General features: G+C 63.0%; 103 protein-coding genes and 5 pseudogenes (2 of these 108 cut by a window edge). 56 read left to right on the top strand and 52 right to left on the bottom strand.

Features of this window, described 5'->3' with window-relative positions; genetic code table 11:
- The 7 genes from AWB75_RS05200 to AWB75_RS05170 all read left to right on the top strand — a co-directional run.
- Positions 1-1,519 carry the 3' portion of an FtsX-like permease family protein gene (locus AWB75_RS05200; protein WP_061122988.1) on the top strand. 1,019 nt of this gene lie to the left of the window's left edge, so 1,519 of the gene's 2,538 nt are visible here — the last part of the coding sequence; its start codon lies off the left edge, out of view; it ends in the stop codon at positions 1,517-1,519.
- Positions 1,519-2,604 carry a lipocalin-like domain-containing protein gene (locus tag AWB75_RS05195; protein WP_061122987.1) on the top strand — a complete coding sequence of 362 codons (1,086 nt, stop codon included), beginning with the start codon at positions 1,519-1,521 and terminating at the stop codon, positions 2,602-2,604. The genes AWB75_RS05200 and AWB75_RS05195 overlap by 1 nt, the downstream gene beginning before the upstream one ends.
- Positions 2,605-2,826: 222 nt before the next feature.
- On the top strand, positions 2,827-3,966 hold the full coding sequence (locus AWB75_RS05190; protein ID WP_061122986.1) for an iron-containing alcohol dehydrogenase: 1,140 nt from the start codon (positions 2,827-2,829) through the stop codon (positions 3,964-3,966).
- 116 nt (positions 3,967-4,082) lie between these two features.
- Positions 4,083-4,289, top strand: coding sequence for a hypothetical protein (locus AWB75_RS05185; protein ID WP_061122985.1), 207 nt, complete (start codon positions 4,083-4,085; stop codon positions 4,287-4,289).
- A 132-nt stretch (positions 4,290-4,421) separates the two neighbouring features.
- Positions 4,422-5,333: an urea transporter gene (locus AWB75_RS05180; protein WP_061122984.1), complete on the top strand. Its 912-nt coding sequence runs from the start codon at positions 4,422-4,424 to the stop codon at positions 5,331-5,333.
- Positions 5,311-6,087, top strand: a complete 777-nt coding sequence (locus AWB75_RS05175) for a class II aldolase/adducin family protein (protein WP_061122983.1) — start codon at positions 5,311-5,313, stop codon at positions 6,085-6,087. The genes AWB75_RS05180 and AWB75_RS05175 overlap by 23 nt, the downstream gene beginning before the upstream one ends.
- A complete protein-coding gene (locus tag AWB75_RS05170) occupies positions 6,033-6,299 on the top strand; it encodes a 4-oxalocrotonate tautomerase (RefSeq protein WP_087086477.1) in 267 nt (88 codons plus the stop codon). The genes AWB75_RS05175 and AWB75_RS05170 overlap by 55 nt, the downstream gene beginning before the upstream one ends.
- Before the next feature lie 19 nt (positions 6,300-6,318).
- Here the strand turns inward: AWB75_RS05170 and AWB75_RS05165 are convergent, their stop codons facing one another.
- The 8 genes from AWB75_RS05165 to AWB75_RS05130 form a co-directional block, all read right to left on the bottom strand.
- The gene (locus AWB75_RS05165; protein WP_061122982.1) at positions 6,319-8,496 is read right to left on the bottom strand and encodes a malate synthase G; all 2,178 of its coding nucleotides are present in this window, start codon (positions 8,494-8,496) and stop codon (positions 6,319-6,321) included.
- 138 nt (positions 8,497-8,634) lie between these two features.
- Positions 8,635-9,003 (bottom strand): HepT-like ribonuclease domain-containing protein, encoded by a 369-nt coding sequence (locus AWB75_RS05160; RefSeq protein ID WP_061122981.1) that lies wholly within the window; start codon positions 9,001-9,003, stop codon positions 8,635-8,637.
- Positions 9,000-9,290: a nucleotidyltransferase family protein gene (locus tag AWB75_RS05155; protein WP_061122980.1), complete on the bottom strand. Its 291-nt coding sequence runs from the start codon at positions 9,288-9,290 to the stop codon at positions 9,000-9,002. Before AWB75_RS05155 ends, AWB75_RS05160 begins: the two co-directional genes overlap by 4 nt.
- Before the next feature lie 101 nt (positions 9,291-9,391).
- A complete protein-coding gene (locus AWB75_RS05150) occupies positions 9,392-10,102 on the bottom strand; it encodes a UPF0149 family protein (protein ID WP_061122979.1) in 711 nt (236 codons plus the stop codon).
- Positions 10,103-10,224: 122 nt separating this feature from the next.
- Positions 10,225-12,453 (bottom strand): xanthine dehydrogenase family protein molybdopterin-binding subunit, encoded by a 2,229-nt coding sequence (locus AWB75_RS05145; RefSeq protein ID WP_061122978.1) that lies wholly within the window; start codon positions 12,451-12,453, stop codon positions 10,225-10,227.
- 20 nt (positions 12,454-12,473) lie between these two features.
- Positions 12,474-13,478 (bottom strand): FAD binding domain-containing protein, encoded by a 1,005-nt coding sequence (locus tag AWB75_RS05140; RefSeq protein WP_061122977.1) that lies wholly within the window; start codon positions 13,476-13,478, stop codon positions 12,474-12,476.
- A gap of 11 nt (positions 13,479-13,489) precedes the next feature.
- Entirely contained in the window at positions 13,490-14,053 is a 564-nt protein-coding gene (locus tag AWB75_RS05135; RefSeq protein ID WP_061122976.1) for a (2Fe-2S)-binding protein, read from the bottom strand.
- A 530-nt stretch (positions 14,054-14,583) separates the two neighbouring features.
- Positions 14,584-15,900: an MFS transporter gene (locus AWB75_RS05130; protein WP_061122975.1), complete on the bottom strand. Its 1,317-nt coding sequence runs from the start codon at positions 15,898-15,900 to the stop codon at positions 14,584-14,586.
- A gap of 192 nt (positions 15,901-16,092) precedes the next feature.
- On the opposite strand from AWB75_RS05130, the gene AWB75_RS05125 reads away from it, so the two are divergent.
- On the top strand, positions 16,093-16,989 hold the full coding sequence (locus AWB75_RS05125) for a LysR substrate-binding domain-containing protein (RefSeq protein WP_061122974.1): 897 nt from the start codon (positions 16,093-16,095) through the stop codon (positions 16,987-16,989).
- Positions 16,990-17,280: 291 nt separating this feature from the next.
- Here the strand turns inward: AWB75_RS05125 and AWB75_RS05120 are convergent, their stop codons facing one another.
- Together AWB75_RS05120 and AWB75_RS05115 are read right to left on the bottom strand one after the other, a co-directional pair.
- Positions 17,281-17,892, bottom strand: coding sequence for a flagellar biosynthesis sigma factor (locus AWB75_RS05120; protein ID WP_143746402.1), 612 nt, complete (start codon positions 17,890-17,892; stop codon positions 17,281-17,283).
- 2 nt (positions 17,893-17,894) lie between these two features.
- Positions 17,895-18,872: a DUF2515 family protein gene (locus tag AWB75_RS05115; protein WP_235011975.1), complete on the bottom strand. Its 978-nt coding sequence runs from the start codon at positions 18,870-18,872 to the stop codon at positions 17,895-17,897.
- A gap of 343 nt (positions 18,873-19,215) precedes the next feature.
- Between AWB75_RS05115 and AWB75_RS05110 the strand changes: the two genes are divergently transcribed.
- Positions 19,216-20,409: a M20 aminoacylase family protein gene (locus tag AWB75_RS05110; RefSeq protein WP_061122972.1), complete on the top strand. Its 1,194-nt coding sequence runs from the start codon at positions 19,216-19,218 to the stop codon at positions 20,407-20,409.
- 9 nt (positions 20,410-20,418) lie between these two features.
- Positions 20,419-21,483, top strand: a complete 1,065-nt coding sequence (locus AWB75_RS05105; protein ID WP_061122971.1) for a M14 family metallopeptidase — start codon at positions 20,419-20,421, stop codon at positions 21,481-21,483.
- Here the strand turns inward: AWB75_RS05105 and AWB75_RS05100 are convergent.
- A complete protein-coding gene (locus AWB75_RS05100) occupies positions 21,480-22,352 on the bottom strand; it encodes an endonuclease/exonuclease/phosphatase family protein (protein WP_061122970.1) in 873 nt (290 codons plus the stop codon). The genes AWB75_RS05105 and AWB75_RS05100 overlap by 4 nt on opposite strands.
- 174 nt (positions 22,353-22,526) lie before the next feature.
- Here AWB75_RS05100 and AWB75_RS05095 point away from each other — a divergent pair, with 174 nt between their 5' ends.
- Positions 22,527-24,254, top strand: a complete 1,728-nt coding sequence (locus AWB75_RS05095; RefSeq protein WP_061122969.1) for a GmrSD restriction endonuclease domain-containing protein — start codon at positions 22,527-22,529, stop codon at positions 24,252-24,254.
- A 106-nt stretch (positions 24,255-24,360) separates the two neighbouring features.
- A complete protein-coding gene (locus tag AWB75_RS05090; RefSeq protein WP_061122968.1) occupies positions 24,361-24,879 on the top strand; it encodes a DUF4019 domain-containing protein in 519 nt (172 codons plus the stop codon).
- A gap of 18 nt (positions 24,880-24,897) precedes the next feature.
- Here the strand turns inward: AWB75_RS05090 and AWB75_RS05085 are convergent, their stop codons facing one another.
- Positions 24,898-25,203, bottom strand: a complete 306-nt coding sequence (locus AWB75_RS05085) for a high-potential iron-sulfur protein (protein WP_061122967.1) — start codon at positions 25,201-25,203, stop codon at positions 24,898-24,900.
- Positions 25,204-25,724: 521 nt separating this feature from the next.
- Between AWB75_RS05085 and AWB75_RS05080 the strand changes: the two genes are divergently transcribed.
- Positions 25,725-25,967, top strand: a complete 243-nt coding sequence (locus tag AWB75_RS05080) for a type II toxin-antitoxin system ParD family antitoxin (RefSeq protein WP_061122966.1) — start codon at positions 25,725-25,727, stop codon at positions 25,965-25,967.
- Positions 25,964-26,266 carry a type II toxin-antitoxin system RelE/ParE family toxin gene (locus tag AWB75_RS05075; RefSeq protein ID WP_061122965.1) on the top strand — a complete coding sequence of 101 codons (303 nt, stop codon included), beginning with the start codon at positions 25,964-25,966 and terminating at the stop codon, positions 26,264-26,266. The genes AWB75_RS05080 and AWB75_RS05075 overlap by 4 nt, the downstream gene beginning before the upstream one ends.
- 83 nt (positions 26,267-26,349) lie before the next feature.
- Here AWB75_RS05075 and AWB75_RS05070 read toward each other — a convergent pair whose 3' ends face one another.
- Positions 26,350-26,478 carry an MFS transporter small subunit gene (locus AWB75_RS05070; RefSeq protein ID WP_061122964.1) on the bottom strand — a complete coding sequence of 43 codons (129 nt, stop codon included), beginning with the start codon at positions 26,476-26,478 and terminating at the stop codon, positions 26,350-26,352.
- A 16-nt stretch (positions 26,479-26,494) separates the two neighbouring features.
- A complete protein-coding gene (locus AWB75_RS05065) occupies positions 26,495-27,892 on the bottom strand; it encodes an L-lactate MFS transporter (RefSeq protein ID WP_061122963.1) in 1,398 nt (465 codons plus the stop codon).
- A gap of 539 nt (positions 27,893-28,431) precedes the next feature.
- Between AWB75_RS05065 and adh the strand changes: the two genes are divergently transcribed.
- Together adh and AWB75_RS05050 are read left to right on the top strand one after the other, a co-directional pair.
- Complete coding sequence (gene adh / locus AWB75_RS05055; protein WP_061122961.1) at positions 28,432-29,952, top strand: aldehyde dehydrogenase; 1,521 nt, start codon at positions 28,432-28,434, stop codon at positions 29,950-29,952.
- Positions 29,953-30,011: 59 nt separating this feature from the next.
- Positions 30,012-30,404 carry a DUF779 domain-containing protein gene (locus AWB75_RS05050; RefSeq protein ID WP_061123063.1) on the top strand — a complete coding sequence of 131 codons (393 nt, stop codon included), beginning with the start codon at positions 30,012-30,014 and terminating at the stop codon, positions 30,402-30,404.
- Positions 30,405-30,408: 4 nt separating this feature from the next.
- Here AWB75_RS05050 and AWB75_RS05045 read toward each other — a convergent pair whose 3' ends face one another.
- From AWB75_RS05045 to AWB75_RS05030, 4 genes are all read right to left on the bottom strand, one after another.
- Positions 30,409-31,188, bottom strand: coding sequence for an enoyl-CoA hydratase (locus AWB75_RS05045; protein ID WP_061123062.1), 780 nt, complete (start codon positions 31,186-31,188; stop codon positions 30,409-30,411).
- Positions 31,189-31,202: 14 nt separating this feature from the next.
- Entirely contained in the window at positions 31,203-32,846 is a 1,644-nt protein-coding gene (locus AWB75_RS05040) for an acyl-CoA synthetase (RefSeq protein ID WP_061123061.1), read from the bottom strand.
- A gap of 120 nt (positions 32,847-32,966) precedes the next feature.
- Entirely contained in the window at positions 32,967-33,602 is a 636-nt protein-coding gene (locus AWB75_RS05035) for a glutathione S-transferase family protein (RefSeq protein WP_061122960.1), read from the bottom strand.
- A 15-nt stretch (positions 33,603-33,617) separates the two neighbouring features.
- Positions 33,618-34,244 (bottom strand): glutathione S-transferase family protein, encoded by a 627-nt coding sequence (locus tag AWB75_RS05030; RefSeq protein ID WP_061122959.1) that lies wholly within the window; start codon positions 34,242-34,244, stop codon positions 33,618-33,620.
- A gap of 61 nt (positions 34,245-34,305) precedes the next feature.
- Between AWB75_RS05030 and AWB75_RS05025 the strand changes: the two are divergent.
- Positions 34,306-34,766 (top strand): annotated as a pseudogene (locus tag AWB75_RS05025) (nitrilase-related carbon-nitrogen hydrolase); the annotation flags it as partial.
- Here AWB75_RS05025 and AWB75_RS05020 read toward each other — a convergent pair.
- Together AWB75_RS05020 and AWB75_RS05010 are read right to left on the bottom strand one after the other, a co-directional pair.
- Positions 34,713-35,420, bottom strand: a complete 708-nt coding sequence (locus tag AWB75_RS05020; RefSeq protein WP_087086475.1) for a hypothetical protein — start codon at positions 35,418-35,420, stop codon at positions 34,713-34,715. The pseudogene AWB75_RS05025 and the gene AWB75_RS05020 sit on opposite strands and share 54 nt — an antisense overlap.
- A 218-nt stretch (positions 35,421-35,638) precedes the next feature.
- A pseudogene (locus AWB75_RS05010) lies at positions 35,639-35,842 on the bottom strand (MFS transporter); the annotation flags it as partial.
- A gap of 864 nt (positions 35,843-36,706) precedes the next feature.
- Here AWB75_RS05010 and AWB75_RS05000 point away from each other — a divergent pair.
- From AWB75_RS05000 to AWB75_RS04980, 5 genes are all read left to right on the top strand, one after another.
- Positions 36,707-37,945 (top strand): ABC transporter substrate-binding protein, encoded by a 1,239-nt coding sequence (locus tag AWB75_RS05000; protein ID WP_407642122.1) that lies wholly within the window; start codon positions 36,707-36,709, stop codon positions 37,943-37,945.
- Positions 37,946-38,018: 73 nt separating this feature from the next.
- Positions 38,019-38,894: a branched-chain amino acid ABC transporter permease gene (locus AWB75_RS04995; protein ID WP_061122955.1), complete on the top strand. Its 876-nt coding sequence runs from the start codon at positions 38,019-38,021 to the stop codon at positions 38,892-38,894.
- Between the two features lie 2 nt (positions 38,895-38,896).
- Complete coding sequence (locus tag AWB75_RS04990; RefSeq protein WP_061122954.1) at positions 38,897-39,823, top strand: branched-chain amino acid ABC transporter permease; 927 nt, start codon at positions 38,897-38,899, stop codon at positions 39,821-39,823.
- Positions 39,820-41,325, top strand: coding sequence for an ATP-binding cassette domain-containing protein (locus tag AWB75_RS04985; RefSeq protein ID WP_061122953.1), 1,506 nt, complete (start codon positions 39,820-39,822; stop codon positions 41,323-41,325). Before AWB75_RS04990 ends, AWB75_RS04985 begins: the two co-directional genes overlap by 4 nt.
- A gap of 220 nt (positions 41,326-41,545) precedes the next feature.
- Entirely contained in the window at positions 41,546-42,682 is a 1,137-nt protein-coding gene (locus AWB75_RS04980; protein ID WP_061122952.1) for a porin, read from the top strand.
- A gap of 7 nt (positions 42,683-42,689) precedes the next feature.
- Here AWB75_RS04980 and AWB75_RS04975 read toward each other — a convergent pair whose 3' ends face one another.
- Positions 42,690-43,712: an aldose epimerase family protein gene (locus AWB75_RS04975; RefSeq protein WP_235011974.1), complete on the bottom strand. Its 1,023-nt coding sequence runs from the start codon at positions 43,710-43,712 to the stop codon at positions 42,690-42,692.
- Positions 43,713-43,725: 13 nt separating this feature from the next.
- Positions 43,726-44,400: an HAD family hydrolase gene (locus AWB75_RS04970; RefSeq protein ID WP_061123059.1), complete on the bottom strand. Its 675-nt coding sequence runs from the start codon at positions 44,398-44,400 to the stop codon at positions 43,726-43,728.
- A 167-nt stretch (positions 44,401-44,567) separates the two neighbouring features.
- Between AWB75_RS04970 and AWB75_RS04965 the strand changes: the two genes are divergently transcribed.
- Positions 44,568-45,686 (top strand): 3-deoxy-7-phosphoheptulonate synthase, encoded by a 1,119-nt coding sequence (locus AWB75_RS04965; protein WP_061123058.1) that lies wholly within the window; start codon positions 44,568-44,570, stop codon positions 45,684-45,686.
- 141 nt (positions 45,687-45,827) lie between these two features.
- On the opposite strand, the gene AWB75_RS04960 is transcribed toward AWB75_RS04965, so the two are convergent.
- Positions 45,828-50,675, bottom strand: coding sequence for a response regulator (locus tag AWB75_RS04960; RefSeq protein ID WP_061122950.1), 4,848 nt, complete (start codon positions 50,673-50,675; stop codon positions 45,828-45,830).
- 434 nt (positions 50,676-51,109) lie between these two features.
- Between AWB75_RS04960 and AWB75_RS04955 the strand changes: the two genes are divergently transcribed.
- Positions 51,110-51,364: a DUF6723 family protein gene (locus AWB75_RS04955; protein ID WP_061122949.1), complete on the top strand. Its 255-nt coding sequence runs from the start codon at positions 51,110-51,112 to the stop codon at positions 51,362-51,364.
- A gap of 12 nt (positions 51,365-51,376) precedes the next feature.
- Here AWB75_RS04955 and AWB75_RS04950 read toward each other — a convergent pair whose 3' ends face one another.
- The gene (locus AWB75_RS04950) at positions 51,377-51,634 is read right to left on the bottom strand and encodes a hypothetical protein (RefSeq protein ID WP_061122948.1); all 258 of its coding nucleotides are present in this window, start codon (positions 51,632-51,634) and stop codon (positions 51,377-51,379) included.
- Positions 51,635-51,906: 272 nt separating this feature from the next.
- Between AWB75_RS04950 and AWB75_RS04945 the strand changes: the two genes are divergently transcribed.
- A complete protein-coding gene (locus AWB75_RS04945) occupies positions 51,907-53,316 on the top strand; it encodes an MFS transporter (protein WP_061122947.1) in 1,410 nt (469 codons plus the stop codon).
- Between the two features lie 286 nt (positions 53,317-53,602).
- Here the strand turns inward: AWB75_RS04945 and AWB75_RS04940 are convergent, their stop codons facing one another.
- From AWB75_RS04940 to AWB75_RS04930, 3 genes are all read right to left on the bottom strand, one after another.
- Entirely contained in the window at positions 53,603-53,905 is a 303-nt protein-coding gene (locus AWB75_RS04940) for a hypothetical protein (protein WP_235011973.1), read from the bottom strand.
- A gap of 313 nt (positions 53,906-54,218) precedes the next feature.
- The gene (locus AWB75_RS37605; protein WP_159462766.1) at positions 54,219-54,539 is read right to left on the bottom strand and encodes a hypothetical protein; all 321 of its coding nucleotides are present in this window, start codon (positions 54,537-54,539) and stop codon (positions 54,219-54,221) included.
- A gap of 93 nt (positions 54,540-54,632) precedes the next feature.
- Positions 54,633-54,854, bottom strand: a complete 222-nt coding sequence (locus tag AWB75_RS04930; protein WP_061122946.1) for a hypothetical protein — start codon at positions 54,852-54,854, stop codon at positions 54,633-54,635.
- A gap of 108 nt (positions 54,855-54,962) precedes the next feature.
- On the opposite strand from AWB75_RS04930, the gene AWB75_RS04925 reads away from it, so the two are divergent.
- Both AWB75_RS04925 and AWB75_RS04920 read left to right on the top strand, forming a co-directional pair.
- The gene (locus AWB75_RS04925; protein WP_061122945.1) at positions 54,963-56,174 is read left to right on the top strand and encodes a putative DNA modification/repair radical SAM protein; all 1,212 of its coding nucleotides are present in this window, start codon (positions 54,963-54,965) and stop codon (positions 56,172-56,174) included.
- Positions 56,174-57,589: a UdgX family uracil-DNA binding protein gene (locus AWB75_RS04920; protein WP_061122944.1), complete on the top strand. Its 1,416-nt coding sequence runs from the start codon at positions 56,174-56,176 to the stop codon at positions 57,587-57,589. Before AWB75_RS04925 ends, AWB75_RS04920 begins: the two co-directional genes overlap by 1 nt.
- A gap of 19 nt (positions 57,590-57,608) precedes the next feature.
- On the opposite strand, the gene AWB75_RS04915 is transcribed toward AWB75_RS04920, so the two are convergent.
- Positions 57,609-58,397 carry an SDR family NAD(P)-dependent oxidoreductase gene (locus tag AWB75_RS04915; RefSeq protein WP_061122943.1) on the bottom strand — a complete coding sequence of 263 codons (789 nt, stop codon included), beginning with the start codon at positions 58,395-58,397 and terminating at the stop codon, positions 57,609-57,611.
- A gap of 297 nt (positions 58,398-58,694) precedes the next feature.
- On the opposite strand from AWB75_RS04915, the gene AWB75_RS04910 reads away from it, so the two are divergent.
- The 5 genes and pseudogenes from AWB75_RS04910 to AWB75_RS04890 all read left to right on the top strand — a co-directional run bounded on the left by AWB75_RS04910 (position 58,695) and on the right by AWB75_RS04890 (position 62,565).
- Entirely contained in the window at positions 58,695-59,501 is an 807-nt protein-coding gene (locus AWB75_RS04910; protein WP_061122942.1) for a DUF4410 domain-containing protein, read from the top strand.
- Positions 59,502-59,580: 79 nt separating this feature from the next.
- The gene (gene cls, locus AWB75_RS04905) at positions 59,581-60,852 is read left to right on the top strand and encodes a cardiolipin synthase (protein WP_061122941.1); all 1,272 of its coding nucleotides are present in this window, start codon (positions 59,581-59,583) and stop codon (positions 60,850-60,852) included.
- Positions 60,746-61,075 (top strand): annotated as a pseudogene (locus AWB75_RS39130) (EAL domain-containing protein); the annotation flags it as partial. The gene cls and the pseudogene AWB75_RS39130, both read left to right, overlap by 107 nt.
- 201 nt (positions 61,076-61,276) lie before the next feature.
- Complete coding sequence (locus AWB75_RS04895; RefSeq protein ID WP_087086472.1) at positions 61,277-62,182, top strand: ParA family protein; 906 nt, start codon at positions 61,277-61,279, stop codon at positions 62,180-62,182.
- Positions 62,161-62,565: a hypothetical protein gene (locus AWB75_RS04890; protein ID WP_087086471.1), complete on the top strand. Its 405-nt coding sequence runs from the start codon at positions 62,161-62,163 to the stop codon at positions 62,563-62,565. The genes AWB75_RS04895 and AWB75_RS04890 overlap by 22 nt, the downstream gene beginning before the upstream one ends.
- A 35-nt stretch (positions 62,566-62,600) precedes the next feature.
- On the opposite strand, the gene AWB75_RS04885 is transcribed toward AWB75_RS04890, so the two are convergent.
- Positions 62,601-64,139, bottom strand: coding sequence for a DHA2 family efflux MFS transporter permease subunit (locus AWB75_RS04885; RefSeq protein WP_061122937.1), 1,539 nt, complete (start codon positions 64,137-64,139; stop codon positions 62,601-62,603).
- A 144-nt stretch (positions 64,140-64,283) separates the two neighbouring features.
- Here AWB75_RS04885 and AWB75_RS04880 point away from each other — a divergent pair, with 144 nt between their 5' ends.
- From AWB75_RS04880 to AWB75_RS04870, 3 genes are all read left to right on the top strand, one after another.
- On the top strand, positions 64,284-64,727 hold the full coding sequence (locus AWB75_RS04880; protein ID WP_061122936.1) for a MarR family winged helix-turn-helix transcriptional regulator: 444 nt from the start codon (positions 64,284-64,286) through the stop codon (positions 64,725-64,727).
- 132 nt (positions 64,728-64,859) lie between these two features.
- Complete coding sequence (locus tag AWB75_RS04875; RefSeq protein ID WP_061122935.1) at positions 64,860-65,165, top strand: DUF4148 domain-containing protein; 306 nt, start codon at positions 64,860-64,862, stop codon at positions 65,163-65,165.
- Between the two features lie 270 nt (positions 65,166-65,435).
- Positions 65,436-67,343 carry a M60 family metallopeptidase gene (locus tag AWB75_RS04870; protein ID WP_061122934.1) on the top strand — a complete coding sequence of 636 codons (1,908 nt, stop codon included), beginning with the start codon at positions 65,436-65,438 and terminating at the stop codon, positions 67,341-67,343.
- A 118-nt stretch (positions 67,344-67,461) separates the two neighbouring features.
- Here the strand turns inward: AWB75_RS04870 and AWB75_RS04865 are convergent, their stop codons facing one another.
- A complete protein-coding gene (locus tag AWB75_RS04865; protein ID WP_061122933.1) occupies positions 67,462-68,346 on the bottom strand; it encodes an EAL domain-containing protein in 885 nt (294 codons plus the stop codon).
- 335 nt (positions 68,347-68,681) lie between these two features.
- Positions 68,682-69,803, bottom strand: coding sequence for an ABC transporter ATP-binding protein (locus AWB75_RS04860; RefSeq protein ID WP_061122932.1), 1,122 nt, complete (start codon positions 69,801-69,803; stop codon positions 68,682-68,684).
- A gap of 173 nt (positions 69,804-69,976) precedes the next feature.
- On the opposite strand from AWB75_RS04860, the gene AWB75_RS04855 reads away from it, so the two are divergent.
- Genes AWB75_RS04855 through AWB75_RS04825 form a run of 7 tightly spaced genes read left to right on the top strand, consistent with a single transcriptional unit; the run spans position 69,977 to position 77,120 of the window.
- The gene (locus AWB75_RS04855) at positions 69,977-71,347 is read left to right on the top strand and encodes an ABC transporter substrate-binding protein (RefSeq protein ID WP_061123056.1); all 1,371 of its coding nucleotides are present in this window, start codon (positions 69,977-69,979) and stop codon (positions 71,345-71,347) included.
- A 34-nt stretch (positions 71,348-71,381) separates the two neighbouring features.
- Positions 71,382-72,311, top strand: a complete 930-nt coding sequence (locus tag AWB75_RS04850; RefSeq protein WP_235011971.1) for a carbohydrate ABC transporter permease — start codon at positions 71,382-71,384, stop codon at positions 72,309-72,311.
- A gap of 11 nt (positions 72,312-72,322) precedes the next feature.
- A complete protein-coding gene (locus AWB75_RS04845) occupies positions 72,323-73,174 on the top strand; it encodes a carbohydrate ABC transporter permease (protein ID WP_061123055.1) in 852 nt (283 codons plus the stop codon).
- 32 nt (positions 73,175-73,206) lie between these two features.
- On the top strand, positions 73,207-74,187 hold the full coding sequence (locus tag AWB75_RS04840) for a sugar-binding transcriptional regulator (protein ID WP_061122930.1): 981 nt from the start codon (positions 73,207-73,209) through the stop codon (positions 74,185-74,187).
- 10 nt (positions 74,188-74,197) lie between these two features.
- A complete protein-coding gene (locus AWB75_RS04835; RefSeq protein ID WP_061123054.1) occupies positions 74,198-74,944 on the top strand; it encodes an SDR family oxidoreductase in 747 nt (248 codons plus the stop codon).
- A 31-nt stretch (positions 74,945-74,975) separates the two neighbouring features.
- Positions 74,976-76,013, top strand: a complete 1,038-nt coding sequence (locus tag AWB75_RS04830; RefSeq protein WP_061122929.1) for an NAD(P)-dependent alcohol dehydrogenase — start codon at positions 74,976-74,978, stop codon at positions 76,011-76,013.
- A 33-nt stretch (positions 76,014-76,046) separates the two neighbouring features.
- Positions 76,047-77,120 carry an alcohol dehydrogenase catalytic domain-containing protein gene (locus AWB75_RS04825; RefSeq protein ID WP_200822922.1) on the top strand — a complete coding sequence of 358 codons (1,074 nt, stop codon included), beginning with the start codon at positions 76,047-76,049 and terminating at the stop codon, positions 77,118-77,120.
- A 165-nt stretch (positions 77,121-77,285) separates the two neighbouring features.
- Here AWB75_RS04825 and AWB75_RS04820 read toward each other — a convergent pair whose 3' ends face one another.
- The 3 genes and pseudogenes from AWB75_RS04820 to AWB75_RS04810 form a co-directional block, all read right to left on the bottom strand.
- Positions 77,286-78,410: a VIT1/CCC1 transporter family protein gene (locus AWB75_RS04820; RefSeq protein WP_061122927.1), complete on the bottom strand. Its 1,125-nt coding sequence runs from the start codon at positions 78,408-78,410 to the stop codon at positions 77,286-77,288.
- A 116-nt stretch (positions 78,411-78,526) separates the two neighbouring features.
- On the bottom strand, positions 78,527-79,093 hold the full coding sequence (locus AWB75_RS04815; protein ID WP_061122926.1) for a cytochrome b: 567 nt from the start codon (positions 79,091-79,093) through the stop codon (positions 78,527-78,529).
- A 115-nt stretch (positions 79,094-79,208) separates the two neighbouring features.
- A pseudogene (locus AWB75_RS04810) lies at positions 79,209-79,430 on the bottom strand (2Fe-2S iron-sulfur cluster-binding protein); the annotation flags it as partial.
- Positions 79,431-79,463: 33 nt separating this feature from the next.
- On the opposite strand from AWB75_RS04810, the gene AWB75_RS39125 reads away from it, so the two are divergent.
- Positions 79,464-79,589 carry a hypothetical protein gene (locus AWB75_RS39125; protein ID WP_268807812.1) on the top strand — a complete coding sequence of 42 codons (126 nt, stop codon included), beginning with the start codon at positions 79,464-79,466 and terminating at the stop codon, positions 79,587-79,589.
- A gap of 3 nt (positions 79,590-79,592) precedes the next feature.
- Here AWB75_RS39125 and AWB75_RS04805 read toward each other — a convergent pair whose 3' ends face one another.
- The gene (locus tag AWB75_RS04805) at positions 79,593-80,597 is read right to left on the bottom strand and encodes a zinc-dependent alcohol dehydrogenase family protein (RefSeq protein WP_061123053.1); all 1,005 of its coding nucleotides are present in this window, start codon (positions 80,595-80,597) and stop codon (positions 79,593-79,595) included.
- Positions 80,598-80,698: 101 nt separating this feature from the next.
- On the opposite strand from AWB75_RS04805, the gene AWB75_RS04800 reads away from it, so the two are divergent.
- Positions 80,699-81,565 (top strand): LysR family transcriptional regulator, encoded by an 867-nt coding sequence (locus AWB75_RS04800; RefSeq protein WP_061122924.1) that lies wholly within the window; start codon positions 80,699-80,701, stop codon positions 81,563-81,565.
- Positions 81,566-81,763: 198 nt separating this feature from the next.
- Here AWB75_RS04800 and AWB75_RS04795 read toward each other — a convergent pair whose 3' ends face one another.
- The gene (locus tag AWB75_RS04795) at positions 81,764-82,033 is read right to left on the bottom strand and encodes a DUF1488 family protein (protein WP_061122923.1); all 270 of its coding nucleotides are present in this window, start codon (positions 82,031-82,033) and stop codon (positions 81,764-81,766) included.
- A gap of 224 nt (positions 82,034-82,257) precedes the next feature.
- Here AWB75_RS04795 and AWB75_RS04790 point away from each other — a divergent pair, with 224 nt between their 5' ends.
- Positions 82,258-82,950, top strand: coding sequence for a DUF3331 domain-containing protein (locus AWB75_RS04790; protein WP_235011967.1), 693 nt, complete (start codon positions 82,258-82,260; stop codon positions 82,948-82,950).
- 288 nt (positions 82,951-83,238) lie between these two features.
- The gene (locus AWB75_RS04785; protein ID WP_235011965.1) at positions 83,239-83,805 is read left to right on the top strand and encodes an H-NS histone family protein; all 567 of its coding nucleotides are present in this window, start codon (positions 83,239-83,241) and stop codon (positions 83,803-83,805) included.
- A 13-nt stretch (positions 83,806-83,818) separates the two neighbouring features.
- Here AWB75_RS04785 and AWB75_RS04780 read toward each other — a convergent pair whose 3' ends face one another.
- The 6 genes and pseudogenes from AWB75_RS04780 to AWB75_RS04755 all read right to left on the bottom strand — a co-directional run bounded on the left by AWB75_RS04780 (position 83,819) and on the right by AWB75_RS04755 (position 89,773).
- Positions 83,819-85,291, bottom strand: coding sequence for an amidase (locus tag AWB75_RS04780; RefSeq protein ID WP_061122920.1), 1,473 nt, complete (start codon positions 85,289-85,291; stop codon positions 83,819-83,821).
- 23 nt (positions 85,292-85,314) lie between these two features.
- Positions 85,315-86,274: an LLM class oxidoreductase gene (locus AWB75_RS04775; RefSeq protein ID WP_061123052.1), complete on the bottom strand. Its 960-nt coding sequence runs from the start codon at positions 86,272-86,274 to the stop codon at positions 85,315-85,317.
- Positions 86,275-86,378: 104 nt separating this feature from the next.
- Complete coding sequence (mctP, locus tag AWB75_RS04770; RefSeq protein ID WP_061122919.1) at positions 86,379-87,860, bottom strand: monocarboxylate uptake permease MctP; 1,482 nt, start codon at positions 87,858-87,860, stop codon at positions 86,379-86,381.
- Complete coding sequence (locus AWB75_RS04765) at positions 87,857-88,057, bottom strand: DUF3311 domain-containing protein (protein ID WP_061123051.1); 201 nt, start codon at positions 88,055-88,057, stop codon at positions 87,857-87,859. The genes mctP and AWB75_RS04765 overlap by 4 nt, the downstream gene beginning before the upstream one ends.
- 297 nt (positions 88,058-88,354) lie before the next feature.
- Positions 88,355-89,062 (bottom strand): annotated as a pseudogene (mnmD, locus tag AWB75_RS04760) (tRNA (5-methylaminomethyl-2-thiouridine)(34)-methyltransferase MnmD); the annotation flags it as partial.
- Positions 89,063-89,065: 3 nt separating this feature from the next.
- Complete coding sequence (locus tag AWB75_RS04755; RefSeq protein WP_061122917.1) at positions 89,066-89,773, bottom strand: YceH family protein; 708 nt, start codon at positions 89,771-89,773, stop codon at positions 89,066-89,068.
- Positions 89,774-90,155: 382 nt separating this feature from the next.
- On the opposite strand from AWB75_RS04755, the gene AWB75_RS04750 reads away from it, so the two are divergent.
- Positions 90,156-91,628 carry a circularly permuted type 2 ATP-grasp protein gene (locus AWB75_RS04750; protein WP_061122916.1) on the top strand — a complete coding sequence of 491 codons (1,473 nt, stop codon included), beginning with the start codon at positions 90,156-90,158 and terminating at the stop codon, positions 91,626-91,628.
- A 51-nt stretch (positions 91,629-91,679) separates the two neighbouring features.
- Complete coding sequence (locus AWB75_RS04745; protein WP_061122915.1) at positions 91,680-92,696, top strand: alpha-E domain-containing protein; 1,017 nt, start codon at positions 91,680-91,682, stop codon at positions 92,694-92,696.
- Positions 92,697-92,704: 8 nt separating this feature from the next.
- Here AWB75_RS04745 and AWB75_RS04740 read toward each other — a convergent pair whose 3' ends face one another.
- Complete coding sequence (locus AWB75_RS04740) at positions 92,705-93,790, bottom strand: zinc-binding metallopeptidase family protein (protein ID WP_061122914.1); 1,086 nt, start codon at positions 93,788-93,790, stop codon at positions 92,705-92,707.
- Between the two features lie 131 nt (positions 93,791-93,921).
- Between AWB75_RS04740 and AWB75_RS04735 the strand changes: the two genes are divergently transcribed.
- From AWB75_RS04735 to AWB75_RS04720, 4 genes are all read left to right on the top strand, one after another.
- The gene (locus AWB75_RS04735) at positions 93,922-97,386 is read left to right on the top strand and encodes a transglutaminase family protein (protein WP_061122913.1); all 3,465 of its coding nucleotides are present in this window, start codon (positions 93,922-93,924) and stop codon (positions 97,384-97,386) included.
- Between the two features lie 36 nt (positions 97,387-97,422).
- Positions 97,423-100,047, top strand: a complete 2,625-nt coding sequence (locus AWB75_RS04730; RefSeq protein ID WP_061122912.1) for a circularly permuted type 2 ATP-grasp protein — start codon at positions 97,423-97,425, stop codon at positions 100,045-100,047.
- 10 nt (positions 100,048-100,057) lie between these two features.
- Positions 100,058-100,954 (top strand): transglutaminase family protein, encoded by an 897-nt coding sequence (locus tag AWB75_RS04725; protein ID WP_061122911.1) that lies wholly within the window; start codon positions 100,058-100,060, stop codon positions 100,952-100,954.
- A gap of 99 nt (positions 100,955-101,053) precedes the next feature.
- Positions 101,054-102,031 (top strand): aldo/keto reductase, encoded by a 978-nt coding sequence (locus tag AWB75_RS04720; RefSeq protein WP_061122910.1) that lies wholly within the window; start codon positions 101,054-101,056, stop codon positions 102,029-102,031.
- A gap of 30 nt (positions 102,032-102,061) precedes the next feature.
- Here AWB75_RS04720 and AWB75_RS04715 read toward each other — a convergent pair whose 3' ends face one another.
- The 3 genes from AWB75_RS04715 to AWB75_RS04705 form a co-directional block, all read right to left on the bottom strand.
- The gene (locus tag AWB75_RS04715) at positions 102,062-103,615 is read right to left on the bottom strand and encodes a phospholipase D family protein (RefSeq protein WP_061122909.1); all 1,554 of its coding nucleotides are present in this window, start codon (positions 103,613-103,615) and stop codon (positions 102,062-102,064) included.
- A 29-nt stretch (positions 103,616-103,644) separates the two neighbouring features.
- On the bottom strand, positions 103,645-104,985 hold the full coding sequence (locus tag AWB75_RS04710) for a TAXI family TRAP transporter solute-binding subunit (protein WP_407642120.1): 1,341 nt from the start codon (positions 104,983-104,985) through the stop codon (positions 103,645-103,647).
- A 171-nt stretch (positions 104,986-105,156) separates the two neighbouring features.
- The gene (locus AWB75_RS04705; protein WP_061122907.1) at positions 105,157-106,257 is read right to left on the bottom strand and encodes a hypothetical protein; all 1,101 of its coding nucleotides are present in this window, start codon (positions 106,255-106,257) and stop codon (positions 105,157-105,159) included.
- Between the two features lie 228 nt (positions 106,258-106,485).
- Here AWB75_RS04705 and AWB75_RS04700 point away from each other — a divergent pair, with 228 nt between their 5' ends.
- The gene (locus tag AWB75_RS04700; RefSeq protein WP_061122906.1) at positions 106,486-107,442 is read left to right on the top strand and encodes a D-2-hydroxyacid dehydrogenase family protein; all 957 of its coding nucleotides are present in this window, start codon (positions 106,486-106,488) and stop codon (positions 107,440-107,442) included.
- A 1-nt stretch (position 107,443) separates the two neighbouring features.
- Here the strand turns inward: AWB75_RS04700 and AWB75_RS04695 are convergent, their stop codons facing one another.
- Positions 107,444-107,983, bottom strand: a complete 540-nt coding sequence (locus tag AWB75_RS04695) for a TetR/AcrR family transcriptional regulator (RefSeq protein WP_061123050.1) — start codon at positions 107,981-107,983, stop codon at positions 107,444-107,446.
- Between the two features lie 57 nt (positions 107,984-108,040).
- The gene (locus AWB75_RS04690) at positions 108,041-108,457 is read right to left on the bottom strand and encodes a hypothetical protein (RefSeq protein WP_061122905.1); all 417 of its coding nucleotides are present in this window, start codon (positions 108,455-108,457) and stop codon (positions 108,041-108,043) included.
- 140 nt (positions 108,458-108,597) lie between these two features.
- Between AWB75_RS04690 and AWB75_RS04685 the strand changes: the two genes are divergently transcribed.
- Complete coding sequence (locus AWB75_RS04685) at positions 108,598-109,746, top strand: peptidyl-alpha-hydroxyglycine alpha-amidating lyase family protein (protein ID WP_061122904.1); 1,149 nt, start codon at positions 108,598-108,600, stop codon at positions 109,744-109,746.
- A 6-nt stretch (positions 109,747-109,752) separates the two neighbouring features.
- Here AWB75_RS04685 and AWB75_RS04680 read toward each other — a convergent pair whose 3' ends face one another.
- Together AWB75_RS04680 and AWB75_RS04675 are read right to left on the bottom strand one after the other, a co-directional pair.
- Positions 109,753-111,732: an ABC transporter permease family protein gene (locus AWB75_RS04680; protein WP_061123049.1), complete on the bottom strand. Its 1,980-nt coding sequence runs from the start codon at positions 111,730-111,732 to the stop codon at positions 109,753-109,755.
- Positions 111,733-111,935: 203 nt separating this feature from the next.
- Complete coding sequence (locus tag AWB75_RS04675; protein ID WP_061122903.1) at positions 111,936-112,859, bottom strand: DNA-3-methyladenine glycosylase family protein; 924 nt, start codon at positions 112,857-112,859, stop codon at positions 111,936-111,938.
- 145 nt (positions 112,860-113,004) lie between these two features.
- Between AWB75_RS04675 and AWB75_RS38025 the strand changes: the two genes are divergently transcribed.
- Complete coding sequence (locus AWB75_RS38025) at positions 113,005-113,172, top strand: hypothetical protein (RefSeq protein WP_200822921.1); 168 nt, start codon at positions 113,005-113,007, stop codon at positions 113,170-113,172.
- Positions 113,173-113,186: 14 nt separating this feature from the next.
- Here AWB75_RS38025 and AWB75_RS04670 read toward each other — a convergent pair whose 3' ends face one another.
- Together AWB75_RS04670 and AWB75_RS04665 are read right to left on the bottom strand one after the other, a co-directional pair.
- A complete protein-coding gene (locus tag AWB75_RS04670) occupies positions 113,187-113,549 on the bottom strand; it encodes a hypothetical protein (protein ID WP_061122902.1) in 363 nt (120 codons plus the stop codon).
- Positions 113,550-113,613: 64 nt separating this feature from the next.
- Positions 113,614-114,369, bottom strand: coding sequence for a GntR family transcriptional regulator (locus AWB75_RS04665; protein WP_061122901.1), 756 nt, complete (start codon positions 114,367-114,369; stop codon positions 113,614-113,616).
- Positions 114,370-114,532: 163 nt separating this feature from the next.
- On the opposite strand from AWB75_RS04665, the gene AWB75_RS04660 reads away from it, so the two are divergent.
- On the top strand, positions 114,533-114,743 hold the 5' end (the start) of the coding sequence (locus AWB75_RS04660; RefSeq protein ID WP_061122900.1) for a pyridoxal-phosphate-dependent aminotransferase family protein. The gene runs 1,010 nt beyond the window's last position; the window shows 211 of its 1,221 coding nt (coding positions 1-211); its start codon is at positions 114,533-114,535; its stop codon lies off the right edge, out of view.

The following is a 114,743-nucleotide window of genomic DNA, read 5'->3' as shown; positions in this document are numbered from 1 at the left end:
TCTCGGCGGCGGTTATTTTCCCGGTGTCGAGCCGCGCGTCGCGTTCGAGCCGGTCGCAAGCGCGATCTTTCTCGCGCTCGGCATCGGCGTCGCGCTCGCCGGCACGCTCGTTCCGGCGCTCGAAGCGGCGCGCGCCCGCCCCGCGCCCGCGCTCAAAGCCGGTAGCGAGGAGGCCGCGCTCGCGCCGCTCGGCAGGCCGTGGCCCGCGCTCGCGTGCCTCGCGGCAGGCGCCGCGCTGACGCAGGCGCCGCCTGTCTTCGATGCGCCCATCGCCGGCTATGTCGCCGTCGGGTTGCTGCTCGTCGGCGGCATTGCGCTGATGCCGCGTGTCACCGCGATCGTGTTCCGGCGCACCGCGAAACCGCGCGGCGCCGTCGCGACGCTCGCGCTCGCGCGTCTCGCGAATGCGCCGGGGCAGGCGTCGATCGCGATGGGCGGCGTGCTGTCGAGCTTCACGCTGATCGTTGCCATGGCGATCATGGTCACGAGCTTTCGCGTGTCGGTGGAAGACTGGCTCGCGCATCTGCTGTCGGCGGATCTTTACGTGCGCATGGCGTCGAGCGGCGACACGGGCGGCCTGCGTCCCGATCAGCAGCTGCTGATTGCCGGCGCGAACGGCGTCGCGCATGCGGCGTTTTCGCGCACGTCGAAACTGACGCTCGATGCCGCGAAGCCGCCCGTCGCGCTGATCGCCCGCGAACTCGATGCCGCCGATCCCGGCGCGACGCTGCAAATGACCGGCGACGTGTTGCCGCCATCGTCGTGGCGCGAGGGCGAGACGCCCGTGTGGGCATCGGAGGCGATGGCCGATCTGTACGGCTATCGCGTCGGCGAGCGCGTCACGCTGCCCATCGGCGGGACGGGAGAGCGCTTCGTCGTCGCGGGCATCTGGCGCGACTACGTGCGGCAGACGGGCGCGTTGCAGATGCGCATCGCGGATTACCGCCGCCTCACCGGCGATACGGCCGCCACCGATATCGCGATCACGTTGCGCGCGGGGTCGGGCGCGGCGCAGGTCATCGGCGCGATCAGGAAGCTGCCTTTCGGCGATGCGCTCGAATTCTCGGAGCCGGGCGAAATCCGCGCGCGCACGCTGACCATTTTCGATCGCAGCTTCGCGGTGACGTATCTGCTCGAAGCGGTGGCGATCGTGATCGGCCTGTTCGGCGTCGGCGCGACGTTCTCGATGCAGACGCTCGCGCGCTCGCGCGAATTCGGCATGCTGCGGCACGTCGGCGTGACGCGCGCGCAGATTCTCGCGCTGCTCGCTTCCGAAGCCGGATGGCTCACGCTGCTCGGCATCGCGATGGGCTGTGCGCTCGGCTTCGCGATCAGCCTGATTCTCGTGTTCGTCGTGAATCCGCAGTCGTTTCACTGGAGCATGTCGCTGCACGTCCCGTGGACGATGATCGGGGCAATCGCGTGCGTGATGCTCGTGTCGTCGTGCGCGACGGCGTTGCTGGCGGGACGGCGCGCCGTGTCCGTCGATGCGGTGCGCGCCGTGCGGGAGGACTGGTGATGCGGGCGTTGCTTTTGATGTTGCTGTTCTCGTCGACAATCGCGCTCGCCGAAGCACCCGCGTTCGCGCCCGTCGTGCCTGGACAGGCGATCCGATGGCCGCAGGACAGCGGCGCGCATCCGGCGTATCGCACGGAATGGTGGTACGCGACGGGCTGGCTCGAAACGCCGGATCATCAACCGCTCGGCTTTCAGATCACGTTCTTTCGCTCGAACACGGGGAAGGTATCGGACGCGAAAGCGGGCAGGAGCGCGTTCGATCCGTCGCAATTGATCATCGCGCACGCGGCGCTGTCCGACCCGGCGCATGGGCGGCTCGTGCACGATCAGAACGTCGCGCGGCAGGGCTTCGGGCTTGCGTACGCGAAAGCTGGCAATACCGACGTGAAGCTCGACGCGTGGCGCATGACGCGCGCATCGGACGGCAGCTATTCGGTGATCGCCGATGCGGCGGGCTTCGCGCTCCATCTGACCTTCACGCCGACGCAGCCGCCGATGATCCAGGGCGAGGGCGGGTATTCGCGCAAAGGTCCGCGGCCGGAGCAGGCGAGCTGGTATTACAGCGAGCCGCAATTGAGGGTGACGGGCAGTGTGACGCGGCCATCGACGAACCGGCGTGTCGATGTGACGGGCCGCGCCTGGCTCGATCATGAATGGTCGAGCACGCTGCTTTCAGCGGACGCCGCCGGCTGGGACTGGCTCGGTGCGAATCTCGACGACGGCTCCGCGCTGATGGCGTTCAAGGTCCGCGCCCGCGACGGTCACGCTGTCTGGGCGCACGCGGCGCTGCGCGGTTCCGATGGCGCGACGGAGCAATTCGGCCCAGGCGATGTCGAGTTCACGCCCGAGCGGCAGTGGCGCTCGCCGCGCACGAACACGGTTTATCCCGTGGCGATGAATCTGCGCGTCGGCGGGATGCGCTGGCGGTTGAGTCCGCTCATCGACGATCAGGAACTCGACTCGCGCGATTCCACCGGCGCGCTGTATTGGGAAGGCGCCGTGACGCTCGATGGGGACGGCGGGCGTGGGCGTGGATATCTCGAATTGACGGGGTATGCGAAGACGCTGGAGGTGGAGAAGCGGTGATGCAAGCGCGCCGCACTCACCGTGATCGAACGCGAGAAGTTCTTCGACGACTTCCGCTTCTGACGCTACGTCGTCAAGAGGGCCTGGGTTGAGTAAAAGTCATCACGGTATCGAAACTAGTCAATATCGCGCCGGGGCGTCGGCTTCTATACTGACAGGCGCCGTGCCGCTTGCAAGCGGGCTTTGCAAAGCGGCATCGACCCTAACCTTCAGTCAGTCACCATGCCCCTCATCAATTACATCACGCAGATTCAATTCGATTTCGGCGCGGTGCGCCTGCTTGCAAGCGAGTGCGAACGCCTCGGCATTCGCCGCCCGCTCGTCGTGACCGATGCCGGCATTCGCGCCGCCGGCCTGCTCGACAAGGTGCTCGATGCGCTGAATTCATCCTCGCCCGTGCCGGTGTTCGACGGCACGCCGCCGAATCCGAACGAAGCGGCCGTGCGCGAAGCCGTCGCGATGTTCAAGGAGAATCAGTGCGATGGCGTGATCGCGGCGGGCGGCGGCTCGTCGATCGATCTCGCGAAAGGCGTGGCGGTCTGCGCGACGCACGACGGCCCGCTGCAGAGCTTCGCGGTCATCGAAGGCGGCCTCGCGCGCATCACGGCGAAGACCGCGCCGGTCATCGCCGTTCCGACGACCGCAGGCACGGGCAGCGAAGTGGGCCGCGGCGCGATCCTCATTCTCGACGATGGCCGCAAGGTCGGCGTGATCTCGCCGCATGTCGTGCCGAAAGTGGCGATCTGCGACCCGGAACTCACGCTCGGCCTGCCGCCGATGCTCACCGCCGCGACCGGCATGGACGCGATCGCGCATTGCCTCGAAACCTTCATGGTGCCCGCGTTCAACGCACCCGCCGACGGCATCGCGCTCGACGGCCTGTGGCGCGCATGGCGTCACATCGAGCGGGCGACGCGCGACGGCTCGGACCGCATCGCGCGCTGGAACATGATGAGCGCATCGATGCAAGGCGCGCTCGCGTTCCAGAAAGGCCTCGGCTGCGTGCACAGCCTGAGTCACTCGCTCGGCGGCATTAATCCGAAGCTCCATCACGGCACGCTCAACGCGATCTTTCTGCCCGCGGTGATCGCGTTCAACAGCAGCGCGCCGTCGATGCAGGAAGAGGGCAAGCTGAATCGCATCGCGCAGGCGATGGGCCTGAAATCCGGGAGCGAAGTCGGCGAAGCGGTCCGCGCGATGACCGCGACGCTCGGCCTGCCGCGCGGCCTTGGTGAACTCGGCGTCACGCGCGAACTGTTTCCGCGCATCGTCGCGGGCGCGCTCAAGGATCACAGTCATAAGACGAATCCACGCGAGGCGTCGAGCGCGGATTACGAAGCGATCCTGGACGCATCGATGTAGCCGAAGCAGGGTTCGGGCATAACGGTTGTCGGGCGGCTATTTGAGGCATTGCAACAAAACCCTTAGGGGAAAACCCTTAAGTCTGTTACAATGCCGCAAAGATTGAGGAACAGATCATGCGCCGCCACTTCCAAGTGCTCGAAAAAGTCGCTTTTTGCCTGCTCACGCTGTCCGCCGTCATGGACGCGAGCTACATCACGTGGGAAAAGCACCCGAACTTCCGCGATAACGTCACGGAAATGGTGAAGTTGAATGCGGAACTGTCGCTGGCGAATCCGGGTACGGGCGAGCCGACGCCGCTGGTTCCGATGGCGTTCAACTAAGCTTCATCCTTCTCTGGCGCGCGTTCGCCGCGCCTTTCGCTTCAGATCACATACAGATTATTCGGCCCGCCGTCGCACGGCGCGCGCCGGCTGCTTTATGCTGGCGGCTTCGCACGCCGTCGCCCGCCCAGCATGTCTTCCGCTCTCCATTCGAACGCCGCTTTCGGCGACCAGCTCCGCAGCTTCGCCCGCGCGATCGGGCAGATCGTGCTTCAGCGCCATGCCGCGACCGGCGCGCTGCTGTTTCTCGCCGTCCTGTGCGCGAGCCCGCGCCTCGCTTGCGGGCTTCTGATCGGCACGCTGACGGGCAATGTCATCAGCGTCATCATCGAAGAGCGCGACGCGCCTGCTTTCCGTGACGATCTCTACGGCTTCAACGGCGCGCTCGCCGCGCTGGCCGCGTTCACGTTCATCGGCGATGCGTCGCAGGCTGCGGCCGTCGCGATCGTCGCGGCGATGTTCGCCACCTTTCTCGCTGCCAGACTCACGCGCGTGCTGTCGCGCTACCGGCTGCCGATCTTCTCCAGCCCGGCGATCATCGTGACCTGGTGCTGGCTGCCGCTTTTCGCCGATCGCGGCGACACGGGCGCGATCCCGCAAGTAGCCGCCGGCCTCGTTCCGATCCTGCAAGCCGCGTTCGCGGGTCTCGCGCCGATCACGTTCGCGACCGGCGCGCTCGCCGGCGCATTGATCGCGGCGGGGCTGTTCGCGTCGCGGCCGTCGCAGGCTGCGTGGGCGCTCGCGGGCAGCGCGCTCGGCGCCACGCTGCACGCGCTGGGCGGCGCGAGCGATGCGGTCGTGCTATCGGGCGCATGCGGCTTCAACGCGGCGCTGGCCGCGCTCGCGGCCGCGCCGCTCGGCAAGCGTTATGCGTTCGTCGCGATCGTCGCCGCGGTGCTGATCGAACGCTCGATCGATTGCGCCGGCATCGCCGCGCTGACCGCGCCGTTCGTGCTGGCGTCGTGGGCGGTGATCGTGCTCGCGCGGCGCTTGTCGGGAACATCGCAACAAGGAGAATCGCATGTCGTTCAACCACACGCCTGAGCGCAGGATCGCGGAAAGCGGGCCGCGCTCGGAGACCGAACAGCCCGCGCGCGAAGATCTCGCCGCCGCGTATCGGCTTGTCGCGCTCAACGGCTGGGACGATGTCGTCTATACGCACATTTCCGCGAGCGTGTCGGGCGAGCCAGGGCGCTTTCTCATCAATCCGTTCGGGCTTTCGTTCGATGAAGTCACCGCGAGCAATCTCGTGAAGATCGATATCGACGGCAACGTGATCGGCGCAAGCGCGCATCCGGTGAACGCGACGGGCTTCGCGCTGCATGGCGCGGTGCATGCCGCGCGCGACGATGCCGTTTGCGTGATGCATCTGCATGTGCGCGAGGCGATCGCGGTATCGACGCAGCCGCATGGCCTGCTGCCCGCGTCGCAGCACGCGATGCGCTTTCATGGCCATCTCGCGTATCACGATTACGAAGGCCTGGCGTTTTCGCCGGCGGAAGGCGAGCGGCTGGTGAAGAGTCTCGGCGCGCATCGCGCGATGCTGCTGCGCAATCATGGGCCGCTCACGCTCGGGCGCACCGTCGCCGAGGCTTATGTGCTGATGGATATGCTCGTCAAGGCATGCGATATTCAGCTTCGCGCGCTCGCGGGCGTGGGGAAGATGATCGTGCCGACGCCCGAAGTCGTCACGCGTACCGCGGCGCAATTGCACGACGATGACGCCATCGAAGGCGCGCTCGAATGGCCGGCGCTATTGCGCAAGCTCGACCGTATCGATGCGTCTTATCGCGACTGAATTCAACTCAACGGGAGACCGACGCCATGCCGACATTCAACATTCAGCTATTCGAAGGCCGCACGCAGGAAGAGAAGCGCAAGTTCGTCGAGGCGATCACGCGCACGACATGCGAGACGCTCGGCTGCGAGCCGGGTTCGGTCGATATCATTCTGACCGATGTGAAGCGCGAGAACTGGGCGACGGCGGGCAAGCTCTGGTCGGAGCAGTGACCCGCCGCCGCTCGACGGCTTACATCGATTGCTTGGCCGCTAACCGGAACTTGTGCAGCAGCGGTTCCGTATAACCGCTCGGCTGCGTGCGGCCTTCGAACACGAGCGCACAGGCGGCCTTGAACGCGTACGAGCTATCGAATGAAGGCGCCATCGGGCGATAGGTCGGATCGGCGTCGTTCTGCTTGTCGACCACGGCGGCCATGCGTTCGAGCGTCGCGCGAACCTGTTCTTCCGTGACGATGCCATGCCGCAGCCAGTTCGCGATGTGCTGGCTCGAAATGCGCAGCGTCGCGCGGTCTTCCATCAGGCCCACATCGTGAATGTCCGGCACCTTCGAGCAGCCGACGCCCTGATCGACCCAGCGCACCACATAGCCGAGAATGCCCTGCGCGTTGTTCTCGATTTCGTTCCTGATGTCCTCTTCCGACCACGACGGCTTATCGACGACGGGAATCGTCAGCAAGCCATCGAGCAGCTCGTTTCTCTGGCTGTCGTAGTCGATGCTTTCGAGTTCCTGCTGAACCTGTTGCACATCGACCATGTGATAGTGCAGCGCGTGCAGCGTAGCCGCCGTGGGCGAGGGCACCCATGCGGTGTTCGCGCCCGCGCGCGGATGCGCAATCTTCTGCTCGAGCATCGCGTGCATGAGATCGGGCATCGCCCACATGCCCTTGCCGATCTGCGCCCGACCGCGCAGGCCCGTGTTCAGGCCGACGAGCACGTTGCTGCGCTCGTACGCGCTGATCCACTTCGATGACTTCATGTCGCCCTTGCGCATCATCGGGCCGGCTTCCATCGACGAATGCATCTCGTCGCCGGTGCGATCCAGAAAGCCCGTGTTGATGAACGCCACGCGCGCGCCCGCCGCCGCGATGCACGCCTTCAGATTCACGCTCGTGCGCCGCTCCTCGTCCATGATGCCCATCTTGATCGTGTGACGCGGCAAGCCGAGCAGATCTTCGACGCGCGAGAACAGCTCGTCCGCGAACGCGACTTCGGCGGGGCCGTGCATCTTCGGCTTCACGATATAGATGGAACCCGTGCGCGAGTTCATCTTGTTCTTGAGATCGTGCATCGCGCCGAGCGTGGTCATCACGGCGTCGAGGATGCCTTCCGGAATCTCGTTGCCGTCGCGGTCGAGCACGGCGGGATTCGTCATCAGATGGCCGACGTTGCGAACGAACAAGAGCGAACGTCCGTGCAGCTTGACCGTGCCGCCATTGGGCGCGGTGTATTCGCGGTCCGGGTTCATTCTGCGCGTGAAGCTCTTGCCGTTCTTCGTCACCTGCTCGGCGAGATGGCCTTGCATGAGGCCGAGCCAGTTGCGATAGAGCTGCGTCTTGTCGGCGGCATCGACGGCGGCGACCGAATCTTCACAGTCGATGATCGTGCTCACCGCCGCTTCCATCAGCACGTCCTTGACGTGCGCGGCATCCGTTTTGCCGATGGAATGGTTCGCGTCGATCTGGATCTCGAAGTGCAGGTCGTTGTGCTTGAGCAGAATCGCGGACGGCTCTTTCGCATCGCCCTGAAAGCCCGCGAACTGTTCGCCGTTCGCGAGTCCGCCCCTGGCGCCGTCCTTCAGCGTGACGACGAGTTTGCCTTGCTCGACGCTGTACTTCGTCGCATCGGCATGCGAGCCGTGGGCGAGAGGCGCGTGGTCGTCGAGGAACGCGCGCGCGTAGGCGATCACTTTTGCGCCGCGCTTCGGATTGAATTGCGCGGTGCGCTCGGCGCCATCGGATTCGTCGATGGCGTCGGTGCCGTAGAGCGCGTCGTAGAGGCTGCCCCAGCGCGCGTTGGCGGCGTTGAGCGCATAGCGGAGATTCGAGAGCGGCACGACGAGTTGCGGGCCGGCCTGCTCGGCGATTTCGCGATCGACATTGGCGGTGCTCGCCTGCACATGCGCGGGCGCGGACACGATATAGCCGATGTCTTCCAGAAACTTGCGATAGGCGCGCAGATCGCGCACGGGGCCGGGATTGCTGCGATGCCAGTTGTCGAGCTCGGTCTGGAGGCGGTCGCGCTCGGCGAGCAGTGCGCGGTTCTTCGGGGCGAGATCGTGCACGATGGCATCGAAACCTTTCCAGAACGATGCGCTGTCGACGCCCGTGCCGGGGATGGCTTCTTCATCGACGAACCTTGCGAGGCTGGCGTCGACCTGCAGGCCGTGTTGTTTGATCATGTCGTTCATGGGCACTCCGGCTGATTGCTGCTACACAGGGGTTTTGAGGATGGGCTGGTCCCTATGTTAGCGCGTCTTGGGGGAGGATCGAAGCGCGGGGAAGGTGCAAGCGGTGTGCCTGAAGAGGGCCAGATTTTTGAATTGCCGCTAGATTGCACCGTCCAAATCGACAGCGAGCGACTCGAACTGTCTGCCAAGAGCCGGAAGATCTTCGCGAATCGTCACCCAGAGAATGCCGAGGTCGATCTTATGGTAACCGTGCGTCAACGCGTTACGCATTTCATACGCGGACTGGAACGGCACTTCGGGATGTTGAGCGGCGAACGTAGGAAAATATCGACGGATATTCCTGCACGCCTCACCGACGACTTCGACGTTGCGGATCACCGCGTCCTGTGCGAATTCATCGTTGCGGAAGGCGGCTTCGTCGAGTCCATCGGTATAGCGCTTGATACGTCCGATCGCGGTGATGACGTGATCGATGTATTCGCGCAGCGTCACCGCGTCTCGACTCATACCGGAACAGCGCCCGCGACGATTGCATCGCGACTCCGGTCGGGGAGTGCGCCGGGAGTGAGCACATCCACCTTCACGCCGAGCAGCTCGCGCAACTCATGCCGAATCGCGCCGATGTCGAGTAGCGACGTTTCCGGCGTAGGGTCGATCAGCAGATCGAGATCGCTTTCCTCGGTATCTTCTCCACGCGCGACCGAACCGAAGATGCGCGCATTCTTGGCGCGATGTGCTTCGACGACGCGACGAATGTCGTTACGGTGAGCTTGCAGAGCGTCAGATGGCTTCATGGCAGTTACGTATATGAGCGTTACGAGAGCTCGCGGCCGAATAAGGATGCGAACGCAGTCTAGCATAGCGTTTTTGCCCTCATCCGCCCGCCGCCCGCCGTTCAATGCAGCGTAGAAGAACCCGCCCCGCAGCAATGCTTGTACTTGCGCCCGCTGCCGCACGGGCACGGTTCGTTTCTGCCGACTTTATCGCTTTTGCGTGGCATCGACTCGGCGGCGTCGCGCCGCGCATTCTCCTGCCGCCGCTCGTCGAAATAGCGATAGATATGGGTCAGGCTCGCGATCATCACCTGAATGATTTCCTCGCGGTTTTCCAGCGCCTTGGGATCGGTGCGCAGTTCCGGATCCGGATCGTCCTCGTGGTAGAGCATCAGAACCGGAACCAGCGATCCTGCGTGATTCTCGTCGCTGAACAACTCCTGCCAGCTTTCACGGCGCATGTTTATGCCGTCCATGAAGCCGTCTGCCCATTCGTTGGCATGAGCGACGCCATCTTCCTCGTCCAGCGATAGCACCGGCAGATAGACAGTCTCTTCGCTCAGTGTGAACTCGAGCGTGTCAGCGATCGTGTTCCAGTGACGAATCAGCAGCAACACCGTATTCCGGGCGTCATCGTCATTCGCGCGCGCATAGTTTTCGCCCAGCACCGCGAGCAGCCATTCCTCCAACTGGACCAGTTCAGGGCCGCATATCAACGCCGCGAAAAAGCCATCGACCCTCTCCAGAGTCATCGCGTTATCGAAGGAAGCGAGCAATTCTTCGAGGCGATCGAGTTCGCCTTCGGTCAGCGGCTTCGCATTGGAGTCTTTCAATTCGTTTTCCGATAAATGAGCGGCTCGACGATGCGCCGCGTGGCGCCATTATACGAACGCGAATCAGCCCGGCTTTCGCGCCGGCGAACGACGCGAAAAGACCGGGCTTCATGTTCCAACACCTACGCCTTCAACAAATCCTCGATCATCACCGGCAGCTTCCTCACGCGCACGCCCGTCGCGTGATATACCGCGCCCGTGATCGCCGCCGCGATCCCCGCCAGCCCGATCTCCGCGATCCCGCGCGCGCCGAGCTCGTTGAAGATCGTATCGGGATAGTCTAGAAAGGTGACGTCCATCTTCGGCGTATCCGCATTCGTTGCGACGACGTAATCGGCGAGACTGCTGTTGACCGGCGCGCCGCTTCGTTCGTCGTAAACGGTGTGCTCGAAAAGCGCCATGCCGACGCCCATCACGACCGCGCCTTCTATCTGATTGCGGCCCGCACGCGGATTCAGGATCTTGCCCGCATCGATCACGGTCACGACGCGGCTCACGCGCAGACGCGCCGTCGCGGGTTCCCACGTCACTTCGGCGAAATGCGCGCCGTACGAGTGGATCGACCACTTCTTCTTCAGCGGATCGTCGAAGCCGCCTTTCGCGCTGCCGTTGCCCGACGCCGCATGCAGCTTCGCCGCTTCGAGAATGCGCGCAAACGGCACGCCGCTCTCCGGCCGCTCGTTCTTGCGATGCACATGCCCGCCGCTCATCGCGAGCTCTTCCGCTTTGACGCCTGCGAAGGGTAACTCTTCGATCTTCGATGCACGCGCGAGCAGCGTCTTGATGGCCCCGCGCACCGCATCCGATACCGCCGGAATCACCGATGCCGTCGCCGCCGAACCGCCCGATACCGGACCGAGCGGCAGCGCGGTGTCGCCGAGGCCGACTTCGATCCTGTCGAGCGGAATGCCCGTATGCTCCGCGACGATCTGCGCGAGGATCGTGTACGTGCCCGTGCCGATATCCTGCGTGCCGCACGCGACGCGCGCTGTGCCATCCGCGCGCAGGTCGACGGTCGCGTCCGCCGAGAAGCGCAGGCCCGGCCAACTGCATGCGCCGACGCCCCAGCCGAGCGTCAAGCCATCGCGCTTCATCGAGCCGACTTCCGGCGTGCGCTTGCTCCAGCCGAATTTCTCCGCGCCGGTCTTCAGGCATTCGACGAAATGCCGCGATGAAAACGGCAAGCCGCTGCTTTCATCGACTTTCGGCTCATTGCGCAAACGCAGCTCGACAGGATCGATCTTCAGCGCGATGGCCAGCTCATCCATCGCCGATTCGAGCGCGTACAAACCGGGCACGGCGCCGGGTCCGCGCATCGACGTGGGCGAGCCGACATTGCGCTTGACCGTGCCGCCCGTCACGCGAAGATTGGGCGTGCTGTACATGGAAGGCGTCGCTTCGCCGCAGTCTTCCGCATAGTCGTCGGCGATGGCCTCGTGATTCACGAAGTCATGCCGCAGCGACACGAGCTTGCCGTCCTGCGTCGCCGCGAGCCGCACGCGCTGCTGCGTCGTCGGCCGGTGCCCGACGTTCTGGAACATCATCTTGCGCGACAGCACGAGCTTGACGGGCCGTTCCAGTTGTCGCGTCGCGGCCGCGGCGAGCAGCGAATGCGGCCACATCCATAGCTTGCCGCCGAAGCCCGAGCCGAGATAACGCGAGATCACGCGCACTTTCTCTTTCGGCAGGCCCATCATCTGCATCAGCGTGCCCTGATGATTCGCGACGGCCTGACTCGTTTCGTAGAACGTATAAGTTTCGCCGTTCCAGTGCGCGATGGTCGCATGCAGTTCGATCGGGTTATGCGTCTCGACGGGCGTCACATACGTCTCGTCGATCTTCACGGGCGCATCGTCGAACGCCTTGTCGGGATAGCCGCGTTCGCTGTGCGTATCGAGCTTCCTGTCGATATCGAGCGTCGCGCTCACGTCATGCGGCGTCTTGTCGTAACCGACCTTGATCGCGGCGGCCGCGGCGCTCGCCTGCTCGAACGTCTCCGCGACGACGAGCGCGACGTACTGCCCGTAATAGCGAATGATGTCGTCTTCGAAGGGCGGGCGGTTTTCATCGACGAAACCGGTGTCGATGGAATTGCCCGAGATGCGGTAGAAGCGGCCGATATTGCCGCGATGCAGAATCAGCTTCACGCCAGGCATGGTTTGCGCGGCGGCGAATTCGAGCGACGTGATCCTGCCGCTCGCGATGGTGCTGCCGACCGGCACGGCGTACAGCATGCCGGGCAAGTCGACGTCGGATGTGTAAGGCGCGCGGCCGCAGACCTTCAGCGGTCCGTCGATGCGCGACTGGGGCCGTCCAATGAAAGACTGCGTGATATCAGGCGCGGTGGACATGTTCGTTTCCTCGCTCGTGATCAGGACGTTTGCGTGGCCATCTTCAGCGCATGCACGATGCAGCGCGTCGATAGCTCGACCTTGAAGCCGTTCTCGCTTTGCGGCTTCGCATCGGCGAGCGCGGCATCGGCGGCGCGTCTGAACGTGGCTTCATCGGGCGCTGCGTCTTGCAATTCCTTCTCTGCTTCGCGCGATCGCCACGGCTTCGTGCCAACGCCGCCGAGCGCCACGCGCGCATGTGCGATACGCCCGTCCTTCACGCCGATCACCACGCCGGCCGACGCCAGCGCGAACTCATACGACGCGCGATCGCGCAGCTTCAGATAGAAGGAGCGCGCGCCTTCGACGGGCGGCGGCAACGTCACATGCGTGATGAGATCGCCGGCATCGAGCACGTTTTCGCGATCGGGCGTCGTGCCCGGCAGCAGGAAGAATTCGTCGATCGGAATCGCGCGCTTGCCAGCGGTGCCTTCGACATGAACCGTCGCTTCGAGCGCCTGCAATGCGACGCACATATCCGACGGATTGCTCGCGATGCACGATTCGCTCGTGCCGAGAATCGCCATCATGCGATTGACGCCCTGGATCGCCGAGCAGCCCGTGCCCGGCTCGCGCTTGTTGCACGGCGATGTCGTATCGCGGAAATACACGCATCGCGTGCGCTGCAGGATATTGCCGCCCGTCGTCGCCATGTTGCGCAACTGCACGGACGCGCCCGCGAGCACCGCTTGCGACAGCACCGCATAACGCTCGCGGATCAGCGGATGATGCGCGAGATCCGAGTTGCGCGAGGTCGCGCCGATACGCACGCCGCCGTCCTGCGTCGGCTCGATCGCATCGAGCGGCAGTCGGCTGATGTCGACGACGCGCATAGGCCGTTCGACGTTGAGCTTCATCAGGTCGAGCAGCGTCGTGCCGCCCGCGAGAAAGCGCACTTCCGCCCCTTGCTGCGCGGTATGCGCGAGCGCACCGGCGTTGATCGCGTCGCGCATGTCGCGCGCGCGGGAGAGCTGAAACATGTCCATGTCGCTCTCCTTTATTTGGCCGACGGCTTGCTGCCGCGCACCGACTGGATCGCTTCGACGATGTTCTGGTATGCGCCGCAGCGGCACAGATTGCCGCTCATCGCTTCGCGCACGTCTTCGTCGCTCGGGCCGATGGGCTCGTCGAGCAGCGCCACCGCCGACATCAACTGGCCGGCCGTGCAATAGCCGCACTGATAGCCGTCGCATTCGACGAACGCGGCCTGCAGCGGATGCAGCGCTTCGACTTCGCCGATGCCTTCGATGGTGGTGATGGTGTCGCCGTCGCATGCGGCGGCGAAGCACAGGCACGAGTTCACGCGGCGGCCGTTCACATGAACGGTGCATGCGCCGCATTGACCATGATCGCAGCCTTTTTTCGTGCCAGTCAGATGAAGATGCTCACGCAATGCATCTAAAAGCGTCGTGCGCGGATCGAGCGACAGCTTATGGCTCTGGCCGTTCACGGTCATCGTGAAGGTGATATTCGCGCCGTCGGTCTTGGACGGTGCGGGCGCGAGCTTGTTGGGCGTATCGGTGTGTGTTGTTTTGGCTTGGGGGACGGGACGTTGTGGCATCGGCAATCTCCTGAATTGCGCAGCGATCTACTGCACAGGTGCGGCAAAGGCGGCAGGACGTGAGAGAGGCGAAGATGCGGCGGCGTGTCGGGCGCCGGACAGCGCGGAGGGAGAGCGGCGAAAAAGAGTCTGCGCGGCGGGCACAGGACCTTCACGGGTCGACGACGCGGCGAAAGACGACACTCAGCCAGTATAGGCAGGAAAGTTCACGCGGGCCATGAGGCACCGCGTTCGCATGAACCATGCCCACGCCGGGCGAGAAGAGCGTCAGTGCGTGAGCACGGCGCGTGCGAGAACGGAAAGAAGAAACACACCGACTGTCGTGAAAAGGACGAGCACCACGAGGATCAGGATCAGGCGAAGGCTCAGTTGCATCGCGTCGGTCCAAAAAAAATGGCCGCTTGCGCGGCCGGAAGGAGGGTGGGTCGGTCAGACTTCAGACTAAGCGCGCTTTCTTAAATCAGACTTAAGCGCGCCGTTCTTCCGTGCGGGCCGGCACATTGTCCTTCCTTTGCGGACATCATGCAGCATCAGCGCAATGCTTCGCTGTAACGGTCGCGCAGCGGGAGGATCGTCAAGAGCGCGACCGCGCTGCCGAAGATCACGTAGTAGCAGATCGACAGCGGATCGCCGGTGGTCATCGTGAGCCATGACACGATGGCGGGCGCGAAGCCGCCGAAGATCATCACCGCGACGTTGTAGCTCACCGAGATGCCCGTCGAGCGCACGCTCGAAGGCAGCAGTTCGGAGATGAACGCGGGATAGCAGCCCTGAAAGATGCCGAGGTAGGTCATCAATAGCGCCTGGCAGACGATCAGCATCGGCAGGCTGGGATGCGCCGTGAGCACCGCGAAGATCGGGTATGCGGTGACGAGCGAAAGCGCGAGCGCGGTGGCCATCAGCTTCTTGCGGCCGATGCGATCGGACAGGCGGCCGAAGAACGGGCAGCAGACGAGATAGATGAGCGCGCCGATCGTCGAGCTGATGAGGCCGTCGGTGAGCGCCATGTGCAGCACGCGCGTCGCGTGCGTCGGCAGATACAGCAGGAAGATGTATGTGCCGATGGTGCCGAAAACCGTGAGGCCGAAGCCCGCGAGAACCGACGTCCAGTGCTTCGTGGCCGTATCGCGGATCGGGCGCGCGCTCAGTTCGTTTTTCTGGGCCTTCTCGACGAACACGGGCGATTCGTCGAGCTTCGAGCGCAGATACAGGCCGACCGGCACGATCAGCAGACCGATCACGAACGGAATGCGCCAGCCCCAGCTAGTGAGATGCTCGGGGCTCAGCGTGCGCGTGAGCACCGCGCCGAAGAACGAGCCCGCGAGACTCGCGGCGGCCTGCGCGACCATCTGGAAGCTGCCGAAATAGCCGCGCTTGTCGGCGGGCGCGTATTCGACGAGAAACGCCGTCGCGCAGCCGACTTCGCCGCCCGCGGAGAAGCCCTGGATCAGCCGGCCGAGCAGCATCAGCAAGGGCGCGGCGATGCCGATTGCGGCATACGTCGGCGCGAACGCGATGATCGCGATGCCCACGGCCATCAGCGAAATCGTGAGCGTGAGCGCCGATTTGCGTCCGACGCGATCCGCGACCGCGCCCAGCACGATGCCGCCGAGCGGCCGCGTGAGGAAGCCGACGCCGAACGTCGCCCAGGTCGCGAGCAATGAAATCGTGGGACTGGTGGCGGGAAAGTAGAGCTTCGAGATGATGACGGCGAAGAAGCCATAGACCATGAAGTCGAACCATTCGAGCGCGTTGCCGATGGTCGATACCACGATGGCTCGTCGGCCGGACAGGTTCGATGCGGCGCTTTCGTCGGCCGCGTGGGCTGCAGGTAGTACGGTGCTCATCGAATGCACTCCATGAGGTTTTCTCGTTGACGACATCCGCTTTTTTCAGGGCTCGTGCGGGGTACGCGCGAAGCCGCTGCAACATGCAAACGCAATACGCAAACACTACGCCGAAGTGAAATAAGAAAATATAGAATTTCTGAACTGACACTCAAGGAAACCTGATCGAACGATCCGGGTTGTCCCAGCCCCATGAGCAACATTCGCTTTTTGCGCACCTTTATCGCGGTTGCGCGCTACGGTTCCTTTGCCGCCGCCGCCGAGAAAGTCGCGCTCACGCAGGCCGCGGTGAGCATGCAGATGCAATCGCTCGAAGACGATCTGAAGCGCCCGCTCTTCGATCGCGTGGGCCGCACCAACCGGTTGACGAGCATCGGCAAACAGGTGTTGCCGCAGGCGGAGCGCATCGTCGCGCTGTACGACAGCATGCGTCTCACCGGTCTCGATGACGAGATCGCCGGCTCCGTCTCCATTGGCGCAGTCGATTCGGCGATGGGCGCGCTCGCATCCGTCGTCACTGAATTGAAAGGTCAATATCCGCGGCTCGATGTGCGGCTTTTCACAGGCAAGGCGCTCGCGCTCGCGCCGCAAGTGGAAGCCGGAGAAATCGATGCGGCGGTCATCGTCGAAATGGCGGGCAAGACGCCCGCGAGTCTCAACTGGACGCCGCTGTATTCGGAGCCGCTCGTCGTGATCGGCTCGCCGCGAAGCGGATCGTCGAGCGCCGCGGAGATGCTTGCGAGCCGCCCGTTTCTGCGTTTCGATAGGGCGCAGCGAACCGGCGCATTGATCGAGCGCGCGTTGAAACATAACCGGCTTGCCGTGAACGAGTTTCTCGAGCTGAACTCGCTCGAAGTGATCGTCGAACTCGTGCGGCAGGATGCGGGCGTGTCCGTCGTGCCGCTGCTCGAATACGGCTCGTGGGCGAGCGATCCGGCATTGCGCGTGATGCCGCTCGCGAAGAACACGCCGCGCCGTGTCGTCGGGATGCTGGAGCGCAAGATTCACGATCGGCACGCGGTGATGAGCGTCGTCCAGGAGCGCATACGCATGCGCTCGGGTGGCGTTGCGTCGTCGAGTGAAGGCTGACGGCACCCGGCATCGTTCACTTCGAAGAACAGTTGGTGCGGGAGGAGTCGCGCCGCATCGACCGTCGCGCCAGGAGTTTTCATGTTTCGCCTGTCAGTTCTACTGGCATGTCCTCACCTGCCATTTCTTCATCATCCCTGCTGGGTCGATTCGGTCATCGGCGATGCGCTGGAGTATGACATCCGACTGGATGTCGGTGCTGCTCGGCATTTGGGAGGCGTGCGTTCCGGGCGGCGTCACGATGGTCCGAGCGAAGAGAACTCAATAAGTTGATGCGCACACGCACATGCGTCACTCACCGGGCCTGTCGGTCCAGAATGGTCGCCCGAGTTCAAGGATCACGCCATAGTACGTCTGACCCGGCTGCACGGAAATCGAACGACAGCTAATGTCAATCGTCACCTGATACTTGTCCGCTGCATTCCATACCGAAGTCGGGAACTGGCACTCGTGCAACTGACGCCGAAGCTCGGGCGTGTCCTCAATTGGATGCATGCCACTATATTGAAAAGGCCGCCAGCCCCCACGCCGTAGCTGATCCTGTATGTCCAGTACGATCGCGATCACGTCATTCAACGGCAGCGGCTTCACTTGTGGCGAAAGCTGCACCGAATCAAAGCCACCCGTTTCAGGATCAGCGCCCATCTGATAGAACACGGCCCGAGGGGTTGTGAAACCATACAAGGGATCGTCGAAGCGAAATCTCGCAATCACCGCTGGAGAAGGGAGCAGACTCGGTTCCGGTGAAGGCAGAATCGAGTCATAGCGCTTGCGTATCTGCTCATAGGGTTCCCCCCACTTCACAGCTATTTCAGCGGGCCGGTGAAGTGATGTCCAGACAGCCCACGTCACGGCAGCCAGCAGCACCGCACCCGCCAACACACCGATGGTTGGTCGTCGCATGACTATCTCGGATGAGCGAGCAGATAGAGAGAGTTCTCCACGTCATACTTCTGCAATGGATCGTGAAGTAACTGGTTGAACCGATTAGCAGCGCGGCTCACGAAATCCATGCGCTGTGCCGGATCAGCGAGATTCGCCAGCGGATCGTTACTGAAGCCCTCCTTGCGCGCGGGCAAACCCTTGACCGTGCAGTTGTTGGCAAGGATCAGCTCAATCTGACGCGCCGAACCCGTCGGAATGTTCAACGCCCAGGCGAACTGATTGGCCCGCATCAGCGTGACGAACATCGGATCGCTATAAATGGCGGTCTGCAAAATATTGATCTGCTCGTGATACGCCATCAACCGGACACCGTCGCTGATATTGCCGCTATCGATGGCAGAGAACGCAGCCTTCACTTCGGGCCACTCACGCCCGAACTCTATCTTGCCTCTGAGCGGCCAGTTCACCTCGCCAGCGATTGTCCTGCGAAGCGGATAGCACTTCTTGAACCGCTCTAGCCCAAATGCCTCATAGAACTTATGCAGCGGCCAGATTTCAAGAAACAGCGCCGTGTTGCCCATCGCCAGCATCTGATACACCTTGGTGGCGCCTTCGCCCATGCCCTGATCCTGCATCGGCATACGAGGGCTGCCATAGGGTGACATGCGCTCCAGCGCCGAAGCGCTACGGTCCCAGCGCTGGTACGCGTCACGCTGACGGTTCGATTTCTGGATCAGTTCGGCAGAGTTCAACAGTCCACAACCGACCTGTTTCGACGCAAAGGCCGCAAGGCCCGTCCACTGGAAGCGCCGGTCATCCCACCAAAGTTGCGCATAGGCAACATTGATAGCCCTGTTGCGTGCGACCGGATCACTGGCGGACGCGATCTTTTCGGCCTGCTTTTGCAAGTTGCGCCAGCATCGAATGCAGTCCTCCTTGTCCTCTTCAGCCTTGCGCTTCGCGGCTTCTTCGTCTTCTTTCCAGTTGGGGTAGCACACGGGGCAGCGCTTGTTGTCGCACTTGGGATACACACTCGACACGATCAATCGCTCATTTACGGTTGTTATTGATTGGCTATCCTGACGGACAACCCTACAACATACCGCGCGGACAATCGTGAGATGTGAAATTCTATCGTTCCCGAATCCGCTCAAAGCTCGTCGGTCAGCATTTCACGCGCGGGGTCGATTACCGCGCCGGCGCGACGGTTGAGCGTCAGCCCCCAGAGAACCATGACGCACACTAAAGCTTTGCTTAAGTCACAGACAAGAAATATCAGCTTTCGCTGATATTTGCGGCCATCGACAATGCTTCGTTCAATCGTTCATCAAAGAGGGCAGCATGTCGATCATTCCCGGGATCGCCCAATCGCGCGACGAGATTCAGGCCATTCGCCGCGATATCCACGCGCATCCCGAGCTCTGCTATGAAGAAGCGCGCACCGCCGAACTGGTCGCGCAAAAGCTGGAAAGCTGGGATATCGAAGTGACGCGCGGGCTTGGCAAGACGGGCGTCGTCGGCGTGTTGAGGAAAGGCGCGGGCACGCGCGCGATCGGCCTGCGCGCCGACATGGATGCGCTGCCGATTCCCGAGCTGAATACCTTCGCGCATGCGTCGCGCCACGAGAACAAGATGCATGCGTGCGGCCACGACGGTCACACCGCGATGCTGCTCGGCGCCGCGCAATATCTCGCGAAGCATCGCGATTTCGATGGCACGGTCGTCTTCATCTTCCAGCCCGCCGAAGAAGGCGGCGGCGGCGCGAAGGCGATGATCGAGGATGGCCTTTTTCAGCGCTTTCCCGTCGATGCCGTGTTCGCGCTGCACAACTGGCCGGGCATGGCGGCGGGCGAATTCGGCGCGCGCGTCGGTGCGACGCAGGCGTCGAGCAACGAGTTCGAGATCCGCATCGAGGGCGTGGGCGCGCATGCGGCGATTCCGCACGATGGCGTCGATCCCGTGTTCACGGCGCTGCAGATCGGCACGGGACTGCAAAGCATCGTGACGCGCAACAAGCGGCCCATCGACGCCGCCGTGCTTTCGATCACGCGCATGCAGGCGGGCCACGCGGTCAACGCCATTCCGACGACCGCGACGCTTGCTGGCACCGTCCGCACGTTTTCCGTCGACGTGCTCGATCTGATCGAGACGCGCATGAAGGAGATCGTCGCGGCGACGGCGGCGGCGTATCGATGCAAGGCCGAAGTCAGTTTCGTGCGCAACTATCCGCCGACCGTGAACACCGAAGCGGAGACGCATTTCGCGCTGGGCGTGATGCAGGATATCGTCGGCGCGGAGCGTGTGAACACGAACGTCGATCCGACGATGGGCGCGGAGGACTTCTCGTTCATGCTGCTCGAGCGGCCGGGATGCTATGCGTATATCGGCAATGGACGCGGTGAGCATCGCGATCATGGTCATGGCATCGGGCCGTGCATGCTGCACAACAGCAGCTACGACTTCAACGATGACGTCCTCACGCTCGGCTCGACGTACTGGGTGCGGCTCATCGAGAAGTTTCTCGCGCGCGCCTGAGGAGGGGACATGTTTTCATCGACCTACAAGGAAGCGCGTCAGCGATTTCTCGATACGGCCGCGCAGCGCAAGCTCGCGGTCGATACGCGCGTGCTCGAAGGCGTCGACGGTCTGCAAGGCGAGACGCTTGCGACGGATGTCGTGCGCATCGGTCCCGGCGATGCGAAGCGGCTGCTCGTGCTCACGTCCGCGACGCATGGCGTCGAAGGCTTTTGCGGTTCGGGCGCACAGATCGCGTTGATGCGCGACGACGCGCTGGCCGCATTGATCGAGAAGCTGGGCGTCGCGATGCTGCTCGTTCATGCAATCAATCCGTATGGCTTTTCATATCTCAGCCGTACGACCGAAGGCAATGTCGATCTGAATCGAAATAGCGTGGATTTCGGCCATCCTTTGCCGCGGAACGCGGGCTATGCGGAACTGCACGACTTGCTGATTCCCTCGCACTGGCCGCCAGATGAAGCGAACATCGCGGCGCTTCGGGGTTATATCGAAACACGCGGCCAATGGGCGTATCAGCAAGCGGTGACGACGGGACAGTACACGCATGCGCAAGGCATGTTCTATGGCGGCGAGGAGCCTGCATGGAGCACGCGCACGATGCGTGCGCTGCTCGCCGAATATGGCGAGCCGTGCGGCGCGATCGGGTGGATCGATTTTCATACGGGCCTCGGGCCGAGCGGCTTCGGCGCGAAGATCACCGTCGGCGATGTGACGCGCGCGCGGCGCTGGTGGGGCGAGGACGTGACGAGCCCCGCGGATGGCACGTCGATCGCGGCGGACGTCGCCGGCCCCTTGCTCGATACCTTGCGGCAGACGTGTCCGCATGCGGCGATTGCGTCGATTGCGATCGAGTACGGCACCGTGCCGCTCACCGACATGCTCGACATGCTGCGCGCGGACGTCTGGGTGCGTCATCATCCGGACGCGCACGATGCGCTGAAAACCGACATTCGCCGGCAGATTCGCGCGGCGTTTTATATCGACGACGATATGTGGCGCGGCATGATCGTCGGCCAGGCGCGTGCTGCCGTGTTGCAGGCGTTAAACGGCCTGTCGCGCGAGGAGGCTTAGCGCAGCTCGAGCCACATCGGCTGATGATCCGATGACCGGCTCGACTGATCCGCTTCGCACCCTAAGATGCGCGGCTGCAAGTCTTCCGTCACGAAGATGAAGTCGCAGGCGAACGGGCCATCGGGCCATTGATCGTGATCGTAGAGACCGACGGTCGCCGCGCGCGGATCGTTCGGATGCGCGCAGGTCCATGCATCGACGAAGGAGGGCGCATCGGCGATCGGTTCCAGCATCGCGCGATACGCCGATCCTTCGAACGCGCTGTTGAAGTCGCCGCAGACGATCGCGGAATGCGGACGCGCGGTGTCGGCGAACGGGCTCGCCTGACTTTCGGCCTTCGCGGGCTGGCGTTCATGCGCGCAGGCTTCGGCGTGCAGTTCGCGCAGCCGCGCGACTTGCGCGAGGCGCTGCCTCTCAGAATAAAACTCCAGATGCGTGCTGATGATGCGCAACGGGCCGACGTCGGTATCAATGACGGCTTCGAGCGCGACGCGCATCATCGACGGCTTCGCGGGATCGGCGGGCCACGGCAGCGAATGGCGCAACACCTGACGCACCGGCAGGCGGCTCACGATCGCGTTGCCGAACTGGCGGCGCGCGAGTCCCGCGCCCACGGGCGGCAGGTCGGAGCCGATTCCGTCTATGACAGTCGCGCCCGGTATCAGCGCTTCGAGTTCGGCGAACTGGTCGGCGCCCGGACGGCCCGCGAGTCCGCCCGCCTGTCTGCTTTCGTGGAAGCCGCGCGTGACTTCCTGGAGACAGAGGATGTCGAAGTCGTGCAGCGCTTTCGCTTCGGCGACGATGCGCGCGAGATCGACGCGGTTGTCTACGCCGCGTCCCCATTGGATGTTCCAGTCGACGAGTTTCATCTTCACCTCGGCGATAGCGCTAGAAGTTGACCTTCTCTCAAGAGCAGCAAGGAATGTGCTCGGTCGGCGCAGCCGCCGTAATTTCGAGATGACGGGAACGCGAACGCAATTCACGTCATTAGAATCCGGCGAATTCAGAAGCGTGCAAACCATGACCGGCTGAGAGAGGAACAGATGGCGAAAGCAGAAGCAACAGTCGAAGAGCTCGTATCGATGATCGAACGCGGCGAATTGCGTCTTCCTGAGATGCAGAGGCAATACGTATGGCGCTCCACTCGCGTGCGGGATCTGCTCGATTCGCTCTATCGCGGATATCCGTCCGGCGCGATCCTTCTGTGGGAAACAGATGAAAAAGTCGCCTTGCAGGACTTCGCCGTCAGCCAGACGACGCATGGATATCGAAGCACGCGACTCCTGCTCGATGGTCAGCAGCGGTTGACGTCACTGTCGGCCATCATTCGCGGCGAGCCTGTTACGGTGAGGGGGCGGCGCAGGCCCATCGACATTCTGTTCAATCTCGATCATCCCGATCAACTCTCGATCGTGACCGAAGTAGAAGAGCACGATGCGGACGACGAAGACACCGACGAAGACGACGAAGCAATCGGAGACCACGCAGACTCGTCGGAAGACGAATTGCAGAAGCGCTTCGACAAAATGACCTTTGTCGTGTCGACGCGCAAGCTCGAACAGATGCCGCATTGGGTGAGAGTGTCGGACGTTTTCAGACACGACGGCGACAAGACGTTCCTCAAGCAGGCTGGCATCACTGGTTTCGACGACCCGCGCTATGAAAAGTACAGCCAACGCCTCGCAAAGCTGAGAGGCATTCGCAAGTACCTGTATCGCATGGACGTGCTGGAGCGCACGCTGTCATACGACGAAGTCACGGAAATCTTCGTCCGCGTGAACTCGCTCGGCGCGAAGCTCCGGAGTTCCGATCTGGCGCTTGCGCAAATCACAGCGAAATGGCGCAACTCGCTGAAGGTATTTCTCGACTTTCAATCCGAGTGTGCCAAGACAGGATTCGATCTCGAGTTGGGCCTGCATCTCAAGAACCTGATCGCATTTGCCACGGGTCAGTCGCGCTTTCTCACCGTCGGCAGCCTGACGCTCGATGTATTGCAGACGGCATGGAAACAGGCGTGCGAAGGGATGGTGTTCGCATTGAATTTTGCGAGAAGCAACCTTGGAATCGAGAGTCCCGCGCTCCTCTCGTCGCCGTTTCTGCTGATCCTCATTGCGTACCTCGGTCATGCGCGACGCTTCGAACTCAGTTCGAGCGAGGCGCGGCAACTGAGGCACTGGGCGCTCGTCGCGAACGCGAAAGGCCGTTTCTCGCGCGGGTCGAGCGAAACCATCCTCGATCAGGATCTGGCGACCATTCGAAGCGGTGGGACGATGCAGGATCTGATCGACCGTCTGCGCCTTCAGTTCGGACGCCTCGACATCACGCCGGATGAGCTCGAAGGACGCAATCGCCGCAGCGCGCTGTTCAAGACGATGTTCCTCGCTTTCCGCGACGCGGGCGCAAAGGACTGGCGCTCCAATCTCGCGATTTCGCTGGATCACTCCGGCGCGCAGCACAAGTTGCAGTTCCATCATGTCTTTCCGAAGGCGCAACTCAAACACGAGTACACGCCACGGGAAGCGGACGATATCGCCAATCTCGCGTTCATTGGCGGGAGAACCAACCGCGCGATCAGCGACAAGTTGCCGCTGCATTATTTTCCCCATCTCGTCGATCAGCATGGCATGGAGCCGTTCGCAGCGCAGGCGATCCCCACCGCCCCGGCCTTGCTCGATCTGGCGAACTACAAGGTGTTTCTTGTCGAACGACGCGCACGGATCGCGGCCAGGCTGAACGAGTTCCTCGGAACGCAGGCCGAAACGAAGGGCTGAACCACCCGCACCCTTCCATTCACTTTTCCGAAACTAAGTATTTCTTACTGTCCCGCCCGCGGACAGCGCTACAATCTTGGCCGAATAAACCAACGCCGTCCGTCACATGAAAGCTCGCATCACTCTCTCGCTCGGCGCGCTATTGCTGCTATCGACCAGCATCGCGTGCCAGGCGCAACAAGCCCAGCCCGCACCGCAGCAGCCTCAAGCCGCAGCCGAAGCCGCAGCCGCCCGCCCCCTCACGAAGGAGCAGCAGGCCGCCCTCGACAAGCAGGACCAGGACGTCGCGCAGGTCGCCTCGGCCATCATCAGGCTGATCGACCAGAATAAGTCGGGCGAGGTGTGGGATCAGGGCTCGCCCATCGCGAAACAGATCATTTCGCGCGATGACTTCGTCAAGAAGATCACGCGAGACCGTGGGCCGCTCGGTGCACCGGGAATCCGCATGCCGATGGGCGTCAAGCATTATCGCTACGACGGCACCGGCAACATGCCCGCCGGCGCGTATATCAACGTGCTCTTCGATACCCAGTTCAGTCAGGCTCCTCAGTCATCGCGCGAGATGGTGACCTTCATCCTCGACTCGGACAATGTCTGGCGTTTTGTCGGCTACACGGTGCGTTGAGTCGACGTCGAGCCGTCATCACATGTTCGTGTATGACGCGCACCATCCCTTGCCGGCGACGAGCTTGTCGTTGAAGAGGGTGCAGCCGCCCCAGGCATCCGTCGATTTGCCCTGATACAACGAGCAGTTCGCACACGTCTGGCCGGCGGCATAGTTCGGGTATTTCGCCTTGTCCACCTTGGCGGCGTCTTCCTTGTATCCGACCGCGACGGCCGCCGGATCGGATTCGCTCAGGTGCGGCGTATCGGCGCGGGCTCGCGTGAGCCACAGCGCCGAGCCCATGCCGATACTGAAAATCATGAAGCTGCGGCGGGTCGGATTCATCGTGGTGGACCGTTTGTCGTCTGCGGGGATTGTTTTCGTGCGCGCTCGGGCGGTAGTCGAACGATACGCCGACGCGCCGCGCCATGTCCAAAACGCTGGCTGGTCGATTACCGCATACCTTTGCAAAATCGAACGGCCGATCGTTTATCGCTCACGGGCGGCTTTCGCTTCCTCTTTCAACGTGCAGGCCACGTCGTTCATTCCACGCCGCTAAACCTTTGCGCAAACGTGCCGTAAATCAGGCCAGAACGCAGTTGCAACCGCGTGAATCACCCCTGCGGCACCCCGGCCGCGGCTCAATTCGAAGGAGAACAACCGTGAGTGAAATGGAATGGATGATGGCTGGCGTGTATCTCGCAGCATCGGTGTGCGGCACGCTTTTGATGAGCGCGCTCGCGCGCCGCAGCCTGAACCGGGTGGAGGATCGCGGACACTGAGCATTTCGGATCGCTGTATCTCGCCCCGTCTCTGCTCAATACCAGAAATTGGTATTATGGGCATTCAAGCAAACGGGGAATGTCATGCCAAAGAATACGTCTGTTTCGCTCGGCGATCACTTCACTGGTTTCGTCGAGGATCGAGTGCGTGCAGGCCGCTACAGCACCGCGAGCGATGTGGTCCGTGCCGGCTTGCGCTTGCTCGAAGAGCAGGAGGCAAAACTCGATGCGCTGCGCTCGGCTCTGGATGCAGGTGAGCGTTCAGGACCATCGAAGCCGCTCGATTTCGATGCGTTCATCGCCCGCAAACGCAAGTCCGCCCGATGAAGCAGTGCGTATTCACACCGGCAGCCCTACGGGACCTCGACGGCATCTGGGACTATACGTTCGATACGTGGGGTCCCGCGCAAGCCGAGCGCTACGTGCGAATGATCCAGGACACTGTCACCGGACTCGGCGACGGCACGCAGCGAAGTCTTTCCGCTGAACACGTCCGGGCCGGTTATCGAAGGGCGCTGGTCGGAATGCACGTCCTGTTCGTCAAGGAAGCCGCTGACACGATCCAGATCGTGCGGATTCTTCATCAGCAGATGGATCTGCCGACCCATCTCGGCGACGCCGGATAGCCACGCGACAAGCCGCAAATAAAACGCGCGCCGTGAACCGATCGACAAATCGGCCCTCCGGCGCGCGTGGCGCTTCTACCGAATCAGTGGAACAGCTTGATCGCCTGCGTGAGCGTGTTCGTGACGCCCCATGCGAGCGGAATCAGCACATACGCCCAGAACAGCAGCAGCAACCCCTTGTTCGACGACTCGCCTTCGTACTGAGTGTTCATCGCGGTCTCCTTTCTCTCAGTTCGCGGCCTGCGCCGACAGGTTCATGTGATGCTTCTCATGCACTCGCGTGATGAGCAGATTGCAGAGGAAGCCGACGACGAGCAGCGCCGCCATGATGTGCAGCGTCATCGTGTACGCATCCGCGCCCGCGACGCCGTGCGCCACCTGATACGCACGGACGTAGTTCACGAGCACCGGTCCCGCGACGCCCGCGGCCGCCCACGCGGTCAAAAGCCGCCCGTGAATGCCGCCGACGAACGCCGTGCCGAACATGTCCGCGAGATACGCGGGGACGGTCGAGAAGCCGCCGCCGTACATCGACAGAATCACGCCATACGCCAGCACGAAGAGCGCGATGTTGCCCGCGCTCGCGAATTGCGGCACGAGGAAATACAGCACCGCGCCGAGCGCGAAGAACACGAAGTAGGTGTTCTTGCGGCCGATCCAGTCCGACGCCGACGCCCACACGAAGCGTCCGCCCATGTTGAACAGCGACAGCAGCCCGACGAAGCCCGCCGCCGCGCCCGCCGTGATCGACGTCTTGAAGCTTTCCTGAATCATCACCGATGCCTGGCCCAGCACGCCGATGCCCGCCGTCACGTTCAGGAACAGCACGAGCCACAGCAGATAGAACTGCGGCGTCTTCAACGCCTGATCGATATGCACGTGGTTCTTCGTGATCATCTTGTTCGCCGTCGCGGGCGGCGTCCAGCCGGCCGGCTTCCAGGCCGCCGGGGGAATGCGGATCGCGAGCGCGCCGATCGTCATCGAGATGAAGTAGAGCACGCCCAGCACGAGGAACGTTTCGGCCACGCCGACGCTCGTCGCGCTCTTGAAGTGGTTCATCAGCGCAACGGAGCCCGGTGCCGCGATCATCGCGCCGCCGCCGAAGCCCATGATCGCCATGCCGGTCGCCATGCCGCGGCGGTCCGGGAACCAGCGGATCAGCGTCGATACGGGCGACACATAGCCTAGCCCGAGCCCGATGCCGCCGATCACGCCATAGCCGAGATACAGCAGCCAGATCTGATGCAGATAGACGCCGAGCGCGGAAACGAGAAAGCCGCCGCCGAAGCAGCACGCCGCGGTGAACATCGTGCGGCGCGGGCCGACCTTCTCCAGCCATTTGCCGGCGAACGCCGCCGAGAGGCCGAGAAACACGATGGCGAGCGAGAAGATCCAGCCAAGCGTGGTCAGCGACCAGTCATCCGGCGCGGACTTCGTGATGCCGATGACTTTCGTCAGCGGCGCATTGAACACCGAGAATGCATACGCCTGCCCGATGCACAAGTGAACAGCCAGCGCGGCGGGCGGCACCATCCAGCGCGAAAAGCCGGGCCGGGCGATGGTCGCTTCCTTGGAGAAAAAACTTGTCGGGCCGGGCGCGGCCCCTTGATCGAGTGTGCTGTTCATTGTGGTCTCCGTGGCGCGTCATGTCTCTCACGTGCGCGCGCATCGTTGCTTGTGGTGCCGGCCGGGGTCGCCGGAAAGCAGCCCGCCGTGGTTCATGCGTCCGGCGACGATGTCCGCGTCGCGCGCGCAAGGCCATTTCGCGCCGCTCGAACATGCGATGGAACGACATATGAGTGCGACGCTTTGCCACGGCTGGCATGACCATAGACAAGTGTGAAAGGCTTTGCAATATGAACAGTCGTGCCATAAGCGTTTGCCCGCAGCGTTGCCGTAATCCGAGCAGCAATCAGCATGTATCGCGGACGCAGACGATGGCTGTACCGCATCGCTACAGGGCGGGGCAGGTGTTCTGAATGTGAACAGTGCGCATCTGCCCCGTGCAAACCCTGACGATGCGCCGCGCAACCGCATGCCGATGCGGCTCTCGCCCGGCCCGTGCGATCGCGCGCGTGATGGCATGGAACTCGCAATCAACAGCGACCGGTGCCGGACATCGGCAGTGCCGGCCCGTTCACGTCGACATGCGAGGAGCACACACGATGAATCACGCAGAGATGCAGTTCCTGAGCACGGAATATCCCTATAAAAAGCAGTACGGCAACTTCATCGGCGGCAAGTGGGTGCCGCCCGCGGGCGGTGAGTATTTCGACAACATCTCGCCAATCACCGGTGAGCCCTTCACATCGATTCCGCGCTCGCGCGAAGCCGATATCGAAGCCGCGCTCGATGCCGCGCACGCAGCGAAGACGTCGTGGGGCAGGACGTCCGTCGCCGATCGCGCGAACCTGCTGCTGAAGCTCGCCGATCGGATGGAAGCGAATCTGCAGCGTCTCGCGGTGGCCGAGTCCATCGACAACGGCAAGCCGCTGCGCGAGACGATGGCCGCGGACATTCCGCTCGCCATCGACCACTTCCGTTATTTCGCGAGCGCGGCGCGTTCGCAGGAAGGCGGCATCTCGGAGATCGATCACGATACGGTCGCGTATCACTTCCACGAGCCGCTCGGCGTCGTCGGGCAGATCATTCCGTGGAATTTCCCGATTCTGATGGCCGTGTGGAAGCTCGCGCCCGCGCTTGCGGCGGGCAATTGCGTCGTGCTGAAGCCGGCGGAGCAGACGCCCGCATCGATTCTCGTGCTGCTCGAAGTGATCGAAGGCATTCTGCCGCCGGGCGTCCTCAATGTCGTGAACGGCTTCGGTCTGGAAGCGGGCAAGCCGCTCGCGTCGAACAAGCGCATTGCGAAGATCGCGTTCACCGGCGAGACCACGACGGGCCGTCTCATCATGCAGTATGCGAGCCAGAATCTGATTCCGGTCACGCTTGAACTGGGCGGCAAGAGCCCGAACATCTTCTTCGAGGACGTGCTGAACGCCGACGACAGCTTCTTCGACAAAGCGCTCGAAGGCTTCACGATGTTCGCGTTGAATCAGGGCGAAGTGTGCACGTGCCCGTCGCGTGCGCTGGTGCAGGAATCGATCTACGAGCGCTTCATGGAACGCGCGCTGAAGCGCGTCGCGGCCATCGCGCAGGGCCATCCGCTCGATACGAAGACGATGATCGGCGCACAGGCATCGCAGGAGCAGTTGGAAAAGATCCTGTCATATATCGATCTCGGCAAGCAGGAAGGCGCGCAATGCCTCTCCGGCGGCGAGCGCGCCGCGTTCGATGGCGAGCTTGCGAAAGGCTATTACGTCAAGCCGACCGTGTTCAAAGGCCACAACAAGATGCGCATCTTCCAGGAAGAAATCTTCGGGCCGGTGCTGTCGGTGACGACCTTCAAGACCGAAGAAGAAGCGCTCGAAATCGCGAACGATACGCTCTACGGTCTCGGCGCGGGCGTGTGGACGCGCGACGGCACGCGTGCGTATCGATTCGGCCGTGCGATCCAGGCGGGCCGCGTGTGGACCAACTGCTATCACGCGTATCCGGCGCATGCGGCGTTCGGCGGCTACAAGCAGTCGGGCATCGGACGTGAGAATCACAAGATGATGCTCGATCACTATCAGCAGACGAAGAACATGCTCGTCAGCTATAGCGACAAGCCGCTCGGCTTCTTCTAAAGCGTAGTGGGCCGCCGCTGTTGCGCGCAGCGGCGGCCCATCAGAACAACGAGAACATCATGAGCGAACAGGAAGAAGTGCTGCGCGTGACCGCGACGCCCGCCGCGATCGGCCTCATCGACAAGCTCAAGGCCGAGCATGGCGACGTGCTGTTCCATCAATCGGGCGGATGCTGCGACGGCAGCGCGCCGATGTGCTTTCCGGTGAAGGAATTCATGGTCGGCGGTTCCGACGTCAAGCTCGGCGCGATCGGCGGCGTGCCGTTCTACATGACCGAATCGCAATACGAGTATTGGCAGCACACGCAGCTCATCATCGATGCGGTGCCGGGCAACGGCGGCATGTTCTCGCTGGAGCGCCCGACGGGTCTGCGCTTTCTCACGCGCTCACGGCTTTATAGCGACAAAGAGAACGCCTGGCTCGAACAGCATCCGGTCGAGCACGTGAGCTGATCGTTCATGACCAGCGCGGCGCGCGCTTTTCGACGAAGGCCTGCGTGCCTTCGAGCGTGGCGTCGTCCATCATGTTGCAGGCCATCGTTTCCGATGCGAGCGCGTATGCGGCCTCGATGCCGGTTTCGAGTTGACGATAGAACAAACCCTTGCCCGCCGCGACCGCTTCGCGCGGCTTGGCGGCGATGGTCGCGGCCAATGAGCGCACGGCATCGTCGAGTTCGCCCGGCGGTGCGACGCGGTTCACGAGGCCGCGTTCGCGCGCCGTCGCTGCATCGATGAACTCGCCCGTCACGAGCATTTCGAACGCGGCCTTGCGCGATACGTTGCGCGACAGCGCCACGCTCGGCGTCGAGCAGAAGAGCCCGAGATTCACGCCCGATACGGCAAAGCGCGCATCGCTCGATGACACCGCGAGATCGCACATCGCGACGAGCTGACAGCCCGCCGCGGTCGCGATGCCATGCACGCGCGCAATCACCGGCTGGGGCATGCGCTGGATCGTGAGCATCAGGCGCGAGCAGCGCGCGAAGAGTTGGCGATAGTAGTCGAGCGCAGGCTCGGCGCGCATTTCCTTCAGGTCGTGGCCCGCGCAAAACGCGCGCCCCGCGCCCGCCAGCACGACCACGCGCGCATCCGACGCGGCGATGTCCTTCAACGCGCGTTCGAGCGCTTCGAGCATTGCTTCCGATAAGGCGTTGAACGCGTCGGGACGATTCAACGTCAGCGCGACGGCGCCGTCGATGCCATATGCATTGCGTTCGATCAGAACGAGTTCGGTCATGTCGCAGCGCTCCATCAAACGTCGATCGCCGCGACCGAGCCCGCGATCTTGCGCAGCGCGAACTTCTGGATCTTGCCGGTCGATGTCTTCGGCAACTCGCAGAACTCGATGGCGCGCGGCACCTTGAAGCCCGCGAGCTGCGCCTTGCAATGCGCGATCAGCTCCTCCACGCTCGCATGCGCGCCGGGTTTCAGCTCGACGAAGGCGCAAGGCGTTTCGCCCCAACGCGCATCGGGCTTCGCGACTACGGCCACCGCGAGCACGGCGGGATGCCGGTACAACACGTCTTCCACTTCGATGCTCGATATGTTCTCGCCGCCCGAGATGATGATGTCCTTGCTGCGATCCTTGATGCGAACGTAACCATCCGGATAGGCGACAGCCAGATCGCCCGTATGGAACCAGCCGCCGCGAAACGCTTCCTCGGTGGCGGCCGCGTTCTTCAGATACCCCTTCATCGCGATGTTGCCGCGGAACATGATCTCGCCGATGGTCTCGCCATCCGACGGCACGAGTTCCATCGTCGATGGATCGCGCACGCTCACGGCATCTTGCAGGTGATAGCGCACGCCTTGCCGCGCATTGAGACGTGCGCGCTCGTGGACATCGAGCGCGCGCCATTCTTCCTGATGCGCGCAGACAGTGGCGGGTCCATATACCTCGGTCAATCCGTACACGTGCGTCAGCCGGAAGCCCATGCGCTCCATGCCTTCGATCATCGTGGCGGGCGGCGCGGCCCCTGCGACCATCGCATGAACCGTCTGCCCGATGCCGGCCTTCATTTCATCGGGTGCATTGACGAGCAGGTTCTGCACGATCGGCGCGCCGCAATAGTGCGTGACGCCTTCCTTGCGGATCAGATCGAAGACGGTTTTCGCCTCGATCTTTCGCAGGCACACGTTCACGCCCGCGCGCGCCGCGACGGTCCACGGAAAGCACCAGCCGTTGCAATGGAACATCGGCAGCGTCCACAGATACACGGCGTGCGTCGGCATATCCCATTCGAGGATATTGCTGATCGCATTCGTGTACGCGCCGCGATGGTGATACACGACGCCCTTCGGATTGCCCGTCGTGCCCGACGTGTAGTTCAGGCAGATCGCGTTCCATTCGTCCGACGGCGGCGACCATTCGTATGCGGGATCGCCGCTCGCGAGCAGCGCTTCATAGTCGATTTCGCCGATGCGTTCGCCCGCGCCCGTGTACTGCGGATCGTCCACGTCGATGACGAGCACATTCTGCGGCACGTTCTCGAGCGCGCGGCGCATCACGTCCGAGAACTCCCGGTCGACGAACACCGCCTTCGCCTCGCCGTGCGTGAGCATGAAAGCGAGGGTGTTGGCGTCGAGCCGCGTGTTGAGCGCGTTGAGCACGGCGCCCGTCATCGGCACGCCGAAGTGCGCTTCGACCATTTCCGGCGTGTTCGGCAGCATCGCGGCGACGGTATCGCCAACGCCGATGCCACGCGCGGCGAGCGCGGACGCGAGCCGCCGTGTGCGCGCATAGGTCTCGGCCCAGTTGCGCCGCACGTCGCCATGCACGACGGCGGCGCGCGTTGGATAAACCGAGGCCGCGCGCTCGATGAAATTGAGCGGCGTCAGCGCCGCGAAGTTGGCGGCCGTTTTGGGAAGGCCTTCGTCGTACATGCTGGCGCTCATGGTCATCTCCTCAGGCGCGGATCTATCAGATCGAGTCAGTGTCGCTCATGTTTCTTAGAAGAGCGTTATCACGCGCGCAACTTACGTTAATCTGACGCGCCGTCTCATGGTTTGCCCTGATCAGGCGAGATCGTCGAGCTTGATTTCAAAGCCACGCTTAACGCCCGGACGCGCGAAAAGCGCTTCATACCAGCGTTTGACGTTCGGATAGTCATCGAGCGAAACCTGATGACGTTCGTGCCGCCACGCCCAGCCGAGAATCGCGAAATCGGCGACGGACATCTCGCCCGCGACGTATTCCACTTCGGCAAGACGCTTGTCGAGCACGCGATAGAGGCGGCGCGTTTCGTCGGAGTAACGCGCGAGTCCATAACGCCGGTCGCTTTCCGGCTCGACCGCGCGAAAGTGATGCACCTGTCCGGGCATCGGGCCGAAGCCGCCCATCTGCCACATCAGCCATTCGAGCACGGGCACGCGATCGCGCAAACTGGCGGGCAGAAACTTGCCGGTCTTCTCGCCGAGATAGAGCAGGATGGCGCCGGATTCGAACACGCTGATCGGCTTGCCGTCGGGTCCGTCCGGGTCGACGATCGCCGGAATGCGGTTATTCGGGCTGATACGCAGAAAGCCGGGCGCGTGCTGCTCGCCCTTCGTGATGTTCACCGTCTTCACGATGTAGGGCAGTTGCATTTCTTCCAGCGCGACGCTGATCTTGCGTCCGTTGGGCGTATTCCAGGTATGCAGTTCGATGGTCATGGCGTGCGTCCCCGTTCAGGTCAATGCGGGCGACACATGGCGCTGAAACCCCGCGCGCTGCGTGATGCCGATGTACCAGCGCTCGAGTTCGGGCAATGCGGGCCGCGCGAGTTCGGCGATCCCGAACCAGCGGCGCGCATAAGCGGCGATGACGAGATCGGCGAGGGTGAACGTGCCGCCTTCGAGATAATCGCGGCCTTCTAGATGTGCATCGACGACGCGCCATAGCTTCTCCACTTCACTTGCTGCTGCGGCGAGCTGCGCCATATCGCGCTCGGCTGCGCTCGTGCGGATATAGCCCCAGAAGACTGGGCGTTCGGCGGGTTGCAGCGTGGAAAGCGACCAGTCGAGCCAGCGGTCGGCGCTCGCGCGAACCTTCGGCGCGACGGGGTAGAGCGAGCTGTCGGGGCCGTACTGCATCGCGAGATAACGGATGATCGCGTTCGATTCCCACAGCACGAAATCGCCGTCGACCAGCGTGGGCACGCGGCCCATCGGGTTCATCGCGAGGTAGTCGGGTTCGGTGTTGCGCCCGAATTGCAGGCCCGCGTCGATGCGGTCGTACGCGAGGCCAAGCTCCTCGCAACACCACAGCACTTTCTGCACGTTGACCGAGTTGGCTCTGCCCCAGATCGTCAGCATTCGATGTCGCCCTTCATGGTTGTCGAGGGGTTCATCTTAGCTGTGTTTTGTCTGCTCGCGTCGGCCATCGGGCGAAGCGGAGCGCCAGGCCGGCATGGTGGTGTCGATTGGCGTCAACGAACGCGACGGCGGGACCCTCTACAACACGCAATTGCTATTCGATGCCGATGGCACGCCGGTGCAGCGCCGTCGAAAGCTCTCGCCGACCTATCGCGAGAGAATGGTCTGGGGAATGGGAGATGGCTCAGGCTTGCGCGCCGTCGCGTGTCGCCGGAAGGCGAGTTCATGGGTGGCGCACCGCTGCGTGAAGGAGAGGGCGAAGTCATCGCGGATCTCGACTTCTGGCAGATCGACAAGCGCAAACGCATGATGGACTCCCGCGGTCATTACAGCCGCCCCGATGTGCTCGGGCTCGTGATCGACCGCGCGCCAAAGACGCACGTCAGGGATTGCGCGCGGCGGCGCTCGTCAATGAGCGTCCGACTGCCAGCGACCGGATTCCGGACACACAGCGGCGGGTGAGCCGTTCAACCAGACTTGCTCTTCATCCGGTTGCAGCGACGTCGAAGGGGCGACGTCGAACTTCACGTCGAGTAGCCGCGCGACATGAGCGTCTTCGATGGGAAGCTCCCAAGTGAGGAATATCTGGATGCAATCCTGATCCGGCGCGAAATCGGCGACACTGAAATTGCCGCTGCGGCGCTGAATGACGCCGTGAGGCTGGCCCGTATCGAATATCACGGCGGTTCCGCGAGTCAGGGGAATGCGATGGCCCGTCGACGGAAAATGCAAGTCCAGACCTTTGTCCTCGCTCAGGAAGAGATTGCAAAAGGCCGCGCCGCCATATTGCGCACCGTCATGGTGATAGCGCGCGCCGCGACAGGCCATCAGCGCGACGTCGCTCGCGGCCAGCACGTCGGAGAGTCCAAGCGCGCGCGTCCAGTCGGACATGGCCTGCACGCAGCGCCTGTAGTCCGGCCAGCGCATTTGTGTCCGCGCCAAAGGCATGGCCTCGACATCGCCGGGTTCCAGATCGAGCCGCGTCGATGTCTCTCTTTGCCAATCCGCCAGCACGCGCGCAGAGGGCGCAGGCACGTCGAGCGTGGCTGATAAAACGATGTCACTTACGCGTCGACTGCGGATGGCGTCGCCGCTCCAGAAATAAGAAGTCAGCATGTCTCGGACTCGATGCCGTCGAAGGGGCATTCATCCGGGGCATTGTAACGATTCGGACCTATTGCCTGCGATGCAGCAACAGGCTCATCAACGCGGATTGAGCGCTTTGGTCACGACGCCATCGGCATCCGCATCGCCTGCGGGCGACGACGGGCCGAGCGCGTTCGCCTCCTGCGCGCTGGTGTCATAAAGGCGGTCCGGAATGAAGAACGCGAAGACTGGCTTTCCATCCAGCGCGGCGATTCGGGCAGCGTGCGGCGCCACCACAGCGTTTCCGCGCCCGAGCCGAAGCCCGCGACGATGCGCCACGCGAAGAACGTATGCCAGTCCTGCGCGGTGGCGCTCGCGAGCGACGCGACGCAATAGATCGCGAGCGCGCTCATCATGATGCGGCGGCGGCCGATGATGAAATAGCCGATATACGGATCGCGTAAGCCTGCATCTGGCGCGGCGTGGCGGCGCCGCGCATCAGGCCGTTGCGGATGCCCACGGCGCATACGTGTCCGAGCGACCACGGCTCGGCGACCGTGAGTTCGTGGCCGCGCGCGCAGGGCATCGAGCGTCGCTTGCGGGAAGTTGCCCTCCGCCGACATCTTCCCGAGCTGAATGTCGCGCGGATAAAACGAGCCGGGGAAATGATGAAGCCGAACGCGCGAGAAAAAGCGCGACGGCGCTACGGCGGCCGCGTGCATGCGCGACCATCTGCTGAACGTGCAATGGCGGATACCGACGCATCGGGAATGAGGCGATAACGCCGGCCGCCAGCCGGAGTAGACTGAAATCTCGCGGCGCGTTCGCTGCGAAAGGAGGTTGCGATGAGATTCGCTGAACTGTTCAGGCACGCGAGGCGGGGCGGCACGGTGGCTCACGCCGGTGAGGCAGAGCACCACGAAGAAAGCGGGAAGTCGGTCCAGAAGCAGGCGAAAAAGCTATGGGACGTTATTGGCCGCAATCGCCATAAGAAAGCGAAATGGCAGTAGCCGCAGTGACGATGAACGGCGAAACCCAGGAAGTGAGACTCCTGGGTTTTTTTGTGGTTGTAAAAATAATAAGGACTACGAGGATAACGCGCTCGATGAAAGTCAACTGAAAGAATATCGCCTGATTGATGACGTTTCCGCATGATTTTCTTTTATCGCGTTATTACCGATTCAGTGCGCGAAACGCGAGTGCTACTGTTTGTCGGCAAATCCTTAATTGCTGCATGTGCTTGGCTTGCGTCGCTCCACGATTCACTACAAAGCAAGGGGAGACTGATGATGTCAAAGGGCAAATCGTGGCGGGGAATGAACACCGTCATTGCAACGGGTACGGTGATGGCGGGGCTTGGCTTCTCGGCCGGGGCACACGCAGCGGGCGAGCCGATCAAGATCGGCGTCATCAGCGAAGAGTCCGCGGTGGCGGGCGCTTCGATCAGCAAAGCCGCGCAACTCGCGGCGGACGAGATCAATGCGAAAGGCGGCGTCGACGGCAGGCGAATCCAGATCATCGCGTATGACGACCATTCGTCGGCGTCGGACGGCGTGCGCGCGTTTCAGCGCGCGGCGAGTCAGGACAAAGTGGTCGCGATCATCGGCAGCTATATCAGTGAAGTCGCGCTGGCGATGGAGCCGTGGTCCGCACGCCTGAAAATGCCGTTCATCACGCCGGGCGCGGCGAGCAACGAAATTTCGAAGCGCGTGCACGACGACTACGATCACTACAAGTACACGTTCCACGGCTGGATGACATCGGCGTTCATCGCGCAATCCATCTGCGATTTCTCGCATGACGTGCTCGTTGGCGAGTTCAAGATGAAGACGACCGTCGTGATGAGCGAAGACGCCGCGTGGACGAAGCCGCTCGACGAACGCTTCCTCGAATGCCTGCCGAAAGCGGGCCTGACGGTGCTGGACCATATCCGCTTCAATCCTGACACATCGGACTTCACGCCGATCTTCAACCAGATCGAAGCGAAGCATCCGGACACGATCACCACGGGCATCAGTCATGTGGGCGTGCAGCCGACCGTGCAATGGCACGATCAGCAAGTGCCGATACCCATGTCGGGCCAAAGCTCGCAAGCCACGACGACGAGCTTCTGGAAGGACACCAATGGCGCGACGGAAGGCGTGATCACCGCATCGGCGGCGGCGCCCGGCGTCGCGATGACGCCCAAGACCGTGCCCTTCGTCGACTCGTATCAGAAGCACTTCAACGGCGTATCGCCTGCATATGACGGCTTCACGAGCTATGACCTCGTGTACATCATCGCGGATGCGATTCATCGCAGCAAGGGCTCGACCGATCCAGACAAGATGGTCGATGCGCTGGAGAAAACCGATTACGTCGGCACGATCGGACGCTGGCAGTTCTACGGCAAGAACGATCAGTTCACGCACGCGCTGAAATACGGTGAAGGCTATATCACCGGCATCAATCTGCAATGGCAGAACGGCAAGCAAGTGGCGATCTGGCCGAAGTCGGTGGCGAACGCGAAGGTCAAGTTCCCCGCTTTCGTGAAGGTGCAGGCGGCTTCGAACTGAGCGCCTCCTGGAGCATGCGTTCAGCGGTTCTCGCATGTCGCGGGAACCGATCCCACGTTACCAGGGGCCGCCCATGTTGCCACTGCAGATTCTCATCGACGGCTTCGCGATCAGTTCGCTCTATGCGCTCGGCGCGATAGGCTTCACGTTGATCTTCGGCGTATCCGGCGTGCTCAATCTCGCGCACGGCGGCGTGATGCTCATCGCCGCGCTACTCGGCTGGGCGCTCGCCGGCGAAGCGGGATTGGGCACGTATCTCGCCACGCCGCTCGGCGTGGTCTGCGGGATGGCCGCCGCTTTCATCACGTATTTCATGGTGGTGCGGCCCATTCAGCGTTCCACCGCGATACCGCGCGAGGAGAAAGAGATCTTCGTGCTCACGGGCACGCTGCTCTGGGGCATCATGATCCAGCAGGGTATGGCTTATCTCTTCTCCGATAACCCCATCACGATGCGTCCGCTCATTCCCGGCGTCGCGAGCATCGCGGGCGTGCGCGTGCCGTACAACGAGATCATGATCGCCGTGGTGTGCTGGGTCGTGATCGGCTTGCTGTGGCTCTTCGTGAATCGCACGAAGGCGGGCAAGGCGCTGCTCGCGGCCTCGATGAATCCGCGCGGCCTCACGCTGCTCGGCTTCGAGCTTTCGCGCATCTATCTGCTCGCGTGGACGATATATGGCGTGCTCGCGGGCATTGCGGGCGTGCTGCTCGCCTCGTTTCTCGGCGTGAGCACGAACAACACGGGGCAACTGACTGCGAGCGCGTTTTCCATCGTCGTGCTGGGCGGCCTCGGCAGCGTCTCGGGTTCGTTGATGGCCGCGTATGTGGTCGGCTATCTGGAGACCGTCACCGCGTATCTCATCTCGCCGACGCTGCGGCCGCTGCCCGCGCTGTTGCTGCTCGTGCTTGTGGTCTATGTGCGGCCGCAAGGCTTTCTCGGACGGCGCTGATCATGAAAGACATCGTTCGCTCGCGTCTGATCTGGTCCGCGGTCCTGCTCGCGATCGTCGCGGCGACGCTGCCGTGGTGGCTCACCGGATACATTCTTGGCGTGCTCACCGTCGCGTACTACTTCGGCGTCTTCGCGATGTCATGGGACCTGCTTTTCGGCTTCGCGGGCGAGGTCAACTTCGGTCCGACATTCCTGATCGGCCTGGGCGCTTACTCCGCGGCGATCCTCAACGCGCACGCCGCAGCGCCGATACCCATCTGCGTGATCGCGGGCGGTCTCGTCGCGCTCGTGGGCGGCCTGCTGCTCGCGGTGCCCGCGTTGCGTTTGCGCGGGCCATACTTCGGCCTCGTCACGCTCGTTGCCGTGCTGTTGTTGCAGAACGCGATCGTGATCTTCGCGGGCATCACGGGCGGCGAGATCGGCATGATGGTGCCCGATGTCATGTCCGTCGATGCAAGCAACAACTACTGGATCGCGCTCGCGTTCCTGATCGTCTGCGCGATCATCCTGTTCGGGCTGTCGCGCTCGGCGATCGGTCTCATTCTGCAGGCGAGCGGTCAGGACACCGTCGGCGCGCAGGCGCTCGGCTTCAATGTCGTGAAGCACAAGCTCGCGGCGTTTTGCATCAGCGCGGTGTTCTCGGGCGTCGCGGGTGCGATGCTCGTGTTCTATCAGGGCACGGCATCGGTGAGCACGGTCGTCGATATCGGCATCGGCGTGCAGATCATCATCGCGGCCGTGCTCGGCGGCCGGCGCACGATACTCGGCGCGGTGCTCGGCTCCATCTTTCTCATCGTCGCGGGCGAATTCCTGCGCCCGCTCGGGCAGATCAACACGTTCGTGGTGGCGGCCGTCGCGCTCGCGGTCATCCTGTTCTTTCCCGATGGGTTGCTCGGCAACATCCTGCGCGTGAGGGAACGCGAATGACCGATTCCCCTTTGCTGTCCGTGCGCGGTTTGACGAAACGCTTCGGCGGTCTCGTCGCGGTGAAGGACATCGGCTTCGATATCCGGCCCGGAGAAATACTCGGCCTGATCGGTCCCAACGGCTCGGGCAAGTCGACGGTGATGAAGCTCATCATGGGCATCGAGCGCCCGAACGCAGGATCGATCAAGGTCGATGGCGTCGAGATGGCCGGCTGGCTGCCGCATCGCATTGCGCGCGCGGGCGTAGGCATCGTGTTCCAGCATTCGCGGCCGCTGCATCGACAGACGGTGCTCGAACATATCAAGCTCGCGCTGTTGCCGGATTCGCTCTTGAAGCTCGCCGCCGATCCGCATGTCAACCGCCGCGCGCGCGAGATCGCGGAGCGCGTGGGCTTGAGCCGCGTGATGCATCGGCATCCGGCGACGCTGCCGTTCGCCGATCTGCGCCGCATGGAGATGGCGAAAGCGATCGCGCGCGATCCGCGCGTCGTGCTCGTCGACGAGCCTTTCGCGGGTCTCACCGCCGCCGAATCCGAAGCGTTCTCCGAGCTGATTCGCGGCTTTCGCGCGGAAGGGCGCGCGGTGCTGCTCGTCGATCACAACGTGAAGAGCCTCGCCGCGCTCGCGGATCGCGTGCTTGCAATGTATCTCGGCGAGTACGTCGCCGAAGGCACCGCCGATGAAGTGATGAAGAACGAGACCGTGCGGCGCGTGTATCTCGGCGGCAAGATCGAGGCGCGTGAGCGCGGCGCGGAAGTCGCGAACAACAGGCCGCCGATACTTCGGGTCGAGAACGTCGGCGTGCTCTATGGCAAGGCGCGCGCGCTCGACAGCGTGAGCATGCACGTTCGCGAAGGCGAGTTCGTATCGATCGTCGGATTGAACGGCGCGGGCAAGACGACGCTCTTCAACGCGATCTCGGGACTCGTGCCTTACGAAGGCGCCATTCGATACAGCGCGAAGGATCTGAAGGGCATGACGGGTGCGGCGATTGCGCGCGGGGGCATCGTGCAATGTCCGGAAACGCGCGAGCTTTTCGGCGATATGACCGTGCGCGAGAATCTCGATCTCGGCGGCTACCATCTCTCCGACAAGATGCGCGTCGATCAGCTCGAGTGGCTTTTCGAACTCTTCCCGATTCTCGAATCGCGTCAGACGCAGACCGCGCGCACGCTATCTGGCGGCGAGCAGCAGATGCTTGCGATCGCGCGCGCGCTGATGATGCAGCCGAAGCTCCTCATACTCGATGAACCGACGCTCGGGCTTGCGCCGGTGATTCTGGAGCAACTCTCGAAAGCGATGGAGCTGATGCAGAAGACCACGCCGATCACCGTGCTTCTGGGCGAACAGAACGTGACGTTCGCGCTGCCGCATGCGGATCGCGTGTACGTGCTCGAACATGCGCGCATCGTATGGGAAGGCAGCCCGGCGCGATTCGAGAAGGAGATGGGGCGAGGATTTCTCGAAGCGGTGCCATCGGAACCGGTGCAGGCGAGAGTGTAGAGCGAGAATGTAAAGCGCGTTCGTCATCGCTAAACAATCGCCGCTGTTGCGTAAAACACCACACGTATTGCACCGGATCACGCATTGCGATATTTGACGTGTTAAAACCGCGTGCATTCATGCGTAAAACCAATGCCTTCTTCACTCGGACAGCGAAGCGAAAGGCCACGCATGGAAGCCCATAAAAAAATCGCTAATACTTGAACGCGTCTAACACATCATGAAAACAATCGCATCGCGCGCCGTTGCCGGCATTGGCGCATCGGTCATCGCGCTAGTCTGTCAGTCCGCATTCGCGCAAAGCTCGGTCACGCTCTATGGCGTCGCCGATGTGAGCGTGCGCTATCTGACGAATGCCAACGCCAATAACGACGGCAAGCTGTACATGACGAACGGCGCGATCACCAATAGCCGTTGGGGACTGAAGGGCACCGAAGATCTCGGCGGCGGCCTGCAGGCCATCTTCCGATTGGAAAGCGGCGTGGAACTGGAGAACGGCCAGTTCGCCGACCCTTCGCGCGCATTCAATCGCGCGGCCTACGTCGGACTTGCGAGCCACTACGGCACGCTGACGCTCGGCCGCCAGAAGACGCCGCTCTTCGACATGCTCGGCGATACGTATGACCCGCTCACCGTCGGCAATTACTTCGAGAACGCATGGCTGCCGGTTGCACTCGGCGCGGGTCTCTATGCGGATAACGCCGTGAAGTACAACGGCACGTTCGCGGGTCTGACCATCGGCGCGATGTACTCGTTCGGCACGAACTACACCGCGACCGGTCCGGGCGGATTCTCGGGTCAAGTGCCGGGCCATCTCGGCGCGGGCAACATGTATGGCTTCACGGCGTCGTATGCGATGGGTCCGCTCTCCATCGGCGGCGGCTATCAGCAGAACAGCGACAACTCGTCGAACAAGCAGAAGATCTGGAACGCGAACCTGGTCTATACGCTCGGCGCGGCGAAACTGTATGCGGGCTATCTGCATTCGACGGACGACACCGGCTTCGTCGACAGCATCCTGCAGCAGCGCGGCCTCGTTGCGGGAACGGATATCCAGAAGGGCGCGGGCCGCCGCGACGACGGCCCGTTCGCGGGCATCACGTATCAGGTCACGCCCGCGCTCTTGCTCACCGGCGCGTTCTACTACGATCACATGAAGAACGCGGCCATCGGCGGCGGCGCGACGGGCAGCGGCAATCGTTACACGGGCGTCGCGCTCGCGGAGTACGCGCTGTCGAAGCGCACCGAAGTCTACGGCACGGTGGACTTCAACAAGGTGACGGGCGCGGCCGATGTCGAATTGCCAGGCCGCTCGAATCAGACCGGCGTATCGATCGGCTTGCGCAACATCTTCTGATCGCGCGTCAGCGCACGCGCAGCGTGTAGCGCGTGCGCTGACGATACACGTCGTCAGGACGCAGGATGGCGCGCCCGCCGTCCATGTTGATCTCGTTCGGGAAGCCGCCCGCTTCGAGACACAGCCCCGCCTGCTTGCAATAGTGCGAGCCTCCGCGCGCGGGCACGCCTTCCAGATAATTCCCTGAATAGAACTGCAAGCCGCGCGCATCGGTTGCGACGCTCAGTTCGCGTCCGCTCGATGGATCGAACAGCACGGCGACGCGGCGTGGTTCGCTGGCGTGGTCGTCGAAGGCATAGCAATGATCGAAGCCGCCCGCGATGGCGAATTGCGCGTGCGAGGCATCGAGCCGCGCGCCGATCGACGCGGGCGCGCGCAAATCGAACACGCTCTCCGTTACGTCTTCGCGCGCGACGGGAATCGACGAATCATCGATCGCCCAGTACGTATCCGCTGCAATCGAAATTTCATGCGCGCGAATGGTCGCTTCGCCGCTCAGGTTGAAGTACGCGTGATTCGTCAGGTTGACGGGCGTCGGCGCGTCGGTGCGCGCTTCGTAGTCGATGGATAACGTGCCGTCATCGGCGAGTGCATAGCGCACGCTCACGCTTAGATTGCCAGGAAAACCCGCCGCGCCCGCGGGCGAATCGAGCGTCATGAAGAGTGCGCCATCTGTGGTTTGCGCCCGCCACATCTGCCGATGAAAGCCTTCCGCGCCGCCATGCAGATGATTCACGCCTTCGTTGCGCTCGACCTGATGCGCGACGCCATCGAGCACGAAGCGCGCATCGCGGATGCGATTCGCCCAGCGCCCGATGATCGCGCCCATGAACGCGCTGCCGTTTCGATAGCGTTCGGGCGTGTCGTGGCCGAGCAGCACATCGGCGAAATGGCCTTCGCGATCCGGCGCGAGCCATGACACGAGCGTCGCGCCGAGATCGCTGATATCGACGCGCACGCCAGACGCATTGCGCAAGGTGTAGAGCTTTGCGTCGCCCCACGGGCGAACTTCGATGAGAGAAGAGGTCATGCGCGCGATCATCTCACGGCCGTGCAGCGACTTCATCGAGATGCAGCAGCAGGTCGGCCGGATCTTCATACACGCGCAGCGCGCCCGAGCGTTCGAGTTCATCGCTGCCATAGCCACCGGACAGCAGGCCGACGCCGAGCGAGCGGCAACGCCGCGCGGCCAGCATGTCCCAGATGCTGTCGCCGACGACGACCGTATGTTCGATCGGCACGTTCAGCCGTTCGGCCGCGGCGAGGAACAGATCGGGATCGGGCTTCGCGTACTTCACCATGTCGCGCGTGATGACCACCTGCTTCGCCGGATCGACGCCCAGCGCTTCGAGATTGACTTGCGCGGTTTCCATGCGTCCGCTCGTCGCGATGGCCCAGCGCGTGCCGGCGTTCGTCAGCGCGTCGAGCAGTTCGCGCGCGCCCGGCAGCGGACACACTTGCGCGCGCAGGCGCTTATACGCTTGCGCATGTAGCTGACGCAGATGCTCGACGCGGTCCGCGCTGATTTCTCCGTGCGTCTCGCGCAGCAGTTGATTCGTGAAGAGGCCGCCGCTCATGCCGATCTTGCGATGGATGCGCCAGACGGACAACTCGATGCCTTCCGCGTCGAGCGCTTCCTTCCACGCGAGCACATGTTGATAGACGCTATCGACGAGCGTGCCGTCGAGGTCGAACAGAAATGACGTTTCGATGCGCATGGTCAGCTCCACTTGAGGGTGTCGTATGGGCTTCATCATACGCACGATCCCGCGCGGGCGACGCCGCAGGTGCGATAATGAATGTTTGCGCCGAAAGGCGATAAGCGCGCGGAAAGCACGCACAGAGTCCTTGAATTCTGCATCAATCACGCATGACGGAGCTTATCTTGACCCGCATCGACAATCCCTCCCGCGATCAGGAGGCAGGCGTGGCCGACTCCACGCAAGACACGACCCGCATCGACGACACGCGCATCGGCGCCGTGCGTCCGCTGATTTCGCCCGCGCTCCTGCTCGACGAATTACCGGTGACGCCGGGCGTGCAGACGCTCGTCGAAGAGAGCCGCGCGCACATCGCGAATATTCTTCACGGGCGCGATGACAGGCTTGTCGTCGTGGTCGGCCCGTGTTCCATTCACGATCACGATCAGGCGATGGAATACGCGCAGCGTCTGAAAGCCGTCGCGGACCGGCTGCGTGATGATCTCTTCATCGTGATGCGCGTGTACTTCGAGAAGCCGCGCACGACGGTCGGCTGGAAGGGTTATATCAACGATCCGCGTCTCGACGGGAGTTTCCGCATCAACGAGGGCTTGCGCCGCGCGCGTGAGCTTTTGCTCGATATCAGCGGCCTTGGCTTGCCGACCGCGACGGAGTTTCTCGATCTGTTGAGCCCGCAATACATCGCCGATCTGATCGCGTGGGGCGCGATCGGCGCGCGCACGACGGAGAGCCAGAGTCATCGGCAACTGGCATCGGGCCTGAGTTGTCCGATCGGTTTCAAGAATGGCACCGATGGCGGCGTGCAGGTTGCGGCGGACGCGATTGTCGCCGCGCGAGCGAGCCACGCATTCATGGGCATGACGAAGATGGGCATGGCCGCGATCTTCGAGACGCGCGGCAACGACGATTGTCACGTCATTCTGCGTGGCGGCAAGACGGGGCCGAACTACGATGCAGAAAGCGTCGCGGCTGCGTGCGGCGCGCTTGCGGCGCTCGGACAGCGCGAGCAGGTGATGATCGATTGCTCGCACGCCAACTCGAACAAGTCGCATCTGCGTCAGGTGGATGTCGCGGAGGATATTGCGCGGCAACTGGAAGCGGGGGAGCGGCGGATTACGGGGGTGATGATCGAGAGTCATCTGGAGGAGGGACGGCAGGATTTGAAGCCCGGTGTGGCGCTTCGGCACGGTGTGTCGGTTACCGATGCATGTCTTGGATGGGCTCAAAGTGAGCCGGTGCTGGATTTGCTTGCTGAGGCTGTGAGGAAGCGGCGCGGGGGGTGAGGTTTTTGGCGCGCTTGCTCGGGCTTCTGTGGAATCCTGTATTCGCGTTGGTTTATTAGCATTGCCCCTATGCGGGGCGAAGCTAATAGACCGACACGAAAACAGGCTTCCACGACAACAAAAGCAAGGCAAGAAAAACCCCTACCTCACCGCCGCATTCAAAGCATCGATCAAAGCAAGCGGATCAAATGGCTTGCGCAACTGCACGGCACCAGGCAGAGCCTTCCGTTCATCGTCGCTGAGCGCGAGCTCATACCCAGTAACGAACACCACCCCCAACCCCGGCGTCTCGCGGCGAGCGGCAATCGCCAACTCCACCCCCGACCGCCCTGCAAGATCCACATCGGTCAGCAGCACTTCGAACCGATGCCCGCCTAACAAAGCCATCGCTTCATCGAAGCTGCCGGCATCGGCCAAATCGACACCAAAGGTACGCAACAACTCCGCAGTACTCGCACGCACGAGTTCGTCGTCTTCGACGAACAGCACCCGCATGCGAGCAAGCACATCCTCCTGCGCGAGGCCAGCGATAACCACCGGCGCCGGCACCCGTTGCGCCAACATCTGCCGCACCTTGCGCGCGAGCGCCTCATGCGTATAGGGCTTGCTCAACAATTCGATGCCTTCGTCGAGCCGTCCCGCATGCACGATCGCGTTGTCCGTATAACCCGAGGTGAACAGCACCGCGATACCCGGCACACGCTCGCGCGCCTTCCTCGCAAGCTCCGTGCTGCGCAACGGCCCCGGCATCACGACATCGGTAAAGAGCAGATCGATCGGCACGCCGCTCTCGACGATCGCAAGCGCGCTCTGCGCATCCTTCGCGCGCAGCACGCGATAACCCAGATCGGCGAGCAGTTCGACGACCGTCGCGCGTACTTCCTCATCGTCTTCCGCGACGAGAATGGTCTCGCTGCCGCCCTTCGCCGGACCGGAATCGACGTTCGTCTCCAGATCTTCTTGTTCACGCACGCGCGGCAGATAGAGGCGCACCGTCGTGCCGTGTCCCTGCTCGCTATACACCTTCACGTGCCCGCCAGATTGCTTGACGAAGCCGTACACCATCGAAAGGCCGAGACCCGTGCCCTGTCCCTCGCGCTTGGTCGTGAAGAACGGCTCGAACGCGCGCTGCTGCACTTCGGGCGACATGCCCGAGCCCGTGTCCGTCACGGCGACCATCACGTACTGGCCCGGCGCGACATCGGCGTTGCGCATCGCGTAGTTTTCGTCGAGCGATGCATTGCCCGCTTCGATCGTCAGCTTGCCGTGACCGGTCATCGCGTCGCGTGCATTGATCGCGAGATTGAGCAGCGCGTTCTCGACCTGAAACGGATCGACGAGCGTATTCCACAAGCCGCCCGACACGATGGTCTCGATCTCGATGCCGTCGCCGAGCGCGCGGCGAAACATGTCGTCGAGGCCGCGCACGAAGCGGCCCAGATTGACGACCTTCGGCGCGAGCGGCTGACGTCTGCCGAACGCGAGCAGTTGCGAGGCGAGATTCGCGCCGCGCGCGACGCCCGCGAGCGCATTCTTCACGCGCTGCTCGGGCTTGTCCTGTCCAGCGACGTCCTTCGCGAGCAACTGCAGATTGCCGCCGATGACCTGCAGCAGATTGTTGAAGTCATGCGCGACGCCGCCCGTCAGCTTGCCGATCGCTTCCATCTTCTGCGCCATGCGCAACGCTTCTTCCGCGTGCCGCAGCGCTTCGGCGGTCTCGCGGTCCGCGGTGACGTCGCGGCCCACGCCGTGGATGCGCCGCGTGCGCGGATCGAGCGACACCGTCCACGCGATCCAGCGCCAGCCGCCATCGGCGCGGGAAAGGCGGCACTCATAGCGCACGGGCAAGCCGCGCTCGCGCAGGCTGTCGAGTTCGGCGGCGGCGGCGCGCGCATCGTCCGGATGCACGAGATCCATCACCGTGTGCGAATGCAGGCGCTGGGAATCGAAGCCGAGCACGCTCGTCCATGAAGGGCTCACGCGCAAAAGCGCGCCCTCGAAGCTCGCGACGTAGAAGAGATCTTCGCTCAGCTCCCACAGACGGTCGCGATCGTCGACGGCGTCGGCCACGCGGCGTTCCAGCGTCTCGTTCAGATCGCGCAGGGCGTCCTGCGCCTTCGTGCGTTCGGCGATCTCGTTCTGCGCGGCCTGAAAAAGCCGCGCATTGTCGATGGCGATCGCCGCCTGCGATGCGATGCCCGTGACGATGCGCTCCGCGCGCTCGTTGAACACGCCCGGCTCCGGATGTCCGAAGAACAGCCCGCCGAGCACTTCGCCCGTGCGCGAGAGCACCGGCGCGGCGAGATAGCTGCGCACGGCGAGATGGCCTTGCGGCATACCGTGATGCGGCGCGTTGTGACCGTAGCGCTCGTCTTTCGTGATGTCGTCGGTGCGCACGATGCCCTGGCCCGCGAACGTCGGACCGAACACGGCGGTGTTGCGTGGCATCGGGAATTTCGCAAACGCGTCCATCGTCACGCCCGACAGCGTGTAGAGCGTATAGCGGCCGCCCTTGTCGTCGAGCACGTTGTAGAAGAACGAGCCGAAGGCGGCGCCTGTCAGCTCCGTCGCGGCGTCGACGACGACCTGCACCGCGCGGCTCAGTTCGAGCTCGCCCGCGACCGTCGTGCCCACGCGATTGAGAATTTCGAGCGTGCGCGATTCGTCGCGCAGTTTCTGCTCGGTCTCGTTACGCAAGCGCGCGAGGCGCAGATTGCTCGCCACGCGCGCAAGCAGTTCGCGCGCGGAAAACGGCTTGGTCAGATAGTCGTCCGCGCCAGCTTCGAGGCCGCCCACGCGGGCTTCCTCGCCCGCGCGCGCCGACAGCAGCACGACCGGCGTCTCGCGCAGCGTCTCGTCCTCGCGCAGCGCGGCGAGCAGCGCGAAGCCGTCGAGGCGCGGCATCATCACGTCGGAGACGATGACTTCCGGGCGCACTTCGCGGGCCATCGCGAGCGCGGCTTCGCCATCGGCGGCGGCGCTCACGTCGTGACCGGCCGCGGTAAGCATGCGGCGCATGTAGTCGCGCAAGTCGGCGTTGTCGTCGACGACCAGCACGCGGCCCGGCATCGCGTCGGGCGGCGTCGGCTCGTCGGCTGCGCTCACGCCGAGCGGCGCGTCGTCCTCGCTTCCGAGTTCGGGCGGTGTGCCGGCGTCCGGCATCCAGCGCATGGCCGCATCGACATACGAGCGCGCGCGGATGCTCGCTTCGGCGTGCGGTGCGTCATGCGCCGCGCTGGCGAACTCGCGCGGCGCGGGCAGTGTGATCGTGAAGCACGCGCCATCGCCGAGCCTGCTTTGCGCGCGGATCGAGCCGCCGTGCAGTTTCACGAGCTCTTGCACCATCGCGAGGCCGATGCCGCTGCCTTCCACCGAGCGGCCGCTCGCGCCCGCGACGCGATGGAAGCGCTCGAACACGCGCGCCAGTTCGTGCTCGGGAATGCCGATGCCGGTATCGCGCACGCACAGCTCGATGCCGTGATCATCGTTCGCATGCAAGGCAATGCGGATGACGCCATCGAACGTGAACTTGAACGCGTTCGACAGCAGGTTCATCACGATCTTTTCCCACATGTCGCGGTCGATGTCCGCGATCACGGGCGTCGGCGGAATGTCGATCTCGAGGCGCAGCCCGGCCGTTTCGATTGCCGAGCGAAACAGCGACGCGAGCTCGGCGGTGAACACGGCGAGATCGGTAGGCTGGCGATGAATCTCGATGCGTCCCGCCTCGATGCGTGAGAAGTCGAGCAGCGCATTCACGAGCTTGAGCAGCCGCAAGCCGTTGCGATGCATGATCTTGACGATGCGCAAATCCGCGCGGCTGACGCGCTCCGGATTCGCGAGCAGTTCCTCGAGCGGGCCGAGCATCAGCGTGAGCGGCGTCCTGAACTCGTGACTGATATTGGAGAAGAACGTGGTTTTAGCGCGGTCGATTTCGGCGAGCGCTTCGGCGCGTCGGCGCTCTTCGTCATAGGCGTGCGCGTAGCCGATCGCCGCGCCGATCTGGCCCGCGACCAGATTCATGAACGCGCGATAGCTCTCGTCGAAGAGCCGGTACGGATTGAGCGCCGCGATCAGCACGCCCGCCCGGCCGGTCTCGCCCGACGGCGCGATGGGCAGCAGCACCGCGCTCTGCGGCGGCGTGCTCCATGCGCCCGTCGGCAGCGGCGCGGTGAAGCGCTGGTCGAGACCGGTCACGACGCGTGCCTGGTTGTCGCGCAGCACGTCGGCGAACGGCCACGGATCTGCGTTCGCTGCGTGCAGAATCGCCGGCGCGGCCGGATGTCCCGCTTCGATGCCGCACGGGCCGACGAGCGTCGCCGTGTCGCCGCCGGGCTCGGCTGCGTAGAGCAGGGCGAAGGGCATGTCGCGCGACGCACTTTCGAGCGCGCGCATCGACAGTTCGCACGCCTCGCGCCAGTTGCGCGCATCCGCCGCCGACGCCGCCAGCTCGCGCAGCACGTTCAGTTGACGCTCGCCGAGCACGCGCTGGGTGTCGTCGCTGTTCGCGCAGATGATGCCGCCCGCGCCGCCGCGGTCATCGGGAATCGGGCTGTAGGAGAACGTGTAATACGTTTCCTCCGGGAAACCGTTGCGCTCCATGATGAGGAGCTTCTGTTCGACGTAAGTGCCTTCGACGCCCGTGAGCGCGGTGTCGAGCAGCGGGCCGATCTCGTTCCAGATTTCGCGCCACACGGAGGAGGTGGGCTGGCCGAGCGCTTGCGGATGCTTGCCGCCGATGATCGACTTGTACGCGTCGTTGTAGAAGAACAGCAGGTCGGGGCCCCAGCCGACCCAGATCGGCTGGCGCGACGTCAGCATGATGCGGATGGCCGTCTTCAGACTTTGTGGCCAATGCGCGGGCGCGCCGAGCGACGTCTGCGTCCAGTCGAAACCGCGGATGAGCGCGCCCATTTCGCCGCCGCCCAGCAGGAAGCTCGGGTCGAGCCCGCCCATCCTCGTATCCGCGATCAGATTGTCAGCTTTCATCGACGCTTGGTCTCCTCGCCCGGTTTCTCGATGTGGCGACGTCATGGCACGGAACGGTGCCGGTATTCGGTTCGAATCGGTCGCGCCGCGCTGCAAGGGGCGGCCGGAAACGATTTTCGGATTCTCGCACGGAAAACGCTTCCGTCGCGCCCGTCGTGCGTGCGGCAGGCCCGTGGTTAAAGGCGCTCGGGACGTTCGAGTGCGGCGCGGCCTGAGCCGTTGCGCGCCCGGCACCGTAGCAATTTGCCGACCTGCTCGACGCGCTCAATGGTTTCTCGATCGCTGCGCCGTGCATGGCGCGGTACGCAGTTTGCTAGGCGTTTCGCTGAATCGAGAAGAGTCGTATCACGATGGCTGCGTCGACGCGCGGGCCGCGATGCAGCCGATCCCCTACCCCTCGCGGCGCCCCCTTGAGCAAAACCATGTCCAGACCGATGCCCAAAACCACACCGACATCCGAAGCAGGGACATACGAGGGCTTCGACATCTACGCATCCTACGTAGTGAACGCGACGGGCATGCACATCGGTACGTTGAAGGTCGTGAGAAAGCGCGACAAGCGCGTGCTGTATCCGTTCGATGGCTGCGAGACGATCGGCCCGTTCGAATCGAGCGACGATGCGCGACGCGCGGCCGAGGCGCTCGGGCGGCGCATCGTCACGGCGGACATCGCCAGTCCGGAGCCGTGATCGCCCGACGAATCACGCACCCGACAGCACTATCAAAACACCGACGCTGCCAACAGCCGAATCAATCGGTTGTCGTTCGTGACGGTCGCGCACAGACGCCATCCAATTCGTGCGCTTCATGCCGCTGCTCAAGGCGCGCGCTGCGGCGCGTTCACTGGTCATGTGCGCCGCACCGCTCGCCGCCTTGTTCCGCGGTGTGGCGGGGGCGATTCGGCTGTTAGAGCGGTGCTTGAATTCGTCCAGTTGGATGTGATTGCCGAAATGTTCCATGACAATGCGGCGGATACGTGCGATGAGTCAATCGCGACGCCCGCGGCAAGCCATGCGCCGCGAATCCGCGAAAACCGAAAGACGCGGTAAGAGCGCCGCGCACCAGCCGTCGACCGGCAAGAACCGCCGGTGCTTCGGGGAAAACCCCAGCGTGCTTATCGTCCTAGGACATGCAGGGCGGCCCGCATGCGTCTGTATCTTGACCTCAAGGCGGTGCGATGCGCGCGAATTCGGGCGCGGCACCGGGTCACTGACGCATCCGGAAAACGACTATGAGTTACGTGCAACCCACCACGAGGCAAGACGCGCAGACGGCGTCCGATGATGCTCACGCGCGCGGCCCGATCAGGCGCGCGATGGCGGCATCGGCCGTCGGCAATGCGACCGAGTGGTTCGACTACGGCATCTACAGCTACGGCCTCACCTATATCTCGGCCGCGCTATTTCCAGGCAGCACCGCGCAGGCGACGCTTTTCGCGCTCGCGACCTTCGCGATTTCCTTCCTCGTGCGGCCGCTCGGCGGGCTTTTCTGGGGGCCGCTCGGCGACCGGCTCGGCCGCAAGCACGTGCTTGCGCTGACCATCATCATCATGTCGATGGCGACGCTCGTCGTCGGTCTCTTGCCTTCGTACGCGAGCATCGGCATATGGGCGCCGGTGGCGCTCATCGCGCTGCGCATGATCCAGGGCTTTTCGACGGGCGGCGAGTATGGCGGCGCGGCGACCTTCATGGCCGAGTACGCACCCGATCACAAGCGCGGCTTTTGCGGCAGCTTCCTTGAATTCGGCACGCTCGCGGGCTTCTCGCTCGGCGCGTTCCTGATGCTCGGCTGTTCGGTCCTGCTCGGCAACGACGCGATGCACGCATGGGGCTGGCGCTTGCCGTTCCTCGTTGCGGCGCCGCTCGGTCTGATCGGCCTGTATCTGCGCTCGAAGATGGAAGACACGCCGGTGTTCCGTGAGTGCGCGGAGGCCGCGGAGCGTGAGCAGCACAAGGGCGTGCCGCTGCGCGAGCTGTTCTCGCAATACTGGAAGCCGTTGCTGCAGCTCGGCGGCCTGGTCGTTGCGCTCAACGTCGTGAACTACGTGCTGCTCGCTTATATGCCGACCTTCATGAAGAAGGAGCTTGGCATGAGCGACAACCTTTCGCTGCTGCTTCCCTTGATCGGCATGTTGTCGATGATGGTGCTGCTGCCGTTCGCGGGCGCGCTGTCGGATCGTATCGGACGCAAGAAGGTGTGGTGGCTGTCGCTCGTAGGATTGTTCGTCGCCGCCGTGCCGATGTTTTCGCTGATGTCGCATGGCATCGCGGGCGCGCTGATCGGACTCGCCGTGCTGGGTCTGCTGTATGTGCCGCAACTCGCGAGCATCTCGGCGATGTTTCCTGCGATGTTTCCGACGCAAGCGCGTTATGCGGGCATGGCGATCGCCTATAACTTGTCGACGTCGATTTTCGGCGGCACCGCGCCGATGGTCACCGACTGGCTCATCGGTCGAACGGGTAACACGTTGGTGCCGGCTTATTACATGATGGCCGCTTGCTGCGTGGGCGCGGTTGCGTTGGTGTTCGTTACCGAGACGGTGGGGTGCTCGCTGCGTGGGCGTGAGGTTCCGGGGGGGAAGGCGGGGCTTCGGTCGGAGGGCTCGGTGGAGCAGAGGATGCCGGAGCATCGGCACGCTTGATGGTTTGATTTGGTTTGCTTGCTTTTGCTTTTGCCGGATCCCGTATTCAGGATTCCACATAAGAAGAAGCGAGCGAAAACCAAAGCACCAGCAACGCGACGAGCGTAATCAAAATGGGCGGGTTCTGCTCTGCGTGGAGCCCGTGAGTGTGGATCGCGCGATGAAAGGCGGCGCGGTCCTGGAGCCGGGCGAGCCGGTCAGCGCGAGCTTCGCGTGGACGACCCGCATCGGGCAATGCGTCGCGGACGGCGTTGACTCGCGCCCGCAACGTGAGGTCATCGGTCGATCATTGACCGAAGAAGACGTCGCAACGCGGCTTGTCGGCACAGCCGCCTTGACCGCGACCGCTCGCGGACGCGCTCATGCCGGCGGGCATGCCGCCGTATGCGGATTCGTCGGCTTGCGTCGCGGGCATGGCGGTGGTCTGCTGCTGATCGGGCATGACCTGCGTCACATACATCGGGCGCATCGTCTGAACCAGTTGCTGTTGATCCGCGGACATGCCTTGGGCATGCGCCGCGCCGACGCTGGTCGCGAGCGCGCAAGCGGCCATCATCGCGAAAAATTTCGGGGTGAGTTTCGCCTTCATGTTCCAGCTCCTTGAAACGAATGCACAAGCAGCCGGGAACGCGATTCTCGGACTCCTTGCAGCTTCTGTCGATGGATAGGATTCGAGCGCGGCGGCAAAGGGCCGAGTGTGTTCGTCGGACGCGGCAAGAACAACGCGTCTGACACGACGGATAGCGCTCAGGAGCTAAGTTACGGCGATGCACACGCGCAAGAAATCCCTATTTAGTGGGGATACTTTTGGTGGGATGAGCGGACAGTGCATACATTAAAGAACGCGCTCGGGCTTGCCTGGAAGCCCGAGCGCGCTGCAAGAACTGAATGCTTCGTTACGCTTAATACGACTTGGAGGCGCCGCCGCTCGACGTGCCCGAGCCGGAACTGCTCGAACCGCTCTTGCTGTTCTTGTGCATCTTGTTGCTTTGGGACGAGTCCATCGTGTTGGAACCCGACGCGCCCGAAGTCGAGCCCGTCACGCCGGCGCTATTCGGCGTGCTCATGCCGGTGCCGCCCTGACCGGCGCCATTACCTCCCGCCGTGCCGCCGCCTGCACCCGCTCCGCCGCCAGCCCCGCCACCCGCGCCCTGCGCGAACGCCGCGCCCGACAGACCCAGAATCAAGGCCGAAACAAGCAAGCTTCTCTTTGCGTTCTTCATGGTGTCCTCCCGTTGATCGATGATATTGATGCGCACCGCATCGCAAGAACGCTGCGGCGCCGCCCGACCATTAGCGCAATCGCCGTGCCGGCGCTAGGCCAGCGCCTCATCGCACCATTCGATAGCCCACGCGCGCGCGCAATGCACGGCGTCCCACTCGCTCGTGAAGACGTCGAGATCGCCGGATTCGAAGACTTCCATATGTGCGGCGTGATCGTCCGGCGAACGCGTGATTCGCGCGTGAGCGTAGTAGCCGCCGTCCTCGTCGTGACGCGCGGTGCAGTCGATATGAAACGCCTTGTAGTCGAAACGCATGAGAGGCTCCAGGAAGAAGTTGGCGAAGGCAGGTCCAAAGTGTGCGCTATCTGTTTGACTCAACGACTCCTGTGGGATACTGTATATGCATACAGTATAGCCATCAAGATGGATCTCTCCGAAAAGCTTGAAATCCTTGCCGACGCCGCGAAGTACGACGCATCGTGCGCAAGCGGCGGAGCGCCCAAGCGCGAGTCTCGCGGCATCGACGGACTGGGCGCCAGCACCGGCTCAGGCATCTGTCACAGCTTCACGCCGGACGGACGCTGCGTTTCGCTGCTCAAAATTTTGCTGACGAACTTTTGTCTGTACGACTGCCGCTATTGCATCAATCGCCGCTCGAGCAATGTGCCGCGCGCGCGCTTCACGCCGGAAGAAGTGGTCAGCCTTACACTCGATTTTTACCGCCGCAATTACATCGACGGCCTGTTTCTGAGCTCCGGCGTGATTCGTTCGTCGAACTACACGATGGAGCAGCTCGTGCTCGTCGCGAAGACGCTGCGCGAGAAACATCAGTTTCGCGGTTATATCCATCTGAAGACGATTCCCGATGCCGACCCCGAAATCATCGCGCAGGCGGGACGTTATGCCGACCGCCTGAGTGTGAACATCGAGTTGCCGACCGAAATCAGCCTGGAGCGTCTCGCGCCGGAAAAAAGCGGCCGCACGATCAAGCTGGCGATGGGCAATATCCGCGTCGCGCGCGAGGAATCGGAAGCCGAGCCGCGTGCGCCGCGTTTCGCGCCGGCGGGACAGAGCACGCAAATGATCGTCGGCGCCGATGAAACCGACGACCGCACCATCCTCGGCACCGCCGAAACGCTCTACGGCTCGTATCAGCTGAAGCGCGTCTATTACTCGGCGTTCAGCCCGATTCCCGACAGCCCGTCGGGGGTGCCGTCGAAAGCGCCGCCGCTTTTGCGCGAGCATCGCCTGTATCAGGCCGATTTTCTGATGCGCGGCTACGGATTCGCCGCCGCCGAACTGCTCGGCGATGCCGGCAACCTGCCGCTCGACGTCGACCCGAAACTCGCGTGGGCGCTCGCGCATCGTGAACGCTTTCCCGTCGATCTGAACGCCGCGCCCGCGCGCATGATCGCGCGTGTGCCGGGCATCGGCATGCGCAACGCGAAGCGCATCGTCGAGTTGCGGCGCACGCGGCGTGTGCGCTATCACGATCTCGTGCGGCTGCGCTGCGGCATGGACAAGGTGAAGCCCTTCGTCGTCACGGCGGATTATCGGCCGCCGCTTTCCGAGGCGTCGTCGGACACGCTGCGGCGCGCGCTCGCCACCGGTCCGGTGCAACTCTCGCTGATCTGATGCACGTCATCGCCATCGACGACGATTTCGACGCCTGGCGCGCCGCCGCGCTCGCTGCGCTCGCCCAAGGGCTCGCGCCCGAAGCGACCGACTGGCGCACGTCGCAGGCGGAGCCCGCGCTGTTCAACGAATCCGCGCCGCGTGTCGATTCGGGCGCCGCGCCGCAGATCCGCGTCTCGCGCGAACTCGCGGCGCTGTTGAAAGACGCCGCGCATTTCCGCGACGCGCGGCGCTGGAACTTTCTCTATCGCGTGTTGTGGCGCTGGGCCCAGGGCGACCGCTCGGTTGCATCGGCCGCGGACGAAGACGGCGCGCGCCTCTACAAGATGGCGAAGGCGGTGCGCCGCGCGCAGCACGACATGATCGCCTACGTGCGTTTTCGCCAGCGCGACGCGTCGCTCGGCGCGCCCGAATACGTCGCGTGGTACGAGCCAGATCACGATGTGCTCGCGTGGGGCGCGGAGCATTTCGCGGCGCGCATGGGACGCTCGACATGGCTCATCGCGACGCCCGAAGGCGCCGCCATGTTCGACGGCGAGCGCCTGAAGCTGGAGCGCCGCCGCGCCCTCGCATCGGAACATGCGAGCGACACGCCCGACGCCGCCGAAGCGCTCTGGATGACCTATTACCGCAGCATTTTCAATCCCGCCCGCCTCAACGAATCCGCGCTCGAACAGCACATGCCCGTGCGCTTCTGGAAGGGGCTACCCGAAGGCGCGCTGATTCCGAAGCTCGTGAGCGATGCGCGCGGCGGCGCGCGGCGCGTCGCACAGGCGCAGCGCGTCGGCGCGCTCGGCGGCAAGGCGGTTCAGGTCGAAGCGAACGAAGCGCAGCCCGAACGCGACGCGCCCACCTCGCTCGATACATGCCGTCGCTGCGATCTGTGGCGCAACGCGACGCAGGCGGTGGACGGCGCGGGTCCGCCGGATGCGCGCATCATGCTGCTCGGCGAACAGCCCGGCGATCAGGAGGACCTGAAGGGCGAGCCGTTCGTCGGCCCGGCGGGACAATTGCTCGACGACGCGATGCAACGCGCCGGCGTGCCGCGCGAGCAGGTGTATCTGACGAATGCGGTGAAGCATTTCAAATGGGAGCCGCGCGGCAAGCGTCGCTTGCACAAGACGCCCGCGCAGCAGGAAGTCGAGGCGTGTTCGTACTGGCTCGACCAGGAACTCCGGAGCATCGGTGCGCGCGTGATCGTCACGCTCGGCGCGACCGCGCTCGCCGCGCTGTTCGGCCGGCGGGCGACATTGTCGGCGCATGTCGGGCGCGTCGTGCCGTATGGTGACAAGCTCGTCGTTGCGACTTATCACCCGTCGTACGCACTTCGGCAGAACGACGAAGCCGCGCGCGAGCGCACTGTCGCGGCCATCGTGGCGGCGCTCGATCAGGCGCGCGAACTGGCGTCGAATTAACGAAGCTGACGAAGCGCGCTCAGAACGCCGCGCGCACCACGCCGCCGTCCGCGCGCAATGCCGCGCCGTTCGTCGCCGACGACAGTTCCGAGCACACGTAAGCCACCGTGTTCGCGATTTCCTCGGGCGTGATGAAGCGCTTGAGAATCGAGGTCGGGCGCGCTTCCTCGAAGAACTGCTTCTCGAAGTCCTCGAAGCTTTTTCCACCGGAGAGCTTTTCGACGAAATCCGTGACGCCTTCGGAGCTCGTCGGCCCCGGCAGCACCGAATTGACCGTGACGCCCGTGCCCGCGCACGTCTCCGCGAGTCCGCGCGAAAGCGCGAGCTGCGCGGTTTTCGTGAGACCGTAGTGAATCATCTCGACGGGAATCTGGATGCCGCTCTCGCTGCTGATGAACACGACGCGGCCCCAGTTCTTCTCCTTCATCTTCGGCAGATACGCGCGCGAAAGCCGCACGCCCGACATCACATTCACGTTGAAGAAACGCAGCCATTCGTCGTCGGAGATTTCTTCGAAAGGCTTCGGATCGAAGATGCCCATGTTGTTCACGAGGATATCGACGTGCGGAAAACGCTTCACGAGCGCGTCCACCTGCGCGGCTTCCGATATGTCGCCGGCGAAGCCTTCGGCCTGCGCGTCCGGAACGAGCTCGCGCAGCTTGGCGAGCGCCGCATCGACGGACGGCTGCGAGCGGCCGTTGACGATCACGCGCGCACCTTCGCGCGCTAGCGCCACGGCGATGGCATGTCCGATGCCCTTCGTCGATCCGGTTACGAGCGCGAGCTTGCTGGCGATCTTGAGATCCATGGTTGCTCCTTTGAACGGTTTTTTGCGGATTGCGTCGATGCGCCTGCGCGACGCGTTCCGACGATGTTAACCAGAAGCCGCTTGCTCTGCAGAGCCGACGCGATATGCCTCGGAGCGCCGCGCCACACGCCTGCGCGCTCGATGAAACGCCGCGACATAAATGCTCGATGGCCTCGCCGGCGGTCATCGTCCATAGTCTGGCCTGCGTGATCGAGAAACGAAGCAGCAGCGAGAACCGAGAGCCGCATCACGCATCCATCCACATCATTCCCGGCGCAGCCGGTACGGAGATGCAACATGTCGAACTCGATCAAATTCTCGTCGCTCAACGCAATCCTCAAGAAGGCGCGCGGCGCGGCGCTGGCCGGACTCGTCGTCGGCGCTGCGGTGCTGGCGGGTTTCGGCAGCAATCCGGCACAAGCGGCGAGCCAGTACAACCAGTACGGCGGCCAGTACGCGCAGACCGCCGCCGCGCCGGCGACGCGCCCCGACACCATTTACGTCTACGCATTCGCCAGCGACGCGAGCGAGGTCAAGCTCGACAATCACGGCATGATCTCGAAGATCGGCTCGGCATTCTCGGGCGATTCGCAGGCCCAGAAGCAGACGCAGGACGCCATCGCGGCGCGCGAGGAAGTCGCGAACGAGATCGTCGCGAAACTTCAGTCGATGGGCCTGCGCGCCATCCGCGCCGACGTGCCGCCGCCGCAAGACCAGAACGTGCTCGTCGTCGAAGGCAACTTCAATACGATCGATGCCGGCAATCGCCGCCGCCGCGTGCTGATTGGCCTCGGCGCGGGCGAAAGCAAGGTCGGCGCGACCGTGCAGCTCGTCTACAAGCCGGCGCACGGCGCGCCGCAAGTGCTCGAACAGTTCGACGCGAACGCAGACAGCGGCCACATGCCCGGCGTGGCGGAAATGGCGGGCGTCGGCGCGGTTGCCGGACATGTCGCGACCTCGCTCGCGGTGTCGGGCGGGCTGCATGGGGTGTCGGAGAAAAAGCACGCGGATGTGTCGTCGGACGAGAAGCGCCTCGGCGACAGCATCGCCAAACAGATCGCCAAGCTCGGTCAGGATCAGGGATGGATGCCGGCGAAGAGCTGACCGGTCACGCGCGCGATGCGCGGTCCGGAACCTGCTTACACTAGGGTTCCGGACGAATGTTCGCTTCGCGAGGCCGCGCATGCCGACGATTGCCTTGATTGCCCTGACGGTTGTCGTGACGCTCGTCGTCGTGCTCGTGATCGCGAACCTGACGAGCGGCGAGAAGAAAATCGAGCACAAGATCGAACGCCTGTACGCCAGCGACGATCCGCAGTTCCTCCGTTCGATGGGCTTGCTGCTCGGGCCGCCCGTCCTCGGGGAAAACCGCTTCGAGGTGCTCCTGAACGGCGACGAGATTTTTCCGTCGATGCTCGAAGGCATCCGCTCGGCGCGAGCGTCGATTACGTTCGAGACCTTCATCTACTGGTCGGGCGAGATCGGCGAGCAGATCGCCAGCGCATTGTCGGACAAGGCGCGCGCGGGCGTGGCGGTGCATGTGCTGCTCGACTGGGTCGGCTCGTCGAAGATGGACAAGCGCTACCTGCGCATGCTGCGCGACGCGGGCGCGGACGTGATCCAGTATCACAAGCCGCACTGGACCGGCCTCGGGCGCATGAACGACCGCACGCACCGCAAACTGCTCGTGATCGACGGGCGCATCGGCTTCACGGGCGGCGTGGGCATCGCCGAGGAATGGACCGGGCACGCCCAGGACGAGAAGCACTGGCGCGACACGCATTTTCGCGTCGAAGGCCCGGCGGTCGGCCAGATGCAGGCGGTCTTCATGGACAACTGGGTCAAGTCGACCGGTAACGTGCTGCACGGGGCGCAATATTTTCCGGAGATCGAAGCCGCGGGCGACGGTCTCGCGCACATGTTCAGCAGCTCGCCCTCGGGCGGCAGCGACGACATGCAGTTGATGTATCTCATGGCGATCACCGCCGCGACTCATTCCATTCATCTGTCGAGCGCGTACTTCGTGCCGGACAAGCTGACGATCAACGCGATCGTCGAGGCGGCGCGACGCGGCGTGGAAGTGCGCATCATCACGCCGGGCAAGCGCATCGACACGCATACGGTGCGCGAGGCGTCGCGCGCGTGCTGGGGCGATCTGCTCGCGGCGGGCGTCGAGATCTACGAGTATCAGCCGACGATGTTCCACTGCAAGCTCATCATCGTCGACGAATATCTGGTGTCGGTCGGCTCGACCAATTTCGACAGCCGCTCGTTCAAGCTCAACGACGAAGCCAACCTGAATATCTACGACCGCGATTTCGCGCGCCGGCAAACCGCGATCTTCTACGATGACGTCGCCCACGCGAAACGCATCACGCTCGATGAATGGCGCCGCCGTCCCCTCGCCGAAAAGCTCGTCGACCGCTTCGTCGCGCTGCTCGATCCGCAGCTTTGACGTTTGCGCGAGAGGTATCGCGAATATTTATCGTTGCGAGCCTAAGGACTCGCGCACGCGAGCGAGCATCGCGCTCGCACATTCGCTCGATATGGATGTCGTTTCGGAAGGTGCGGCGACGGGGTCGCAGCTCGACAGGCTGCAGGACATGATGTGTGATGAGATGCAGGGGTTCTTGCTGGCGATGCCTTTATCGGCGGATGCGTTTGGGGTGATGCTTGAGCGGGGGGAGGTGACGGTGCAGGGGTGGGGTTTTTGGTCTCTTTGGTTTTTGCTGGATCCGGCAAAAAATCAAAGCGAGGCACCGAATATGACAACATATAAGTATTTAGTAATCCTTCTATATGTGTAGAATCCTCGTCGCTGCGGCGAAGAGCAAACCACGCCGCGCGACCGAAGAGGCAAATAAAACAGAGAGGCCAAAATGGTCAAGAAAGATTCCCCGCATGTCTTGAGTTTCATCAATCTCAAAGGCGGTGTTGGCAAGACCACGACGGCTGTCGCCGTGGCGGAAATCCTCGCGCTCGAAGCGCGCAAGCGCGTGCTGCTGATCGACCTCGATCCGCAAACCAACGCGACCGTGAATCTGATTTCGGAAGCGACGTGGGATGCGCTGGACCGCGATGGCCGCACCATCGCGCAATTGTTCGACGACAGGATCAACCCGCACCTTCCACCAAAATTCGATATCGAGCGCGCCATCGTGCGTGGGGTGTCGAAGGTCGACGGCGGCATCGAACGGCTCGATCTGCTGCCTTCCAGCATCCGGTTGATCGAATTGCAGGACCATATTCCCGGCATCGCGATGAAGGGAAACTTCACCCACAACCCGCTCGATATTCTGAAGAATGCGTTGCAGCCCGTCATCGGCCAATACGATTACGTCATCATCGATTGCCCGCCCAGCCTCGGAACGGTCACGCGCAACGGCCTGCGCATTTCGACGGGATACGTGATTCCGACGATTCCCGACATCGTGTCGACATGGGGCATCTACCAGATCGTCGATAACGTCCGGCGTTTCGCCGCCGATATCGGGCAGACAATCGAACCGCTCGGCATCGTCGCGACCAAGGTGCAGCACAACAACCTTCACAAGCGCGTCATGAACGATCTCGCGCATGGCCGCCTGGGCAAATTTGACGCATTGGGCGTGCGGCAACCGCATTTCTTCGAGAGCACGATTCCGCAGTCCGTGGATGTCGCACGCGGCGCGGACCACACTCACGATCTGCGCACGCTCAACGGAAAATACGGCCCGCAAGCCTACGACGCGCTGAAAGGACTGACACAGGAAATCTGGACACTATGCGAAGCAATCAGCCAGTGATCGCGCTGCTGCAAGGTCTTGCGGCGCTGCTGGAAGAAGAGCGGTCGTGCAATCCTGCTTTCGCGGCGAAGCTTGACGCGCTCATGCGGCCGCGCGACGAACGCGCCAGTGCAAGACCGAAGCCGAAGGACATCGACCTTCCGGACGTACACATTGAACTCGCGGCGCGCGATGACGATGATTTCCGTGCCTGGCTGCGCACACAGCCCGCCGACGTCCTCAAGGCCATCATTCGCCGCGAAGATCTCGATCCCGCGCGCCGCGCGGCGAAGTGGAAAGACGAGAAGAAGCTGGCGAACTTCATCGCGGACGGGCTGCACGCGCGCATGTCGCGCGGCTCGGCATTCATCGGACGGGCGAAAGATCCATCCGCGCCAGAGTAGCGCAGGCCGCAGCGCACGCGTACCGCGTGCGCTTCTCAATCCATCGCCGCATGCGCCACCGATTCCTCGCCAGCCGCCTTCGCCGGCCGGATCAGCAACAACAACGGCACCACCAGCAACGTCGCCACGAACATCAGCTTGAAGTCGTTGAGATACGCGATCATCGACGCCTGCTGCGTGATGGTCTGATTCAGCATCGCCATGTCCTGCATCGAACCGCCGGACAGCATCGATTGCATCGCCGGATTGAACGGCGTCACCTGCGCGGCGAGGTCCGCGTGCGCGACCTGCGTGTTGCGCGTCATCAGCGTCTGCACGATCGAGATGCCGATACTGCTGCCGATATTGCGCATCAGGCTATACGTGGCGGTGCCGTCGGCGCGCAGCTCGGGCGTGAGCGTCGAAAACGTCAGCGCCGACAAAGGCACGAACACGAGCCCCAGCCCGAAGCCCTGAATCACGCCCGGCCACACGATGTCCGACTCCGACAACACTATCGTGTAATGCATCATCTGCCAGAGCGCGAGCGCCGAGATCAGAAAGCCCGACAGCAGCAGCAAACGCGCGTCGATGTGCTTCAGCAACCGCCCCGCGACGAGCATCGCGACCATCGTTCCCGCGCCGCTCGGCGCCGTGACGAGGCCCGTCGTCGCGACCGGATAGTTCATCAGGTTCTGCAGCATCGGCGGCAGTAGCGCGCGCGTCGCGTACATCACCGCGCCGATCACGAAGATGAAGCACGTGCCGGTCGCGAAGTTGCGGTCCTTCAGCAACTGGTACTTGAAGAACGAGCGCGCGCCGGCCGTCGCCGTATGCGCGATAAAAAAGACGAAGCTCACCGCCGCGAGCAGCGCCTCGATGCGGATTTCCATCGAGCCGAACCAGTCGAGCTGCTCGCCGCGATCGAGCATCGCCTGAAACGCGCCGATCGCAAGGCCGAGCGTCGCGAAGCCGAACGCATCGAACTTCACCGCGCGCCGCGCGGCCTGCGTGGGCAAAAAGGTCCACACGCCGAAGAGCGCGAACGCCCCGATCGGCACGTTGATGAAAAACACCCAGCGCCAGTTGTAGCTGTCGGTGAGCCAGCCGCCGAGCGTCGGACCGAGAATCGGCCCGACCATCACGCCCATGCCCCACACGGCCATCGCCTGACCCTGTTTCTCGCGCGGATTGATGTCGAGCAGGATCGATTGCGACAGCGGCACGAGCGACGCCCCGAATATGCCCTGCAAAAGCCGCGAGCCGACGATCTGCGCAAGCGTCTCGGACAAGCCGCAAAGCGCCGACGCCACCGTAAAACCCGCAATCGACAGGCACAGCAGCTTCTTCACGCTCAGCCGGTCCGACAGCCAGCCGGTGAGCGGCGTCGCGATCGCCGCCGCGACGATATACGACGTGAGCACCCACGTGATCTCGTCCTGCGACGCCGACAGGCTGCCCTGCATATGCGGCAGCGCCACGTTCGCGATGGTGCTGTCGAGCGTCTGGATCAGCGTCGCGAGCATGATCGAAACGGTCAGCATGCCGCGGTTCAGAGGCGCCGCGGCGCGTTCCGTGGGGACTTCGGAGGACATGGAGGCGGCCGCCCGCAAGCGGATTTTATAAGTAGGGTGATGATAAGCACGCTTATTATAGGGGATGCTCGATGCGGCGCAATGCGGTCAAGTACGGGGTCCGTGCCGGTGCACGCATCCAAAGCTCTTACCTATAATCGCGCGATGGAAACCCAACTCGACAAACGCTTCGGCTTCCTGGTCGCGGACGTGGACCGCCTGTGCGGCAATCGTTTCGACGTCTTGGCGAAGTCGTCGCTCAATCTCACGCGCGCGCAGTGCCGCGTGCTCGCGTATCTCTCGCATTACGGCGAGGTCAATCAGGCGCGGCTCGCGGGCCTGCTCGAAGTCGCGCCGATCTCCGCCGGACGGTTGCTCGACCGCATGGAAGAGGGCGGCTGGATCGAGCGGCGCCTCAATCCCGACGACCGCCGAGAGCGTCAGGTCCGCATGACCGCGAAGGCGGAAAAGGCGCTGGACCGCGCGCGGCGCGTCGGCGACGAGATCACGTCGGAGGCGCTCGCCGGTTTCAGCCGCCAGGAAAGCGAACAGTTGATCGCGCTGCTGCAACGCGTGCGCGGCAATCTGAGCCGCATCGTCGATCGCTGAAGCGGGCGGGAAATCGTTCGCTGACGGATCGCGCGGGCCGTGCTAACGTGCCGCGCGTGGATCGCAGATTACTCACGCGATTCCCGCAAGCGTCCTTGTCAACTGTCGCCATCCATCCGGAGAAGATCGATCATGAACAAACGCACCGCACCGTTGGCCATCGTCGCCATGTCAGTCGCCGCGCTCGTCGCCGCGCCCGTCGCGCAGGCGCAGGACACGGCCGCCCCGGCAGCGACACCCGCCTCCACGCCGAAGCAGATCAAGAAGGCCGAGCGCAAGGCGGCGCGCGCGAAGAAGAACGCCGAGTTGAAGGAACTGGAAAAGAACGGCTACAACCCGGCCGGCGAGCAGACCGACTATCCGCAAAATCTGCAGAACGCGCAGTCGAAGATCAACGCGCAGAAGGCCGGGAAGCCGGCGCCCGCGTCGGCGCCCTGACGTGCGGCGCGGACCCGATGTCCGCGCCTCGAACCAGTCGATATGACGAGGTCGCGTCGATTTGCGTACCGCGCGGCGCGTTCCTGAGCGTATCCATCGCCCACGTCCTTCGCCGGAATCCCTTTCCCCCAGTCGACTTGCTGAGACGGGAGCCTGCTGCGCTGGCTGTCCCAAAACTCGACGCGCCGCGCGAGTTGCCGTACTGTCATCACATACGCCGTGCGCTCGACACGAACGGCTGACGACGACAAGAGCAACGGGAGGGCGAGCATGCGCTGGCTGTCATGGCTGTTGATGTTCGTGTTGTGCGGCGCGCACGCCGCGTCGCGCTACTACGCGCCCATGTCGTTCTATCCGCACGATGCGGTGCGCATCTCGCGCTTCGCATCGACGCCCGGTGCGATGCAGGTGCCCTATGGCGCCGGCGCGAAAGTCGGCGAAGGCGAGTTCTATATCGTCTCGAATGCATCGTTCAAGGCCCTGACCGCGCAAGTGCAAGGCGACGGCACGATCGCGCTCGTGCAATCCGGATGGACGCCCGAGCTCGCCGCGAGCCAGATCTGGACCGTGGTCAAAGAAGGCAGCGGCTTTCGCCTCTTTTCGAAGCTCCACGGACGATACGTGACGCTCGGCGCGCGCGTGGATCTCGAAGAGGAATCAGGTGAAGCGCGGCAGAACTGGAGTATCGAAACCGATGCGAACGCGGTGACCATCGCCGCAACCGGCACGAAAACCGGTCTCGCCATCGAGCATCATGCGCTGCGCGATGGCGCGTTCGTCGAAGTGAACGCGCAGGCTGGGCAGTGGCGTCTGTACGAGGTCCAGAACGGCGGAGCCGATCACGCGTACCGCCCGCTCGATGCGGCCGCGCGCTCGACTTACGACAACGTGAACAGGCGCTATCACCTGAGCGCGTTCGCACCGGATGCGATCGAGGCCGACCGGCTGCGCGGCTTTCGCTGGACCGACTATCATCCGTCCGGGCTTTATGTGTCGAAGGGCGAGTCCGTGGTGATCGACGTGAGCGGTCTCGCCGACGACGGCCCCGATGGTCTCGTCATCATGGTCGGCAACAAGAACGGCTTTTACAAACGTCAGCCCGCGGGCGATCCGCAGATGATTCTCGCGACGGAAGGGCGCAACGAGTTCATCGCGTCGCGCGATGGCTTGCTCTACTTCGAATATATCGATAGCGGATTCAACGAGCGGCCGCGCAGGTCGATCGATGTTTCCGTGCGCGAAGGCGGGCGGCCGGCGCCGTTCTATATCGAAGGCACGACGACGCCCGGCGAATGGCGCGCGATGCTGCAACGTTACGCGGATGCGCCGCTCATCGAGATGGTCGGCCGGCGGACGATGTTCACCGTCGCGCGCACGATGTACGACAAGTCGGGCGCCGCGGACCCGGCCATGCTGCTCGGGTATGTCGAGCGGATCATGGGCTATCACGACGAAGTAGCCGGGCTGGACGGATCGAGCGCGCTCGACACGCCGTCGCCATTGCGCGTCCATTTCGTACAGGACGCCATTTCGACGCACGCGGAGTTGCAGGACGCGTATCTGTACGCGACGTACTACATGATCGGCCTGCCGTTGAACAGCGCGGCCGAAACCTTGCTCAAGCCCGCGAAGGCCGACGACTGGGGGGTGTGGCACGAGCTCGGCCATATGTATCAGCAATGGGACTGGACCTGGCCGGGCGTCACGGAGACGACGGTCAACATCTATTCGCTGCATGCGCTTCAGCGCCTGGGCACGCCGATGACCTCGCCGCTGCTGCAGGTTGCCGATACGCGCGGCAGGAAGAACCGGCTCGACCTCGCGACGCTGTATCTCGCGCAGCCGTCACGTAATTTTCTCGATGATGCGTCGTTTCCCGTGCCGTCCGAAGCGCTCTGGATCAGGCTCGTGATGTACGAGCAGTTGCGCCGCGCGCTCGGCGACGGGTTCTATGCGCGGCTGCACAAGTTGTATCGGCTGCATCCGCTGACGGAGGCAGAGGGCGGCGATCGGAACGAAGTGCAGACATTCGTGCTGCGCGCGTGCATCGCGGCGCATCTCGATCTCACCGAATTCTTCTCTCGATGGGGCTTGCCGATCGAGACGGCGACGCGCGCGGCGATCGCGGAGTTGAAGCTGAAGACGCCGTCGGTGGATTTGTCGCGGATGCGGATTTGAGGCGCGCGACGGCGGCGAGGTATGAGCGTTGGCGCTGGCTTACGCAAAAAAACACCGGCGCACGACAGGCGCCGGCGAAATTCCGGCTTACGAGGGCTGCCAGAATCCTGTCGATCCTTCATGCCGCATCGGCGAGCCGAATGCTGTGCGGTACTTCGCGGCGCGCTGGCCTGCGTTGCGTTACCGCAGTTGCAAGATGCGCGCCGGGCACATTGTCGATGCCGAACGCGGGCCGCGCGAGAAAGAAGCCCTGCGCGAGCACATGCGGCCACTGCGCGATCCACTGCGCCTGCGCAGCCGTCTCCACGCCCTCGACGACGATCGCCACGTCCAGGCGCGTCAGCAGCGTGAGCACCGACGAGAAGATCAGGCACGCGTTCGGGCAGCGCGGCGCTGCGGAAAGCAGCTCCTTCGCGATCTTCACGGTGCCGAAGTCGATCGGCCCGAGCGCGGCGAGACACGAATAGCCGGTGCCGAAGTCGTCCATCGCCACGCTCACGCCCTTGTTCCTGAGGCGCCGCACGACCTTCGGCATGGACGGCATGCGCGCCAGGTCCTCACTTTCCAGCAATTCGAGCTCGATGCCATCCGGTGTGACGCCATGCGAACGGCAGATCGCTTCCATGCGCTCGGCGAAGCCGGATAGCGCCGCCACGGATGGCGGCACGTTCACCGCAACCGAATAATGCGCGCCGCCGCGCGCGCGCCACGCCGCCATTTCCGACGCGACCCCGTCCAGCACGAACCATGTAAATTCGCGCATGATTTCGGCGTCCTTGAACGCATCGCTGAAAGCGCCCGGCAACATGACGCCGTGCTCCGGGTGACGCCAGCGAATGAGCGCTTCCATCTGCGCGAGCTCGCCGCTTCCGACTCGGTAGATTCCCTGATAGGCGATGCAGAATTCTCCGGCCCTGAGGCCTTCGAGCACGCGATGCCTGAATGCATGATTCGAGTTCGGCGCGGCCTTCGTGATGTGCGAGCCGTGTGTCGTTCTTTTCATGCTCTAACCATCCCTCCCAGTGGGTCGTGCAAGCGGTCGCACGACTCATGCCAGAGGCGACGCCAATAGGCGCATCCGCATAAGAAAGGGCTATGGAGCGGGAAACGTTTGCGCGCGGTTGCAACTGTCACGGTTGCCGCTGCGGGAGCCGTCGCGTTGCCCGCCCGATCCGCGATGCGTCGCGAATTATGTGGCGTGGCGCACACAAGCCGAAGCGCGCATCGGCCGACCGTTTTGCAGTTTTGCAGTTTTGGCCGATGCTTTCTGGAACTTTTGTAATCCCGACTAGTGCGCGCGTATGCGGCTTGCGATAACAAGTACCTGCGTTACGTCATTCACGCGGTCGCGGTTTCGGCAACGGGCCGCATGCGTTCGAGCGCGCTGCCGTCCTCGCGAAACAGATGCACATGACGAATGCTGAAGCCCGCGTTGAGGCGCTGGCCTTCGACCGCCGTCGATTCGCCCGACCCCTTCACCTGAATCACGAGTTCGTTCGGCAGACGGACATGCAATAGCGTTTCGCCGCCGAGATGCTCGATCACCATGACTTCGCCGGTGAGACCGCTGTCGATATCGCCGCCGCACGCCTCGATGAAATGCTCGGGCCGGATGCCGAGCGTGAGCATCTCGCCCGCTTTCACCGACGACGCCGCGAACGGCAGCGTGAGCGAATCGCCGCCGGGCAGCTCGATGGTGACGCCCGCGGCATCGACGCGCATCACGCGCACATCCATGAAGTTCATCTTTGGCGAGCCGATGAAACCCGCGACGAACCGATTGTGCGGCGTGCGATACAACTCGAGCGGCGACCCGATCTGCTCGACGCGCCCATGATTCAGCACGACGATGCGATCGGCCATCGTCATCGCTTCGGTCTGGTCGTGCGTGACGTAGATCATCGTCGCGTTGAGTTGCTTGTGCAGCTTGATGAGCTCGAGACGCATCTGCACGCGCAATGCGGCATCGAGATTGGAGAGCGGTTCGTCGAAGAGAAAGACCTTCGGCTCGCGCACGATCGAACGGCCTATTGCGACGCGCTGACGTTGCCCGCCGGAGAGCGCGCGCGGACGCCGTTCGAGCAACTGACCGATCTGCAATATCTCCGCCGCGCGATGCACGCGCTCCTTGATCTGCGCTTCCGGCAGCTTCAGCATGCGCAGCCCGAACGCGATGTTTTCGTACACCGACATGTGCGGATAGAGCGCATACGACTGAAACACCATCGCGACGCCGCGCTGCGACGGTTCGAGGTCCGTGACGTCTTCGCCGCCGATCAGCACTTGCCCCGAATCGCTGCGCTCGAGTCCGGCGATGGTGCGCAGCAAAGTGGATTTTCCGCATCCCGAAGGACCGACGAACACCATGAACTCCCGATCGGTCACTTCGATGTCGACGCCCTTCAGCACGTCGACGCCTGCAAACGCTTTGCGGATCTGCTGCAAGTGAACTGCGCTCATTACGTTGTCTCCTTGTGCTGCTGCGCAGCATCGGATGCATCGTCGAATTTGTTCTTGACAACCTGTTCGCGCCAAAATATACAATTGTAAAACCGAAATTACAAGTGAAACGAGGCAAGGCGCAGGACGAATCCGCAAGTCACACCCGCTCGAAAAAAACCAAGGAGACAGGCATGAAGAAGCGCTTCATCCCGGCCCGGCAACTCGGCCCGATCAAACACGTCGCGGCAGCCGTGCTATTGGCGGCAAGCGCGGCCTTCGCCGCATCGAACGCCCAGGCCTGGACGCTGAAGGAAGCGGCGCAGCCGTATTCGGGCACCACGATCAAGGCCGTATTTCTCGATCGTCCCGGCTACAAGGCCGCGCAGCAACTCATTCCGCAGTTCGAGAAAGAGACGGGCATCAAGGTGCGCTGGGAAGTGATTCCGTACGAGAACACGCGCGAGAAGGAAGTGCTGAACTTCGTCGGCGGCGGTGACCAGGACATCGTGCTCGTCGATGTCGTGTGGATCGGCGAATTCGCGAGCAACAAGTGGCTCGTGCCGATCAAGAAGTTCACCGACGATCCCAAGCTCGCGGACCCGAATCTCAATCTGAAGGGCTTTTTCCCGATCCTGCTCGATTCGTTCGGCACGTGGGACAAGGTCACCTACGGCCTGCCGTTCGATAACTACTCGGGCCTCATGTTCTACAACAAGTGCATGTTGAAGGACGCGGGCTTCGACCAGCCGCCGAAGACCTGGGACGAACTGCTCAACACCTACGCGCCGAAGCTCACAAAGGGCGACAAGTTCGCGTTCGCGTTGCAGTCGCGACGCGGCGAGACGCAATCGGCGGATAGCTTCATGCGCGTGCTATGGCCCAACGGCGGCTCGCTGCTCGATGCGAAGTTCAAGTCGAACCTGATGTCGCCGCAATCGCAGGCAGGCCTCGAATACCGGCAGAAGCTGATGAAGTACATGCCGCCGGGCATCGTCGATTTCGACCACGCCGAAGCGGTGAATGCGCTCGCGCAGGGCCAGGTCGCGATGATCACCGAATGGTCCGCGTTCTATCCGACGCTCACCGATCCGAGCAAATCGAAGCTTGGCAACTGTCTCGCGATCACCACCGAGCCGAAAGGCCCCGCCGGTCTGAAGCCCGCGCTCGGCGGCTTCTCGCTCGCGGTGAATGCGAAGTCGAACGCGAAGAAGCAGGCCGCATCGTGGCTCTTCATTCAATGGATCACATCCGAAGCGATGGCGAAGCCGTATCTCGAAGCGGGCGGCGTGCCGGCGCGCACGGCGGTGTACGAGGACAAGGCCGTGCAGGACAAGTATCCGTTCGTGAAGCCGATGGTCGAATCGTGGCAGGGCGGCGTGCCGGATTATCGGCCGCGCTTCCCGGAATGGCCGGCGGTGTCGGAAGTCATCGGCGAATGGGGCAGCAAGATGATGCTCGGCCAGGTGACGGTGAAGGAGGGCGCGCAGACCATCGGTCAGAAGACCGAGGACATCCTGAAGAAAGCGGGCTATTACGACGGCAAGAAGCCTCTGCTGAAGTAACACGTCCGTCATAAAGGAAACAGGAGGCGATCGAATGGCATCACCCGCAATGCACGCGCGAGGACCGCGCAAGCCCACGCGCTACTTCGGCATCCTGCCGCGTTCGCCCGCCTTCTGGTTCCTGATTCCGGCGATCGCCGCGCTCGCGATCATCGGCATCTATCCGCTGCTGCTCGCGCTCTATAACTCGTTTCATCAATACAAGCTCGCCGATCTGGGCTCGGGCACGCCGTTCATCGGCGTCGACAACTACATCGCGACGCTCACCGATCCGACCTTCTGGGAAGCGCTCGGACGCACCGCGCTGTTCCTGTGCCTCACGTTGCCGATCGAAGTGGCGCTCGGCCTGTTCGCCGCGCTGCTGCTTCATCGCACGGAATTGCCGTGGATGCGCGCGGCGGCGCGCGTGAGTCTCGTCATTCCGATGGCGACGACTTATGCGGTCGTGGGTCTCATCGGCCGCCTGATCTTCAACCGGCAATTCGGCGTGGCCAACTATCTGACGGGCTTGCTCGGCATGCCGCCGCAAGACTGGCTCGCGGACCCGACGCTCGCGTTCGTGTCCGTGATGATCATGGATATCTGGCAGTGGACGCCGTTCTGCGCGCTGATTCTGCTCGCAGGGCTTTCGATGGTGCCGAAGGAAGCCGAGGAAGCCGCGCGCCTCGAAACGCCCAAATGGAGCATGATCCTTTGGCACTTGCAGCGGCCTTATCTGTTGCCCGGCCTCACCGCGATCCTCATCTTGCGTTCCGCCGACATGCTCAAGATGTTCGATGCCGTCTTCACGATGACGCGCGGCGGCCCCGGCGCCGCGACGGAGTTCATCAGCGTCTATATCCAGCGCGTGGGCTTCCGTCTCTTCGATCAGGGCATGGCGTCCGCGCAGGCGATCATCCTGCTCATTCTGACGATCGTGCTGTCGCGTCTTTATATCCGCTTCGTTTATCGGGAGGCCGCGTGAGTTCGATCAACATGCAGACCACGCAACGCGCCAAGCGCGCGCGCGCCGCAAGAAAGCGCGTCACCGTATGGCATTTCATCGGTCTCGTCGTCGTGTTCATGTCGTCGGTGTTTCCGTTCTACTGGATGGTCACGACGAGCCTCAAGAGCCAGGCCGATGCGCTCGCCTATCCGCCGAAATGGTTGTTCTCGCCGACGTTTCATCACTACTCGGCGGCGCTCTTCGAGCATGACGTGGCGGGCAGCCTGCTGAACTCGCTCATCATCGCGAGCAGCACCACGGTGCTCGCGATCCTGCTCGGCGCGCCCGCCGCGTATGCGCTCGCGCGCTATGAATTCCGCGGCAAGGAAGACCTGTGGTTCTGGTTCATCTCGAACCGCATGGTGAGCCCCGTCGTGCTCGCGGTGCCGTTCTTCCTGATCGCGACGAAGCTCGATCTCGTCGATACGCATATCGTGCTGATCCTGCTCTATCTGACTTTCTCGCTGCCCATCGTCGTGTGGATCTGCACGGATCAGTTCCGCAATATTCCCGTCGAGCTGGACGAGGCCGCGCGTCTCGATGGCGCATCGCCGTGGCGCGTGTTCTGGCGCATCAATCTGCCGCTTGCGATGCCGGGCATCGTCGTGTCGGCGATCTTCGCGTTCATCTTCTCGTGGAACGATCTGCTCTACGCGCTCGTGCTGACGCGCAGCGACGCGATCACATCGCCGGTCGCCGCAACGAGCTACATGAGCGGCTATGAATTGCCATGGGGCGAAATCATGGCGACGGGCACGCTGATCGTATTGCCGATGGTCGTGTTCGCGCTGGCTGTTTCGGGCCGGCTGGTGCAAGGCCTGACGATGGGTGCAGTGAAATAAAATCGCCGCTTTTGACTGAACACCGGGACACCATGAGCAAGAGCGCACCGCCCATCGCTATCGCTGAAAGCGACGATTCCATCGACTCGGAGGAAGAACTGCAGGCGCGCGTCGCGTGGCATTACTACGTCGGCAATCTGACGCAGCAGGAGATCGCGCAGCGTATCGGCAGCAACCGGGTGCGCGTGAATCGCCTGCTCGCCGCGAGCCGCGAGTCCGGTCTCGTGCAGATCACGATCAACAGCAAGATCGCGCCGTGCGTCGCGCTGGAAGAAGCGCTCGCGAAGCGCTTCGGGCTCGAATGCGCGGTCGTCGTGCCGAGCGGCGCGAACAACGAAGCGAACAACGCGGCGCTCGGCATTGGGGCGGCGACATACTTCGCGAAGCAGATCGTCGCGGGGCAAACCATCGGGCTTGGCTGGGGCCGCACGATCCGCGCCGTGCTGCGCGCGATGCCGCAGCGCACGTATGGACCGGTGTCGGCGGTGTCGCTGCAAGGCGGCTTGTCGCATTGCCCGAGCATCAATACGTTCGATATCGTCTCCGACTTCGCGAACATCTGCCGCGCCGATGGTTATCTCTTTGCAGCGCCCATTTACGTGAGCAGCCAGAAGGCGCGTGACGTGATCCTGCAGGAAGAGACCGTGCGCGAAACGTACGAGCTTGCACGCAATGCGGATCTCGCGTTGCTCACCTGCGGCGATCTCACGGAATCGCTCGTCGTGACCTACGGCATCGACAATCCCGAGCAGTTGCGCACGCTGGAAAAGGCGGGCGCGGTGGGCGACATGCTCGGTCACTTCATGGATGAAGACGGCGAACTGATCGATCATCCGCTGAATCGCCGCACGGTTGCGATCGCGCTGGAAGACCTGCGCAAGATTAGACGCGTGATTCTCGTGAGCGGTGGCAAGAAGAAGTTTCATGTGACGCGCGCGGCGTTGCGCGGGCGCTATCCGTCGGTGCTCGTGACCGATGAAGACACCGCACGGCGTCTGTGCGACGAGCCTTGATGACGACACCATGACGACCATCGACAGAAACCGCGAATTCGCGGGCAAGACCGTGCTCGTCACGGGCGCGGGCAAGGGCATCGGCCATGCGACGGTGCATCTGCTGATCGAGCGGGGCGCGCGCGTGATCGCGCTGAGCCGCAGCGCCGCCGATCTCGACGCGTTGAAAGCGGAGACGGGCTGCGAAACCATCGCCGTGGATCTCGCCGATGCGAACGCCGCGCGTGACGCTGCGCGTTCGATTCAACCCGTCGATCTGCTCGTGAACAACGCGGGCATCGCCGTGCTCGAGCCGTTTCTCGATACGACCGTCGAAGCGTTCGACCTGACGATGAACGTGAACTTGCGCGCCGCGATGATCGTCGCGCAGGAGTGCGCGAAAAGCATGATCGCGCGCGGCGTGGGCGGGTCGATCGTCAATGTGTCGAGCCTGTCGGCGAACGTGGGCTTCGCGCTGCACGCGGCGTATTGCGCGTCCAAAGGCGGACTCGATGCGATGACGCGCGTGATGGCCAATGAACTCGGGCCGCACGGCATTCGCGTGAACGCCGTGCTCCCGACCGTCACGATGACGCCGATGGGCGAGCGCGCCTGGAGCGATCCCGCCAAGTCTGCACCGATGCTCGCGCGCATTCCGATGAACCGCTTCGCCGAGCCGGTGGAAGTGGCGCGCACGATCGCCCATCTGCTCGGCGAGGATTCGAGCATGGTGAGCGGCGTCAGCCTGCTGGTCGATGGCGGATTCCAGTCCTGCTGAACCCACCCATTTCTCTATCAAAGGAACGACGATGGAAGCACTGGTTCTCGAGGAAGCAAAACGCATCAGCTTGCGTCCGTTCAGCTTGCCGCAGGTCGTCGGCCCGCGCGACGTGCGCATCAAGATTCATACGGTGGGCATTTGCGGCAGCGACATTCACTATTATCAGCACGGCCGCATCGGGCCGTTCGTCGTCAACGAGCCGATGGTGCTGGGGCATGAAGCGTCGGGCACGGTCGTCGAAGTGGGCGAGGACGTGAAGCATCTGAAGACGGGCGACCGCGTCTGCATGGAGCCGGGTGTGCCGGACATGGAATCGCGTGCATCGCGCGAGGGTCTCTATAACCTCGATCCGAAAGTGCGCTTTTGGGCGACGCCGCCCGTGCATGGTTGTCTCGCGCCTTATGTCGTGCATCCGGCGGCGTTCACCTACAAGCTGCCCGATAACGTGAGCTTCGCGGAAGGCGCGATCGTCGAGCCGTTGTCGATCGGCTTGCAGGCCGCGAAGAAAGCCGCGATCAAGCCGGGCGATGTGGCGGTCATTCTCGGCGCGGGCACCATTGGCATGATGTGCGCGCTTGCGGCGCTCGCGGGCGGATGCAGCCGCGCGATCGTCTGCGATCTCGTGCCGGAGAAGCTCGATCTCATCGGCGGCGTGCAAGGCGTAACGGCCGTGAATATCCGCGAACGGCGCGTGCTCGATGTCGTGCGTGAACTGACCGACGGCTGGGGCGCGAACATCGTGTTCGAAGCGAGCGGCAACGAGAAGGCGTTCGACGGCATCGTCGATCTGTTGTGTCCCGGCGGCTGTCTCGTGCTCGTCGGCATGCCGCAGCATGCGATACCGCTCGATGTCGTCGCGGTGCAGATCAAGGAAGCGCGCATCGAATCCGTGTTCCGTTACGCGAATATCTTTCCGCGCGCGATTCAGTTGATTGCATCGGGCAAGCTCGATGTGAAGCCGTTCATCTCGCGCACGTTCCCGTTTGCGGAAGGCATCAAGGCGTTCGAGGAAGCCGCGAGCGGCGTGCCGACCGACGTGAAGGTGCAGATCGTACTGGAAGAGTGAATCGTCATTCATATAACGACACGGAGACACGTCATGGCCGATGAACAAATGACGGCAATCGTATGCCGCGCGCCGAAAGACTACCGCGTGGAACGCGTGCAGCGTCCGCGTCCCGCGCGCAACGAGCTCGTGATTCGCATCGCCGCGTGCGGCATCTGCGCGAGCGACTGCAAATGCTGGTCGGGCGCGAAGATGTTCTGGGGCGGGCCGAATCCGTGGGTGAAAGCGCCGGTCATACCGGGCCACGAATTCTTCGGCTATGTGGAAGAGCTAGGCGAGGGCGCCGAAGAACACTTCGGCGTGAAGAAGGGCGATCGGGTTATCGCCGAACAGATCGTGCCGTGCGCGAAATGCCGCTATTGCAAATCGGGCGAATACTGGATGTGCGAGGTTCATAACATCTTCGGCTTTCAGCGCGAAGTGGCCGATGGCGGCATGGCCGAATACATGCGCTTCCCACCGACGGCGATCGTCCATAAGATTCCCGACGGCATCTCGCTTGAAGACGCGGCGATCATCGAGCCGCTCGCATGCGCGATTCATACGGTGAATCGCGGCGATATTCAATTGAGCGATGTCGTCGTGATCGCGGGTGCGGGACCGCTCGGCCTGATGATGGCGCAGGTCGCGCATCTGAAAACGCCGAAGAAGCTCGTCGTGATCGATCTCGTCGATGAACGTCTCGCGTTGGCGCGCGAATATGGCGCGGATATCACGATCAACCCGAAGACCGACGACGCATTGGAAATGATCCGCTCCATTACGGATCGCTACGGCTGCGACGTGTATATCGAAACGACGGGCGCGCCGGCGGGCGTGTCGCAAGGGCTCGAGTTGATCCGCAAGCTTGGCCGTTTCGTCGAGTTCTCGGTATTCGGCGCCGATACGACCGTCGACTGGTCGATCATCGGCGACCGCAAGGAACTCGATGTGCGGGGCGCGCATCTCGGACCGTATTGCTATCCGATCGCGATCGATCTGCTCGCGCGCGGCCTCGTTACGTCGAAAGGCATCGTCACGCACGGCTTTACGCTCGACGAATGGGACGAGGCTATCGCGATCGCGAATTCACTCGACTCGATCAAGGTGCTGCTGAAACCGAAATGAAGGCAGATACCTCGGCTCATGCTCCCGACGCATGCAGGAATCGTGACTGCGCTGCGGCGAAATTGCTTTGCCATACGCGTTCGAGACGCGCGTTGAGTTCGCGAGTCGTTCAAGCCCTGATGAACTGAGCGTGATGCGCCGCGTGTGAATGACGCGGCGCATTGCTCATGAAAGCGATACGCCCAGCAACTTGCCGAGCCCGAACGTGCAGCCCGCGGCGATCATGCCGATCAACACCTGGCGCACGGCGGAGAAGAGCGCGCCGCGGCCATTGAACAGCGACGTGAACACGCCGATGCCAGCAAGCCCGAGGCCGCTCAAGGCAATGCACTGCGCGATCGCTTCTGCTCCGCTCGTCCACAGAAACGCGATGGCCGGAAAGATCGCGCCGATCGCGAATAGCGTGAACGATGCGAGCGCGGCCGTCCACGGATTGCCGCCCAGCTCGCGCGGATCGAGACCGAGTTCTTCGCGCGTCAGTGTATCGAGCGCCTTGTCCTTGTCGCGCATGATCTGTGCGGCGACGCGTCTCGCTTCAGTTGCATCGATGCCCTTCGCCTGATAGATGAGCGCGAGCTCGTGACGTTCCGCATCGGGCATGTGATCGAGCTCGTCGCTTTCCTTCGCGATCTGCGTGCGCGCGAGCTCGCGTGCATTCGTGACGGAGAGCCACTCGCCGAGCGCCATCGAGGCCGCGCCCGCGATGAGTCCCGCGAACGCCGTGAGCAGGACCGTTCTGCTGTCGCTGCCCGCGCCCGCGACGCCCATGATGAGACAGAAGTTCGACACGAGCCCATCGTTCGCGCCGAGCACCGCCGCGCGCAAATCGTTGCCCGACGCCACACCGCGATGCCACGATTCCGCCGCTGCAATCGCACCGCCTTTGCTCAAACCCTTGTTGCGGTTCGCCACTTCCTGCACGATATCCGCGTGATGCCGCTCTTCCGCCGACATCTGCGCCGCATCGGGTTGCCCCGCGTATTTGTCGCGATCCGCCATTTCATTGGCGGCGACGGAGCGCAGCACGAAATCCGGGCCGAACGCACGCGCGAGCGCGCGCATCATTCGCGTTTTCGCACCGACGCGATGCACGCGCACCGGCACGCCATTTGCCTTGAGCTTGGCGGCCCATATGTCGGCATGGCGGCGCTCGGCTGCGGCAAGTTCGGAATACACGCGCCGCTTGTCTTCCTGCTTTTCGGCTTGCGCGAGCGTGTCATAGAGCGCCGCGCTGTCGAGTTCATCGGCGAGATTGGAGCTGAAGCGTTTGAGTTCTGTCTGGGACGCCATGACGTCACCTTTTATCGTTCGTCTCGTACTTGCTAGAGTAAAGACGAAGCTCATGTCATGACGTTAATACCCCCACAAGTCGCGATGAGTGAGAATGGAATCGCGTCTCATGGTCGTCATCGTTTAGACGACGCCGGATTGCGACGAGCCGGGAACATGCGTTCGAGGGTTCCATCGCGCAAGACGAATCGATGAAAGAGCGCCGCGCCGACATGCAGGGCGACCAGCGCAAGCAGGACCCACGCGATGTTCCGGTGCCAGTCGCCGAGCGCGTGACCGATGGACGAGCCGGCTGGCGACAGCGGCGGCATGGGCATGAACGCGAAGAGCGTGACCGGCCACCCGCGCGACGACGCGTTGGCCCAGCCCATCAATGGAACGGCGAGCAACAGGATATACAGCAGCCAGTGCGTGAATCGCGCGACGATGCGCAGAACTGGCGGCACCGTGCCGGGTTCGGGCGGCACGTCATGCGTGCTGCGCCAGAGAAGCCGAAGGACGACGAGCAGAATGATCACCATGCCGACGCCCAGATGCCATGCAATCAAGCCGATGGGCTTCGTGTCGCGATGCACGTCGGGCATCGTCCAGGCAAGCAGGTATTGAAGCAAAAGCAGCGCGGCGGTGAGCCAGTGAAACACTCGGGCGGGCGCATTGTAGACAGACGCGGACAGGTTGCGCATAAACGGGTTCTCCGATGAAACGAGGCACGGCCGCGCTCGCGCGGACCAGTCCGCAATCATCGGAGAGAAAGCTTATGCGGGCCTTATGGCGAGGAAAAACATGCGGATTGGACAATCAAATATCGAGAACCAGTTCATTCGAGCACGCGCGCGATACGCAGAGCATGATCTCCGGCGCCTGTTCGTCATCATCGAGCACGAAATCGCGATGATCGGCCTCGCCCGAAAACAGGCGCGTTCTGCACGAACCGCATGTTCCCGCTTCGCACGAACTCGGCGTGTCGATTCCGTTGGCGCGCAATGCGTCGAGTATGGTTTCGCCGGGCGCGACGTTCAAGAACGGTTGATTCGGCGCGCTGGCGGAAATCGCATGACGAATCGGCTGGTCATAACTATGCGAATGTCCGGCGAGCAGGACGATGCCCGCTGCGTGGCGGCCTGGACCATCGCGCGTGCATCGAGCGCGTTGCTGGGTCTCGCGGGCGTGTTCGGCTGACGTTCAGCCAGCGAGCATTGCATCGACATCGACGACGATCTTGCCGTGCGTCGTGCCATCCAATAGCGCTTCATAAGCGCGCTCCGCATTGCGCAGATCGAAACGTCTCGGATCGACGCGTGGCGTGATCTTGCCTGCTTCGGCGAGCCGCGTAGCTTCGCGCAGCATCTCGCCATGATGCGCGCGATGCTGTCCCGTCAATAGCGGATGCAACGTGAATACGCCCGAATAACTCGCCTCGCGAAACGACAGCGGCGCGAGCGCATGCGTGCCCCATCCCAGCGCGCTGACTACATGGCCGAAGTGCCTGACCGCTGCAAACGATGCATCGAGCGAAGGGCCGCCTGCCGTATCGACGACGAGATCGAAACCTGTCCCGCCCGTATGCGCGGCGACATATTGCTCGACGTTCGTCGCGCGGTAATCGATCGGCGTCGCGCCGAGGCTCCGAATGTATTCATGATCGCGCTCGCTCGCGGTCGCGAATACTTGCGCGCCGAGTGCGCGTGCGAGTTGCACGGAGATATGACCCACGCCGCCCGCGCCGCCTTGCACGAGCGCGGTTTGTCCTGCGTGCAAATGTGCGCGATCGACGATGCCCGCATAAGACGTAATGAACGCAAGCGGCAGGGCGGCGGCGCTGCGCATCGAAAGGTTCGTGGGCTTGTGCGCGAGCAGTGCGGCATCGACGGCTGCGTATTGCGCGAGCGAGCCCTGAATGCCGCCGACACCGCCCGTCATGCCATATACCGCATCGCCCGGCTTGAACCCATCGACTCCCCCGCCCACTGCTTCGACGATGCCGGCCATATCGATGCCGGGCACGAGCGGAAGCGGATGTTTCGCATGCGCTGCGGCGCCGGCGCGAATCTTCGTATCGAGCGGATTGAGCCCGCTCGCCGCAATACGCACGAGCACTTCCCCCGGCTTGGCCTCGGGGCGATCGAGCTGGATCAATTCGAGCGGACCGTTATGACGATCGAGAACGAGTGCTTGCATGGTGGACATCGGCGGCTCCGGGAGAGATTGAACGTTGATAGCGATGCGCTCATACTCCGCCATGCATGCGAGCATGTAAATCGACAGGTGTGCACGGTGGTCATACGAAAATGAATGGACCAGATCTCGAATGGAGCGACGTCCGCGTGTTTCTGGCGATCGCGCGAAGCGGCACGCTAGGCGCGGCCGCACGAATGATCGGACAGACGCAACCGACGATGGGACGACGCCTGCGCGCGCTCGAAGAGGCGCTGGGACACGTGCTGTTCCAGCGTACGAGCGATGGTTTCGTGCTCACCGACGAAGGCGCGGCCGTGCTCGCGTATGCGGAGCGCATGGAAGAAGAGGCGCTTGGCTTTACGCGCGCACTCGCCGGACAGGACGCGAAGCTCACGGGCTTGCTGCGCATTTCGTCGTCGGACTGGTTCGGCGTGCATGTGCTCACGCCGGTATTCGCGCGCTTTCTGGCGAAGCATCCAGAGGTAGCGATCGAACTCATCACCGATGCGCGCCGTTATAACCTTGCGCGGCGCGAGGCGGATCTGGTCTTTCGAATCACGCCATTCGATGAACCCGACGTCGTGCAGCGCAAGCTCATGCGTATCGACTACGCGCTGTATGGGCGCGCGAATCTCGCATCGCCCGAAATAGGCAATGGAGAAGGGCAGACGCTCATCAGCATGGATAGCGCGTTCGATCAATTGCCCGATGTGCTCTGGATAAAACGCATGATGCCCAAAGCGAAGGTTATCTTCGGCAGCAACAATCGCGACGCGCAGGCGCATATGTGCGCTGAAGGCGCGGGCTTCGCGGTCTTGCCCTGTCCTTTGGGCGATGCGGACCAGCGCCTCATGCGCTTCGATCTCGGAGAAGCGCCGCCCGGACGCGATGTATGGCTCGGTTATCACCGCGATCTCAAGCGCGTCGCGCGCTTGCGTGCGTTGCTCGAAGAAACCGTGACGCTCGGTGAGAAATAACTTCCGAATAACATTTGCAATTAACCGCAACTAACCGTCTTTCGTGTTGAACGACAGGCAGATTGCCGACGTGCTGACGTTCATTCGCGGCGCCTGGAACAACAACACGCCGGCTGTGCAGCCCGACGATGTGACCAGGATACGAAAGGCGACGCAGGCGTCGCGCTGACACGCGCCGTTGTTTGCGCTGCTGCGGAATCAGGACGCAAAATCGACGACGTCCAGATGAACGGAACTGGAAGGATGCGCGAGAAACTTTCGATGCACGCGTGCGCTGATACGCTCATAGCCGTCGCTCAAGGCTTTCAGCAAACGCTCGTCGCTCGCGCCTGTCGGCGCCCAGAAGCACTGTTCCAATGCCTTGCGCGTGATGTTGCATTGGATCGCCTGCTCGCGAGAGAACGCAACGAAGCTGACGGAAGCGCGGTCCGCCGCAATGGTGGCATGGATCGAGATCTTGCTTGTCATGATTCGACAGGAGAGTACGTTCACTGGTTTTTATTGTGTCAGAAATCGGCGAGTTCGCGCATCTTCGAATAGGGCTGAAACGTGCGCAAACGGCCACATGACCAAGTGAACACGTTCTTCGCCATTTCGCCGCGGCAGCGAGCGCGGCCACCGTGACAGCAAGTTTTCACGAATCGAACGTTCGTTCTTGCAAGCGAACTTTAATTGCCTGCTGATTACTTCGATTGTCCACTACGCTGCTTGCAACCGGCCGCCGCCTAGGCGCGACGGTGCGCTGGCGCGATGTTCTAGCTTGTCCACGAAAAAATGAAAACAAAATCATGCTCACGTGTACTACTCTAGGAACGATCATCCGAAGCGGCGCGGCGTACCGGCTCAGGAAGCGGGTCGTGCGGCGCATTTCCCGGAACTCCACCGGCAACGTCCACTCCGGCTTCTTCTGTTGCGGCGTGCGTTGTCGCCACCAGGAGCGGAACATGAAGCATCCATCGTTGATGGATCCCTGGAGCCGTACCCTGACATTGCTCGACAGCCGTTCGAGCCGCCCGTTGGAAATGAATGACAAGTTTGCTTTGATGACGCGATCGCTCGTACGCAATGTGCCCGGCAAGAGCGCATGCACAGGACCGTCTGAGGGACATTGCGTCAATATTCGCGTGCTGGAGCGCCTGAGCGATTCGACGCTCGCGCTGTCCTGGCACGATCCCACTTCGTTCAACTATTCGGAGCAGGTCTGGGCGCTTTGCACGGCCCGCAAGCGCGGAACCTGCGCGCTGAGCGGACAGGCGATTCGACGTGGACAGCCGGTTTATCGGCCAAGGCGAGTCGGCAGCTCGGTACCTTTGAATAGCGGCGCGATGATTCTGGCGCTTGCGCTGACGCCCGCGGAAGAGGAATCGAGCCTCGTTTCCGATTGATAGGCTTCGAACTATCGTGACGCGTGTGCAACGCACGCGTCTGTCATTCAATCGCGCCGGCGCGAGGACGGAGCATGCACGATGTTTGCGTGACGTCGCGATGACATTATCAGGCCCGGGCGTACATCCGATACGTGCATCAAAGACGCTGATGATATGCACTTTAAAAAACCGAATGTCGGCAAACAATAAATAATCTTGCACAAGAGTGCTTATCATCGCATTGCCCGATTAAGATTCGCTTGTGGCGGAAATAAAGCATCGAATAGATTCATTAGATGAACGGCAATGCACGTCGCCGCGCTGCCTGGCAGGGTTATGCATGACGATAAAGGAGGGAAAATGGCTACGTTGGCACAACTGGAAGGCCAGATTCAGAAACTGCAGCGCCGCGCGGATGCATTGCGCGAGAAAAAATCGGTGGAAGTCATCGCCCAGATTCGGGCAATGATGGACGAGTATGGCCTGACTGCAGCCGATCTCGTGAATGCCGGCTCAGGGACCGGCAAGAAGCGCGGCCGTCCGCCCGGCGCGAGGAATTCGTCCGGCGCCGCGAAAAAAACTACGTCCAAGCTTCCGCCCAAGTATCGCGACCCGGAAACGGGCGCCACGTGGAGCGGTCATGCGCGGCCGCCCGGATGGATCAAGGACGCGCCGGACCGCAGCGTGTATTTGATCAATGGCGCCGCCGGTTCCGCATCACGCACGAGCGCGCCGAAGAAAAGCGCTCGACGGGGACACGCGGTATCGGGGTCGCGTGCTTCGCGCGCGGCGTCCAAGAAACCAGCGAAACGCGTCGGCCGAACAGCGGCAAAGAAAGCCACGCGCAAGAACGTCCAAAGCGCTGCTGGCTGATACCCGCGATCCGTCAGCCGAGCAAGGGACTGCGGGCGTTCGAATAGCCACTTGCGCGGTCGTAGGCGAGCCCGATCTGCAATACGCCCAGATCTCCTTGTGTCGGACCGATGATCTGCAATCCGGCCGGCAGACCGTTCGAGCCGAAGCCGGCCGGCGCGCTCAGTGCGGGCAACGAAGCCATCGTCGCCGGAACGACGGTTTCCATCCAGCGGTGATAGGTATCCATCTCCCGACCCGCGATGACGCGGGGCCAGTCCAGTTCGGCGTCGAAGGGAAATACCTGAGCCGAGGGCATCACGAGAAAATCGAAGCGATCGAACAGCGCGTTGATTGCCTGATACCAGGCTGCGCGGACGCGAACGGCCCGCGATACATCTTCTCCCGATAACTTCAGCCCTCGTTCAATTTCCCATATTGCTTCGGGTTTGAGCAGCTTGCGCTTCTCGGCATCGCGATAGAGAGGCGCATTCGTGCCGGAGAACGTGAGGCTACGCAAATCCATCCACGCGTTCCAGAGATGATCGAAATCGAAGTCGAGAATTGCGGGCTCGACGATGCAACCCGCAGTCTCGAAGTGCCGAAGCGCCGATGCATACGTGTCCATCAAACCTGCTTCGATCGGCAAACGTCCATTCAAATCGCCCAGCCAGCCAATGCGTGCGCCGCGTCTGTCGCGCTCCAGCGCGTTGGCGAAATCGGCAGGGTTATCGCTTCTGCGCGATAGCGGCGCACGCGCATCGAAGCCCGCCTGCACGGATAGCAATAAGCCGAGATCGGGAATGTTTCGCGCAATCGGGCCGGCTACGCTGAATTGCTGGAAGAACACATCGTCGCTGGGTGCATAAGGTACGCATCCCGGCGTCGTGCGAAAACCAAAGACATTGTTGAATGCGGCAGGCGTGCGCAGTGAACCCATCATGTCCGAGCCGTCCGCGCACGGCAGCATGCGCAGCGCAACGGACACGGCTGCGCCGCCACTGCTGCCGCCTGCCGAGCGCGATGGATCGAATGCGTTGCGCGTGGTCCCGTACACCGGGTTATAGGTGTGACCGCCCAGGCCGAATTCTGGTGAATTGGTGCGGCCGATAAAGAGTGCGCCTGCTTTGCGCGCGCGTTCGAATACCACCGCATCGACCTGACTCACAACGTCTGCGTAAATGGGCGAGCCTTTCGTCGTGACCATGCCAGCGACTGGCAATATGTCTTTGGGCGCTTGCGGAAAGCCATGCAGCGGGCCGAGGCTTACGCCTTTGGCTAACTGTGCGTCGCGTTCGGTGGCGAGCGCGAGCACGGCATCGCGATTCTGCATCGCGACGATCGCATTGACCATCGGGTTGAGGCGATCGATCTGCGCGAGGTAGGCGTTCATCACTTCGACGCAGGAAATGTCGCGCGCGTGAATCGCTCGCGAAAGCGCGACGGCATCGAGTGAAACGATATCGTCGATGGGCGGGCGGGCGGAGTTTGCGTCGGGTGCGGTCATGGTCTTGTCGTGAACGAGCTTATTCAGCGATGAAACTCGGGAAGCACATGTGCGGCGATTTCTTCGATGATATCGCGCGCGGGCCGTCGCTCCGATGCGATGTTGAGCGTGACATGATGCGTGCCGCTCTCGCGCATATCGCGCAATACGGTTGCGAGCCCGCGACGCCCCGTGCGATAACCGAGCGAAATATCGGTCGCGGGCGCGTCGGCATCTTCGACGAGATCGAGTCGCATGGCGACGCCGAACGCGCGAAAGGCGCCGAAAGCCGCGCGATCGACGGCGGCGCGCCACATGCTATAGCGCCCGCGCTGCGCTTGCGGCTCGCGATGATAGGTCATCCAGCCGAGCGAATGACGCGCAATCCAGTCGACACTCTGACCGCCCGAACCCACGGCAAGCATTGGAATCGATGCATGCGGGCGAGGCAACAGATAGAACTCGGGCGCGCCTTCGGGTAACGCGTCCGGAATCACGCGTGAAGGCAAGCTAACGGCTGCCGCGAGCGTTTGCCAATGTCTTTTATATAGATCGCGGCGCTCTTCGGCATCGCGGCCGAATGCGGCATATTCTTGTGGCCGATCGCCCGAACCGACGCCGAGAATGAAGCGTCCCCGAGAGAGCGCGTCAACCGAAATCGCGCCCTTCGCGACATGAAGCGGATGCCTGAGCGTCAATACGATCGCGCCGCTGATGAGCGCGATGCGTTCCGTATTCGATGCAAGCGCGCCGAGCAGCACCCACGGATCGAGATGTCCGACCGGATCGGGATAGTCGATGCTATTGAGCGGCACGTCGCGCACCCAAAGGGCACGAAAGCCGAGTCGGTCGGCGAGTTGCGCGAGTGCTATTTGCTCGCCGAAGTCGACGACGCCTTGATCCTCACCGGTTATTGGCAACGTAATGCCGATGGATAGCTTGCCTTGAGCGAACACGGCGTCAGCGATCGAAGAGGAAGCCGGAATGTTATCGCTTGCGGTCATGACACGCAGTGCGTCAGGAGTGGGCTCGACGCCGATGGTATCACTGCCTTCGACAAACATGCCCGGCGCGACGGACGCGCCGGGCATGTCGAATCATCGAGCCTTCAAACCGCAGGCACGACACTGCGCCGCGTGACGAGCGAAACGGCAAAGGTCACCACGATATTCAAGACGAGCGCAATCAAGCCGATATAAATCGGCCAGGCCGCGTCACCGAGATGCACAACATAGACCGGCTTGAGCCCTTGCGAAATCGCGAGACCCGTGCCCAGCACGATGCCGAATAACCAGCCGAGAAAGAGGCCCGGCGTAGTCAATCGACGAGTGAAGAGCGTGAATACGATAGCCGGGAAGATCTGCAGGATCCAAACGCCGCCGAGCAGTTGCAGATCGATCGCATACTGCGTGGGGAGGAACACGATGAAGAGCAGCGCGCCGAACTTCACGACGAGCGACGCGACCTTCGCGGTCGATGCTTCGGCAGCGGGCGACATGTCCGGTGATATCAACGGACGCCACAAGTTGCGCGTGAAGAGATTCGCCGCACCGATCGACATGATCGCGGCCGGCACGAGCGCGCTGATCGCGATCGCCGCCGCTGCAAAGCCGACGAACCACGAAGGGAACAGTGTGCCAAACAACGCCGGCACGACATCGGACGCAGATTTCACATGCACGCCCGCCGCGATCGCCATATAACCCAATAGCGCAATCAGGCCGAGCAACAACGTATAGGCGGGCAGAAAGATCGCGTTCTTGCGCACTGTCGTCGCCGACGACGAAGACAGCACCGCGGTCATCGTATGCGGATACATGAAGGCGGCAAGCGCGGAGCCGAGCGCGAGCGATGCGTACGCCGTGAATTGACCTGGCTTGAGAATGATGCCTGTTGAACCGCCTTTTGCCTTGAAGTATTGATCGGCGGAATCGAACACATGAGCATAACCGCCGAGCTTCAGTGGAATCAGCCACACTGCCGCTATCACGACGATATAGATCATGATGTCCTTGACGAACGCGATCATGGCGGGCGCGCGCAAGCCGCTCGTGTAGGTGTAGAGCGCGAGGATCACGAACGCGACGATGAGCGGCAACTCGCCCGTCACGCCGAGGCCTTTGATGACCACCTGCATGCCGACGAGTTGCAGCGCGATATACGGCATCGTCGCGACGATGCCCGTCAGCGCGACCGCGGCCGGAAACCACTTGCCGCCGTATTCGCCGTGCACGTAGTCGGCGCCGGTGATGTGATTCTTCGCGTGTGCGATCTTCCATAGCTTGGGCATTACCGCGAACACGAACGGATAGACAATGATCGTATAGGGCAACGCAAAGAAGCCGTAAGCCCCGACGGAATAAACCAGCGCGGGCACGGCGATCACGGTATAAGCCGTATAGAAATCTCCGCCGACGAGAAACCATGAGATCAAGACGCCGAACTGGCGGCCGCCCAGGCCCCATTCGTGAAGCTGCGTAAGGTCGCCGCGTTTCCAGCGCGCGGCAAAGAAGCCGACGACGGTCACGAGCACGAAGAACGCGATGAAAATGGTCATCGCCACCGGATCGACTGGCGTGAGTTCGTTCATTTCAGGCCCCTGTACACGACATAAAGCAGGACCGACGTGAGCGGCACCCACAGAAACTGATACCAGTAGAAGAACGGGATTCCCGCAAATGAAGGGCGCGTGTCGTTATAGAACGGCAGCCATAACAGGGCGACGTAGGGTATGAGAAGCGCGACCCAGAGCCAGGGGCTGCGAGGTGCATCATTGTCAGGTTGCAAAGCTTCTTCTCCTCGTGAATCAGCGCTGATAAGAACGTGCCGGCGCACGGCCTCCACCTTCATTTCGCTGATACGAGCAAGCGCCGCGCCGCCAACGGGAGCGCATTATCCAGCTTATTTTGTTTTAGTGCCCAACGCACAGAGCCGATGGAATGCGCTTGAATCAGCACGCTTACGCAGTGCTTTCCTTGCAATGGCGCGTTAGCGAACTGAAGCGCGGTCTGCCAGGAAGATGCCTTCATTCAGGCGCATCAACGATTACGAATCAATGACGGCGTGACCGGAAAAAGATCGCCTGCCGACGAGCATCGCGCGCTTGCCGCCGAAGCCCGCGACCTTGCGATATTCGAATCCGCTTTGCACGAGTGCGCGTTTGACAGCGCCGGCGCTGGTATAAGTGGCGAACGTCGCATTGTCGTTGGCGATGCGAGCGAGCGACGTGAAGATCGCGGGCGTCCACATATCCGGATTCTTCGCGGGCGCGAAGCCGTCGAGATAAATGGCGTCCGCTGCGGCGCCATGATCGGCTAAACATGGCAAGAGCCGGGCAGCATCGCCCAGCGCGAGCGTCAACGTGACGGCGCCAGCGTCGAATTCGAGCCGATGCATGCCGGCCTCGAGCGGTGGCCATGCCGAAGCGAGCAAACCGGCGAGCGGAGCGACAGCGTCGTCGTCAATGATCGCGGCATGCGCCGTGCGCAGATCGTTTGCGCTGAACGGATATTTTTCTATCGAAACGAAGTTAAGTGTCGTCGTGCGATAAGCGTCGTTGCGCCAGGCCGCCCAGGTCGCCAGGAAATTGATGCCCATGCCGAAGCCGGTCTCGATCACGGTGAAGCATGACTTGCCGCGCCAGCGATCGGGCAAGCCATTGCCCTCGATAAAGACGTGGCGCGCCTGAGCCAGCGCGCCCGCCGCACTGTGATAGATATCGTCGTGACGCGGCGAGTACGGCGTTCCATCGTCGCGAAAGACGAGCGGTGCCGAAATCAGCGCGTCGTTCATTACTCAGGCATCGGGCGACGATTGATCGAGCGTGATGCCGAGTTCGCTTGCCATGCGCTGAACCATCGCGCGCAACTGCGCGACTTCGTGAGCAAGGCGCTTCTGCTCCGACTTCAGGGATTCGAACTCGGAAAGCGAAAAGGATTCGCCGCCTTGCATGTCACGCGCGGGAAAATCGCTGATGCTGACTTCGCCGCACAGCAGATGCGTCCATCGGCTTTCACGCTCGCCGGGCGTGCGCGGCAGCTTCACGACGCGCGGCGGATCGTTTTCTGCGAGTTCATCGAGAAAACTTTCCACCGACGATATATCCGCAAACGAATGCAGCCTCGCGCTGTTCGCGCGCAATTCCGCCGCCGTTTGCGGACCGCGCAGAAAAAGCGTCGCGAGCAGCGCAACCGACTGGCTCGGCACGCCGAGCACGCGGTTCACGTTATGTTCGAAGCGCGGCACGCGGCTGCTGCTTCCTTCGATGACGAGGCTCAGGCGCTTCAGGCCATCGATGGTCGTCAGCACTTCGTCCTCGCTGACGTTCATCACCGGCGCGCGCGCGGTCTTCTGATTACAGCCGGAGGTTAGGGAATTCAACGAAAGAGGATAAGTGTCCGGCACGGTATGCTGTTTTTCGACGAGCACGCCGAGCACGCGCGCTTCGAGAGGCGTGAGTTCGCGCAGGGCGGGACGGGGTGCGGCTTCGGAAGGCGTGTTCATGGGCGTGTGTGACGTGCGGGAAGACGCCTATGATACCGGCGTGGCCACGCGGATCTGAAACTCGCGCACCGTCGTGCAGCATCGAGCCTATACACCGAATGTGCAGATCGCTCCAGGCATGCGCGGTTTTGGTGCAGGCACTGAGGATCACGCCGCCTCGAACGCTGGTTTTACAAGGAGACGAATCGCTCATAACATTGGCATTGAAGTTGCTTTTTCATTCGATACTGGGCTGCCCGCGCAATGCTTCGAGGTTGCCTGTCGACGTATCCGGATCGGGGATACGCCGGGTGGTTCGGGCTATTGAAGCGTCTTGCGAGTGCGGCCAGAAATACGAGCGACGGGAATCGCCACCACATGCACTTCATTTGGAAGACCGGCTATGACGCAAGCATTCTTCAACGAGATGTTCGAGCGCAGCGATCTGGAGGCGCATGGCTTGCCGGCGGCGGCGTTTCGCGGCGTGGGCGATCCGCGCACGCATTACCGCGACTTCATGACCTGGCTTTCCGTGCAGAACGATCAACAGATCGATATCAAGCGCGCTGAAGCAGATCTCAACTTCCGGCGCGTCGGCATCACATTCGCGGTGTATGGAACGAGCGACCTGCCCGGCATCATTCCCGAGCGCACGATTCCCTTCGATGTCATTCCGCGCATCTTTCCCGCCGACGAATGGCGCGCACTCGAGCGCGGACTGCGGCAGCGCGTGAATGCGCTGAACCGGTTCATTCACGACATCTATCACGAGCAGGACATCATTCGCGCGAGCATCATTCCCGAGGCGCAGATTCTCGGCAACGCGCAGTATCGTCCGGAGATGCGCGGCGTCGATGTCGTCCGCGATATCTATGCGCATATCGCCGGCATCGATATCGTGCGTGCGGGACAGGGCGAGTTCTATGTGCTCGAAGACAACCTGCGCGTACCGTCGGGCGTCTCGTACATGCTCGAAAATCGCAAGATGATGATGCGGCTTTTTCCCGATCTATTCGCACGCAATCGCGTCGCGCCGGTCGCGCATTATCCGGACTTGCTGCTCGACACGTTGCGCGCGGCCGCGCCTGCCGCCGCCGAAAATCCGACCATCGTCGTGATGACGCCGGGCATGTATAACTCGGCGTATTTCGAGCACGCTTTTCTTGCGCAGCAGATGGGCGTCGAGCTCGTCGAAGGGCAGGATCTCTTCGTCGAAAACGAATACCTGTATATGCGAACGACACAGGGGCCGCAGCGCGTCGACGTGATCTATCGCCGAATCGACGACGACTTTCTCGATCCGCACGTGTTCCGCCCCGATTCGGCGCTCGGTGTGCCCGGATTGATCGGCGCGTATCGGGCAGGCAATGTCGCGTTGTGCAATGCAGTGGGCACCGGCATCGCCGATGATAAGTCGATTTATCCCTACGTACCGGACATGGTGCGTTTCTATCTCGGCGAAGAGCCGATTCTGAACAACGTGCCCACATGGATGTGCCGCAAGCCCGATGATCTCGCATACGTGCTCGATCATTTGCCCGAGCTCGTCGTCAAGGAGACGCATGGCGCGGGCGGTTATGGCATGCTAGTCGGCCCAGCGTCGACGGCGGCGCAGATCGCCGGATTCCGCGCGGTGCTCGAAGCGCATCCGGAGAAATACATCGCGCAACCGACGCTCGCGCTTTCCACATGTCCCACTTATGTGGAGGCGGGCATTGCGCCGCGTCATATCGATCTGCGTCCCTTCGTGCTGTCGGGAACCGAAGTGCGAATGGTGCCGGGCGGCCTGACGCGCGTCGCGCTGCGGGAAGGGTCGCTCGTCGTGAATTCGTCGCAGGGCGGCGGCACGAAGGACACGTGGGTACTGGAGCGCTAGAAAACATTCATAGCCGCTCTGACGACAACGACAAACAAATCGGGAAGACCCATGCTGAGCCGTACCGCGGATCATCTTTTCTGGATGGCGCGCTATACCGAACGCGCTGAAAACACCGCCCGGATGCTCGATGCGACTTATCAGCTCTCGCTTTTACCGCAATCCGATGAATACGCGGAGCTGGGCTGGCGCGCGATGCTGTCGATATCGGAGTTGAGCGGCATCTATTCGGCCGCGCATCACGGCATGAAAAGCCGCGAGGTGATCGACTTCATGGCGCGCGATCTGACGAACCCGTCGTCGATCGTCAGTTGCCTGCGCGCCGCGCGCGAGAACGCGCGAGCCGTGCGCAGTTCCACTAATAGCGAGCTATGGGAATCGCTCAATACGACCTGGCTCGATTGTCAGCGCATGCTCGCCGACGGCATTCTCGAGCGCGAGCCTTATGCCTTCTTCGAATGGGTGAAGTTCCGCTCGCATCTGTCGCGTGGCGTGCAGCTAGGCACGCTCGTGAAAGACGATGCGTTCTATTTCATGCGCCTCGGGACCTTTATTGAACGCGCGGACAATACGGCCCGCATTCTCGACGTGAAATTCGAAATGATGGAGCAACGTGCCGATACTTCGGCACAACCGTTCGATTATCACCATTGGGTTGCGGTGCTGGGTTCAGTATCAGGTCTGGAGGTGTATCGGCGAGTCTATCGCGATGTCATCACACCGGAGCGTGTCGCGGGCCTGCTGATTCTTTATGGCGACTGGCCCCGTTCGCTGGCGGCCAGCATTGCGGAAGTGGAGCAGTTGATCGGCCACGTGACGAAAGGGCGCGATACGGACGCGGCGCGGCTCGCGGCGCATCTGAGCGCGGAATTGAAGAACGGGCACATCGTCGACATTCTGCGAGGCGGACTGCACGCTTATCTCGTGAATTTCCTGGCGCGCGTGAACGATCTCGCGAGCCGCGTGAGCCGCGAGTTTCTATTGCCGATTGCGCCGGAAGCGCCTGCCGCGCCGGAGCAAACGCAGACGCAGACGCAAACGCAGACGCAGACGCAAGGCAACGGTTGAGCGCGCGCTCAGCGTTTGGCCGCCGCCGTGACCACGCGATGAACGAAGCGCAGTTTGTCGATGACGGCAGGCGCCAGCGCGAACGGATAACCGTCCGGCATGCCGAGGCTGCGGTTCAGGCTGTTGAGCACATACGTGAGCGGAAACCAGCGGTTCATCAGGTTATCGAACGTGGTTTCCTCGATAGGTGTCTGGTCGGTGAGCGTGGGCTCGTGTGGGCTATCGGGCACGAGCACGAGGCCGCACGAAATCGCGGTGTCGAGCGTATCGACGATATGCAGGTAATGCGCCCACGTTTCCGCCCAGTCCTCCCACGGATGCATCGTGGCATAGGCGCTGATGAAGTTGTCTTCCCATCGGGCAGGCGGGCCTTCCTTGTAGTGACGATCGAGCGCGGCGGCATAGTCGGCTTGTTCGTCGCCGAATGCGGTGCGAAACGGCGCAATGCGCCCGGTGTCGGCGATCAGGCGGTCGAAAAAATAGTGCCCCGATTCATGGCGAAGATGGCCGAGCAGCGTGCGATACGGCTCGTGCAGCGCGGAACGTGTTTGCTCGCGATGCGCATCGTCGGCTTCGGCAATGTTGAGCGTGATGATGCCGTCGTTATGACCCGTCATCACGCCGTGGCCTTGCGCATCGCCTTCGAGAAACTGGAATTCGAGGCCGTGCTCGGGATCTTCCTGACGCGACGCCACGGGCAGGCCCAGTTCCGCGAACGTGTAGAGAAGGCGGCGCTTGGCGCTCTCTATGCGATACCAGTAGAGGCGGTTATCAGGATTCGAGAGGTTGGGAATGGTGCTCGTCAATTCACAGGAGCGGCAAAGCCTATCGGATGAATCGGCAGTATCGGACGTATCGTTGGGCGCGGGCACGACCCAGTTGCACACGTTTTCGACCGCGTAGTTGCGGCACGGCCGATACAACGAATCCTTGGCGAGCGGATGAAGGCTGCGCCAGCGGCCGTCGCCGGTTTCCTCGAACGCACTGATCTGATTGATTTCGGGCACGTAGCCAAGCTGCGCGCCGCACTTTTCGCAATGCGTGTTTTCGAAGAACACCAACTGATTGCAGCGGTTGCAGTGAAAGGTTTTCATCGTGTGGCCGGTAGAGGTGGGATCGCGGAATGTTCCGTGCACGCGCTGTCGTGCAGTGCAAGCATCGTGCCGCGGCAAGATCGCGTTTTCATGTCGCGAGCCACGGCGTCAATTGAACAAAGGAGTCGGGTGTGTCCATTCGTGTTGCATTGAACCATGTCACGCATTATCAATACGACCGGCTCGTCGGCCTGTCGCCGCAAGTCGTGCGTCTGCGGCCCGCGCCGCATTGCCGCACGCCGATCGTGTCATATTCGATGCGTGTCGAGCCTGACGATCATTTCATCAACTGGCAGCAGGATGCGTTCGCGAACTATCAGGCGCGCCTGGTTTTTCCCGAGAAAACGAGCGAATTCAAGGTGACGGTGGATCTCGTCGCCGAAATGGCGGTTTATAACCCGTTCGACTTCTTTCTCGAACCGGCCGCCCAGACGTTCCCGTTCAGCTATGCGCCCGAATTGCTGCACGATCTCGCGCCCTACATGGTCAAGCGCGAACCGACGCCGCGTTTTGCGGCATTCGTCGAAAGTATCGACCGGACGCCGCGCACGACCATCGATTTTTTCGTCGAACTCAATCAGCGCCTGGCGGACGAAATCCGCTATCTGATTCGCATGGAACCCGGTGTGCAGACGCCGGAGGAAACGCTCGAAAACGCGGCGGGCTCATGCCGCGATTCGGCCTGGCTGCTCGTCGAGACGCTGCGTCATCTCGGTCTGGCAGCCCGCTTCGTGTCGGGCTATCTCCTGCAACTCGCACCGGACGCCAAATCGCTCGACGGCCCGAGCGGCACGGAAGTCGACTTCACCGATTTGCACGCGTGGTGCGAAGTGTTCCTGCCGGGCGCGGGCTGGATCGGCTTCGATCCGACCTCGGGTTTGCTCGCGGGCGAAGGACATATTCCGGTCGCGTGCACGCCGGAGCCAGACAGCGCGGCGCCCGTCTCCGGCGCGGTCGAGAAGTGCGAAGTGGAATTCGTTCACACGATGTCGATCGAGCGCGTGCTCGAAACGCCGCGCGTGACGAAACCGTACAGCGAGCAGGACTGGAGCGCGGTGCTGCGCATGGGCGAGCAGGTGGACGCGCAGCTCAGCGCATCGGACGTGCGCCTGACAATGGGCGGCGAGCCGACTTACGTATCGGTGCGCGACCGCGACGAGCCCGAATGGAACACCGACGCGCTCGGCCCGACGAAGCGCGCCTACGCCGTATCACTGATGGACAAGCTGCGCGCGCAGTACGGCGTGAATGGCTTTCTGCACATCGGACAGGGGAAGTGGTATCCGGGCGAGCAATTGCCGCGCTGGGCGCTGTCGCTGTTCTGGCGCGCGGACGGGGAACCGTGCTGGCACGATCCCTCGCTTTTCGCGGATGAGCGGCAACCCGCGTCATACACGGCGGACGACGCCGCGCGCTTCATTCGCCATCTCGCGGGCAAGCTGTCTTTGAATGCAAAATTCATTGAACCGGCATACGAAGACACGTGGTACTACCTGTGGCGCGAGCGCCGCTTGCCGGTGAATGTCGATCCGTTCGATTCGCGCCTCGACGACGAGCTCGAACGCGCGCGCCTGCGCCGCGTGTTCGATGCGGGCCTGCCGTCCGTCACGGGCTATGCGCTGCCGATCGCGCGCGAGGATGACCCCGCGGCGGAGCCGGGCTGGGTGAGCGGGCCGTGGTTCTTCCGCGACGAGCGCATGTATCTGGTTCCCGGCGATTCGCCGATGGGCTATCGCCTGCCGCTCGACTCGCTGCCGTGGGTGTCGGAGGACGATTATCCCTGGCAGCACGCACACGATCCGTTCGGTCCGTCGGCGCCGTTGCGCACCGCGACTGAATTACGCATGCAATATGCGGATCTGGATGTTGCATCACGCATGCAAAATGCCGATGCGAGCGCGAGCGCGACCGCGACCGCGACCGCGAGCGCGACGCGATACGCGGGCACAGCGCCCGGCGCGTCGCGGGAGCGCGTGCCGGAGCGTGGCGAGTCGGCCAACTGGACCGCGCGCACGGCGGTATGCGTGGAGGCGCGCGACCCGGCGCGCGCGGCCGGTCCGCAAGCGGAAGCCGCTGCACTCGACAAGCACGGCAACGGCAACAAGCTCATGCACGTGTTCATGCCCCCGCTCGCCGCGCTCGATGACTATCTCGATCTCCTGGCCGCCGTCGAAGCGACCGCTGCCGACCTCGGCATTCCCGTGATCGTCGAAGGTTATCCGCCGCCTCGCGATGCGCGTCTGAAGATGCTCCAGGTGACGCCCGACCCTGGCGTGATCGAAGTCAACATTCATCCGGCGGCGAACTGGAACGACCTGGTCGAGCACACCGAGTTTCTCTACGGCGTGGCGCACGAGTCGTATCTGAGCCCCGAGAAGTTCATGCTCGACGGCCGCCACACCGGCACCGGCGGCGGCAATCACTTCGTGCTCGGCGGCGCGACGCCCGCCGACAGTCCGTTCCTGCGCCGCCCGGATCTGCTCGCGAGCCTGATCGCTTATTGGCATAACCATCCGTCCTTGTCGATGCTGTTTTCGGGGCTTTTCATCGGGCCGACGAGTCAGGCGCCGCGCGTCGACGAAGCGCGAAACGACCAGGTCTACGAGCTCGAGATAGCATTCGCCGAATTGCAGCGTCAACTCGACTTGCTCGGCGGACGCGGCAGTGCGACCGTCCCGCCGTGGCTCATCGACCGCATTCTGCGCAACGTCCTGATCGACGTGACGGGCAACACGCACCGCGCGGAGTTCTGCATCGACAAGCTGTATTCGCCCGATGGTCCGACAGGCCGTCTCGGCCTGCTGGAATTGCGCGGCTTCGAGATGCCGCCGCATGCGCGCATGAGTCTCGTGCAGCAATTGCTGTTGCGCGCGCTCGTTGCGCGATTCTGGGAGACGCCCTACACCGCGCGCCTCACGCGTTGGGGCACGGAAATACATGACCGCTTCATGCTCGGCACCTTCGTGCAGATGGACTTCGACGACGTGCTCGCCGAATTGCGCGACGCGGGCTTCGCATTCGAGCGAAGCTGGTTCGCGCCGCACTTCGAGTTCCGCTTTCCGCTCGTCGGCGCATACGATACGAACGGCATCGCGCTCACGATCCGCAACGCGCTGGAGCCGTGGCATGTGATGGGCGAAGAGGGGGCCATTGGCGGCACGGTGCGTTTTGTCGATTCATCGGTCGAACGTCTCGAGGTGCGCGTGCTCGGCCTGAACGGCAATCGTCATGTCGTGACCGTGAACGGCGAGGCGCTGCCGTTGCAACCGACGGGACGCGTGAGCGAATACGTCGCGGGCGTGCGTTTTCGCGCGTGGTCGCAGGCGGCGGCGCTGCATCCGACGATCGGCGTGCATGCGCCGCTCACATTCGATATCGTCGATACATGGACGGGACGCGCGATCGGCGGATGCCAGTATCACGTCGCGCATCCGGGCGGGCGCAACTACCAGACCTTCCCGGTGAATGCCTATGAAGCCGAAAGCCGCAGGCGCGCGCGCTTCTTCGCGACGGGTCATACGCCCGGCGCAATGCAGGTCGAAGCGCGCGAACGCAGCCTCGAATTTCCGTTCACGCTCGACCTGCGTTATCGTTGAAGCGCAAACATCATTCGAATAAAGACCGGGACGACCTTGGCTTATCAATCGACCTTGCCCTTCGACACCGCCGCGGCACGCATCGATGCGCTCGCTCTGCTGCGCACGCTGCCGGCGCGCGAGGGACATTGGGACGAGCTGCGCGATGCATCGGGCCAGTTGCGCGAACCCTGGCGGCACTTCTTCGAGCTGCTCGGCGAACAGGGCATCGCGCGCCTCGGCGATGGCGTGGCGGCCGTCGCACAGCAGGTGCGCGACAACGACATCACGTACAACGTCTATGCCGATAACGGCAAGCCGCGCGCGTGGTCGCTCGATCTGCTGCCGTTGATCATCGACGAGGACGAGTGGGCGGTCATCGAGCGCGGCGTCGCGCAGCGCGCGCGGCTGATGGAAGCGATCGTCGCCGACATCTACGGTCCACAAACGCTGCTGCATCGCGGACTGCTGCCGGGCGCGCTCGTGTTCGGGCATCCCGGCTATCTGCGCGCGATGAAGGGCTTCATGCCTCCCTTCGGCCGCTTCCTGCAGATCGTCGCGGTGGATCTCGCGCGTGCGCCATCGGGCGCATGGACGGTCATCGCGCATCGCACGGAAGTGCCTTCAGGGCTCGGGTATGTGCTCGAGAACCGCCTGATCGTCGCGAGCCTTTTCGCCGATCCGTTTCGCGCGATGCGCGTGAGCCGTCTCGCGCCGATCTATTCGCAACTCATCGCGACCATCGCGCAAGGCGCGCGCGAAACGATGCGCGATGACGAAGGCGGCCGCAGCGATGCATCGGGCGATGCGCCGCATATCGCGTTGCTGAGTCCCGGCCCATTCAGCGAAACGTGGTTCGAGCACGTGTTCCTTGCGCGCTATCTCGGCGTGACGCTCGTCGAAGGCAAGGATCTCACGGTGCGTCACGACAAGCTCTATCTGAAGACATTGGCTGGCCTGTCGCGCGTGCATGCAGTGTTGCGGCGTCTCGATGATGCGTTTTGCGATCCCGTCGAATTGCGCGCGGATTCGACCATCGGCGTACCGGGTCTTTTGCAGGTGATGCGCGCGGGCAACGTGATGGTGTCGAACGTGCCGGGCGCGGGCTTCACCGAATCGCCCGCGCTCAATGCGTTCTTGCCGGGCCTTGCAAAGACATTGCTCGATGAAGCGCTCGAATTGCCGACCGTGCCGACATGGTGGTGCGGCGAGGAAACCGCACGCCGCGAAGCCTTCGAGCGTCTCGACAGTGCGCTCATCGCGCCGACATGGCCGGGCGCGCAAGCAGATCAGGCGCCGGGTATCGATGCGGGCGTGCAGGAACTCGCGGCATGGCGTGAGCGCATCGAACGCGCGCCGGATGTTTTCACGGTGCAGGAGAATCTGCCTTTCTCCACGACGCCGCGTTTTCATGACGGCGCGCTCGGCTCGCGTCCCTGCGTGTTGCGCGCCTATGCGATCGCCAATATCGACGGAAGCTGGAGCGTGTTGCCCGGCGGCTTCACACGGCTCGCAGCCGACAAGCGCGCGACGGTGTCGATGCAATTCGGCGGCAGCAGCGTCGATACATGGGTGATGTCGAGTCAGGCCGGCGGCGGCGTATCGTTGCGCCCCGCGCCGATGAAGCCCGGCGATTTGCGCAAGCATCGGATCGTATCGAGCCGCGCCGCGGAAAATCTCTTCTGGGCAGGACGTTATGGCGAGCGCGCCGAAAACAACGTGCGCCTGTGCCGTCTCCTGCTCGGCATGCTCGATGGCAGCGACGCCGAAGCGCTCTTTCCTACGCTCACCGAACTCGCCTCGCAATGCGGACTGATTGAATCGGCCGATACGCTCGCGCACGCGACGCCGCAAGCATTCGAGCGCGCGCTCGTCGCGGGGTTGCCGGAATCGAGCTTGGCGACGAGCATCGGCGGCAATCTCGCGGATCAGGCGCGCGCATGCGGCGAGATACGCGACCGTTTGTCGACGGATCACTGGCGCACGATTCTCGCATCGCGCAACGACTTCCGCGATGCACTCGCGCGCGTTGCATTCGCCGATGCCGAAGTGGAAGGCGTGGTCCGCATCGGCCGCGATTACGATCGCCTGATGCTCGCGGGCGCGCTCGAACATCTCGCCACGCAACTGTGCGCGATCAGCGGCGCGCAGGGCGATCGCATGACGCGCGACGAAGCGTGGCGGCTTCTGTTCATCGGCCGGCATATCGAACGTGTCTCGACGATGGCCACGATTCTGCGTGTCGTCGCGGAGCGCGGCACACTCGCATCGTCCGCGGCCTTCGACCTGTTATTGCAGCTCTTCGACAGCACGCTCACGTATCGGTCGCTGTATCCCGGCAGACTCGAAGTGCCCGCGCTGATCGATCTGATCGTCGTCGATCAAACCAATCCGCGCGGGTTGTACGGCGTGTACGCGCGCCTGCGCACGAAACTCGACGAGATCGCGGCGGCGGCGGGCGGCGCGCGCCGCGCTCAAGCGATGCGTTTCGCGGATCTGCTCGTTCACGCCGATGCGTTGCCGGACCTCACCGCGCTTTGTGAAGCGCGCGAAGATGGCCGCTGCGACGCATTGATCGCGCTGTGCGACCGGCTCGTCGCATCGGTCGGCGCGGCATCGAACGAAGTGAGCGCGCGCTATTTCAGCCATGCGAACACGCTGGCCGCGCAGGTGACGTCATGAGGATGACACCATGAGTCCGAGTGCGAACGACACCGTGCTCGCGGTCACGCATCGCACGACGTATCGCTACTCGACACCCGTCGAGATCGCTCAGCATCTCGCGACCATCCGTCCGCTGCATTGCCCGTGGCAGCAGGTGATCTCGCATACGGAACGCATCGAGCCGGTGCCGTCGTACGTGCATAGCCGTGTCGATGCATTCGGCAACGACGTGCTGTACTTTTCGCTCGATGCACCGCATGAACGCCTCTCGATGACGAGCGAGACCACGGTGCGCCTGACCCCGCGCTGGCGTTCGCTCGACGCTGGCGCGACGCCGCCCTGGGAAGAAGTCGCGCAACGGTTGCGCTATCGCGCGGGCGGATCGTTTCATCCGGAAAGCGAGTTTTGCTACGCATCGCCCAACGTCTCGCTCGATCATGAATTGCGCGACTATGCACAATCGAGTTTCAATAAAGGCACGCCGCTCGTTGCAGGCGCTATCGATCTGATGCATCGCATTCATGCGGATTTCGAATACCGGCCTTCGGTCACCGCGTTCGATACGCCCGCGTCGCGCGCGTTCGATCTGCGTCATGGCGTGTGTCAGGATTTCTCGCAGGTGATGATCGGTTGCCTGCGTGCGCTTGGGCTTCCGGCGCGTTACGTGAGCGGCTATTTGCGCAACGATCCGCCGCCGGGACATGCGCGTCTGATCGGCGCGGACGCGTCGCATGCGTGGGTGTCGGTGCATTGCCCGCAAAGCGGATGGATCGATCTCGATCCGACCAATGACGTGCTCGCGGATCTGGATCACGTCACGCTCGCGACAGGGCGCGATTACAGCGATGTGTCATTGCTGCGGGGGATGATCCTCGGGGGTGGGGCGCATCATGTCGATGTCGCGGTGAATGTGCTGGCGCTTTGAGCATCACACAGCGCGCCGCGCGATCCTGCGTTAATGTTCAGGGTTTGGTCGCTCATGCGCGGAGCGCATGCCCTTTCATTCTGCAAGGAGATCCACCCGATGGAATACGTGAAACTCGGCTCGACCGGTCTCGACGTGTCGCGTTTGTGTCTTGGCTGCATGACCTATGGCGCGTCCGATCGCGGCACGCATCCCTGGACGCTCGATGAGGAAAAGAGCCGTCCGCTCATCAGGCAAGCGCTGGAAGCGGGCATCAATTTCTTCGACACGGCCAATACCTATTCCGACGGCACATCGGAGGAAATCGTCGGCCGTGCGTTGCGCGATTTCACGAAGCGCGACGACATCGTGATCGCGACGAAGGTGTTCAATCGCATGCGTCCCGGCCCGAACGGCGCGGGACTATCGCGCAAGGCGATCTTCAACGAGATCGATAACAGCCTGAAGCGTCTCGGCACCGATTGCGTCGATCTGTACCAGATTCATCGATGGGATTACAGGACGCCGATCGAGGAAACGCTCGAAGCGCTGCATGATGTCGTGAAGGCGGGCAAGGCGCGGTATATCGGCGCATCGTCGATGTATGCGTGGCAGTTCAGCAAGGCGCTTTACACGTCGCGCGCGAATGGCTGGACCGAGTTCAGGACGATGCAGAACCATCTGAATCTGCTGTATCGCGAGGAAGAGCGCGAGATGATGCCGCTGTGCAAGGATCAGGGCATCGGCATGCTGCCGTGGAGCCCGCTCGCGCGCGGCCGTCTCACGCGCGACTGGGATACGACGAGCGCGCGACAGGAATCCGACGCCTTCGGCAGCACGCTGTATCGCACCGACGACGCGGATCGCGCCGTGGTCGAAGCCGTCGCCGCGGTGGCGCAGGCGCGCGGCGTGCCGCGTGCGCAGGTCGCGCTCGCGTGGGTCGCGCAAAAGGCGCCGGTCACCGCGCCGATCGTCGGTGCATCGAAGCCGAATCATCTGAGCGATGCGGTCGCGGCGCTATCGCTGAATCTCACGGCGGAGGAGATCGCGCAGCTCGAAGCGCCGTATGTGCCGCATGCGGTTTCCGGCTTCAAGTGATGACGCATCGAACGCCGGCACGCACGCGGCTCACAACTGCGATTCGATCGGCAGAAGGCCGAGCATCCAGATGCCCGCGCGTTTGAATGCAGACACGTCCGGCTCCGTGTCGAGCACGGTCGTGTCGCCGTTTGCAGCGGTATCGATCCACACCATGCGCGTGCCGCCATTGCCGTCATCGCGCAGTTCGACACGCCACGCGATACGATCGATATTGCTCCCGATGCCATCCGCCACTTGCGCGGCCGCGGCCTCGCTCTCGCAATACACGCCTATCTCCGTGTTCAACTCGACCGAGCGCGGATCGAGATTCATCGAGCCGATGAAGATGCGCTTGCGATCGAACACATAAGTCTTCGCATGCAGCGACGCCTTCGATGATCCGAACGTCGACTTCTTCGTGGTCTTGTCGTTATCGGGCGATGCGATGGGTTTCAGCTCATACAGGTTCACGCCCGCTTCGAGCATATCCCGGCGATAGCGCTGATAGCCCGCATGCACCGCCGCGACATCGGTGGCGGCGAGCGAATTCGTCAGCACGGTGACGCGCACGCCACGCGATGTCATCGAGCGCAGCCATTGCACGCCTTCCTTGCGCGGCACGAAGTATGGCGACACGATCAGCATGTCCTTCTCGGGCGCGAGATTCAGGGCCCTGAATTGCGACATCAGATGCCCTTCCGTGTCGCCGGGCGCGCGGGTGATTTTCGCGGGATCGTCGTAGAGCAGGGTGGCCTTGCCCCACGAGAATGCGGTGTCGTGCGCACGAATCACATCGGCGAGGCGTTCGCGCACTTGCGCGACATAAGGCGAGTGCTGCTCCGACAACAAGTACGCGTCGAGCTTCTTGCGATAGTCCGCGAGCGCGTCGGGATCGGCATGACGTCCCATCAGATTCTCGATGGGATATGCCGCATCCGAGTTCCAGTACAGGTCGAATGCGGTGGATACCTCGCGCACGACAGGCCCATGCACGAGCACATCGAGATCGCCGAACGAGACCGTGCTCGACGCACCGAAATATTCGTCGCCGATATTGCGTCCACCCAGAATCGCAGCCTCGTTGTCCGCGATGAACGCCTTGTTGTGCATGCGCCGGTTCACGCGAAAGAACTCGACCGCGGACCCGAGTGTCTTGAACGTGCGGCTCGCGACCGGATTGAAGAGACGCACTTGCACGTTCGGATGCGATGTGAGCGCGAGCAGGAACTGATCGTCGGCATTGGTGCCGAGATCGTCGAGCAAGAGGCGCACGCGCACGCCGCGATCGGCGGCGCGCATGATGGATGCGGCCATCTCGCGGCCCGTCAGATCGCCATGCCAGATGTAGTACTGGAGATCGAGCGTGCGCTCCGCGCGCTCGCTCAGGATCACGCGCGCGATGAGCGCGTCCATGCCGTCGACGAGCAAGTGAAACGCGTTGTCGCCGGGATGCGCGGCTTCGCTCGATGCGAACGCCATGCCGAGGCGCGTGTTCGCGGTATCGGTCAAGGCGTGAGTCTGCATGCGTCCGCTTTGCGGGGGAAGGCTCGCGCAAGCCGTCATCAGCAGCGTCAATGCAATGAACCAGCTACGCAGTCTCATCGTGTGCTCTCCGTGCGGCAGGTGCGGCGCTAAGGCATGCTCTTCTCGCGACGCGACCCTTCACGCAATCGCGCCCGCACGAAACTGACATGCTCACGCAGGACGTAGAGCGCATCGGCATGGGCGAGCGGAAGCCTGAGCGTGTCGAGCGATTCCTCGATGTAGTCGAGCTCGACGAGCAGCGCGCGCCGCTCCTCTTCGTTCGTGACGCGCATGGCGCTGCGTTCCACCGCGATGAGCGCGCCGTAATAGCGATAGATCCGCGAGCGCACGCGCCATCGATACATCGCGGGCACGAGACGCAGCGCCGGAAAGATCAGCACCGCGACGGGCAGCAACAGCAAGAGCGCGCGATCCGCGATGTTCGCGAGCCAGAACGGCAGCATGCGATACAGGAAGCTCTTGCCCGAGCGGTAATAACGGCTTGCGTCCTCGCTGATCGGAAACTCGTGCGCGACAGGCGTTGGAAACTGTCCCGCGCGTTGCAGCAGGCCGGCCGTGCCGTGCACTTCCTGCGCGGCCTCGATGAGCAGATCGGACAGCGCCGGATGCAGGCTTTGCCGCGCGACCAGTTCGACCGTCGGGCCAATCAGATGCACCGTCTCGGGCGGAATGCGCCGGCCGAGATCGAGCACGCCGGGCGGCAATTCGATCTCGTCGAGATACGGGAAAAGGCGCGTGTAGGCGCGCGCTTCCCTGAAGTCCATCGCCGAGATTCCGGGCACGTGCAGCAGGCGCAGCATCAGGCCGCGCGTGGCCGAATCGCCGGAAAGAAACACCGCGTCGGCTTCGTTGCTGACGAGCTGGGTAGCGGCTTGCAGGCCATCGGTGGGAAGCAGTTGCGTTTGGTCGCCCGGATAGATGCCGTTCGCCGCCAGGAGCTTCAGCGACAGCATGCGCGTGCCGCTACCCTCGCGGCCTATCGCGATGCGCTTGCCTTCGAGTTGCGACAGCAGCGTGAGCCCCTTGCCGCGATAGAACACGACGAGCGGCACATACGACACGCTTCCGAGCGACATCAGTTGCGACGCCTGTTCCTTCGTCGCGATGCCGCCCTGCACGAGCGCGAGATCGACATGCTGTTTCGGATCGAGCAGGCGTTCGAGGTTCTGCACCGAGCCATCCGAAGGCAGCACCTTCAGCGTGATGCCATTGCGCGCGAGAATCTTCGCGTATTCCTGCGAGATGACATAGAACGAGCTGTCGGTCTGTCCCGCGCTCATCGTGATGGTCCGGGGCGGCGCGGGATCGACGAGCCAGTACACGAGCGCGACGATGATCGCAATGATCAGCACGACCGGACCGGCGGTCCACGTGATGTCGTGCAGGACGCCTTTGGCATGATCGCGAGGCAGATGCGGGCGCTTCATGCGATCCCTCATCATGAGCGGAGGGTCTTGACTGCCTGCGTGTCGCGAAAGACATGGAGCATGTCGTGCCTGTGCCGGAAGCCGCGTTGACTGGCAGTGTAACGCCGTATGCCGAATAAACGACAAGGCCGGCGCGCAGGCGGCCGGCCTTTCGATTCCGATGATGCCCGTTCAGATCCAGTGCGCGGGCACCCACACTGCGCCGACGAAGTGGCCCGGAACCCAGATCGCGCGACGCGGCACGACGTAGACGGTCTTGACGGGCGGCGGGGGCGGCGCGGCGTACACGGTCTTCACGGGCGGCTTCGGCGCGACATACACGGTCTTGGCGGGCACCGGCGCGACATAGACCGTCTTCGCGGGCGGCGGCGGGGGCGGCGTCACCACGACAGTCGACGAGGGCGGCGGCGGCGTCACCACGACCGTCGACGGAGCCGGAGGCGGCGCGACCACCACGGTCGCCGAAGGCGGCGGGGGCGGCGGCACGACCACCGGCGCCGCGATCACCGTGGTACCCGTGACGACCGGCGCCGTCGCGACCGCGACCGTCGTGCTCGATGTCACCGTGCTGCCGCCGCCGATGACCGTCGTGCTGTGCGAGCCGTTGGTGACCGTCGCGCTGCCCGACGTGGTGACCACGCCCGGCGCCACGCTCGTCGCGCTGCCCGCATGCGTCACGGTCCTGCCGTTCGCCGTGTTGACCGTGCCCGAGCGGTTGCACGTGTAGCCCCCGCAATTCGTCGATGCCGAGTGCGTCGACGTGTTGCCGTTCGGCCCCGTCACCGAGCCCGACGAGTTGTACTGGCCGGGCGCCGTGCGCGTCACGGTATCGCTGCCGGTCGCGGTCTTGCCGTTCGGGCCGGTCGCGCTGCCGGTGTGCGAGCAGCTGCCGCCTGCGCAGCTCGTGTCGCCCGCATGCTGCACGGAGCGGCCGTTCGGGCCGTAGGCCGTGCCGGAGTTGGAGAACTGGCCCGGCGCGGTGCGCGTCACGGTGCCGGAGTTGGTGGCGACGCGGCCCCAGGGATTTTCGACACCGCCCGCATGCGAGCAACTGCCGCCGCCGCACGAGCCGACATGCGCGCCCTGGTATTCGCCGCGACCCGTGTAGGCCGTGCCGCCGCGCGCCCAGCCGGCGAACGCGGAACTGCTGCAGAGCGTGAGGGCGGCCGCCGCTGCGATCACGAGCAGATGACGCGTGCGGCGCTTGCCGGAAGCCGCGTCGGAGGAAGACGCAACGCGGACGTTTGAAGCGAAAGTCGATTCGTTTTTCACGGGATGTCCTTCTCGGTTCCTTAGGCCACGTTGCGTTTCGTGTGGCGACGGAAGTGACTATAAATAAACGTCCGGGCGAAGTCCCGCGGCAACTTATTTCAAGTCATGTCACGTGCGTAATGCCTTGCGGCATAAGGTGCTGCGGGACGTGTGCGACATGAATCGGCGCATTGCGTCACACTCATGGCTTCGCTCCCAGGGTCATTCCTCACAACAAACGACACCACCATGCCCACCACGTCTACTCCGATCAAAGTCGCCGTCCTCGACGACTATCAGAACGTCGCGCTTTCGATGGCCGACTGGTCGCCGCTCGCCGGGCGCGCCGACATCACCGTGTTCAATGATCACGTCGCCGGGCGCGACGCGTTGCTCGAACGCCTGCGCCCGTTCGATATCGTCTGCGCGATGCGCGAGCGCACGCCGTTCCCGCGCGACATCATCGAGAGCCTGCCGAATCTCAAGCTGATCGCATCGACAGGCGCGGCGAATGCATCGATCGATCTGGATGCGGCCGCAGCACGCGGCGTCGAGGTGCGGCACACGGGCTACCAGTCGACGCCGACGATCGAGTTCACATGGGCGCTGATTCTCGCGATGATGCGTCATGTTCCCGCCGAAAACCGCTCGCTCAGAGACGGCGGCTGGCAGACCGCGCTCGGCGCCGAACTGGCCGGCAAGACGCTCGGGCTGCTCGGTCTCGGGCGCGTGGGATCGGCGGTCGGCGTGATCGGCCGAGCGTTTCGCATGAACGTGATCGCGTGGAGCCAGAACCTCACACGCGAGCGCGCGGAAGAAAAGGGCGTGGAGCTCGTCGATAAAGACACGCTCTTCAACACCTCCGACGTGCTCTCGATTCATTTGCGTCTCAGCGAGCGCACCCATCATCTCGTCGGTGCGAACGAGCTCGCGCAGATGAAGCCGACGAGCCGTCTCGTGAACACATCGCGCGGGCCTCTCGTCGACAGCGCCGCGCTCGTCGATGCATTGCGCTCGGGCAAACTCGCGGGCGCGGCCCTCGACGTGTACGACGAAGAACCGCTCGCCGCGAACGATCCGCTGCGTTCGCTGCCGAACGTGCTCGCGACGCCGCATATCGGTTATGTGTCGGAGGAGTTGTATCGCACCTTCTATGGCGATACGGTGCGCAACATCGTCGAATGGCTGGATGCGCGCAAGGCCTGAGTCACTTCGGAGACAGCAAAGAAAACAGCGTCTCGATGGCCGTGCTCGCGCGGCGCTTGCCGTCCGGACGTCCCATGGCGAGATCCATGACCGCAAGCCCAACGACGAGCGCGTGCACCATCGCAACATGCTCCTTCGTGACGACGAGGCCCATAGCTTCGAGCATGCGCGTGATGCGCACGGCGACGCCTTCGGCCAGTTCGCGAAACAGGTTGCGAATGGTCGGCTCTTCGTCGGCGGCTTGCGCGAGCGCCATCAGCACGCGCGTGTTTTCATGGCGCATCGCGACGTTGGCGATGGATGCCGCCGTGACCTTGGGCGACGCTTCGCCCGCGAAGGCATCGACGGCGGCAAGCTGGCCATCGATCGCGGCGCGCGCAACGGCTTCGATCAATGCGAGGCGCGTGGGGAAATAATAGGTCAGGTGGCTTTGGCGCATGCCCGCTCGCGCCGCCACGCGCGGTTGTGTAAAGCCCGAATACCCTTCTTCACGCAATGTATCGAGCGCGGCTTCGAGTATGGTCTGTCGGCGATCCTGCACGAGGCGCAATCCGTGATTTGGTTGATTTACCAACCTTAGCCTGCGCCATGCATCGCGTCAACCTGAAGGCGGCTGCGGGTTATGCGCGGGATTGGTGTCGAACTTGCGGATATCCAGGATCGCATCGCTGCCGAGTGATCGGAGATCGGCTTCGAGTGCATCGGCAAGCGCCTTGTCATAGACTTCGTCGCCATTCACGTAGAGCGTGAACGCTTCGAGATATTTGGCTTTTTTCGCGGGATTCTCGATGGTTTCGCGCGTCCATCGATATAGCGGATAACGCTCGATGCCATCGCGCTCCGCTTGCGCCACGTAATCGGCGAACGCGTCGTACTGGCATTTCATCAGAGCATCGTGCCTGATGAGCAGCGCGTTGATCGCCGCGAGCTTTTCATTCGACGGGTCGCGACGCGCCAATACCGCATGGTCGGGCGCGAGCCGGATTCGAATCTGGTATTGCCACGATTCGGTCATGATGTCCTTTCAGCTTTGAAAGAGATGAAAACACGGGCGTGCGTATCGGGCGATTCATGCACTACACTTCCTCTCGCATCGCGAAGCAGGCCGGCCATCGACGTTCATCATTGCAGGCGACGAACAAGAGGAGGGTAACGATGAGTCTTCGACATTCGATGTATTGCCCATGTTGCGACACCGCGCCGGGCAGTGCAAGCCGGCGCGCGTTTCTCGCGCTCGCGGGCCAGGGCGCTGCCGCGCTCGCGCTTTTTCCGCAGCTCGCATATGCCGACAGCGACGTGCCGTCCATTCCCTACGACTCCGTTCCCGATCCCGTGCGCCTGCCGCGCGACGTGTATTTCGGCGAATGCTCCGGCGTCGCGCTCAATTCGGCGGGGCATATCTTCGTGCTTTCGCGCGGCAATACGACCGGTCCCGCTTATGGCGCGGCCGCGGCCCAGTTGCTCGAATTCGATCGCAATGGGCGTTTCGTGCGCGAGATCGGCCATAACCTGTATGCGTGGTCGTTCGCGCATACGGTGAAGGTGGATCGGCAGGACAACGTCTGGGTCACGGATAAGGGCTCGGACATGATCATCAAGTTCACGCCGGAAGGGCGCGTCGCGATGGTATTCGGCCGCAAGCAGGAAGCATCGGACGAAGAGACCGCGCCGCTCAAGCATCCGAATCCGCCATTGCCTTCCGAGCCCGGGCGCTTTCGTCAGGTGACCGATGTCGCGTGGGATGCGGCGGGCAATACCTATATCAGCGATGGCTATATCAACTCGCGCGTCGCGAAGGTCGACCGCGACGGAAACTGGCTGAAATCATGGGGTGAGCGCGGCAAGGGGCCGGGACAGTTTCATACGCCGCACAGCATCGCCGTCGATGCGAACGGCATGGTCTATGTCGCCGATCGCAGCAATCGCCGCATTCAGGTTTTCGATGGCGAAGGCAATTTCCAGCGTCAATTCACGATCGACGTGCCCGTGCCGCCCGATGCGCGTCCGGCTATCGGCAATATGCCCGATGAAGCCGCGATTGCAGCGGGCACGTTCGCACCGGGTTCGCCTTGGGCCATTTGCATATCGCCGGGACCGAATCAGGTTTTGTATTGCTCCGATGCGTTTCCCGGACGCATCTACAAGCTATCGCTCGATGGCAAGCTGCTCGGCGTGCTCGGGCGGTCCGGCAAACAGTTGAAGCAGTTCGGATGGATTCATGAAATGGCGTGTCCGGCCGAGAATACGTTGTACGTCGCCGAGTTGCTCAACTGGCGCGTGCAAAAGCTCGTGCTGCATGCGTGATCCATATCACTTGGGCGCGGCCTTCGCCCGCATCGACATGATCGGCCTGGGCTGTGCATCGCAACGATTCTCGCGCCACGAACGCAGCGTATCGAGCGCGACCGAATTGCGCACATAGCGATGCCATACGAACGCGAGATCGAAGATCAGAATCGCGAGCCACCACCCATACAGAAAGAACGCGCCGCCCAGCACGACGGGCCATAGCGGCTTGCCCGCCAGATCGCCCCAGAGCCGCACACCGACGATCAGCGCCATCATCAGCGCACCGAGCGTGACGAGCACACGCCGGCCGATACGCGGCTTGCGTGGCGCGAGCCAGCCGCTTATCGCGCATACGAGCGCGGCGAGCACGAAGACCGCTTTGCCGACGACGGGATCGGCGACATCGCGATGCAGCAGATCCGCAAACGGGCTCGCGAGAAACGCGGCCACGCCGCTGATCAATACGAACCAGAAGATCGCTGCACCCGCGACGAACGCGAGCAGCGCCACGATGCGCCAGCGCAGCCACGCACTCGTGCGTTTCGCGCCGCGCGCTTTCACGAGACGCGGAAGCCGCGCTGCGACCGTCGTGCCCATCAACAGGCAGGCGAGCGCGAACACCGAGCGCGTGAGATAGATGAACTCGGGCGTGGTGCTCGTTCCGCCCGCGCCGGAATCAGACGACGCCGTGACCGCCTTGTAGATGAAGAACACCGCGAGCAGATGCAGCGCGAAGCTCAGCAGATAGGGAATCGCCGTGCCGATAGTGCTGCGAAAACGCCTGTTTTGCGGGGCTTTTGCGGTGTTTCCGCCGAACACGACGTTTTCGATGAAGTGACCGAAGACCTCGTCATCGGTCCAATAGTCGGTGTGCGCCTTGCCGGGCAGCCAGTAGCGCGAAAAGCCGATGTCATGCGACGGCTCGAATTCGAACGCACGGCAGCCGCGATGATCGAGATAGGCGCGCGCGGTATCGAGCGCGAAGCCCACGGGGTCGCCGTAGTCGTAGTAGTTGCGCCACCTGATGCGCGAGGGCAGCGTCATCGGGCCGCCGGGGCGCTCGACCTGCGTGACTGCGTCGCCTTGCAGTTCGCTTTTCAGCGCCATGCCTTCCCATAGCTTCGGCCACAACAGGATGTGCTTGTCGATCGGCGAGCCGATGGTCATGAAGCCGCGCAAGCTTTGCACCCAGTCCGTGCTGATGACGTCGTTGCTGTCTTTCGGATTGTGCACCGTCGGCGCGGAAAGGGCCTGCAAAATGCCGAGAAAACTGATCACGGTGCCTTCGCTGTGCGCGACGATATACACCTCGGGAGCGCACTGGCAGCGCGCGGTGACGAGTGCGACGAGCCGCTCCATCACGCGATGAAAACGAAATACGATCGTGTCGCGATGCTGCTTGAAATCCGCGACGAGCTGCACGTCGCCGACATAGTCGCGCAGCATCGGCGCGAGATCGAACTTGAAGATGCCGGCTTTCTCCGCGACCGCGAGCAGGCTTTGCATGACGGCCACGGTCTCGACGATCTCCTCGACGACACCGGACGCCAGCGAGAAATCGTCGGGTTCGAGCTTGCGTTCGTCGACGTTGAGCATGTATGCCGCTTGCGCGCGGCTCACGATCGAGAGGCCCCACGCCTTGCTTTCTTCGAGCGTGTCGTCCTGCTTCACGACTTCGCGCGGAATGTCGGCCCAATACACTTCGGCGAATCCGAGCGCGGAATAGAACTCGCGCTGTTCCGGCGTGTAAGGACCGCCCGGTGGAAGATCGAGTTGACGCACGTCCACTTCGCCGACGCCCGCGATATCGAAATAACCGAGCGGCATGACCGGCAACGGCGGGTCGTAGCGCGCACCGAACTGGCTCGCCACCGACCGCACCGTGTCGCTATGCAACTGATTGCCGATGCCATGTATCGCGACGACGATCTTCTGCACGCGCGGTGCGATCGGCACATCGGGCGTGGGTGCCGCTTGCGCGTCGGGGGATGATGCGTTCATGAGCGTCTCCCGCTTCTTCATGTCTCGACCGTTGCGCGCTGTGCTTGTTCCTGCATCCGCGCCTCAAGCCGCTCGATGCAGATTAGTTCATTTTTGAGCCGGCGGAACGAAATGATCGCCCGAAGGCGTTCAGCATGTGCCGATGGCATTTTGCATGCGTGATCTTGCATGCAAGATGCACGCACGGTCGAATGCATGCAATATCAGCCGCCGCGCGCAAGCCCGGTTTCCATCGCCACGCCGTTCCACAGGTGCATCGCCGCGTAAGCGCGCCACGGACGCCAGCGTTCGGTGCGAGCGCGCTGCTGCGCAGGCTTGGCGAGCGACGGGTCGCGCCGCGCTATCGATTGCATGAGGACGAGATCGGCGTCGGGCCACGCGTCGGAATCGCGCAGGGCACGCATCGCGACATAGCCGACGGTCCACGGCCCGATGCCCGGCATCGCGAGCATCTCGCGTTTGACGAACTCGGGATCGGCGCCCGGTTCATCGAGCGGCAGCGCGCCCGTCGCGACCGCCTGTGCAAAGCGCCGCACGGTCTCAATGCGCTTCGTCGGCATGCCTATCTTGTCCAGATCGGCGGCGGCGAGTTCGGCGGGCGTCGGAAAGCGCCATGCGGTGCCTTCGTGCGGATGGCCTTCGATCCTTCTGCCCGCGCGCTGCACGATGCGGTTCATGATCGTCGACGCGCCTTTCACGCTCACCTGTTGCCCGACGATGGTCCGCACCACGAGCTCGAAGCCGGACCACGCGCCCGGCACGCGCAGGCCGGGCGCGGCTTCCACGAGCGGTGCGAGCACCGGATCGCCGGCGAGGCAGCGGGCGATCTCGCGCGGATCGGCGTGCAGGTCGAACATGCGCGCGATCGGCGCGGCGAGTTCGTCCGCATGGCGCGCCACGGCGCCCTCGACGCTCACGACGAGCCGATGCTTGCGTTCGTGCTGCCGGACTTCGACGGTGCCGTCCGCGCCGCGCCATTCAATGGCGCGCCGATACACCCCGTCCTCGACCGACTCGACACCCGCCGATGCGCGCCCGCCGATGAATTTGAGCATGCGCGCCCAGTCGAAAGGCCGCCGGAAGGGAAGCTCGAGCGTGGCGGTCGATGTGTCGAATGTCGAATGCATTTTGAATGCCGATTTGCGCGATGGTCGAATGCATGCCGATCTTACTCCGGCAGGCGCTCATTCCTCGCTAAGTCTCGGCGGCCACAATGCCTCACATAGGCAGCAGGTAACCAGCAGCAATAGTCAATATCACAAGGAGCCGGACATGAACGTCTTCTCGATCAGCATCGTCGCCATCGTCATCGTCGCCGCGCTGGCGGCCGTCGCGCCGGTCACGCGCTATACGCAGCACGAGTTCGCCGTTTTGAGCGCGCATGTGGCAAACACGCGCGGCCAGGTTCGGATCGGCGCGGGAAGCGGACTCACGGCTTGAGCGACGCGCCCGGATCAGGGACGTTGCGCCAGTTCCATCGAGCGCGCGTTGAGCAAGCGCTTGAACTCGGGATCCTGCGAAAGCAGGTGGCGCGCGCTCGCGACCAGTTGCGGGCTGCGGTCCCATTGATCGGAGCGCACGACGCAGCGCGCAAGCGAATCGGCGTAAACGGGATCGATGCTCTCGCGGTCATGCACCGCGGTGAGCCGGGCGATGCGGGCCTTCTCGTCGTGCGTCAGTTCGCGTGCGAGGCAATCGACTGTCGCGCGGTCCATTGCGGCCTGCGAAGTGTCGAAGTCCGGTGAGTGATAGAAAGAAAACCCCGCGATGACGAGCACCGCGCCGAGCGCGGTGCCTACCCTTCGAATCTTGTTCATTGTCTCCCCCGATCGAAGGCTCTGACGCCTTACTTTCGGGGGAAATGAGCGATCGTACTATTCGCTAGCGCTCATCCTGCGGCGACTTGTTCGCCGCGCGCTTTTTTGGCGTGTCGGGTTTCACCGTGAATAAAGTGCGCTCGGCGAGCACCGCATCGCGCTTGGACAGCAAGTGCTTGCGCAGGATGTCGCCCATGCGCCTGGCATCGCGGGTTTCGAGCGCCTCGATCATCTCTTCGTGGTCGCGAATGGCGCTGTCCCACTTCGGCGTCTGAAAGTTGGAGCGGAAGCGCAGCGCCATCAGACGCCGGTTGATCGAAATGTAGGTCTGGCGTAGCGCCGTATTGCGCGCGGCCTCGTTGATCTTGTCGTGAATCGCCTGATTGCGGCTGTAGTAGCCGGAGAGGTCGTTTTGCGCGCGACACGCGAGCATCGCGTAATGCAGCGCTTTGATCTCGGCGATCTCGATCGGCGTAATGCGCTCGCACGCCAGCTCGCCGGAGAACGCTTCGAGTCCGCTCATCAGTTCGAACATCTCACGGATTTCGAACTCGCTCATCTGCGATACCGACGCGCCACGGTTCGGCGAGATATCGATCAGGCCTTCAGCGGCCAACACCTTCAGCGCCTCACGCAGCGGCGTGCGTGAAATGCCGAGCGTCTCGCACAGCTTGCGCTCGTTGAGCTTCACGCCGGGCGCGAGCAAGCCCTCGACGATGAAGCCGCGCAGATGATCGACGACGGTGTCATGCAGACGAAGCCGCTCCAGCTTCGGCAGCGCGGACGAAACGTGTGCTTCTGGCAAATCGGGATTTTGCATTCAATACCTCGAATTCGTTTTCTGCAATTTTAGCCCAGCGCTTGTGGAAAAAACCGCCAGCGGGTTATCCCTAGGCCATTCGGACTATGTATTCCTTTACGCGTCCGGTTCGCTGCGTTATTGTATTTTGCATGCAAAATTACATTATAGAGGACGCGGACCTATGCTGAAGCTCGACTCTCATCCTGCTGGCCGTCACTTCCTGCAGATCCCGGGGCCGAGCCCGGTGCCCGATCGCATCCTGCGGGCGATGAGTTATCCGACGATCGACCACCGCGGCCCGGAGTTCGGCGCGCTGGGCCTGAAAGTGCTCGACGGCATCAAGAAGATCTTCAAGACGGGTCAGCCGGTGGTGATCTATCCGGCATCGGGCA

It is taken from the genome of Caballeronia catudaia (assembly GCF_001544755.2).
In the GTDB taxonomy this organism is placed as follows: domain Bacteria; phylum Pseudomonadota; class Gammaproteobacteria; order Burkholderiales; family Burkholderiaceae; genus Caballeronia; species Caballeronia catudaia.
This window is presented reverse-complemented; position numbering and strand designations above follow the sequence as displayed.

Coding starts and splice junctions, on each gene's coding strand:
- AWB75_RS05195 (WP_061122987.1), top strand. CDS start 1,519: ATGCGGGCGTTGCTTTTGATGTTGCTGTTCTCGTCGACAATCGCGCTC.
- AWB75_RS05190 (WP_061122986.1), top strand. CDS start 2,827: ATGCCCCTCATCAATTACATCACGCAGATTCAATTCGATTTCGGCGCG.
- AWB75_RS05185 (WP_061122985.1), top strand. CDS start 4,083: ATGCGCCGCCACTTCCAAGTGCTCGAAAAAGTCGCTTTTTGCCTGCTC.
- AWB75_RS05180 (WP_061122984.1), top strand. CDS start 4,422: ATGTCTTCCGCTCTCCATTCGAACGCCGCTTTCGGCGACCAGCTCCGC.
- AWB75_RS05175 (WP_061122983.1), top strand. CDS start 5,311: ATGTCGTTCAACCACACGCCTGAGCGCAGGATCGCGGAAAGCGGGCCG.
- AWB75_RS05170 (WP_087086477.1), top strand. CDS start 6,033: ATGGCCGGCGCTATTGCGCAAGCTCGACCGTATCGATGCGTCTTATCG.
- AWB75_RS05165 (WP_061122982.1), bottom strand. CDS start 8,496: ATGAACGACATGATCAAACAACACGGCCTGCAGGTCGACGCCAGCCTC.
- AWB75_RS05160 (WP_061122981.1), bottom strand. CDS start 9,003: ATGAGTCGAGACGCGGTGACGCTGCGCGAATACATCGATCACGTCATC.
- AWB75_RS05155 (WP_061122980.1), bottom strand. CDS start 9,290: ATGAAGCCATCTGACGCTCTGCAAGCTCACCGTAACGACATTCGTCGC.
- AWB75_RS05145 (WP_061122978.1), bottom strand. CDS start 12,453: ATGTCCACCGCGCCTGATATCACGCAGTCTTTCATTGGACGGCCCCAG.
- AWB75_RS05140 (WP_061122977.1), bottom strand. CDS start 13,478: ATGGACATGTTTCAGCTCTCCCGCGCGCGCGACATGCGCGACGCGATC.
- AWB75_RS05135 (WP_061122976.1), bottom strand. CDS start 14,053: ATGCCACAACGTCCCGTCCCCCAAGCCAAAACAACACACACCGATACG.
- AWB75_RS05130 (WP_061122975.1), bottom strand. CDS start 15,900: ATGAGCACCGTACTACCTGCAGCCCACGCGGCCGACGAAAGCGCCGCA.
- AWB75_RS05125 (WP_061122974.1), top strand. CDS start 16,093: ATGAGCAACATTCGCTTTTTGCGCACCTTTATCGCGGTTGCGCGCTAC.
- AWB75_RS05120 (WP_143746402.1), bottom strand. CDS start 17,892: ATGCGACGACCAACCATCGGTGTGTTGGCGGGTGCGGTGCTGCTGGCT.
- AWB75_RS05110 (WP_061122972.1), top strand. CDS start 19,216: ATGTCGATCATTCCCGGGATCGCCCAATCGCGCGACGAGATTCAGGCC.
- AWB75_RS05105 (WP_061122971.1), top strand. CDS start 20,419: ATGTTTTCATCGACCTACAAGGAAGCGCGTCAGCGATTTCTCGATACG.
- AWB75_RS05100 (WP_061122970.1), bottom strand. CDS start 22,352: ATGAAACTCGTCGACTGGAACATCCAATGGGGACGCGGCGTAGACAAC.
- AWB75_RS05095 (WP_061122969.1), top strand. CDS start 22,527: ATGGCGAAAGCAGAAGCAACAGTCGAAGAGCTCGTATCGATGATCGAA.
- AWB75_RS05090 (WP_061122968.1), top strand. CDS start 24,361: ATGAAAGCTCGCATCACTCTCTCGCTCGGCGCGCTATTGCTGCTATCG.
- AWB75_RS05085 (WP_061122967.1), bottom strand. CDS start 25,203: ATGAATCCGACCCGCCGCAGCTTCATGATTTTCAGTATCGGCATGGGC.
- AWB75_RS05080 (WP_061122966.1), top strand. CDS start 25,725: ATGCCAAAGAATACGTCTGTTTCGCTCGGCGATCACTTCACTGGTTTC.
- AWB75_RS05075 (WP_061122965.1), top strand. CDS start 25,964: ATGAAGCAGTGCGTATTCACACCGGCAGCCCTACGGGACCTCGACGGC.
- AWB75_RS05070 (WP_061122964.1), bottom strand. CDS start 26,478: ATGAACACTCAGTACGAAGGCGAGTCGTCGAACAAGGGGTTGCTGCTG.
- AWB75_RS05065 (WP_061122963.1), bottom strand. CDS start 27,892: ATGAACAGCACACTCGATCAAGGGGCCGCGCCCGGCCCGACAAGTTTT.
- adh (WP_061122961.1), top strand. CDS start 28,432: ATGAATCACGCAGAGATGCAGTTCCTGAGCACGGAATATCCCTATAAA.
- AWB75_RS05050 (WP_061123063.1), top strand. CDS start 30,012: ATGAGCGAACAGGAAGAAGTGCTGCGCGTGACCGCGACGCCCGCCGCG.
- AWB75_RS05045 (WP_061123062.1), bottom strand. CDS start 31,188: ATGACCGAACTCGTTCTGATCGAACGCAATGCATATGGCATCGACGGC.
- AWB75_RS05040 (WP_061123061.1), bottom strand. CDS start 32,846: ATGAGCGCCAGCATGTACGACGAAGGCCTTCCCAAAACGGCCGCCAAC.
- AWB75_RS05035 (WP_061122960.1), bottom strand. CDS start 33,602: ATGACCATCGAACTGCATACCTGGAATACGCCCAACGGACGCAAGATC.
- AWB75_RS05030 (WP_061122959.1), bottom strand. CDS start 34,244: ATGCTGACGATCTGGGGCAGAGCCAACTCGGTCAACGTGCAGAAAGTG.
- AWB75_RS05020 (WP_087086475.1), bottom strand. CDS start 35,420: ATGCTGACTTCTTATTTCTGGAGCGGCGACGCCATCCGCAGTCGACGC.
- AWB75_RS05000 (WP_407642122.1), top strand. CDS start 36,707: ATGAACACCGTCATTGCAACGGGTACGGTGATGGCGGGGCTTGGCTTC.
- AWB75_RS04995 (WP_061122955.1), top strand. CDS start 38,019: ATGTTGCCACTGCAGATTCTCATCGACGGCTTCGCGATCAGTTCGCTC.
- AWB75_RS04990 (WP_061122954.1), top strand. CDS start 38,897: ATGAAAGACATCGTTCGCTCGCGTCTGATCTGGTCCGCGGTCCTGCTC.
- AWB75_RS04985 (WP_061122953.1), top strand. CDS start 39,820: ATGACCGATTCCCCTTTGCTGTCCGTGCGCGGTTTGACGAAACGCTTC.
- AWB75_RS04980 (WP_061122952.1), top strand. CDS start 41,546: ATGAAAACAATCGCATCGCGCGCCGTTGCCGGCATTGGCGCATCGGTC.
- AWB75_RS04975 (WP_235011974.1), bottom strand. CDS start 43,712: ATGACCTCTTCTCTCATCGAAGTTCGCCCGTGGGGCGACGCAAAGCTC.
- AWB75_RS04970 (WP_061123059.1), bottom strand. CDS start 44,400: ATGCGCATCGAAACGTCATTTCTGTTCGACCTCGACGGCACGCTCGTC.
- AWB75_RS04960 (WP_061122950.1), bottom strand. CDS start 50,675: ATGAAAGCTGACAATCTGATCGCGGATACGAGGATGGGCGGGCTCGAC.
- AWB75_RS04955 (WP_061122949.1), top strand. CDS start 51,110: ATGCCCAAAACCACACCGACATCCGAAGCAGGGACATACGAGGGCTTC.
- AWB75_RS04950 (WP_061122948.1), bottom strand. CDS start 51,634: ATGGAACATTTCGGCAATCACATCCAACTGGACGAATTCAAGCACCGC.
- AWB75_RS04945 (WP_061122947.1), top strand. CDS start 51,907: ATGAGTTACGTGCAACCCACCACGAGGCAAGACGCGCAGACGGCGTCC.
- AWB75_RS04940 (WP_235011973.1), bottom strand. CDS start 53,905: ATGAAGGCGAAACTCACCCCGAAATTTTTCGCGATGATGGCCGCTTGC.
- AWB75_RS37605 (WP_159462766.1), bottom strand. CDS start 54,539: ATGAAGAACGCAAAGAGAAGCTTGCTTGTTTCGGCCTTGATTCTGGGT.
- AWB75_RS04930 (WP_061122946.1), bottom strand. CDS start 54,854: ATGCGTTTCGACTACAAGGCGTTTCATATCGACTGCACCGCGCGTCAC.
- AWB75_RS04925 (WP_061122945.1), top strand. CDS start 54,963: ATGGATCTCTCCGAAAAGCTTGAAATCCTTGCCGACGCCGCGAAGTAC.
- AWB75_RS04920 (WP_061122944.1), top strand. CDS start 56,174: ATGCACGTCATCGCCATCGACGACGATTTCGACGCCTGGCGCGCCGCC.
- AWB75_RS04915 (WP_061122943.1), bottom strand. CDS start 58,397: ATGGATCTCAAGATCGCCAGCAAGCTCGCGCTCGTAACCGGATCGACG.
- AWB75_RS04910 (WP_061122942.1), top strand. CDS start 58,695: ATGTCGAACTCGATCAAATTCTCGTCGCTCAACGCAATCCTCAAGAAG.
- cls (WP_061122941.1), top strand. CDS start 59,581: ATGCCGACGATTGCCTTGATTGCCCTGACGGTTGTCGTGACGCTCGTC.
- AWB75_RS04895 (WP_087086472.1), top strand. CDS start 61,277: ATGGTCAAGAAAGATTCCCCGCATGTCTTGAGTTTCATCAATCTCAAA.
- AWB75_RS04890 (WP_087086471.1), top strand. CDS start 62,161: ATGCGAAGCAATCAGCCAGTGATCGCGCTGCTGCAAGGTCTTGCGGCG.
- AWB75_RS04885 (WP_061122937.1), bottom strand. CDS start 64,139: ATGTCCTCCGAAGTCCCCACGGAACGCGCCGCGGCGCCTCTGAACCGC.
- AWB75_RS04880 (WP_061122936.1), top strand. CDS start 64,284: ATGGAAACCCAACTCGACAAACGCTTCGGCTTCCTGGTCGCGGACGTG.
- AWB75_RS04875 (WP_061122935.1), top strand. CDS start 64,860: ATGAACAAACGCACCGCACCGTTGGCCATCGTCGCCATGTCAGTCGCC.
- AWB75_RS04870 (WP_061122934.1), top strand. CDS start 65,436: ATGCGCTGGCTGTCATGGCTGTTGATGTTCGTGTTGTGCGGCGCGCAC.
- AWB75_RS04865 (WP_061122933.1), bottom strand. CDS start 68,346: ATGAAAAGAACGACACACGGCTCGCACATCACGAAGGCCGCGCCGAAC.
- AWB75_RS04860 (WP_061122932.1), bottom strand. CDS start 69,803: ATGAGCGCAGTTCACTTGCAGCAGATCCGCAAAGCGTTTGCAGGCGTC.
- AWB75_RS04855 (WP_061123056.1), top strand. CDS start 69,977: ATGAAGAAGCGCTTCATCCCGGCCCGGCAACTCGGCCCGATCAAACAC.
- AWB75_RS04850 (WP_235011971.1), top strand. CDS start 71,382: ATGGCATCACCCGCAATGCACGCGCGAGGACCGCGCAAGCCCACGCGC.
- AWB75_RS04845 (WP_061123055.1), top strand. CDS start 72,323: ATGCAGACCACGCAACGCGCCAAGCGCGCGCGCGCCGCAAGAAAGCGC.
- AWB75_RS04840 (WP_061122930.1), top strand. CDS start 73,207: ATGAGCAAGAGCGCACCGCCCATCGCTATCGCTGAAAGCGACGATTCC.
- AWB75_RS04835 (WP_061123054.1), top strand. CDS start 74,198: ATGACGACCATCGACAGAAACCGCGAATTCGCGGGCAAGACCGTGCTC.
- AWB75_RS04830 (WP_061122929.1), top strand. CDS start 74,976: ATGGAAGCACTGGTTCTCGAGGAAGCAAAACGCATCAGCTTGCGTCCG.
- AWB75_RS04825 (WP_200822922.1), top strand. CDS start 76,047: ATGGCCGATGAACAAATGACGGCAATCGTATGCCGCGCGCCGAAAGAC.
- AWB75_RS04820 (WP_061122927.1), bottom strand. CDS start 78,410: ATGGCGTCCCAGACAGAACTCAAACGCTTCAGCTCCAATCTCGCCGAT.
- AWB75_RS04815 (WP_061122926.1), bottom strand. CDS start 79,093: ATGCGCAACCTGTCCGCGTCTGTCTACAATGCGCCCGCCCGAGTGTTT.
- AWB75_RS39125 (WP_268807812.1), top strand. CDS start 79,464: ATGACGAATCGGCTGGTCATAACTATGCGAATGTCCGGCGAGCAGGAC.
- AWB75_RS04805 (WP_061123053.1), bottom strand. CDS start 80,597: ATGTCCACCATGCAAGCACTCGTTCTCGATCGTCATAACGGTCCGCTC.
- AWB75_RS04800 (WP_061122924.1), top strand. CDS start 80,699: ATGAATGGACCAGATCTCGAATGGAGCGACGTCCGCGTGTTTCTGGCG.
- AWB75_RS04795 (WP_061122923.1), bottom strand. CDS start 82,033: ATGACAAGCAAGATCTCGATCCATGCCACCATTGCGGCGGACCGCGCT.
- AWB75_RS04785 (WP_235011965.1), top strand. CDS start 83,239: ATGCACGTCGCCGCGCTGCCTGGCAGGGTTATGCATGACGATAAAGGA.
- AWB75_RS04780 (WP_061122920.1), bottom strand. CDS start 85,291: ATGACCGCACCCGACGCAAACTCCGCCCGCCCGCCCATCGACGATATC.
- AWB75_RS04775 (WP_061123052.1), bottom strand. CDS start 86,274: ATGACCGCAAGCGATAACATTCCGGCTTCCTCTTCGATCGCTGACGCC.
- mctP (WP_061122919.1), bottom strand. CDS start 87,860: ATGAACGAACTCACGCCAGTCGATCCGGTGGCGATGACCATTTTCATC.
- AWB75_RS04755 (WP_061122917.1), bottom strand. CDS start 89,773: ATGAACACGCCTTCCGAAGCCGCACCCCGTCCCGCCCTGCGCGAACTC.
- AWB75_RS04750 (WP_061122916.1), top strand. CDS start 90,156: ATGACGCAAGCATTCTTCAACGAGATGTTCGAGCGCAGCGATCTGGAG.
- AWB75_RS04745 (WP_061122915.1), top strand. CDS start 91,680: ATGCTGAGCCGTACCGCGGATCATCTTTTCTGGATGGCGCGCTATACC.
- AWB75_RS04740 (WP_061122914.1), bottom strand. CDS start 93,790: ATGAAAACCTTTCACTGCAACCGCTGCAATCAGTTGGTGTTCTTCGAA.
- AWB75_RS04725 (WP_061122911.1), top strand. CDS start 100,058: ATGAGTCCGAGTGCGAACGACACCGTGCTCGCGGTCACGCATCGCACG.
- AWB75_RS04720 (WP_061122910.1), top strand. CDS start 101,054: ATGGAATACGTGAAACTCGGCTCGACCGGTCTCGACGTGTCGCGTTTG.
- AWB75_RS04715 (WP_061122909.1), bottom strand. CDS start 103,615: ATGAGACTGCGTAGCTGGTTCATTGCATTGACGCTGCTGATGACGGCT.
- AWB75_RS04710 (WP_407642120.1), bottom strand. CDS start 104,985: ATGAAGCGCCCGCATCTGCCTCGCGATCATGCCAAAGGCGTCCTGCAC.
- AWB75_RS04700 (WP_061122906.1), top strand. CDS start 106,486: ATGCCCACCACGTCTACTCCGATCAAAGTCGCCGTCCTCGACGACTAT.
- AWB75_RS04690 (WP_061122905.1), bottom strand. CDS start 108,457: ATGACCGAATCGTGGCAATACCAGATTCGAATCCGGCTCGCGCCCGAC.
- AWB75_RS04685 (WP_061122904.1), top strand. CDS start 108,598: ATGAGTCTTCGACATTCGATGTATTGCCCATGTTGCGACACCGCGCCG.
- AWB75_RS04680 (WP_061123049.1), bottom strand. CDS start 111,732: ATGAACGCATCATCCCCCGACGCGCAAGCGGCACCCACGCCCGATGTG.
- AWB75_RS04675 (WP_061122903.1), bottom strand. CDS start 112,859: ATGCATTCGACATTCGACACATCGACCGCCACGCTCGAGCTTCCCTTC.
- AWB75_RS38025 (WP_200822921.1), top strand. CDS start 113,005: ATGAACGTCTTCTCGATCAGCATCGTCGCCATCGTCATCGTCGCCGCG.
- AWB75_RS04670 (WP_061122902.1), bottom strand. CDS start 113,549: ATGAACAAGATTCGAAGGGTAGGCACCGCGCTCGGCGCGGTGCTCGTC.
- AWB75_RS04665 (WP_061122901.1), bottom strand. CDS start 114,369: ATGCAAAATCCCGATTTGCCAGAAGCACACGTTTCGTCCGCGCTGCCG.